Origin of the sequence: Nostocoides sp. F2B08 (assembly GCF_009184895.1) — a bacterium.
Classification (GTDB): Bacteria; Actinomycetota; Actinomycetes; order Actinomycetales; family Dermatophilaceae; genus F2B08.
Map to the genome: position 1 here is coordinate 344,721 of NZ_WESE01000001.1, position 113,555 is coordinate 458,275.

The window sequence follows — 113,555 nt, forward strand, 5'->3', positions numbered from 1 at the left end:
TCCGTCAGGTCCTCGAGATCGCACCGCCTCGAGCGCGCGGAACCGTTCCGACCATGGTCACGACAGTTTCACCTGGCCTGGCGCAGGCGGTTGACCCAAGCGGACCCCGTATCCGTCGACCCGGCCTCCCTGGGTCGACACCCCGATTCCAGATGCCGGCGTCCGAAGTGAGGAGTAGACGCTGGTTGGTGCTCAGGAGGTCGCCATGAAGACATGGACCCGGGCCACCATCGGACTGTCGTTGGCGTTCATCGTGACCGCCTGCACCGGTGCGGGCACAGATCCCGAGCCCACCGCCAGCATGACAACCGAACCCTCGCCGACAGTGTCCGAGTTGCCTACGGCCCTGCCGTGGCCGGTCGCGCCGGCCTCGGCGCTCCCGGACGAGAACACGACACCCATGATCACGGAGATGCAGCGATGGGTCGATGGCGGGTTCCTGCCGGGAGCGACCGCGGCCGTGGTCTCCCCGAGGGGCGAATGGACCGGGGCTGTGGGCGTGGACGGGCAAGGCGCGACGCTGGAACCGACCTCCGGCATGGCTCTGGCGCAGATCACCCAGACGTTCGTCGCCGCGGAGGCGCTGCTGCTGGCCGAGCAGGGCAAACTCGACCTAGACGTCCCGGCCTCGACGTACCTGCCGATCCCGCAGCTGGCCAACGGCGCGACCACCAGGCACCTACTCGGCCACCGCGCCGCGATCCCCGACCCAGGACCGGAGCCCTACGCCTCGGTCTTCACCGCCCCGGACGCGCACTGGTCCGCAGAGCAGTTCCTCGAACCTGTGCCGGAGGCCACCGACCCGCCTGGTGAGGAGTTCTACGAGGACACCACCAACTACGTCCTGGCCGGGCTCGTGGTGCAGGAAGCGGCAGGACGCTCCACGGGTGCAGCACTAGCCGAAGACCTTTGGAGCCCGCTCGGTTTGGAGCGGTTCGCCTACCAGGACGAACAGAGCCTCCCCGAGCCGATCGCGGCCCCCGGCGAGGACGAGAACGTTCCCGAAGGCCAAACCGGGCGCCCGTACCTGCCCTTCCGCTCCGCGGCCAGCGCGGAAGCCGCAGCCAAGGGCGTCGCCGGCGATGCGTTGTCGGTGGCCCGGTGGGGATACGAACTCTACGGCGGACACGTGCTCACTCCCGAGAGCGTGGCCCAGCTGACCGACTTCGTGGACGTCGAGCCTCGCTACGGCCTGGCGACCGTGGACTTCAGTCAACCGTTCTTCTACCGGTGGGGCCTGGACGGCTACGGAATCTGGGGCGGCACCGTCGGCTACCGCAGCGTCCTGGCCATCTACCCCGACAACCAGCTCAGCGTCGCGATCCTGACCCCTTCAACCGTCGACGCCATCCCCTACGTGCGCCACCTCGTCAACGCCGGGGGGCTGCGCGACTGACACCCCGTAGCGACCGCGGACATCTCCACGGCTGACCCCCGGAGTCATCACCCGTCCGCGACGCCGCCTCACACACTAGGAGCGATCATGTGGATCCTCGGCTTGACCGTCATATTCCTCATCGTCGCGGTCGCCGCCCTCGTCACCGAGCGCCGCAGGAGCTCACTCGGTGGAGACGCCCGGGAGGACCGCTTCGTCGATCCGACCAGGGACCGGTACAAGTCCTTGGCTGACAAGGAGCAGGAGCATCCAGATCACGGCACGGCGGGCTGAGGCGCGACTCCGCGCGCCGGGACCCTGACGCTGTGCGAGCCCGATGACGGTAACGGGTCGGACCCGCGAGCGTCGTCCCGGCATGGACCTCCAGCTCACGGAGTGGCATCGTTGGTGTGTGCCCCGCGCCATCGATGCGGACTATCTGGTGGTGGGAGCCGGTGCCATGGGAATGGCCTTCACCGACGCCCTGATCGATCACGCCGACGTCCGGGTGGTCCTGGTCGACCGTCGCCACAGCGTCGGCGGGCACTGGCTGGAGGCCTACCCCTTCGTCCGTCTGCATCAGGCGTCGCTGTTCTACGGAGTTGCGTCGACCGCCCTCGGCGGCGGAGGCCGGCAACGGCGCGGCCCCGAGGAGGGCCTGCACGAGCGGGCCACCCAGGCTGAGATCGTGGCCTACTTCGACCGGGTTCTGCACCGGATGCTGGACTCGGACCGGGTCGAGTTCTACCCGAACAGCGACTATCTCGGCGACCGGACGGTGCGTTCGCGGATCTCGGGCGAGACGTTCGAGGTGGGCAAACGATGCCGGATCGTCGACGCCTGCTACCTGTCCCCGAGCATCCCAGCCGAGAAGCCGCCCCCGTTCGATGTCGCCGAACACGCCCGGGTGCTGCCGGTCAACGCCCTGGCGCGGCTCGAGGACGCCCCGAGCGAGTATGTCATCGTCGGATCGGGCAAGACCGCGACCGACGCGTGCGTCTGGCTCCTCAGCCGCGGGGTCGACCCGAACGCGATCTGCTGGGTGCGGCCTCGAGACCCCTGGATGCTGAACCGGGCCAAGGTCCAGCCCGAGCCCTCGGTCTTCCTCGGCATGGCCGCGGACATCATGGCGGCAGCCGCGGGCGCAGCCTCCCTCGAAGACCTCTTCCTCCGCCTCGAGGACGCCGACGTCATGCTCCGCATCGACCCAGCCGTCATGCCGACGATGGCCAAGACCCCCACCCTGGCCACCTGGGAGCTCGACCAGCTCCGCACCCTGGAGCACGTCCTACGCCGGGGTCACCTGAAGGCCGTGGACCGGGGCAGGCTCACCTTCGCCGACGGGTCCGTCACCATCGCCGCCGACGCCCTGGTCGTGCACTGCGCCGCCGACGGCCTCAAGTACCCGCCCCTGGTTCCCCTCTGGGGCCCTCATGCGATCACCCTCCAGCCGGTCCGGGCCGGCTTCCCCTGCTTCGGAGCCGCACTGACCGGGTACGTCGAGGCCACCCGCGAGCGCGACGACGACAAGAACCGCCTCTGCACACCATCGCCGTACCCCGACACCCTCGCTCAGTGGGCCCGGATGAACGTCCTCGGCACCCAGGCCACCATCGCCTACTCAGCCGACCCCGACATCAGGTCATGGTCCGACCACGTCTCACTCAACCCCGCACGAATCCCACCCGGACATCCCACATCCGCCGCTTTGGACGACGCGACCGAACGCCTGACATCTCACCTGCCCCAAGGGCTGGCCCGACTCACTGAACTGGCGTGAGTTCTCCTGACGAAAGACGTCCCAGAATGGGATTCACGACGGCCCCTTCGTCGGCATCGGCACCCAGACCTGCGCTCTAGACGCAGAGATGCGTTGGACTTGCCGTCGAAAAGGACCCACAGATCGAGGGATCTGCTCCTGGTGGAGAACAAGATCGAGCAGATCGGGCACGACCTTGACGAGGGCCCCTCAGACGGGGAAGAGAACACCGTCGGTGCGAGTGGAAGAGAGTGTCATCGGCTCAGGGGCGCACCCTCTCAGCCAGAGTGTTGAGCAGGCCGGCGGCTTCCTCGGCCCCATCGACGGTGATCAGCCATCGGGCGCCGTCACCTCGGGTGACCTCGAGCGCCTCACCCTTGCGCACAACGAAGCCGGTGCGCCCGTCCGTGCCGATCCGGTACCCCCAGCCGCCGAACTGCCACAACGGGTCGACGGTCGTTACCCCCGCATACTCGACGTCCGACAGCGGGATGCGCCACATGGGCCTGCCGAGCAGGCCGCGGATCGCCAGCCCCTCCTCGCCGATCTCTACCCGGTAGAAGGAGAACGCGACAACCAGGACCATGACCAGCCCCCCGCTGAAGACCATGAAGGCGTACGTACGGGTGAGTGCGGCGAGGCCCACGAAGGCGAGCGGCAGGAGCACGAGTAGCAGCCAGATGCCCCGGGCCGGTCTGGCCGTGCCGGACCACGACGCCGTACCCCTCCCCCGCAGGTTCACCCGGGGCGCGTCCGCGGGAACCGGCCCGGTCGCCGTGGTCGTCTCCGCCTCCAACCCCGGAACGGTCCATGCCGCGATGAACCCGAGGACGAGGGCGACGACAAGGCTGAGTGTGATGGCCATGTCGACGCTGGAGATGTCAGCGGTGCCGTCCGGGCCGCGCTGGTGCCACAGGGTCACGGCGATCGTCCCAGAGACGAACGCCGCGGTCCCGGCCGACATACCCACACCCAGGCGGCGGGCCATCGCGTCACGGCGGGCGAGGTGGATGACGAGAGCCCCGAGGGCCCACCCCATGACGAGCCCGATGAGGGCGTACCACGGGGCGGCCTCGCGCGAGGTGAACCCGTCCGCCACCCCACCCGTCCCCCAGTGGGTCACGACGGTCTCGGGCAGCTCGTCGAGGAAGGAGAACGTCCACACCAGTGAAGTCGCCGTAATGATCAGCGGCCAGAGGAAGACCGCCCACGCGGCCCGCCGGCGCGCCGACCGCGACCGATCGGCCGCATCTTCGTTCGCACCACCCATACCTCGACCTTAGCCACCGGCGAACCGACCCTCGGCCGACCGTCGATGTGACATGACTCCATGGGCGGGTGAGTGGAGAGGAGACGAAGGTGTCGAGCCCCATTTCGCTGAAGCCGGCACCCGGACGGCCACGAGGCCAGCCTCTTCAAACCCGCTCGCCGAGCGGGAGAGCGACGAGTTCCAGCTGGACACCCCCCGGGTCGAGCACGGCCAAGCCGAGGAGGGCCGACGACCTGCACAGGTCGAGACCCCGCGCCGTACGTCAGGAGCTCGCTCCGCGCAGGCCCACGCGGCCCTCACCACGACAGAGGACCGCCATGAATCGTCCCAGCTCACCCCGCGGGCGGCGGGGGCGGGGCCGGGGCGCCGGCGGGCGGCCGGATCTTGGCGTACGAGGTGGCCGAGGTGGTGGTCGAACCGCCCGGGGTGGGCGTGGACTGTGCCGCGGTGACCCGCCCGGGAGACGGGTCCCACCCGGTGTCCACGACCTTGCGCTGGACGATCGTGGCCAGTCCCAGCAGCGCCGCGCCGATCAGGAGGGCGAGCGCGATGCCTATCCACGACCCTGCGCCGGCACCCGTCCCGATGAGGATCCCGAACCAGCCGAAGTCTGTGTCGCCGAAGGTCGTGTTCGCTTCGCCGAAGTCGCCCAGCACCCGAAGCAGAAGGGCCGGCAGGAAGGTGATGAGCAGACCGTTGATGAAGCCTCCGAGGATGGCACCTCGACGCCCACCGGTCGCGTTGCCGTAGACGCCGGCAGCACCACCGGTGAAGAAGTGCGGAACCAGGCCCGGCAGGATCAGGGCCAGACCCAGCAGCGGACCGAGCCAGATGGAGAGCGTGGCGAGACCGACGAGCCCACCGACGAAACTCGCGATGAAGCCCACGAGCACGGCGTTCTGGGCATACGGGAAGACGATCGGCGCGTCCAGAGCCGGAATGGCGCCGGGCACCACCCTGGCCGCGATCCCCTGGAATGCGGGCACGAGCTCGCCCAGGATCGTGCGCACACCGAACAGGATGACCGCAACGGCGACGCCGAACTGGAGGCCCTGGGTCACCGCCAGCATGAAGAAGTTGCCGACCGACGACGCTGCCGGGTCGAAGGCGGCGAACGCGGTCTCGTTGCCTGCACGGACGAGGAACAGAACGGCGAGCACGAGGTACATGAGCACCATCGACAGCGCGGTGGCGACCATCGAGTCGCGCAGGAAGCGCAGCGACTCGGGAAGCTGGAGCTCCTCGGTGGACCGGCTCTTGCGGCCGACCGCGCTTCCCACGGCACCGGATGCGATGTAACCGGCGGTGCCGAAGTGACCGATGGCGATCGAGTCATCCCCGGTGATCTTGCGGGTGTAGGGATGGGCGAGGGCGGGAAGTGAGACCATGAGGATCGCCAGGAGGAGGCCGCCGACGCCGACCACGAGGAGCCCGCCGTACCCGGCGCTGGCGAGGACGATCGTCAGCAGGGTCGCCATGAAGAGGATGTGGTGTCCGCTCAGGAAGACGTAATGGAGCGGCGTGAAGCGGGCCAGGACGAGGCTGAGGGCGAATCCCAGGATCATGAGCCAGGAGACCTGTGCACCGTACTGAGCCTGGGCGATTCCGACGATGGCCTCGTTGGTGGGAATGACACCCTGGGCGCCCGTGGCGCCCTGGATCATCGTTCCCAGGGGCGACAGCGATGAGATGACCAGCGTGGCCCCGGCCCCGATGAGCAAGAAGCCCAACGTCGCCTTGACCGCCCCTCCGATCACCTGACCGACGGACTTGCGCAGGGCGATCAGCCCGACGGCCGTGATGATGCCGATGAGGAAGGCGGGCACGCTCAAGATCTCGTTGACGACGAACTGCGCGATCGAGACGAGGATGTCCATGAAGTGTCCCTTCAGACGTCGTAGAGCCGGCGGAGCGCGGAGTCGATCTCGGTGGTGGACGTGAAGTTCTCGATGACCTCGACCGGCACACCCACCTCACCGAGAGCCCTGGCGATCTCACCCGACGTGAAGATCAGGTCGGCCTCCTTGGCCTTGCCTCGCGCCGAGATCGTGTCGGTAGCCTCGACGGTGATGTACGGCGCCCATCCCCACGTGCTGAGGACCTGCTCCAGCGTGTTCTTGAGGAACAGGCTCGTCCCCAGGCCGTTTCCGCACACCGTGAGAATCTTGTCGGTGGTCGTGCCGGTGGCCTGATCCCCCGACGCCGACGCGGACTCAGAGGCCGTCGTCCCTACCGGCGTCGCGTCGGTCTCGACCGACGTTCCTTCGGACAGCACCGCCCTGATCCCCTCGGTGGACGTCGCCGCGTCGAGGGCAGCCGTCCGCTCGGTGTCTCCAAGCACCTTGGCGAGCTGGGCCATGGCGTCGAGGTGCGCAGAGGAGTCCTTGGCGGCCAGGGCCACGACGAGCGAGACCGGGTCGTTCTTGGTGTGGCCGAACTCGACGGGTCGGGCCAGCCGGACCCACGACATCCCCGTCCTGTGCACGGCGTCCGAGGGTCTGGCATGGGCGAAGGCGAAGCCAGGCGCAACGACGATGTAGGGACCCTTGTCCACCACACTGTCCACCATCGCCTGCGTGTACCGCTCATCCGCCACCCCCGAGCGTTCGAGCAGACCCCCGGCATGGCGCACCGCGCCCTCCCAGCCGTCCACCTCCACATCGAGCTCGACGGCGTCCTGGGCCAGGAGTTCATGCAAGGCAGGCATCCATAGAACCTATCCAGCGCTCCATTCCCGACGGGGAGTTAGCCCATGGTGGGTAGTGACGGATCCGTACTCAGGAGTAGCCCAGGCAGATGGGCGCGCCTTGCGCGCGCGCCTCGGCCACGGTCCTCCGCCGGGTCGGCGGGTGGGTGCCCGGTCGGTGACATGACACCATGGGCGGGTGAGCGAAGAGCAGAAGAAGGCAGACAACCGGGCGCGGTTCACCACGGACGAGTTCCGCGCGTTCGTCAAGAGCGGCTGGGCACCGCGGACAGCAGGCCGACCCGACCGATCCGCCGTCGCCGACTACGCGGCGGAGCGACGCGAGAAGGTGAGCACCGCATACCCGGGAGAGCGTCTCATCATCCCCGCCGGCGGCCTGAAGGTCCGCTCCAACGACACCGACTACGTCTTCCGTCCGCACAGCGCCTTCGCCCACCTCACCGGACTCGGAGCCGACCGCGAGCCGGACGCGGTGCTCGTCCTCGAGCCCCGCTTCTCCGACGACGGCATCCCGGACGGACACGAGGCGGTCCTCTTCTTCAAGCCGCTCGCGGAACGGGAGAGCGACGAGTTCTTCGACGACAACCGCTACGGCGAGTTCTGGGTCGGCGCCCGGCCCTCCCTCGAGGACATCGAGGCCGAGCTCGGCCTGAGCGCCCGCGACATCTCCGAGTTCGCCGACGCGGCGGTCAAGGACGCCGGCCACATCACGATCCGGATGGTTCGGGACGCCGACCGCGACCTCACCCGGCAGCTGGACACCTCCCGGGTCGAGCACGGTCAGGCCGAGGAAGGAATGGCCGAGCAGGACGACGACCTCGCTCACACGCTGTCTCACCTGCGGATGATCAAGGACGAGTGGGAGATCGACCAGATGCGTGACGCCGTCGAGGCCACGCGGGCCGGTTTCGAGGCTGTCATCGCCGACCTCGAGCGCGCCGTCGACGAGGGCCGCGGCGAGCGCTGGGTCGAGGGGGTCTTCGGCCTGCACGCCCGCCACCAGGGCAACGGAGTCGGGTACGACTCCATCTGCGCGGCAGGCGACCACGCCAACACCCTGCACTGGATCAAGAACACCGGCGACATCGCCGAGGGCGATCTCATCCTGCTGGACGCCGGAGTCGAGGTCGACTCGCTCTACACCGCGGACATCACCCGGACCCTCCCCGCGAGTGGCCGCTTCAGCGACGCACAGCGGGAGATCTACGACGCTGTGTATGCCGCGCAGCAGGCCGGTCTCGAGGCCGTGCGGCCGGGCAACAGGTTCAGCGACGTGCACGCCGCCGCGATCCGGGTGATCGCCGAGCACCTGTTCGAGTGGGGTCTGCTCCCGGACGGCGTCAGCGTCGAGGACACCCTCGACAAGGAGCACGGCCAGTACCACCGCCGGTGGATGGTGCACGGCACGAGCCACCACCTCGGCATCGACGTGCACGACTGCGCGCTCGCCACCCGCGAGGAGTACATGGACGCCGAGCTGCGGCCGGGGATGATCCTCACGGTCGAGCCCGGGCTGTACTTCAAGGCCGACGACTTGTTGGCCCCGGAACGCTTCCGCGGGATCGGTGTGCGGATCGAGGACGACGTCCTCGTCACCGAGGACGGCCACGAGAACCTCTCGGCGCACATGCCGCGGCGCGCAGAGGACGTGGAGACCTGGATCGCCGAGGTCCGCTCGCGCGGCTGACCCGGCGTCGCCCGAGGCGGGCGGCGCTCAGCGGCGGTCGATGACCTCCAGGGCCACCGCATACTCCACACCTGCGGCACGGCCGCCCTGGCCGAGGATCTGGCCGAGCAGCTCGCGAGGCGAGGGGAAGGTGTCCGGCAGAGCGGAGTTGTATGCGGTGTGCGCCTCGAGCGACGAGACGGCCGCCTCGAAGCTGTCGTCGACGACGATGTGATGCGTCGGGGCGGGACTGCCCGCGACGGCGATCACCCGAACCCCCTCCCACGGCTCGAACCCCTCGTCGACGAGCTCGGGGAAGATCCAGCGGTTGCCCGCGTCCGCGATGGCGTCCAGGGTCGCCAGGCCCACGGCCCGGTGGTCGGCCTGGTTCAGCTGCCCACCGGGAAACCGCACGTCATGGTTCTGCGCGACCACGAGGTCGGGCCGGATCCGGCGGATCTCCCGCGCGATGTCGCGACGGAGCGCCAGACCGAACTCGACGGCACCGTCACGGTGCTCGCCGAAGCGCACGTCGTCGACACCGACGATCCGCGCGCTCTCGACCTCCTCCGCCTCGCGGACCGGGCCGGCCTCATCAGGGGACATCGTCGCGATGCCGGCCTCGCCGCGGGTGAGGAGGAAGTACGACACGCTCTTGCCCGATCCGGTCCAGCGGTGGACCGCCGCGGAGAGGCCGTACTCGATGTCGTCCGGATGGGCCACGACGCAGAGCACTCGCTCGATGTCCTGGTCCTCCAGCGGAGGGATGCTCTGGGCGGGAGCCTGGCTCATGACGACCTCCAGGTCGACGACTGCCCGGGCGGCGGTTGCTGCCCGGGTGGATACGGAGCCGGCGGAGGAGGCTGCGGCGACTGCGTCTGCTGGGCCTGGGAGGCCCGGATGGCGGCCTCTCGGGCCCGCGCGGCCTGCTCCTCCGCAGCCCGCATGGGGTCCATCTCATGAAGCAGCTCGCGGGCCCTGGCGACGTGCTTGTGCTCGGTGAGCACCTCGTAGCGCGTGGCCACCACCTGCGAGATCGACATGAAGTCGCGGTTGCCCCCCGTGACCTGGTACCCGACGAGCGCCCAGACGAGGCCGAAGAGCGCACCGAACGCCATGGTCAGGACGACCCGTACCAGCGCGAAGCCGTCCTGCGCGAACAACGCGAAGATCAGCCCGACGAACGCGCCGAGCCACGCTCCGGATATCGCCCCTCCGGCTGCGACCTTCGACCGCGTCAGGCGCCCGGTGACGCGTTCGAGCTGTCTGAGGTCGGTGCCCACGATGAGCACGTTCTCGACGGGGAACTGCTTGTCCGACAGGTAGTCGACAGCCTTCTGGGCCTCCTCGTACGTGTCGAAGACCCCCAGGGACATCGGGTACTCGAGGGTGAGTCGGCTCTGCGGCACGCGGCCGGCCGGCGAGGACATGCTCATGACCCCAGTCTCGCAGAGATCGGTTCGGTCACACCCACCCGACATCCGTCAACCGAGCGGCGGCCTCGGGCGTCAGCGGGGTGAACAGGGCCGTGACCCTGCGATCCCGAAGGGAACCATCATGCGACCTCGCCGCCTTCTCGTCCTTCTCCTTCTCCCCGTGCTCCTGTGCGCACTCGGCTCCACCTCCGGGGCAGCCGCACCGGCGGCTGCAGCGGTCACCGGTGATCTCGCCTTCACGATCGAACGACTGGCCGGAGCGGACCGGTACGCGACGGCCGCTGCGATCAGTCGACGCTTCTTCGCCCCGGGGGTCCCCGTTGCGGTGATCTCGACCGGAGTGAACTACCCCGACGGACTGGCCGCCGCACCCGCCGCCGCCCGCTGGGGAGGACCGGTCCTGCTGACCACCGCCACCTCACTGCCGGCAGCGACTCGCACCGAGCTGCTGCGCCTGAGTCCTGGCCGGATCGTCGTCACCGGTGGCCCGACGGCGGTCTCCGATGCGGTGGTCGCCGAACTGCGTGGGCTCACCACCGGAACCGTCACCCGCGTCGCAGGACCGGACCGCTACGCGACCGCGGCGGCGCTGTCTGCGAGCGGCTTCCCCGGCGGAGCGGCGCTGGCCTTCGTCGCGACCGGCGAGAACTTCCCCGACGCCCTCGCCGGCGGCGCCGCGGCGGCCGTCATGTCCGCCCCGGTTCTCCTCACCCAGAACACCATCCTGACCGCGAGCACCCGAGCCGAGCTGGAACGTCTCGGACCGAGCCGCATCATCGTGCTCGGCGGCGACCTTGCCATCACGACTGCCGTGGCGAACGAGCTCAACCAGATCGCGACCGTCGAGCGGCTCGCCGGATCCACCCGCTACGCCACCGCGACGGCGATCTCGGCCCGCTTCTTCGGCACCGACCGCCCGGGCGTCATGGTCGCGACCGGGCTGAACTTCCCCGACGCGATCTCGGCCGGTGCCGCAGCCGCTGTGGTCCGCGGTCCCGTCCTGCTCACGACGACGGATCGCCTGCCGACGGACGTGCCCGCCGAGATCGAGCGGCTGGCGCCGCGAACGGCGTACCTGCTCGGCGCCACCCAGGTGGTGGGAATCGGCGTCGCGCAGGACGTCCAGCGGGTCCGCGGTGTCTGCTGGTCCGCGCGGGCGGTGACTCCGACGACCTCCGAGGTGCTGACCCTGATACCCGGGACGACCTCGCCCAAGGTGGCCTTCACCCTCGACATGGGCGGACGACTGGACGGGGCGACCTCGATCGTCGACTATCTGACGGCGAACCAGGTGTGCACGACCTTCTTCCCCACCTCCGTCATGGCAGCTACCACGGAGGGTCGAGCGGTGATGGCCCGGATCGCGGCCCATCCCGAGCTCTTCGAGGTCGGTAACCACACAGTGCACCACTGTGACCTCGTCCTCGGTGGCGGCGGGTCGCCGACGTCGGCCCCCTGCGCGGTGCCCCTGACCACGACCTTCATCCGTTCGGAGATCGCCGGCGCCGAGCCGACCCTGCAATCGCTGAGCGGCGGGATGCCGATCCGGCCGTACTGGCGACCGCCGTACGGGTCGTACAACACCACCGTCCGCAGCATCGCCGCCGGAGTGGGCTACACCAAGACGGTGATGTGGAGCCGGGACACCATCGACTGGAGCACCGCGACGACCACCGAGCAGATCATCTCGCGGGCCACGTCGCCACTTCCGGCCAGCGGAACGATCATCCTCGCGCACCTGGGCGGATACCACACCTACGAGGCGCTGCCGACGATCGTGTCCACCCTGCGAGCCGCCGGCTACACCATGACCACCGTGTCCGACATGCGCGACGGGTGATCGCGCCGTCCCAGGACCGCGCGCTCAGGGGCTCAGACGCGTTCAGCCTTTGAGCGCGTAGTCTTCGAGGAGGCGCCGCCCGATGATCATCTTCTGGATCTCGGCGGTGCCCTCGCCGATGAGAAGCATGGGAGCCTCGCGGTAGAGCCGCTCGATCTCGTACTCCTTGGAGTAGCCGTAGCCACCGTGGATGCGGAAGGACTGCTCGACGACGTTGGCGCAATTCTCCGCGGCCAGGTACTTCGCCATCCCGGCCTCGAGGTCGTTGCGCTGGCCGGAGTCCTTTAGTCGCGCTGCCTTGACCATCATCTGGTGGCTGGCCTCGACGCGCGTCGCCATGTCGGCGAGCCGGAACAGGATGCCCTGGTGCTCGGCGATCTTCTTGCCGAAGGTCTCCCGCTGCTGGGCGTACCGGATGCCGAGCTCGAAGGCCCGACGGGCCAGGCCGCAGGCCCGCGCCGCGACGTTGACGCGGCCCACCTCGACGCCGTCCATCATCTGGTAGAAGCCCTTGCCCGGCACCCCACCGAGGATCTGGGCGGTCGTCGTGCGGTGGCCGCTGAAGACGAGCTCGGTGGTGTCGACCCCCTTGTAGCCCATCTTGTCGATCTTGCCCGGCACGGTGACGCCCTGGGCGGTCTCACCGAAGCCGGACTCCTTGTCGACGAGGAAGGTCGTCATGTTCTTGTAGACGCTCTTCTCACCGAGGTCGGTCTTGACCAGGACCGCGACGAGGTTGGCCGATCCCCCGTTGGTCAGCCACATCTTCTGCCCGTCGATGACCCAGTCGTCGCTCTCTCCCTGGCGCACGGCCTTCGTCCGGATGGCGGAGACGTCGGATCCGAGGCCTGGCTCGCTCATGGAGAAGGCACCGCGGATCTCGCCGGTGGCCATCTTGGGCAGGTAGTGCTGCTTCTGCTCCTCGGTGCCGTGCTGCAGCACCATGTAGGCGACGATGAAGTGGGTGTTGATGATCCCCGACACCGACATCCAGCCGCGCGCGATCTCCTCGACGACCAGCGCATACGTCAGGAGCGACTCACCGAGGCCGCCGTACTCCTCCGGGATCATCAGCCCGAAGATCCCCATCTCCTTCATGCCCTCGACGATCTCGGTCGGGTACTCGTCCTTGTGCTCGAGCTCGGTGGCGACCGGCAGGATCTGCTCGTCGACGAACTCACGGACCAGCTTGATCAGCTCGGTCTGCTCCTCGGTGAGTCCGTCTGTGGTCTGGAGTCGGGACACGCGTGATCGCCGCCTATCGCATGGGGTGGGGGGACGAGTCGAGTATGCCGCCCGCACATCCGGGGTCGGCACCCCGATCGGGTGTGAGTCGCCCCACCCCGGGTCTTCCACCTACGGCTTCATGTCCCGGGCTCGATAAATGCGTGGCGGCGCGGGAACGGACCCGGCACACTGGGTCCACGCGCACGGCACCCGGCCCGCGCAGGCACGAAGGGAGGACGACGATGACCGTCGAGCAGACCATCTCGACCCGCACCACTTCACCTCGTCCGATGGAGATCCCTCACCGTGACCTCACACCACACTCCGCCGAGCGCGTCGTCCTTCGCGCTCGACTCGTTCCCTGACGCCCCGCCGGAGGGCGAGCGCTGGTCCTCCTGGGACGGCGCCATGCACGGCCCGAAACCCAGACCCGACTGGGTCATCACCGACCTCGGAGCCGTCGACGCCGACCTGGGCGTCCTGAAGTCCGGCAAGGAGGCCGACGTCCACCTCGTGCGCCGGTGGCTGCCCGCCACCACCGCCGACCCCGAGCGGGACGTGCTCATGGCCGCCAAGCGGTTCCGCTCCAACAAGCACCGCATGTTCCACCGCGACGCCGGCTATCTCGAGGGTCGCCGCGTCCGGCGCAGCCGCGAGATGCGGGCCATGGCCAGGCGCACCGAGTTCGGCAAGGAGCTCGTCTCCGGTCAGTGGGCCGGCGCCGAGTTCACGGCGCTGGCCCAGTTGCACGGACACGGCCTGCCGGTGCCCTATCCGGTCCAGCTCGACGGCAACGAGATGCTCATGGAGTTCATCGGCAGCTCGGACGGCGTCGCCGCACCACGGCTCGCCCAGACCCGTCCCGGTCCGGCGCTCTTGGCCGACCTGTTCGAACAGCTCCGTGATGCTGTCCTGCGCCTCGCGGGCATGGGGTGGACGCACGGCGACCTGTCTGCCTACAACGTCCTCCTTCACGAGGACCGTCTCGTGCTGATCGACTGGCCCCAGATCGTCGACGTCATCGGCAACCCACAGGGCTTCGACTTCCTACATCGGGACTGTCTGAACATCTGCCGCTGGTTCAGCGGCCGCGGGCTGGACGTCGACGCCGAGATGCTGTTCGGCGATCTCGTCGCGGCGGCCACGTCGTCGTGACTATCGTCAGGGTATGGCAGCCCTCCTGCAGCCGTCGGGAGTGCCGGACCCGATAGAGGCTCCAACCCTACAGTGGGGGATCCTCGCGCCGGGCGGGATCGCCAACACGTTCGCCACCGCGGTCGCGCGGGACACCCGCTCGTCCGTGGTGGCGGTCGGCTCCCGCGACGGCGACCGGGCGGCGGCGTTCGCCGCACTGCACGAGGTGAGCACCGCATACGGCTCGTATGCGGACCTGGTGGCCGACGACCGGGTCGACGCGGTCTACGTCGCCTCACCGCACAGCGAGCACCGCACCCATGCGCTTCTCGCACTGGAGGCCGGCAAACCGGTGCTCGTCGAGAAGGCCTTCACCCGCAACCTCTCGGAGGCCGATGAGGTGCTCGAGGCGGGCCGCTCGAGAGGTCTGCTCGTCGCGGAGGCGATGTGGAGCCGATACCTGCCGCACTACGACGTGGTGCGGCGCACGGTCGACTCGGGCGTTCTCGGGGATCTGGTCCTCGTCGAGGCCGACCATGGTCAACGCCTCTGGCCCGACGGTCCGCGCCGCCTGGCCGACCCCGCTCTGGCGGGCGGGTCTCTGCTCGATCTCGGTGTCTATCCGCTCTCGTTCCTCGACATGGTCCTCGGACCGCTGCGGGACGTCCAGGTGGACGGCACCCTCACCGATCTCGGCGTCGACGCCACGGTCCAGCTCATCGCGCGGACACCGGGCGGCGTCCTCGTCCGGGCCTGCTCGACGATGGCCGCGGCGACTCCGTGCGCAGCCCGGGTCGTCGGCACCGCCGGCCGCCTGGAGCTGGCCGGCCGGTTCTATGCTCCGACCACTGTGCGGCTCATCGCGTCCGACGGAGCGGTCCTGGACGAGATCGCGCCCGACCCGGCGGGGAGTCCCCAGGGGTTCGCCTACCAGGCCGCCGAGTTCGTCCGCACGGTGACGGCGGGGGAAATGGAGTCTCCGTCGATGCCGCACGAGGCGACCCGCCGTGTGATGTCGCTCATGGACGACGCTCGGGCCCGTCTCTCGGTGGTGTATCCAGGAGAGTGAGGAGTTGATCGGATGCTCCAGCTCGCCCTCACCCTCGCCACGGCGCTGGGACTCGGGATGGTCGCGATGCGGCTGCACCTGCCTCCACTGCTCGGCTTCCTCGCGGCTGGGTTCGCGCTCAAGGCAGTCGGTCTGCTTCCGCCTGTCGGTCTGGAGACGATCGCCGAGCTCGGGGTCACCCTGCTGCTGTTCAGCATCGGCCTGAAGATCAACCCGCAGACCCTCATCCGGCGTGAGGTGTGGCTCACGGCCACGGTGCACATGGCCACGAGCGTCGCCGTCGTCAGCGCTGTCCTGCTGGCGGTGGGCGCCGTCGGCGCGGGGCTGCTCGCCGGACTCGATCTGAGCATTTTCGTCCTCGTGGCCTTCGCCCTGTCGTTCTCCAGCACCGTTCTGGTCGTCAAGCTCCTCGAGGAGCAGAACCAGGGTCAGTCCCTGTTCGGACGCATCGCGATCGGCATCCTGGTCATCCAGGACATCGCGGCGGTCGCCTTCATCACCCTCTCCGGAGCCGAGAGCCCTTCGCCCTGGGCCCTGGCGCTGCTCGGACTGGTCCCGGTGGCATGGCTGCTGCACAGACTGCTGGACCGGATCTCGCACGGTGAGCTGATGATCGTCTTCGGCACGACCTGCGCTCTCCTGCCCGGCTATGTCCTTTTCGATGCGGTGGGGATCAAGGGCGACCTGGGCGCGCTCGTCATCGGTGTCATCCTCGGTCGCCACGCACGAGCCCTCGAGCTCTCCCAAGCCATGTGGTCGGTGAAGAACCTCTTCCTCGTCGGGTTCTTCGTCTCCATCGGCTTCTCCATCGAAGGGGTCGTCGGCCTCGATCACCTCCTCGTCGCCGCTGCTCTGGTGGCCTTCATTCCGCTGCAGACGGTGGCCTACGTAGTGCTCCTGCGATGGCAGGGACTGCGGACCAGGACCGCGATGCTGTCCGCGCTCGCGCTGGCGAACGACTCGGAGTTCGCCCTCATCATCGCCACCGTCGGCGTCGAGACCGACCTCCTCGACAGCGAGTGGCTCGTCGTGATCTCTCTCGCCGTCGCTCTCAGCTTCGTGTTCTCCACTCTGCTCGGCCACCGTGCACCGGAGATCGCCGAATGGGCCACCGCTCGGGTGCCGGACCGGCCGCTGGAGCGGATCGTCGAGGACGACCGCCCGATCGACATCGGACCGGCCGATGCGATCGTCCTGGGCCTCGGGCGCGTCGGGCGAGCGGCGTACCTGCGCCTGGCGGAGTCGCACGGCATGCGGCCGATCGGCATCGAGATCGACGCCGAGCGTGCGGACCACGTTCGCGCCATGGGTATCAACGCGATCCAGGGCGACGCCACCGACCCCGACTTCTGGGCGCGGTGCCGACGCCATCCACAGGTCCGGCTGGCCGTCCTCGCGATGCCGTTCCACGGATCCAACGTCGCCGCCCTGCACCAGCTCCGGGCCCGCGGCTTCCGCGGCACGGTCGCCGCCATCTCCCGCTTCGACGACGAACGCGACCGCATCCTCAACCTGGGGGCGGACACCGCGTTCCAGGTCTACGACGGCGCCGGGCAGTCACTCGCGGACCGGGCGGTCGACGCGGCCCGCTTCGGGCCGTCGCCTGCGCCGACCACGGGATCCGAGGACGACCCCGCCCCCGGGCGGTGGGTGAGCCTCGGTCGGTCGACGGCCTCAGGACTCGATGGCGGCGTCAGTAGATGATGATCCGACGACCGACGGGAACGAGCCCGCGGGAGTACAGCGTGTTCATCGCCGAGGTCGAGACGCGGACACATCCGTGCGATGCGGGATAGGGCGGGATGCTGGTCGAGCCGTGCAGCGCCCAACCCCTGTACCAGTAGGCCGGCCGCCACATGCTGCCCAGCGGGCCGGTCTGCCAGCCGCTGGTGTACCGCGAGTAGATCGAGTACGTCCCGGTGGGGGTGTAGGCGGTCTTCCACCGGCCGTCCGAGTGGTAGCGCTCACCACTGCCGGTGCTCGTGTTCAGCGTCATGCTCAAGGCTCCGGAGACGACGACCATGAGGATCTGGCGCCCCTTGTCCACCTCGAGGTGCGTCCCGGAGCGGTACCGCGGGGTCGGGCGTTTGCCTGCATCGAGTGCCGCCCACGTGAGCGGACCGACGACGCCGTCGCGAGCCAGCCCGGCGACCTTCTGGACAGCCCAGACGGCCTGCTGGGTGAGGTGCCCGAACACCCCGTCGGCGCTACCGCACCAGTACCCGAGGGCCGCCAGTCGCCGTTGCAGGGTCACGACAGCGCTGCCCGTCGACCCCCTGCGCAGCACGGGCCGGGCGGCCATCGCCTGGGGCGCGCCGGCGGCCTGCGCCAGCCCGAACACTGCCCCCGCGGCCAGTCCGGTGAGGACCTCTCGTCGTGTCACTCTCATGACCACCGCCTCCTCGCGTGATGGGCGGAGCGACTCTCACACCAAGGACGCGCAACGGCCGCGATCGGTGCACAGACGGCACCGAGCGGTGAGCGAAGTCACCGAGCGGTCCGTTCAGGCGCGAGCGGCGATCGCCTCGTACGTCGCGAGCACCCGGCGGGCGATGTCCACGTGGAGGTTCTCGATCATCCTGCCGTTGTACGTGACGACGCCGGTTCCGGCGCCCTCGTCCCAGGCGGCGATGATGCCGCGTGCCTCCTCGACGGCAGCCTCGTCCGGGGCGAAGGTGGCGTTGCAGACCTCGACCTGGCCGGGGTGGATGAGCGTCTTGCCGTCGAAGCCCATGTCCCTGCCCTGGGCGCACTCGGCGGCGAACCCGTCGGCGTCGCGCACGTCGTTGTAGACACCGTCGAGGATCGCGATCCCCGACCGGCGGGCGGCCAGGAGGGACCACGACAAGGCGGTAAGCAAGGGCGTCCGCCGCGGCACGTGGTGCGCCTGCAGCTCTTTGACCAGGTCATTCGTCCCCATGACGAGGACCGCGAGCCGGTCCGAGGCCTTCGCGATCTTGCGGACGTTGAAGATCGCCTCGGGGGTCTCGATCATCGCCCACAGCCGGGTCCGCTCCGGCGCGCCGTAGCGAACCATCGCGGTGACCAGGTGCTTGACCTCCTTGGCGCTGTTGACCTTCGGGACCACGATCCCGTCGGGCCCGGCCGCGCAGGCGGCCTCGAGGTCGGCGTCGTGCCAGTCGGTCCCCATGCCGTTGACGCGGATGGTGACCTCACGGTGTCCGTACTCCCCGGACTGAGCCGCCGCGCAGGCGTTGTCCCTGGCGGTCGGCTTGTCCATCGGCCCCACGGCGTCCTCGAGGTCGAGGATGAGCCCGTCGACCGGCAGGGTCTTGGCCTTCTCGAGGGCCCGCTCGTTCGAGGCCGGCATATAGAGCACCGACCTGCGAGGAACGTATGCGGTGCTCGCCTCGCTCGCACCGGCGCCGCTCATGCCGGCACCTCGTCGTCCGAGGCGGGCGTCGCATACAGCTCGGCGAGCTCCGGGTCGTTGGCCGCAAGACGGTCCGCCAGCTCGAGGATGACCAGGCACTGCTTGAGGCTTGCGTCGTCCTCCATCTTGCCGTCGAGCATGACCGCGCCGGTCCCGTCCCCCATGGCCGCCTTCACTCGGCGCGCATGCGCGACGTCCTCGGCCGAGGGGCTGAAGACGCGCTTGGCGATCTCGATCTGGACCGGGTGGAGGGTCCACGTGCCGACGCACCCCAGGAGGAAGGCGTTGCGGAACTGGTCCTCACAGGCGACGACGTCCTTGATGTCGCCGAACGGACCGTAGTACGGGAAGATCCCGTGCATCGCACAGGCGTCGACCATGCGGGCGATGGTGTAGTGCCAGAGGTCCTGCTGGAAGACGGCACGCTCGGCCCCCACGTCGCCGGTGCCGTCCGCCAGCCGCGGCGGGTCCTGCCGGACGAGATATCCCGGGTGTCCCCCGCCCACCCGGGTCGTCTTCATCCTCCGATCGGCCGCCAGGTCGGCCGGACCGAGGCTGATGCCCTGCATCCGCGGGCTCGCCCCGCAGATCGCCTCGACGTTGGCCATCCCTCGGGCCGTCTCGAGGATCGCGTGCACGAGGATCGGCCGGGTCAGCCCCGCCCGTGCCTCGAGCTGGGCGAGCAGCCGGTCGACGTAGTGGATGTCCTCCGGACCCTGCACCTTGGGCACCATGACGACGTCGAGGCGGTCGCCGATCTCGGTGACGAGGGTCGTGAGGTCGTCCAGGACCCATGGGCTGTCGAGCGCGTTGACCCTCGTCCACAGCTGGGTGTGCTCGCCGAAGTCCGTCGCCCTGGCGATGTCGACGAGACCCTGGCGCGCGGCCTCCTTGTTCTCGGCCTTGACGGCGTCCTCGAGGTTGCCGAGGAGGACGTCGACCGAGCCCACGAGCTCGGGGACCTTGGCCGCCATCTTCGGGTTGCTCGGGTCGAAGAAGTGGATCATCCGACTCGGCCTCGCGGGGACCTCACGGACGGGGACGGGGGCCCCGACCGCGAGAGGGGCGAAGAAGTCCTTGGCGCTGCGCATCTACTCACCTGTCGATCGGCGGGGCTCTCGTGACGAGGGCGACGGTAGCAGCGAAGCCGGGCGGGCCGTTATGAGACAGTTCACGGTGTGACGACCCCCGCCGAGCCGACGGACGGCCCACGTCCGGCCGGGCGGACGAGCGACGCGCAGACCCTCCAGGCGCCGACCGTCGCCGTCACGGCGCTCCTCGCCGAGGCCGCCGGCAAGTCCGACATCATGTGGGTCGAGGTGCCCGGCGAGCGGACGTTCCCGGTCTGGTATGCGTGGGTCACCGACCGCTTCTATGTCGTCTCGGGCGAGGGTGAACAGCTGCTCCCGGCACTGCCCGAGGTGGTTCGTCTGCTGCTGCGGTCCAAGGACACCGGTGGGCGACTGCTCACGGTGAACGCCACCGCTCATCGGCTCGCACCGCATACCTCCTCCTGGGAGCAGGCCGTTGCGGCACTGATCGCTGAACGGCTCAATGCGACCGACGACCTGGCCGCCCGGTGGGCCGACTCCGGTCTGGTCCATGCGCTGCACCCCTTCGGCGAGCCGCTCGAGGCGCCCGGCTCGCACGGGTCCGAGTCCGGCCGCGCGACGGTTCTGCCCGCGCGGACCACGACGGTCGGGTGGCGGCCCTGGCACGCCGGGCGGTCGTGACCGATCGCGCCGGTTCGCACCGATGTTCGGCCGTCGGCGCGGCGCTGCGCCGGGGAAGGTCGGGGGGCGCTCGATAGGCTGAGACGGTGAGCACTCAGTCCCGTGTCTTCGTGGGCCGCCTGGCCGGACTCAGTGTCTTCGACCCTCTTGGCGACCAGGTCGGCAAGGTGCGCGACGTCGTCATCACGGCCTCGAGCCGACGCCCCCGAGCGATCGGGTTGGTGGTCGAGGTGCCGGGACGGCGGAGGGTGTTCCTGCCGATGACGCGCGTGACCTCCGTCGAGGGTGGTCAGGTCATCACGACCGGACTGGTCAACATGCGCAGGTTCGAGCAACGGACCAACGAGACCCTCGTCGTCGCCGAGATCTTCGAGCGCCAGGTGCGGGCCCGCACCGAGGACGGCGAGGTCATCGACGTCACCGTCGAGGACATCGGGATCGAGAAGCAGCAGAACCGCGACTGGGTGATCTCGCGGGTGTTCTGCCGGGTCGGTCGGCCGGCCACCTCGACCTTCACCCGGCTCACCCGCCGCAAGGGCGAGAGCTTCGTGGCGGACGTCGCCGACGTGACCGGACTGCTCGACCAGAGCCGTGAGCAGAGTGTCGAGCGGCTGCTCGAGACCTACGCCGACCTCAAGGTCGCCGATCTCGCAGAGGTCATCCACGACCTGCCCCCCGCCCGCCGGGCCCAGGTGGCACAGGCCCTGGACGACAGCAAGCTCGCCGACGTTCTCGAGGAGCTGCCCGAGGACGACCAGGTGGAGATCCTCGCGGGCCTCGACGTCGAGCGTGCCGCCGACGCCCTGGAGGCGATGGAGCCCGACGACGCCGCCGACCTGCTTAACGAGCTCGACCCGCAGCAGGCCGAGCAGCTGCTCAGCCGCATGGAGCCGGATGACGCGGCGCAGATGCGGCGGCTGCGGGCCTACGACGACGAGTCCGCGGGCGGTCTGATGACCGCAGAGCCGCTTGTCCTCGGCCCCGAGGCGAGCATCGCCGAGGCCCTCGCCATGGTGCGCCGCGAGGAGATCTCACCGGCGACGGCAGCCGTCGTCTACGTGTGCCGGCCGCCGCTGGAGACCCCGACCGGCAAGTACCTCGGCCTCGTGCACATCCAGCGACTGCTGCGCGAGCCGCCGCACGCGCCGGTCGGTGCGATCCTCGACAAGGACGTGCAGACGCTCGCTCCGGAGGATGCGCTCGGGAGGGTCACCCGCCTGATGGCGACCTACAACCACGTGTCTCTCCCCGTATGTGACACCGATGGTCGGCTGCTCGGCGCGGTGACCGTCGACGACGTGCTCGACCACATCCTGCCCGACGACTGGCGTGAGGACCGCCACGATGTGACCGAGGACCTCCCAGTCGTCACGGGGGTCCAGGATGGCTGACCGCACCCGTATCGACCAGCCGCGTGAAGCGCGCAGCCTGCGGTTGCGCCGGCCATCCGGACTCACGAACGAAGCCTTCGGAATCATCGCCGAGAAGTTCGCCCGCTTCATGGGCACGCCTCAGTTCCTCATCGGGATGACGGTGTTCGTGGCGGTGTGGCTGATGTGGAACACCTTCGCCGCACCGGAGCTGCAGTTCGACCCTCGAGAGCTGAACTACACCCTCCTGACCCTGATCCTCTCCCTCCAGGCGTCCTACGCCGCGCCGCTGATCCTGCTCGCGCAGAACCGCCAGGACGACCGTGACCGGGTCGCGTTCGAACAGGACCGCATCCAGGCCGAGCGCAACCTGGCCGACACCGAGTTCCTGACTCGCGAAGTGGCCGCGCTTCGCATCGCGATTCGCGATGCCGCAACCCGCGACTTCGTCCGCTCCGAGCTGCGCTCGCTGCTCGACGAGATGGAGGAGCGGGGCCTGCAGGTGACGCCGGTCGCACCCCCAGAGGGCCGGAAACGGAGCGAGAACGGAGGCAACCCGGGCACGGCTTAGCATGGAGAAATGCCCGAGGTCACCCACGACGCCCTGATCGCCGCCCTCAGCACGGTCGACGATCCCGAGATCCGCAAGCCCATCACCGAGCTCGGCATGGTCGACTCCGTTTCGGTCGACGAGTCCGGCCGGGTCGCGCTGACGATCCTCCTCACCGTCGCGGCGTGCCCACTCAAGGACACCCTGACGCGCGACTCGACCGCTGCTCTAATGAAGGTTCCCGGCGTGACAGCCGTCGACGTCACGCTCGGCGTGATGAGCGACGAGCAGCGCGGTGCGCTGCGCCAGCAGCTGCGCGGTGGAGCGCCGGAGAAGGAGATCCCGTTCGCCAAGGCCGGCTCGCTCACCCGTGTGTATGCGGTGGCCTCGGGCAAGGGAGGGGTCGGCAAGTCCTCGGTGACGGCCAACCTCGCCGCCGCGATGGCCGCCTCGGGGTTGCGTGTCGGTGTCGTCGACGCCGACATCTACGGCTTCTCCATCCCGCGGATGCTCGGCGTCGAGCACCGGCCCACCCAGGTCGACGACATGATCATGCCGCCCGTCGCGCACGACGTGAAGGTCATCTCGATCGGGATGTTCGTGCCAGGCAACCAGCCGGTGGTCTGGCGCGGGCCGATGCTGCACCGCGCGCTCCAACAGTTCCTCGCCGACGTGTTCTGGGGGGACCTCGACGTCCTGCTTCTCGACCTCCCGCCCGGCACCGGTGACGTCGCGATCTCCATCGCACAGCTCATCCCGACCGCCGAGATCCTCGTCGTGACGACACCGCAGCAGGCGGCCGCCGAGGTGGCCGAGCGGGCCGGCTCGATCGCGCTGCAGACTCATCAGCGCCTCGTCGGTGTCGTCGAGAACATGTCGTGGCTAGAGCTGCCCGACGGCAGCCGCCAGGAGATCTTCGGCTCGGGCGGCGGTCAGCAGGTCGCCGAGTCGTTGACCCGGTCCATCGGCGCTGAGGTCCCGCTGCTGGGCCAGATACCGCTCGACGTCCGGCTCCGCGAGGGTGCCGACACCGGTTCGCCTGTCGTCCTCTCGGATCCCACCTCCCCCGCGGCCGTCGCGCTGCGGGGAGTGGCCAAGGGCCTGTCCACCCGGGCGCGCGGCCTCGCCGGCCGCAGCCTCGGCCTCACCCCCGCCGGTCGCTGACGCGCCTCTGGCATGCCCGACGCGGCGCAGCGACGTCACCGGCATGCCGACCGCGCGACGTACCGCGCCCCTGGCATACCCGAACCCCAGGCTCACCCCACCGGCATGCCGACCGCGCGACATACCGCGCCCCTGGCATACCCGAACCCCAGGCTCACCCCACCGGCATGCCACCCGCGCGACATACCGCGCCCCAGGCATACCCGAACCCCAGGCTCACCCCACCGGCATGCCACCCGCGCGACATACCGCGCCCCTGGCATACCCGAACCCCAGGCTCTGAACGATGGCCTGCCTAGGTCGCGTCCGTATCCCAGGGCGTCGGGCGCTTCGGGTCGTAGCTGGTCGGGTCCAGATCCTCGGCCGCCACCGGCTCCGACGACCGTCGTCCGGCCACAGCCGCTGCTCCCCCGCCGGCCGCGGCGGCACCGACACCGGCTGCGGCATCCCGCACCGGAGCCGCGGCATCCTCGAGCGGCTCGACGAGCGCCTGACGCACGATACGTCGTGGGTCGTACTGCCGGGGGTCGTACTGCCGCCAGTTGATCTCCTGGTAGTCCGGCCCGAGCTGCTCCTTGAGCTGCCCCTTCGCCCCCTCGGCCATGACCCGCAGCTGGCGGATACCCCGAGCGAGCTTCGCCGCATACTCCGGCATCCGGGTCGGGCCCAGCACGATGATGGCGATCAGAATCAGCAGGAGGATCTCTCCGCCGTTGATTCCGAGCATGGGCGACCGACTTTCGCGTGGGTGGGACCGGCGACGCCACCGCGGCTTCGGCAGCCGCGGTGGCATCGCGGCTACGAGTCGGCGGAGCGACCTTGCAGTGTCATTGTGACATCCAGCTCGGCGGAGCCCCGCTGCACCTTCAGAGTGACCTGGTCACCGACGCTCTGCGAGCGGATGGCGACGACGAGCTCGTCCGGGGTGGTCATCGGTCGGCCCTCGAACTCGAGGATGACGTCGCCCGCCTGCAGTCCGGCCTGGTCGGCCGGCCCACCCGGGGTGACCGAGGGCTGGTCGGCCTCACCCTCGGCGAGGATCTTGACGCCCTCACCCTGGTACTGCCGATCGAGGATGACGCCGATGATCGGGTGCTCCGCGACGCCGGTGCGGATGAGCTGCTCCACGGTCTTGGCGACCTGGTCACTCGGGATCGCGAACCCGACGCCGATGTTGCCGCTCGTGCCGCCACCCAGCGCCGCCGTCGACGCGATCGCGCTGTTGACGCCGATGACCTGGCCGTCCATGTTGAGCAGCGGTCCGCCGCTGTTGCCGGGGTTGATCGCGGCATCGGTCTGGATGGCGTTGATGAACGACTGCTGCTCACCGCCACCCGGGCTGACCGGCCGGTTCAGGGCGCTGATGATGCCGGACGTCACGGTCGAGTCGAGACCCAGTGGGGCACCGACCGCGATGACGCCGTCACCGACGCGCACGTCCGCCGAGCTCCCCAGGGGCAGCGGCTCGAGGGTCACGCCGTCGACCGCGAGAACGGCGAGGTCGTACGAGGCGTCACGGCCGACGATGGTCGCGTCGTGACGCTGGCCGTCGGCGGTCTGGACGACGACCTCACCGCCGTCGACCGCCGCCTCGATGACGTGGTTGTTGGTCACGACGTGGCCCTGCTCGTCGAAGGCCCAGCCGGACCCCGACCCGCGACCGCCTTGTCCCTCGACATAGATGGTCACCACGCTGGGGAGGGCCCTGGCGGAGATGTTGGCGATGGAGCCCTGCGGACGGTCGGTGGCACCGGCGCCCGGCGTCGGCGCCGGAGCGGAGTACCCGTTGGGACCGAAGTTCAGGTAGTCGTTCGCTCCGAGCCACCCGCCCGTGATGCCGCCGAGTGCGCCGGCCAGCACAGCGGCGAGGGTCGCGGTCGTCAGCATCGCGCCCCAGCCCGGACCCTTGCGCTCACGAGGCGGGGGCGGCGAGCCGTACGCATAACCCGGGCCGGGGTAGGCCGAACCGTGGGAGCCCTGCCCGGCCGCCGCATACTGGGCTGCGCCGCCGGGGTATGCGGTGGCCTGGCCCTCGTAGCTCCACACCGGAGCCAGGGGCTGGGCCGGGGCCGCCGGAGCGGCCTGCGCCTCGGAGTACACGGGGATCGCCTCGGTCGTCTCACCGCTGGGGGTCGACAGGTCGGCGCCGTGCGCGGAGTCCGAGTACTGCTCGGTGTCCTGCTCGCCGTACTGCTCGCCCACAGGGTGCGCGTCCACGCGCTCCGCGTTCGAGAACTGCATGTCGGGGTGCCGGCTTTCGGAGGGCTGCTCTCGCGTCTCGTCCCAGCCGGACTGCTCGGGGGCCGGTCCCTCGGGGTGCTGGTTGAAGTCGTTGTCGTCGTGGCGCATGGTGGTCCTTCGCGGGTGGCGGGCGTCTCAGTGGTGGATCGTGAGGGGACGGTGGGGATGGGCCGGTACCCGGTCGGGCAGGGTCGCCCGCAGGATGTGCCGGCCTACGACTCAGGACAGGCCTGGTGCGACCTGGGGGATGGGACGGGAGTGGCGTCCGCGGTCGCCGTCGTGACGGGGCGCACGGTGCGCGAGCGCGGTGCGCAGCTGGGCCCGGCCTCGGTGGATTCTCGAGCGGACGGTTCCGAGCTTGATGTCGAGGGCCTCGGCGACTTCCTCGTAGGTCAGACCTTCGATGTCGCAGAGCACCACCGCGGCCCGGAAGTGCGGCGGCAGTGCGTTGAGTGCCGCCTGGATGTCACCGTCGAGGTGGGTGTCGGAGTACACCTGCTCGGGGCTCGGCGATCGGCTCGGCAGGCGGGCGGCCCACTCGTCTGTGAGCGCATCGAAGCGGATCCGCTGTTTGCGGCGCATCTTGTCGAGGAAGACGTTGGTCGTGATCCGGTGCAACCAGCCTTCGAACGTCCCGGGCTGGTACGTGTGCAGGGACCGGAACACCCGGATGAACACGTCGTGGGTGAGGTCCTCCGCGTCGTGGACGTTTCCGGTCAGACGGTAGGCCAGGCGGTACACGCGGGCGGAGTGCTCCTGGACGATCTCGTCCCAGGTGGGGGGAGTCCAGTCGGTCATGGGGTTCGTCCTCGCAGTCGGCGGGTCGCGTCGTCGGATCCCTAGTCTCGACCTTGTACCTGGGAGTCACCTGGGAGAACGATCCCAACCGCCTGCGGATCGGCCCGCCGCCTGATCTGGACTCTGCGGAGGCGCGGGAGGCCGGCGGCGGCGCGTCCACGGACACCGGTGGCGCGGTCGAACTAGGCTGAGTCGCATGACCTCGATCAAGCCGGCCAGCTGGACCTACGCCGAGGAGTTCGTCCCCGAGAGTGAGATCCACGAGCGCGCCAGGCTGCGCGGCTCGGAGCTCGGCGCGAGCGCCGTCGGGACCGGAACCGGCCCGGCTCTGCGGATGCTCGCGGCCGCCGCCCGGGCCATGTCGGTCTGCGAGATCGGCACCGGCGCCGGCTGTTCCGGGCTGTGGCTGCTCGAAGGCATGCCCGAGGGCGGCGTGCTGACGACGATCGACCTCGAGGCGGAGCACCAGATCGCCGCCAAGGAGGCGTTCGCGGCGGCAGGTGTCCCGCACCAGCGGACACGTGTGATCACCGGACGGGCGCTCGACGTCCTCCCCCGCATGACCGACGCCGCCTATGATCTCGTCTTCATCGATGCGGACAAGGCGGAGTACCCGGCCTATGCCGAGCACGGCATCCGGCTCCTGCGCAACGGCGGTCTGCTGGTGCTCGACAACATGCTCTGGGGGGACCGGGTCGCCGACCCAGCCGTCCGGGACGAGAAGACCGTGACGTTGCGGGGCCTGGGCAAGGACCTGCGCGAGCGCGACGACCTCATGTGCACGCTGCTCCCGGTCGGTGACGGTCTGCTGGTCGCGGTCAAGCGTTGACGGTCCGACGACCATCTACGGGACGACGACAGGTCGACACCGAGCCGACAGTGACCGACCGGACTGGTCGGCACGGGAAGCCCGACGAACGGCGGGGCGGTCCGACCTACTCCGCACTCGCGGAGCCTGGACCGGCACCCCGGCGGAAGCCGGCCGGGCCTTCGGCGATGGCGACCACCTCGAAGTCCTCGATGACGTCCGGCGCGGTCCCGATGAGCTCGCTGCCGGGTGAGGTCGCAGCTTCCGACTCGAACTGGGACCGGAACTCGTCGCGGTCGCGAGCGGTGTCGAAGACATAGGTGCCCTCGAACCACTCCCCCTCCCGCATCCGCCACGTCTTGAAGGCGAGGCCGTCGAGGAACATGAAGCGGGCCATCGACGTCCCGACGACATACTCCCGCAGCTCGTCGGCGATAGAGCCGGGAGCGTCGGCGAGCGACCATCGCACGGCCAGGCCGTACCCCGCGTGCATCGATCCGGGATTCATCCAAGTCCTTCCAGCCACGCGAGGACCGCTCGCGCGCCATATCCTGTGGCCCCCTTGGCGAGGATGCCCTTGTCCACGTCAGAGCGACCGGAGCCGGCGATGTCGAGGTGCGCCCACGGCACCCCTCCGGCGAACTCTCGCAGGAAGAGTGCGGCTGTGATGGCACCCGCTCCGACTCCGGGCGCGACGTTGCCGAGGTCGGCCACGTCGCTGCTCAGCGCCTCACGGTAGTCATCGACGAGGGGCATCCGCCAGAACGTCTCACCGGTCGACTCACCTGCCCGGCGCAGACCTTCGACGACCGCGTCGTCCGTACCGAAGATCGGGGCCGTGCTCCTCGCCAGCGCGACCCTCGCGGCACCGGTCAGGGTCGCCACGTCGACCAGGACGTCGGGCGCGAGCTCGGCCACCGCATACGCCATGGCGTCTGCGAGCACGAGGCGCCCCTCGGCATCGGTGTTGCCGACCTCGACGGTCCGACCTCCGTAGTGGGTGATGACGTCGGACGGGCGGAACGAGCTGCCGCTGACATGGTTCTCGGCGAGGGCCAGCAGTCCGGTCACGCGGACGGGCACGGCGAGCTCGCGACACTGGGATAGGGCGGCCAGGACGATCGCGGAGCCGAGCATGTCGGTCTTCATGGCGAGCATCCCGTCGGCGGGTTTGATGTCGAGACCACCGGTGTCGAACGTGATGCCCTTGCCGACGAGGACCACGTGTCGGGTGTCGCGGTCGGCACCCCGCGGCGTGTAGTCGAGTCTGACCAGCCGAGGCGGGGTGGCCGATCCGGATCCCACGGCCAACAGCCCGCCGAAGCCGTCGCGAGCGAGCTCCTTCTCGGTCCACACATGCGACGCCAGCCCCGACCGTCGCGCCACCGAGCGGGCCTGGGTCACCATCCACGCGGGGTTCTTGACGTTCGAGGGCGTCAGCCCGAGACCACGGGCGATCAGGGTGCTCCGGCACCGGGCGAGGGATCTGCGGATGCGCTCCTCGTCCACGCCGACGTGCAGCCCGGCGAGGACGAACGCGTGCTCCGGTGGCCCGCTGGGGCGGACCGGCCCCTGCTGTCGCCAGGCCGGGGCCGTCCACGAACCGAGCGTGACTCCCTCGACGAGGGCACTCTCGTTCCCCGCCCCGAACGTCAGCACGAGGGCGCTGACGTCGCGACAGGCCCTGCCCACGGCCGCTCCGGCGATGCGCACATCCGACGGCGTCTCTCGGCCGAGCCCGACGAGCACCACCCGGGCGACCGCCCGGGAGGCACTCCCACGACCCGCCCGCGGCAAGGGAACCTGGGTTATCGAGCCGGCCGCGGACGAGGGCGCGTAGGTCACCAGGACCTCGTCGCCGTCCAGCCCCAGCTCGCGTAGCGCGGCGGTCGTTCCCGCTCCGACGACCTCGACCTCCTCGGATCCGTCCTCGGCGAACCTCGAGCGCACACCCACCGCGAGGACCGGCTGTCGTGCGGGTTCGGTCGGCGGAACCGACAGTTCGGCGATGTCGTCGAGCACGGACCACCGGGGCAGTGTCGGGTCGAGGAGGTTCTCGGTGTCGCGACGTCGTCTGATCGCAGGGTTCGGCAGGCGGGGCGCTCTCGGACTCACCCTCCGACCCTACCGACCCGCCGACGGGTCACTCGATCAGAGATGCCGGAGGAACCACCGGCTGGACAGGGCTAGCACCCGGTCGAGCGCGCCGGGCTCCTCGAAGAGGTGCCCAGCTCCCGGGACGATCTCGAGGGCCGTCTCACAGCGCATCCTGCCCCGAGCCGTCCGGTTCAGGTGGAGGACGTGTGTGTCGTCGCCGCCGACGATGAACAGCGTGGGCGACACGACGTGGGCGATGACCTCTCCCGTGAGGTCCGGGCGCCCACCTCGGCAGACCACTGCCGCCACGCGCGGACCGAGTTCGGCAGCCGCCCGCAGCGCGGCCGCGGCTCCGGTCGACGCACCGAAGAAGCCGATCGACCCCACCGACAGGTCCTCCCGGCCGGCGAGCCACTCGGTGACCGCGGTGAGGCGAGCGCCCAGCAGCTCGATGTCGAAGACGTTCGACCGGTCCCGTTCCTCGGCGGGGGTCAGCAGGTCGAAGAGCAGGGTTCCGAGACCGGCCTGCCCGAGGCCCGCCGCGACGTACCTGTTGCGTGGGCTCTGGCGGCTGCTGCCCGAGCCGTGGACGAACACCACGGTTCCGCGCGGACGGGGTGGCTGGTCGAGGCGGCCCTCGAGCGTGACGTCGGGCAGTGGGATCCGGACATCCTCATGCATCCACGTTCCGGAGCCACCACCCCCGACCTCGGTCGCTCCGGTTGGATCCGGTAGCGGCGGCCTTCCGGAGGCACGCTGCAACAGGGCGACGACCTCGTCGTCGCCGGTCTGGTCGAAATCGGCGTAGAACTGGCCGACCGCCCCGAAGTCCGCCGGCCGCTCCACGACGACGACGTCATCGGCGAAGTCCTCCAGACGGCCCTCGATGTCGTCCGGTGCGACCGGCGCGGCCACGACGACCCGCGCGGCACCGAGCTCGCGCGCCACCCGACAGGCAGCCTTGACGGTCGAGCCGGTGGCGATCCCGTCGTCGACGATCACCGCCACCGCGCCGGTCAGCGGCACCCGCGGTCGTCCCTGACGGAAGAGCGCCGTTCGCCGCTCGAGCTCGGCACGCTCACGCACCTCGACAGCCTCGAGCTGCTGGTCGGTCACGCGCGCCCGGTCCACGATGCGCCGGTCGAGGATCCGTACCCCGTCCTCGCCGATCGCTCCCATCGCCAGCTCCGGTCGATACGGCACCCCGAGCTTGCGGACGACGATCACGTCCAGCGGGGCGCGCAGGCGCACAGCCACCTCGAAGGCGACCGGGACACCGCCTCGCGGCAGCCCGACGACGACGACGTCCTCGCGACCTGCGAGCGGCAGGAGGTGATTCGCCAACCGACGACCGGCCTCGACGCGATCACTGAACACGACCCACCTCTCCCGTTCAGTATGACGCGCTGGCACCTGCCCCGGAGGCGGATCCGACGCAGCGACCCCCGGGACCGATCGGTTCCGGGGGTCGCTGCGGGCGAGGAGTCGCCAGGCGCTACTTCAGACCTTCGCAGTTCTCGATGGCTGCGCCGAGAGCGCGCACCTCGTCGGGGGTCATCTCGACGACGAGACGCCCGCCGCCCTCGAGCGGCATCCGCAGCACGATGCCGCGGCCCTCCTTCACGACCTCGAGGTCGCCATCACCGGTCCTCGGCTTCATCGCCGCCATGAGCACATCCCTTCGTCCGCCACCGGCCGGGCCACCGACGCGACTCGTCGGTGTCGACACCTGGCTCCCGGCCACTGTCGTGGACCATTATCCCGCACCCTTGCACTACGCGCGAAATCTGCCGCACCGCACCGGTCCGCACGACATACGGTTGGGCAATGACCACAACCACCGAGTCCCCCGTCGTCGTCGAGACCACCCATGCGGTGCGCACCGTTCGGCTCAACCGACCCGATGCCATGAACGCCCTGGACGTCGCGACGAAGGAGGCACTTCTCGAGGCACTCACGGCGGCCGCCCAGGACGAGAGCGTTCGCTGCGTCGTCCTGACCGGCACGGGTCGTGCGTTCTGCGTCGGCCAGGACCTGCGCGAGCACGTCGCCGGGCTCGAGCGCGGGGCGGACTTCCTCGCCACGACGGTGTCCGAGCACTACAACCCGATCGCGACGCTCCTGGCGTCGATGAACAAACCCGTCGTCACCGCGGTCAACGGCGTGGCCGCGGGAGCGGGGCTGAGCTTCGCGCTCGCCGGTGACGTGCGCATCATGGTCGATACCGCCGGGATGAACACCGCCTTCGCGGGCATCGCCCTCTCGTGCGACTCGGGGGCCTCGTGGTGGCTGCCCCGGCTTGTCGGGCACGCGCGCGCCAAGGACCTCTTGTTCTTCCCCCGCACCATCCCGGCCCCAGAGTGCCTCGATCTCGGCCTGGTCACCGGCGTCGTGCCCGCGGAGCAGTTCGAGTCAGCCGTCCGAGAGGCCGCGGAGCGGCTCGCCGCCGGCCCGACGCAGGCCTACGGCGCCATGCGTCAGGCCGTCCTGTCCAGCGCGTCGATGCCCCTTCCGGAGGCCCTCGAGGTCGAGGAGTCCTTCATGGCCAGCACCGGCGACACCGCGGACCACCGGGAGGCGGTCCGCGCATTCCTCGCCAAGGAGCCGCCGACCTTCACCGGCAGGTGAGCCGTCACGGTGGGTAGCCGGACGGCGGCTCGAACACCAGCAGCCCCATCGTCCAGTGCCACTGCCCCCACAAGAAGGCCACGATCAGGAGTGCGGCGAGCGCCGGCCACCACCGCGGGATCCGCCGCAGCCCTCCCCCGATGATCACGAGGGCCACCGGGAAGAGTGGGATGGCGTACCGGATCAGGCTGGTCCCGACGTCGAGCACCACGGCGAGGTAGGCGGGATAGGCAAGCATCCACAACCGCAGCTCCATCGGCAGCCGGTAGGCCCAGGGGCCGACGGCGGCGGCGATGAGGAAGGCGACAAGGAGGCCGACGGCGAGTGCCGCATACAGTCTCGGCCGGGCGCTGTCGGCGAACAGCAGGACCGCCGTGTTGTCGATCCACGGTCGAAGGGGCACGATCTCGTGACCCGCCCGCCAGGACGACATGGTCTCCGAGTACGCGTCCGAGCGACCGGTTCGCAGGCCGACGAAGGTCGGCCACAGGACCGCCGAGAGCCCGGTCACCGCGAGTGCGGCGACGGGTTCGACGAGGGTATGCGCGGGTCGCCCCGGGCGCTCCCGCCACCAGGCGAGGACCTCGCGCAGGACGACGACACCGACGACGGCGGCCACCGGCACCGCGATGGGACGGGTCAGGCCGAGAAGGACGGCGAGAACTGCGACGGCGCCCCAGCGCCGGTCGATCAGCGATGTCAGCAGCCCGACCAGGATGAGCATGGCGAGCGCCTCGGTGTAGGCGATCTGCAGTGTCGGCGCGGCAGGTTGGACGGCCCACACCGTCATCGCGGCGAGCGCCACCGGTGCCGGTGCGTACCGCGCGAACAGGTGAACCATCAGCACGGCGGCGCCGGCGCCGGCGACGAGGGAGACCAGGGTCGCGGCGAGCCGGAAGTCGGCGCCGGTGAGCCCCATCAGCCGGCCGACGAGCTCCGGGAACAGCGGATAGAAGGCCCACGCGTTCTGTGCGACGTTGCCGACCGCGTCGAGCGGCAGCTGATCCGGGTAGCCGTTCTCGACGATATGGCGGTACCAGCTGCCGTCCCACAGGACCGACATGTCGAGGAACGTGACCTTTGGACCGGTCCACTGCTCGAACGGCACCTGACGGGGAACGGACTGTGCGATGAAGGCGGTCGAGACGAGCCGAGTGGCTACGTAGACGAGGAGTGCGGCGAGTGCGAGCCGCACACGGCCGACGCCGCCGGCCGTCTCAGCCGGCGTCACGGAGGATGCGGGCCAGTGCCCGTCCGAAGACGACCTTCCCTGCCGCGTCGAACACGGGCCGCACCCGCCGCGCCAGAGCTCCGTTCGCGGGGACGACCTCCTCCTGCCACGTCACCCGGGTCCCTCCCTCCGGGAGGGCGGCCAACGAGATGTCCGCCCATCCGGCGAGCACGCGGCCGACCTTCTCGATCCGGAGGCGCCGAGGTGGTTCCCACACCGTGACGACCATCGGGTCGTCGAACCCGAGCGGTCCGACGGCGGTTCTGGGGGTGAAGCGCCAGCCGAGCCGTGGCGGGCCCGGGTCACTCGTGACCCTCTGTAGCGGAACGCCTTCGGCGTGCCCGACGAGGTCGCTGACCTTTTCCCAGACGGCCTCGACGGGCTCGGCCGAGGTCTGCGACAGCGTGAACACCGCTCAGCCTCTCCGGATGTCGGTCGGGCGGTCGACGGCCCTGGCGCCCGGATGGCCACCGTCCACGGCGCTCCGGTCCACCTCCGACTCGAGCTCGGCGATGCGTCGCCGCAGTGCGCTCAGAGCGTCGTCGACCTGGTCCATCCGGTACCCGCGCAGGGCGGTGTCGAAGCGCAGCGCCGCGACGTCGTCGGGACCGGGCTGTTCCGGGAGGCGCACCGGCGGGGTCGTGTGGACCGGCTCGGCCATCCCGTCGTAGGGCAACCGTCCGGCCAGCATCGCGAGGAAGCCCACGATGAGAGCGACCGCGACGACGACGACGAGAACCCAGAACACGCAGCCGACTCTAGGCCAGTGCGACGCCGACCGTGACGGTGTGTCGCCGGATCGTCGCCCGATGTGATCGTCGGAACGGCTGAGGCGGAGCATGCTCAGGGGTGACGCCCGTCCCATGTCGGCCTACGCTGACCGGGAGGAGGAGGAACGTCCATGAAGACGTCGACCTGGTTCGAGCACGCGGTCCGTCCCGAGCACGTGGCAGCGGAGCTTCGGGAGAGTGTCCCGGAGCTGCTCGCCGATCCAGGCCTTCTCACGGGCTGTCGGATCATCCGCCTCCGAGCCGCGGAGGACGAGGGCCACTGGACGGCGACCTACCTGCTCGACCTGGGCGACCGGACGGTGTCGGCGCACGGCCTGCTCGTGCCACCTGATGCCGCGCCGCCCGCGTCGGACACCATGCAGGGGCAGCCCACCCCGTTCGCCGGCGACGGCTGGTCACAGTGGCTGCCTCGCTCACGGGTCCTGCTGCACACCCGGACCAGGGACGATGCCATCCCGGGCCTTGCCGCGATGACGGATCCGCCATCGGCCCTCGAGGTCCTCCAGCCCCTCCTCGCCGAGACGCCGGACGGCCGTGCAGCGATGCCGGTCGATGTCACGACAACCGTCGCCGCCTACAAGCCGGGCGTCCGGGTGACCCTCATCTGCGACCTCGCCTATGCCCCCGAGCCCGCCACCTCCGATTCGACGGCGGCGCACCCAGGGCCGCGGGCCGTCGTCGTCAAAGCCACCGCCGGCGACGACGCTCTGGTCCTGCACGAGGCACAGTGCGCCCTGTGGGACTCACCGCTCGGCTCCGACGCCCGGGTGCGGATCGCCCGTCCGATCGCGCACGTGCCCGAACTCCTCCTCGCGGTCCAGAGTCATCTCGACCATGACCGGACGCTCAAGGACCTGCTCGCCGACGCCTTCGCCGTCCATGGCGTGGTGGGCGACCCGGCGGGGGGCCCGGCCACCGTGCGCGATGCCGCCCCACCGGATCCGACCATGGCCGTGCGCGCGACGGGCGCCGCGCTCGCAGCACTGCACTCGAGCGGCGTGGCGCACGGCGGTGTCGTGTCGTTCTCCGACGAGCTGGCCACGCTGCGTCGCAAGCATGACAGCCTCGCCGGGGTCGTGCCGTGGCTCGCCGAGCTGACCGACGGCGCGCTCGACCGGCTGGCGTCGGCCGCGGAGTCCAGCGCGGTCGAGTCCGCGGTCCCGTCGCACGGCAGCTTCCGCACGGCACAGGTCCTCCTGCTGGCCGACGGCGGTATCGGCCTCATCGACCTCGACAAGCTGCGCCAGGCCGAACCGGCTGCCGACATCGGCCCGTTCCTGGCCAAGCTGCGGCACACGGCCGTGAACAAGGGCTCCGAGACGGGCACACTCCCGGACGAGCCGACGCGGACCAGCCTGGGGTCGAGGGTGGATGCACTGCGCGAGGCCTTCCTCAGCGGGTACGAGGAGCATGCGGCGCTGTCCCGTCAGCGGGTCGCCGTCTGGGAGGGCCTCGAGCTCGTCGCGCTCGTGGTCGGTGCGGCGAAGAAAGGGATGGCTGAGCGGGGTGACTCGTGTGCTCGCATGCTGCGCGCGCACCTCGATGTGCACGACCTGTGAGTCACCGTCCGGGTGGGGCAAAGGCACCGGTCCGCCGATGGCCGGGCGGTCCGCCAGCCGCCCGGAGGGCCGGGGTCTCGCGAGAGGCGTCGCTGCTACATCAGCGCGTCACGAGCGGCGACGATGTAGGCGACCGCGTCGTCGACGTCGTCGGTGACGTACAGCAGGTCGAGGTCGTGCGCACTGATCGTCCCTGCGGCGGCGCACGTGTCGCGCAGCCAGCCCAGGAGCCCGGACCAGTAGTCCGACCCGAGCAGCACGATGGGGAACCTCGTGACCTTGTCGGTCTGGACGAGGGTGAGCGCCTCGAAGAGTTCGTCGAGGGTGCCAAGTCCCCCGGGGAGGACGATGAAGCCCTGCGCAGACTTGACGAACATCGTCTTGCGCACGAAGAAGTAGCGGAAGTTCACCCCGAGGTCGACGTAGTCGTTCAGACCGGTCTCGAAAGGCAGCTCGATGCCCAGCCCGACCGAGGTCCCGCCGGCCTCCAGCGCTCCCTTGTTCGCCGCCTCCATGGCACCCGGACCGCCGCCGGTGACGACCGCATACCCCGCCTCGACCAGGGCAGCGCCCACGCGCACGGCCATCTCGTAGATCGGGTCCGCCGGGTGCGTGCGGGCCGAGCCGAAGACGCTGACCGCCGGGCCGAGCTCGGCGAGCGCGCCGAACCCCTCGACGAACTCGCTCTGGATGCGCAGCACCCGCCACGGGTCGGTGTGCAGCCAGTCCGCTCCCCCGGTGTTGTCGAGGAGTCGTTTGTCGTGGGTGCTCGTCGGGACCTGGGACCGGCGCTTGACGACCGGGCCGGTGCGGTACTCGCGGCGGTCGGGACCGCCCGTCATGCGAGCCACCGGCGCAGGGCCGCCTCACACTCGACGTAGTCGGCCACCGGGGCCCGCTCGTCGTCCATGTGCGCCAGGTTGGGGTCTCCCGGTCCGAAGTTGACCGCCGGAACCCCCATCGCCGAGAAGCGCGCCACGTCGGTCCAGCCCTGCTTGGCCTCGACGGGGACTGCGAGGGCCTCGACGAACGCCCGCGCCGCGGGCCGGTTCAGCCCGGGCCTCGCACCGCCCGCGTTGTCGGTGACCTCGAGGGCGAACCCGTCGAAGACCTCGCGCACGTGCGCCTCTGCCTCCTCGGGTGACAGACACGGCGCGTAGCGGTAGTTGACCGTGACCACGCAGCGGTCCGGCACGACGTTGGTGGCGGTGCCACCCGAGATGAGAACCGCACCGAGGGCCTCGCGGAACTCGAGACCGTCGACGGTATGCGTCTGCGGGCTGTAGTCGACGAGCCGCCGGAGGATCTCGGCCGCCTCGTGGATAGCGTTGTGTCCCTTCCACGGACGCGCACTGTGCGCGGCGACCCCCGAGGTGCTCACCTCCGCACGGAGCGTGCCCTTGCACCCCCCTTCGACCGCGGCACCGGTCGGCTCGAGCAGCACCGCGAAGTCGGCGTCGGCGATGAGGTCGGGCCGCTGACGCTCGACGTGGAGAAGCCCGTTGTGCTCGCTCTCGATCTCCTCACCCTCGTAGAACACGAAGGTGATGTCACGAGAGGGCTCGGGGACGGTCGCCGCGATGCGCAGCTGCACCGCGACCCCGCCCTTCATGTCGACCGTGCCGCGCCCGTGCAGCATCTCGACGCCGTGCTCGACGGTGCGTCGGGTCGGGAGGTTCAGCGCATCTCCGCTCGCCGAATCGACGGAGACGGGGACGGTGTCGATGTGCCCGGCGAGGACCACGCGCTCCGGCCGGCCCAGCTCGGTGCGCGCGATGACCGTGTTGCCGATCCGGGTGACCTCGAGCGCGGTGCTCGCGCGGAGTGCCGCTTCGATCGCGTCGGCCAGCGCCGACTCCGCGAGGCTCACCGACGGGATGTCACACAGGTCGGCGGTCAGCGTCACGACGTCCTGGGCGAGGTCGAGTGACGGTGTCGGCGCGTCGGCGGGATCCGGCATGGCGACAGCCTAACGAGGGATACCACCCTGTCCCGTCGGGTCAGCCGGGGTTCGGGCCGACTGCTTCGCGGGCAATAGGCTGGGCCGATGACCTCCCGCACCGCCTCCGGCCACGGCCTACTGACGATCACGACCGAGGGCTCCGCCACACCGGGAACCGTGCTCGACGGCTGGTTCCCCGCCCCCGTCCTCGGCGAGGGCACCGCCACGGCTCCGGCCGGCCTGGACGACCTCGCGGTCGAGGATCCGGCTCGCGGGACGCGCCGCGAGGTGCGCTTCGTGTCCATCGACCTCGATGCGGCGCCCGCGGACACGGCCGACGCATACCTGCGTCTCCACCTGCTCTCCCACCGCCTCGCCGAGCCCAACTCGATCAACCTGGACGGCATCTTCGGCGTGCTGCCCAACGTCGTCTGGACCGACCGGGGGCCCTGTCTCGTCGACGGTTTCGAGACCGTTCGGGCCCGGCTGATGGCGAGCGGTCCCGTCACCGTCCTCGGTGTCGACAAGTTTCCCCGGATGGTCGACTACGTCGTCCCACCGGGGGTGCGCATCGCCGACGCCGACCGGGTCCGTCTCGGAGCGCACCTCGCCGCCGGGACGACCGTGATGCACGAGGGGTTCGTGAACTTCAACGCCGGAACCCTCGGCACCTCGATGGTCGAGGGGCGGCTGTCGCAGGGTGTCGTCGTCGGCGACGGCTCCGACATCGGCGGCGGCGCCTCGACGATGGGCACCCTGTCCGGCGGCGGCACCGAACGGGTGCGCATCGGTCAGCGCTGCCTGCTCGGCGCGCAGGCCGGCCTGGGGATCGCCCTCGGCGACGACTGCGTCGTCGAGGCCGGGCTCTACCTGACAGCCGGCACGAAGGTGACACTTCCGGACGGCCGTGTCACCAAGGCGCGGGAACTCTCGGGGCAGTCCAACCTGTTGTTCATCAGGAACTCCACGACGGGTGCCGTCGAGGCGCGACCGCGCGACGGGCACGGCATCGTCCTCAACTCGGCGCTGCACGCCAACGACTGACCGACCGCTCCCGCGCCGGCCCCGCTCGACCCGACCACGCCACCCCTTCGACCCGGATCAGCATGTCCACATCCTTCTCACGCCCGCCGCTCGCCGAGGAGCACGCTCCTCGGCGGCGTCGGCTCGGCTGCCTGCTCGGCAGCCTGCTCGTGGGCGCGCTCCTCGTCACCGGCGTCTACGTCGGCGTGGAGTGGTTCCGCACCGGCATGGACCTCGGTGGCCAGGTGTGCCGGGCCACGGCCGCGGGGACGACCGTGACCTTCACACCCGAGCAGATGGACAACGCCGCCACGATCGTCGGTATCGGGATGGGTCGCGGACTGCCGGCCCGGGCGGGCACGATCGCGATCGCCACCGCCATCCAGGAGAGCAAGCTCCGCAACATCGACTACGGCGACCGGGACTCGCTCGGCCTGTTCCAGCAGCGACCCAGCCAAGGGTGGGGGACCCCCGAGCAGATTCTCACGCCCGAGTTCTCCACGAACGCCTTCTACGACGCACTCGTCCGGATCGACGGGTACCAGGACATGGTCATCACGGAGGTCGCCCAGGAGGTGCAGCGCAGCGCCTTCCCGGACGCCTATGCCGACCACGAGACCGAGGGACGGGTGATCGCGTCGACGCTGGCGGGCCACACGGCCGAGTCCATGGTGTGCCGTCTCGACGCCCCGACCGGGCATACCGTCCACGACGACCTCGTCGTCGACCTCCAGAGCCACCTCGGCCTGACGGGGACCATCGACGCCGACGGCCGCACCCTCACCGTCGAGACCGCTGACCCGCAGCAGGCCTGGTCCGTGGGTCAGTACCTCGTCGCGAAGGCAGAGCGCCACGCCGTGACAGAGGTGCAGGTCGATGACCGCCGGTGGGTCCGCCGCAGCGGTCCCACCAGTCTCGAGTGGCAGTCCGCCGACGCGTCTGTCGGTCCGACGACGGTCGTCGCCACCCTCACCCCGACGCCGACCGAGAGCTGACCCGGGTCAACCACCGTGCCGGACCCGGTGCGGGGCGACCAGGCCGGTCGCGGGTCGAGCCTCAGCGCTGGGCGATGTCGATGTAGTCCCGCGACCCTTCGCCGATGTAGACCTGCCGCGGACGGCCGATCTTCGTGGCCGGGTCCTCGATCATCTCGCGCCACTGGGCGATCCAGCCGGGCAGTCGCCCGAGTGCGAAGAGCACCGTGAACATCCGGGTGGGGAAGCCCATCGCCTTGTAGATCAGGCCGGTGTAGAAGTCGACGTTGGGGTAGAGCTTCCGCTCGACGAAGTAGTCGTCGGCGAGCGCGATCTCCTCGAGGCGCATGGCGATCTCGAGCAGCTCGTCCCCTGCGCCTGTCTTCTCGAGGATCGTGTGCGCGGTGTCCTTGACGAGCGCCGCCCGGGGGTCGTAGTTCTTGTAGACCCGGTGCCCGAAGCCCATCAGGCGGACGCCGTCCTCCTTGTTCTTGACCTTGCTCATGAAGGTGTCGACGTCGTCGTCGGAGTTCTGGATGCGCTCGAGCATCTCGAGGACGGCCTGGTTGGCGCCACCGTGCAGCGGACCGAAGAGGGCGTTGATACCGGCCGAGACCGAGGCGAAGAGGTTGGCGTGGGACGAGCCGACGAGCCGCACGGTCGACGTCGAGCAGTTCTGCTCGTGGTCGGCGTGCAGGATGAGCAGCTGGTCGAGCGCCGTGACCAGGTCCGGGTCGATCTCGTACTGCTCGGCGGGCACACCGAAGGTCATCCGCAGGAAGTTCTCGGGATAGGACAGCCGGTTGTCGGGGTACTGCAGCGGCTGGCCGATCGACTTCTTGTAGGCGTAGGCAGCGATGGTCGGAAGCTTGGCGATCAACCGGATCGTCGAGATCTCGACCTGCTCGTCGTCGAAGGGATCGAGACTGTCCTGGTAGAAGGTCGACAGCGCCGACACCGCAGAGGAGAGGACCGGCATCGGGTGCGCGTCCCGAGGGAACCCGTTGAAGAAGGCCTTGAGGTCCTCGTGCAGCATCGTGTGCATCCGCACGCGGTCGGTGAAGTCCTCGAGCTCGGTCTGGGTGGGCAGCTGCCCGTAGATGAGCAGGTAGCTGACCTCGAGGAAGCTGGAGTTCTGCGCCAACTGCTCGATCGGGTAGCCCCGGTAGCGCAGGATCCCCTCGTCGCCGTCGATGTAGGTGATCGCGCTGGTGCAGCTCGCCGTGTTGGTGAACCCGCTGTCGAGCGTGACGTTGCCCGTCTCCTTGAGCAGGGCGGAGATGTCGTAGCCGCCGTTGCCCTCGGTCGCGTCGACGAGCTTCAGATCGAGGGTCTTGTCACCGGTAGAGAGGGTGGCTCCAGCGGTCGGGTCCGTCATGGTGCGTGGTCCTTCACATCCGTCGAGGACTTCGGCGCTCGCCATGGGTCGCGACGCTCGGCCTCGAGCTGACAGGGTCGGTGTCTCCGCTCGACCCTATCCCGACATGTCAGGGCTGGCGAACTCCGTCCCGCCCGTCGACCGCTCGGCGCAGCCGCGCTGCCGCCCAACCGATCCGGGCGTCGTCAGCGGTCAGCGCGATCCGCACATGTGCCTGTCCGGCCACTCCGTAGAAGGCGCCGGGAGCGGCGAGGATCCCGAGGTCGGCGAGCCGACCCAGCGTGGTCCACGAGTCCTCCCCCGCACTCGCCCAGAGGTACAGGCCGGCCTCCGAATGGTCGACCCGCAGGCCGTACTTCTCCACGGCAGGGCGCAGCACGGCCCGTCGCGCGGCGTACCTCGCCCGCTGCTCCTCGACGTGGACCGGGTCCGCGAGGGCCGCGAGCATCGCCCTCTGCACGGGCCAGGGCATCATCATCCCGGCGTGCTTGCGGACCTCGAGGATCCGACCCACGAGTGCGGGATCGCCGGCGACGAACGCGGCGCGGTAGCCGGCGAGGTTGGACTGCTTGGACAGGGAGTACACGCAGAGGAGACCCTCATGCGACCCACCGGTGACCCGCGGGTCAAGCACGCTCGGCGTCGTCGGGAACCGGTCGCGCTCCTGGGCGGGCCGCCAGTCCAGCTCGGCGTAGCACTCGTCGGACGCGACGATCACGCCATGCCGTCGTGCCCAGGCGACGACCTTGGCGAGGTGCTCGACGCCGAGGACCTGGCCGGTCGGATTGCCGGGACTGTTGAGCCACAACAGCTTCGGCGCGGTGTTGGTGGTGACCGGCCCGAAGGCCGTCGTGGCGTCGGCGGGGAACGGTGTCGCGCCGGCGAGCCGGGCGCCGACGTCGTACGTGGGGTATGCGGTGCGCGGGAATGCGACGACGTCACCCGGTCCGAGGCCGAGGATCGACGGCAACCACGCCACGAGCTCCTTGCTCCCGATCGTCGGCAGCACTCCGGCGGGGTCGACGTCGGGGACGCCGCGCCGGGCGGCGAACCACGTCGCGACGGCCTCCCGGAGGTCCGGCGTGCCGTGGGTCTGGGGATATCCCGGTGCGTTCGAGGCCGCGCTCAGGGCGTCCTGGACAACCTGCGGAGTCGGATCGACAGGGGTGCCGACGGACAGGTCGACGAGTCCTCCGTCATCGCGGGTCGGACCCTCCGTCGCGCCGTGCTCGGGCTCGGGGGCCGAAGCCGGCGCACCGTAGCCACGGGCACGCTCCCGGAAGGGCACGAGCGAGTCCCACGGGAAGTCGGGGAGGTGTCGCATCGGGCGCCGTCGCTCGACGGACCGTGTCTGACCGGCGGGGCGGCCGGTCAGTGGTCGTGCTGCTGCGGCGGCAGGGCCGCGATGACCGGGTGGTCCTTGGGGATGAGTCCCATCTTGGCCGCACCGCCCGGGCTGCCGAGGTCGTCGAAGAACTCGACGTTGGCCTTGTAGTAGTCGGCCCACTCCTCGGGCACGTCGTCCTCGTAGTAGATCGCCTCCACCGGACAGACCGGCTCGCAGGCCCCGCAGTCGACGCACTCGTCGGGGTGGATGTAGAGGCTGCGCTCGCCCTCGTAGATGCAGTCGACGGGGCACTCGTCGATGCACGCCTTGTCCTTCAGGTCGACACAGGGCTGGGCAATCACGTACGTCATGGCGGACATACTATGCGTCCGTGCCCGGTGACTCGACCACCTCCTCCACACCCGGGACCCGGGTCGCGGTCCGGTTCCTCCTCCCGGAACCCGACCCCCGGACCGGAGCCCGTCTGACGGACGTGACGGGAACACTGGTCGAGAACGGACCTGACCGGGTCGTCGTCGACTCGGCGCGCGGTCGCGTCGTGGTTCCGCGCGAGCGGGTGGTCGCGAGCCGGGTGATCCCGCCCCGCCCGGTCCGACGCGGGGCGCCACACCGGAGTCTGTCGCTCGAGGACCTCGAGCGCGTCATGAACGGTGCCTGGCCGCCCGTCGAGCGCGAGATGCTGGGACAGTGGGTGTTGCGGGCCGGGCACGGCTTCACGGCCCGCGCCAACTCGGCACTCGCGATCGGATTCCCGGACGCACCGCTCGGGCAGGCGCTCCTCGAGGTGGCCCGGTGGTACGAGCAGCGGTCGCTGGGACCTCTGCTCACGGTTCCCGTCCCGGAGGTCGGGGCGCTGCCCGAGGATCCGGTCGTCCAGGCGGCCCTGGCCGCCGGCTGGCGGACCGGCGAACCCGTGCTCGTCCAGTCGGCGGCGGCCCGGGAGGTGCTGCAGGTGCCCGCTCCGGACGTGCGGGTCGAGGTGGGAGCGCGGATGAGCGATGAGTGGTATGCGGCGCTCGCCGCCTACCGCGCCGCACCCCGGGCGGCAGCGCAGGCCGTGCTGCACGGGTCACCCGACCAGCGCTTCGCCCTGGTTCGGGACGCCGAGGGCGCGGTGGTCGCGATCGGCCGGCTCGGCGTGAGTGACGGGTGGGGCGGCCTGGGCGCGATGTGGGTGGCGCCGGGTCATCGCCGCCGCGGACTCGGGCGCGCTCTCGTCCGCACGATGGCCACGGAGGCCGCCGGCCTGGGCTGCGTCTCCCTGCACCTTCAGGTCGAGGTGGCCAACTCGGCCGCGAGGACGCTCTACGCCGAGGTGGGCTTCACGACGCACCACGCCTACGCATACCTCGCACCGGGTGTCGTCCCGGGTCCCGTGTCGCGGGCATGCTGACCTCGCCGACCCGGCATCGCCGATCGCACCGACCCGGCCTCGGTCGGCCTACCGGCTGTCCGGGTGGGTGCAGGTGACCTTGTCCTCGGGGTCGTAGTGCGTCGAGACGTTCTCCCGCTTCACCTCGCGGCCGTCCTGACGGATGATGCGTGTGACGGTGACGTCGAAGCCGACCATGGGCGACTGCGTGACGCACCCCGGCTCGTCGTCGACGATGGTCCGCGGCTGGACGATGTTGCGGCGGGGACCCTTGACCGACTCGACGTCGAAGGTGTCGGTGCCCCAGAGCTCGACGGTGACCGCGGTGTCCGTCGCGAACGCACGCACGAGGATCCCGCCCTTCGTGTTGTTGGTCCACCGCTGGTCGATGGTGCCCCAGGAGATCGTGGCCTCGCGTCCCTCGGGATAGCGCGGGATGTAGAACGAATGGGCCCGGAACTCGTTGAACTCCACCCCCGCGAAGTACGCCGCGTTGTAGAGCGTCGTCGAGAGCTGGGAGATCCCGCCTCCGTAGCTGTCGGCCAGTCGTCCGTTGAGGATGATCCCGGCTTTGACGTACCCCTTGTCGGGTGTTCGCTGGCCGAGGATGTTGTTGAGGCTGAGCTGGCCGCCCGGTGGCACATAGGTGCCGTTCAGCGTGCGGGCCGCGATCTTGATGTTCGTCACGCGGGACTGTCCCGCCGCGTAGTAGGTCGTGAAGGTCGAGATCCGGCCCTTGGGCAGGGTCTCCCGCGCCCGCTCGGTCGTCAGCTCGGGCTGTGTCACGACGGGCTCGAGCGCCAGGGTGCGGTCCTGCGCGGTCAGGGCGGCGAGGACGGCCTCGGACTGGCCGGTGACCTCGACGGCGACCCCGGTCTCGGCCGGCTCCACCGACGCCTCGGTGCCGCTGTAGCGCACTCGGGCGTCCCGTGGCTCGCGCAGCACTCCAGCCTCTTCGCCGGCCGACTCGACGAGAGGGGCCAGTACCGCGTCGTCGACCGCCGGGATGATCGAGCCATCGGCGACGGTGGCAGTCAGAGCGGTGGCCACCTGCGCGGCCGGCACCTCGAAGCTGCCCTCGCCCACCTGGACGGTCAGCGGGGCCGCGAGGGCCGGCTCCGCGAACTCCTCGCGGAACTGCGCGAAGATCTCGGCCGGTGTCTCGGCTTCGACCGGCCCGCTCACACCCTCGATGCTCAGCTCGGACGGCCAGGCGGCCAGGACGCGCTCTGTCGTCGCGGGCACGTCGACCGCGAGCCCGGGGACCGGCTCGACGATGTCGACCGCGCCGTCCGCGAAGGCGACGGTTCCCTCGACAGGGTCGCGCTCGATGCCCTCCGCAGCGGCACCGATCGACGAGGCGAGGGCCTCTTCGTCGACGGCGAGGACGAACTCTCGCTCGAAGTTCCCGGACATGTGCTCGTAGAGCGCCCGGGGGTCGAGGGTGAAGCCGGCGATGCCCTCGAGGGTGGCGTCGGTGTCGATCCGCAGTCCGGCCCGGTCCGGGTCGAGCTCGAAGCTCTCGTCGCCCACGGACACCACGACGGGTCGCGACTCGAGCTTCGCGACCTCGCTCTCGACGAGGCGCGCGGCGTTCTCGGGGGTCTCACCCCCGACGTCCACTCCCCCGACGACGGCCTGGGCGGGCACCGTCGTGCTCAGGTAGTAGGCCAGACCGACGTATGCCGCAGCGAGGAGCAGAACCGCTCCGACGATCCCCACGAGCAGGCGCCGTCGGCGTCGGGACGAGTCCGTCTCGGGTCCGTCCCAGGTCTCGGTCTGGATGTCGGTGTCCTGCATGATCGCTTCCGTCGGGTCGTGGAGATGCCGCGGGAGCGATCCACGCGGCACTCGTCTAGTATGCGGCAGGCCCGCCCGCATACCTACTTCGGTAGTAGAGGAGTGGCGGTGGCGGGTCGTCGGGCGCCGCCAGATGAAGGACCCGTCCGACGACGATGCTGTGGTCGCCTGCCCTGTGCACGTCCTCCACCTGCGCCTCGAGCTGGGAGAGCGCGCCGGTGACCAACGCGCAGCCGTTCGGGCCCCGCTCGTGGGGGACCATGTCGAGCTGCCCGATGAGTGGACGGCCGGGTGTCGCGAGCCACGTGGCCGCGGGCCGCTGACCGACCGCCAGGACACTGACCCCGAACACTCCTGCCTCGGTCACGGCGTCGTGAAACCGGGCATCGCGCTCGACGCAGAACAGCACCAGGGGCGGGTCCAGCGAGACCGCGGTGAACGAGTTCGCTGTCATCGCGTGGTCGTGGACTCCGGCGCGGGCCGAGACCACGACCACGCCGGTGGCGTAGCGTCCCAGCGCGCGCTTGAAGGCCCCGACCTCGATGACCGGCTCTGTCGTACTCACGCGCCGATGCTCACTGGAGACCGATCACGGCGAGGTCGACCGTACCTCCGAGAGCGGGATGCGTCGTCAGTCCCTCGACGGAGGATCCGGCCACATAGGTCGACTTGCGTTCGGCGAGCGCGACGTAGGCCCCGCGCGACCGCAGGGTCGTGTCGATGTCGAACCAGGCCTGCTCGCGGTCCTCTGGGTCGGCGATGGCGAGTGCGGCGCTCATCGCCGCGTCGACGTTGGCGTCGACGAAGTATCCGTAGTTCCGGCCCGACCCGGCCTCGCTGATGTTCAGGCGAGAGTCGAAGAGTGGCGGCAGGACCGTCGAGGCGGAGTTCCAGTCGGCCGCCCAGTTCGACCAGAACACGTCGGTCTGGTCCGCGCGCTCCGCGGCCGAGATGGTGGTGAAGTAGTCCTCCTCGATCGGCTGCAGCTCAACCGCGAACCCCGCAGCCGACCAGCCGGACTCGAGCGCGCGCAAGGCGGTGTCCATCGTCGGCGAGCTGCGGTACGCCACCCGGAGCGGAACCGGCGTCTCGATGCCCTCCTCGGCCGCCCCCGCCGCCAACAGCTCGGCGGCTCGCTCCCGGTCGCTGACGTCCGCCGTACTCGTCCCGTCGTCGGAGGTCTGGGTCGGTGCCGGAGTGTCGTCGGACTCGTCCGACGCCGCATCCTCGGGGGTCTCCGGGTCCTGCGGAGGAGCCGTCCCGGTCGGCTCCGCCGGCTGGTCCGGGTTGGGGAGGGCGAGGCGGATCCCGTGGGCGAGGATCGAGGTCGTGGACTCGGCGGTCGTCGGGCCACCGAGAGCCGTGATGTAGGCGTTCCGATCGGTCGCCAGGACGAACGCCGCCCGGATCTGCGCATTCGCCATCGTCGGGCTCTTGAAGTTGGGCACGAGATAGTCGACGATGCCGTTCGGCGAGTTCACCGAACGCTCACGGAGCGGCTCGGCGGCGGCGATCTGCTGCTGGATCGCCGGCGGAGCGGTGTCGAGCGCGACCGCGTTCCGGTCGTCGGGAGCGTCGGCGATGATCACCTGCGCGACGTCCTGGGGCTCGAGACCCTCCCGGTAGACGATCTGGTCGGGCCGCGCCAGCCGGATCGGGTCGGTGCGGGCACTCCAGTGCGGGTTGCGCACGAAGGTCCCACCGCGTTCCGGCATCCACGCTCCGGAGAGGGTGTACGGCCCGGCGCTGAACACCGAGTAGGTGCTCGCCTCACCGCGGTCTGCGGACTCCTTGTACGCGGCGAACCCCGGCGTGCTCACCATGCCCGGGAAGTCGGCGACCGGCTCGGAGAGACGGATGGTCAGTTCCTGTCCGTCACAGGCGACGGCATTGTCGAAGGCGGCGATCCCCGCCTCCGCATCCTCACCTTCGGCGTAGGGCCCGAGGTAGGTGCTCGCACCCTCCGGGGTCTTGGGGATGTCGAGATAGGCGAGCGCGTAGTTCGGGCCGCCGGTGATCTCCTCGGCGAAACTGCGGGAGATGCCGTACTTGACGTCCTCGCACGTCAGCTCGCTGCCGTCCTGCCAGCGGATTCCCTCCCGGATCGTGAAGACCCAGGTCTGCAGGGTCTGGTCAGGCACCCCGGTGTCGGTGGCCAGGTCCCCGGTCAGGGTCACCTGGGCCTGTCCGTCCGGGCCGTTCTGGTATGCGGTGAGCGAGCGGGCGAAGACCCTCGCCGCGAAGGAGGCGTCGCCGCGGGCGCTGATGCGCTGCGGATCCCACGTCTGGACAGGACCGAGCGACATGGTCGTCAGCGATCCGCCCGGGACGACGTCCGAGGTGCCGGCGGTGTCCTCAGGATCCCCGACCGCCGGGACATCGCAGGCGGCCAGACCGACGGCGAGCGCGGCGGTCGTGACGGCGGCCACCAGGCGACGCCGGATCCGGGGTCGGTTTCGAGGTCGGAGTCGGGTTCGGCTCATGCTTGGCACGTCGATCGCAGAGGGGTTCGGGGGTGGGGTCCGGGCTGGTCGGGCAGGGGGCGGGGAGCGACCGGGCGGTCACTGTCGGCGGGCGCGTGCAGCCGCCCTGGCCCGCAGCGTCTGGTCGAGCTCGACCTTACGGATGCGGACGGCGTCCGGCGTGACCTCACAGCACTCGTCCTCCCGGCAGAACTCCAGGGACTGCTCGAGGCTCAGCGTACGCGGCGGGGCCAGCCGCTCGAGCACATCGGCCGTCGAGGACCGCACGTTGGTCAGTTTCTTCTCCTTGGTGATGTTGACGTCCATGTCCTCGGCTCGGGAGTTCTCGCCGACGATCATCCCCTCGTACACCTCCGTGCCCGGCGGGATGAAGAGGACGCCGCGCTCCTGGAGGTTGAACATGGCGTACGAGGTCGCGGATCCCGACCGGTCGGCGACGAGGGAGCCGCTGACGCGGGTGGTGATCTCACCGGCCCACGGCTCGTAGCCCTCGAAGACATGGTGCGCGATGCCGGTTCCCCGCGTGTCGGTGAGGAACTGGGTCCGGAAGCCGATCAGTCCGCGCGACGGGACGAGGAACTCCATGCGGACCCAGCCGGTGCCGTGGTTGGTCATCTGCTCCATCCGGCCCTTGCGGGACGCCAGGAGCTGCGTGATGGCCCCGAGGTACTCCTCGGGGGTGTCGATGGTGAGCCGCTCGACGGGTTCGTGCAGCTTTCCGTCGATCGTCCTGGTCACGACCTGGGGCTTGCCGACGGTCAGCTCGTAGCCCTCACGGCGCATCTGCTCGACGAGGATGGCCAGCGCGAGCTCCCCCCGTCCCTGGACCTCCCAGGTATCGGGACGCTCGGTCGGCAGGACGCGCATGGAGACGTTGCCGACCAGCTCGCGGTCCAGTCGGTCCTTGACCAACCGAGCCGTCACCTTCGTGCCTTTGACCCGGCCCGCCATCGGGGACGTGTTCGTGCCGATCGTCATGGAGATCGCCGGCTCGTCGACCGTGATCACGGGCAGCGGCCGCGGGTCGTCGACATCGGCCAACGTCTCGCCGATCATGATCTCGGGGATGCCGGCGACCGCGATGATGTCGCCCGGGCCCGCCGACCGGCCGGCATCCAGCGGAACGCGCTCGAGTGCCTCGGTCATGAGCAGCTCGGTGATCTTGACCTTCTCGATGGAGCCGTCGTGCCGGCACCAGGCGACCTGCTGGCCCTTGCGGATCTCACCGGCGTGCACGCGGAGGAGAGCGAGCCGGCCGAGGAAGTTGGATGCGTCAAGGTTGGTGACGTGTGCTTGGAGGGGCGCCTCGGGGTCGAACCTCGGCGCCGGAACCGTCTCGAGGACGGTGGCGAAGAGCGCCTCGAGGTCCTCGTCGACCGGGAGCTCGCCGTCCTCCGGACGCTCCAGACTGGCCCGGCCGGCTTTGGCCGAGGCGTACACGATGGGGAACTCGATCTGGTCCTCGCTCGCGTCGAGGTCCATGAAGAGCTCGTAGACCTCGTCGACGACCTCGGCGATCCGGCTGTCGGGACGGTCCACCTTGTTGATGCACAGCACCACGGGCATCCGCGCCTCCAAGGCCTTGCGGAGCACGAAACGTGTCTGGGGCAACGGCCCCTCGCTGGCGTCGACGAGAAGGACGACGCCGTCGACCATGGAGAGCCCGCGCTCGACCTCGCCACCGAAGTCGGCGTGGCCGGGGGTGTCGATGATGTTGATCGTCACCCCGTCCGCGTGCCCGGCGGCCACGGCAGCCGGTCCGGAGTAGCGGATGGCCGTGTTCTTGGCCAGGATCGTGATCCCCTTCTCCCGCTCGAGGTCGCCGGAGTCCATGACCCGTTCCCCCGTGCTCTCTACGCTGGCGCGCTCACTGAAGGCACCCGACTGCCAGAGCATCTTGTCGACGAGCGTGGTCTTGCCGTGGTCGACGTGGGCCACGATCGCGACGTTCCGGACGTCGCCGCGGGACTGCAGCCGGCCATCTGTCCGGGCAGCGTCGAGGGAAGGTGAGGAAGAGGGCATCGAACGATTGTCGCAGGGGACGGTGAGGCCACGAAATCGCTTCGACGCCGACGGCTGCGGCTGGCTAGTCTGCCATCCGCGCCGAGATGGCGGTGATGACTGGGAGGTCTCCCTCCAACCAATGGACCGAGAAGAGCTCGGACCTCGTCAGCCATCGCAGCTCGTCATGACCCTCGACAGCGCGTGGCGGATGGGTCACCGTCGCGAGCCACACCGCCATCCGGTACTGCACCTGCGCACCCGGTTCGGTGAGCGACCACCACCCCCCGTGCAGCGGTCCGATGAGCCGTTCGGTCGGGAGGACGAGGGTCCCGAGCTCCTCGCGGATCTCGCGGACCAGGGCGTCCCTCAGGCTCTCGCCGGGGTCGACCTTGCCTCCGGGCAGCTCCCACCGTCCGGCATGTCGTTCGGTCACGGCACGCTTCGCGGCCAGGAGCCGCCGCGGTCGGAACCGGTGGTCGACGATCGCCGCGCCCACGACGTCGACGACGGACCTCGGTGGGCGGGCGTCGGGCATGCAGCGATCGTGTCATGCCACCGGCCGAAGGTCTCAGACCGATAAATACTGGCCGGTCAGGGCCGTTCTCCTCGCCGAAAGTGGGTACCTTGGGCTCCGCCCGGGACCGACCCGGGGCCCTCACCCCCGACACCACTCCCGGAGTCGGGTTCGCAACCAAGCGAGGTACTGAATTGACGTTCAAGCGCAAGGCCGGCCCTCTCGTCGGCCTCACAGCCGCCGCTCTCGTCCTGACCGCCTGTGCCACGTCCGAGCGTGACTCGGGCACGTCGACCGACACGGGCACGGCCGGGACCGACGGCGAGACCACGAGTGCCGTGTTCACCTTCGGCGGCGCCGGCGCGCCTGCCACCTTCGACCCCTACTACGCCAGCGACGGCGAGACCTTCCGGGTCAGCAGGCAGATCTTCGAGAACCTCATCGGCATCACACCGGGGACGGCGGACCTTGAGCCGGAGCTCGCGGAGTCTTGGGAGCCGGACGACTCGGGGCTGAACTGGACGTTCACCCTGCGGGACGACGTGACCTTCCATGACGGCACGCCGTTCGACGCCGAGGCCGCGTGCGCCAACTTCGAGCGCATGTTCGACCAGAACGAGGTGGGACGGAGCGTGGCGTACTACTGGGGGGCCACCTTCGGCGCGTTCGCGGACGACGCCGACAACAGCCTCTACCAAGGCTGCGAGGTGACCGGCGAGCACGAGCTCGTCATGACGATCAGTCGCGTCACCTCGAAGTTCCCGGCCATCCTGTCCCTCACGTCGTTCGGCATGCAGTCACCGACCGCTCTGGAGGAGGGCGACGCCAACGGCATCAGCCAGTCCGGCGAGGCGTTCGTCTATCCCGAGAACGCCAACAACCCGGTCGGCACCGGTCCGTACACCTTCAGCGGCTACGACGAGGCGACCCGCACCGTGACCCTGGAGCGCTACGACGAGTACTGGGGCGAGCCAGCCAAGACCGAGCAGATCGTCATCCGCGCCATCCCGGACGAGAGCACCCGCCGCCAGGAGCTGCAGGCCGGTGGCATCGACGGCTACGACCTGCCCAACCCGGTCGACTGGCAGGGTCTCGAGGACGAGGGCAACCAGGTCGAGGTCCGTCCCGCCTTCAACGTCTTCTACCTCGGCCTCAACCCGACGAACAACGAGGCCCTCAAGGACCTGCGGGTCCGTCAGGCGATCTACCACGCGCTCAACCGCGAACAACTGGTCCAGACCCAGCTCCCGGAGGGTGCCGCCGTCGCGACGCAGTTCATGCCGGACACCGTCGCGGGCTACAACAGCGAGCTCGAACCGTACCCGTACGACCCTGAGCGCGCGCAGCAGCTGCTTGCCGAGGCCGGCGCCGAGGACCTCACCCTCGTCTTCGCCTACCCGACGGAGGTCACCCGGCCGTACATGCCGGACCCGGTCAAGCTCTACGACGCGATGAAGGCCGACCTCGAAGCCGTCGGGATCACGGTCGAGACGGTCACCGACCCGTGGGCGGGCGGCTACCTCGACAAGGCGTACACCGACTACGACGCGCACTTCCTCGGCTGGACCGGGGACATCAACTCGGCCGACAACTTCCTCGCCTCCTTCTTCGGCAACGTCGAGCGCAACCGCTTCGCGACCAACCTCCAGGACTTCGGCACTGAGCTCGGTGAGGCGATCGTGGCAGCCGACGGCATCCTGGACGAGGCCGAGCGGACCGCCGCATACGAGGAGCTGAACCAGCGGATCATGGAGGAGTGGCTGCCCGGTCTGCCGATCAGCCACAGCTCTCCGGCGATCGTCGTCAGCGGCGACGTGACCGGTCTGGTGGCCAGCCCGCTCACCGCCGAGCGCTTCGACACCATCGAGGTCAGCGGAGGCAACTGAGCCGTACCGGCTCGACCGAGCCCACACCATGGTGGCCGCCTCAGCACTAGCCTGGGGCGGCCACCTCACGGGTGCAGGACCGTAGGCAAAGGACCCCTCGCGTGCTCAGATTCATCGTTCGCCGGATGGTGCAGCTCATCGGCGTCGTCCTCGTGCTGTCCCTGCTGCTGTTCTTCTGGCTGCGGTCCCTGCCGGGCGGACCCATCAACGCCCTCCTCGGAGACCGCGCGACGCCGGAGCAGCAGGAGCAGCTGGAGCAGCTGCTCGGGCTCGACCAGCCCCTCTACGTGCAGTACCTGCGCTACATGGGCAGGGCGCTCCAGGGCGAGTTCGGCAGCTCCTCCTCCGTCATCCCCGGCACCGACGCCTTCGACGTCTTCCTGAGCCGCTTCCCGGCGACGATCGAGCTGGCCTTCTTCTCGGTCACGCTGGCCATCATCACCGCGATCCCGCTCGGGTACTTCGCGGCCCGGCGTCGGGGCCGAGCGGTGGACAACATCTCGATCGTCGCCTCTCTCGTCGGCATCGCGGTCCCGGTCTTCTTCCTCGCGTTCCTGCTCAAGTACTACTTCTCGGTCAAGCTGGGGTGGCTGCCGGTCTCGGGGCGCCAGGCCAACCTCGGCTGCACCCGGGTGACGAACTTCTTCATCCTCGACGGCCTGCTGACGAGGGAGTTCGACTGCTCGGTGAGCGCTGTGAAGCACCTCATCTTGCCCTCCATAGCCCTGGCCTCGATCCCGTTCGCGGTCGTCTTCCGGATCACCCGCGCCAGCGTGCTCGACGTCCTCCACGAGGACTACGTCCGTACCGCGGAAGCCAAGGGCCTGACCGCCCGCGTCATCCGAGGTCGCCACGTCCTGCGCAACGCGATGCTGCCCGTCCTGACGATCGTCGGACTGCAGGTGGGGGCCCTCCTGGCCGGTGCCGTGCTCACCGAGACCGTGTTCAGCTTCCCCGGGATCGGAGAGGCACTGGCGCTCAGCTTCTCGGCCCGCGACTATGCGGTGCTGCAGATCCTCATCCTCATGTCGGCGGTCGTCTTCGTCGTCGTCAACCTGGTCGTCGACATCCTTTACGCCGTCGTCGACCCCCGCGTGCGGACGAGCTGAGGCACCCATGACCGAGTCACCCAAGAACACCGAGTCACCGAAGAACACCGAGTCACCGAAGAACACCGAGACGCCCAAGAGCACCGGGCCCCTGGCCCGCTACCGGGACTCCCGCAAGGAGCGCATCGACGCACTCGCTCAACTCAGCGCCAGGGATCGCTCCGCGGAGCCCGTCCAGGTGACGACCGGCGCGGGAGGGACCGGCCCCGCGACACCCGACCACCTCACCGTCACCGAGTCGGGGGCCATCCAGGAGGCTCCCGGCGTCTCGCTGTGGGCCAGCGCCTGGCGCCGGCTGCGCCGCAACCCCGTGTTCATCGTCGGCGCTGTGATCACGGCCGTGTTCGTCGTCGTGGCCGTCTTCGCCCCCTGGCTCGCGCCGAAGGACCCGACCATCGGCTATCTCATCGACGAGGTGCGCCCCCAGACCAACCCGGTCCCGGGCCCGCAGCCCGGCTTCCCGCTCGGCGCCGACGACCGCGGCCGGGATCTCCTCTCCCGGCTCATCGTCGGGAGCCGCCAGACCCTCATCGTGGGCGTGCTGGCAACGCTCGGCGGGTTCGTGGGCGGCCTGATCCTCGGCACCCTCGCGGGGGCCTTCGGCGGATGGGTCGACTCGTTCGTCATGCGCCTGGTCGACGTGATGCTCTCGATCCCGTCCCTCATCCTGGCCCTGTCCATCTCGGCGCTCGCATCCGAGCCGAGCCAGTGGACGCTCATCATCGCCATCGGCGTGGTCCAGATCCCGATATTCGCGCGTCTGTTGCGTGGATCGCTCCTCGCGCAACGGTCGAGCGACCATGTCCTCGCGGCGCGGGCTCTCGGCATCAGGCGCGGGCCCATCATCTTCCGCCACATGTTGCCCAACGCGCTCGCCCCGGTGATCGTGCAGGCCACGCTCATGCTCGCAGTGGCGATCATCGACGCGGCCGCCCTGTCCTTCCTCGGGCTCGGAAACCCCGACCAGCGCATACCCGAATGGGGCCAGATGCTCGGCCAGTCGCGACAGTTCTTCTACAGCCACCCACAGCTGGCCATCTACCCCGCGATCTGCATCATCATCGTCGCCCTCGGCTTCACCCTGATGGGCGAGTCGACCCGTGAGGCCCTCGACCCCAGGAGCCGGAGGTGAGCGCCATGGCCTACTCGTCCACCCGTCCCGTCGCGGACCGGGATCGTCCCCTGCTCAGCGTGGAAGATCTCACGGTGACTTTCGGCCGCCAGGGGGAGGAGCCTTTCCGCGCAGTCGACGGGGTGAGCTTCACGGTGCGTCCCGGCCAGACCGTCGGCCTGGTCGGGGAGTCCGGATGCGGCAAGTCCGTGACGTCGCTCGCCATCATGGGACTGCTCCCCAAACGGGGCAACACGGTCGGTGGGCGAGTCGACTTCGAGGGGACCGACCTGCTCTCGCTGGGTGACGCCGAGCTGCGCAACCGGCGCGGCAAGGACCTCGCGATGGTCTTCCAGGACCCCCTCTCCTCGCTCAACCCCGTCGTGCCCGTCGGTCTGCAGGTCACGGAGGTCCTCGAACGTCACCGCGGCATGTCCCGCAAGGCGGCCATGCCGGTCGCCGCCGACCTGCTCTCCCGGGTCGGCATCCCGGACCCCAACCGTCGGGTCAAGGACTACCCGCACCAGATGTCCGGGGGGATGCGCCAGCGCGCCCTGGTGGCGATCGCCTTGGCCTGCGCTCCGCGACTGCTGATCGCGGACGAGCCCACCACGGCCCTCGACGTGACGATCCAGGCCCAGATCCTCGCGCTGCTCAAGGAGCTGGTCGAGGAGACCGGCACCGCGCTCATCATGATCACCCACGACCTCGGCGTCGTCGCAGGACTCTGCGACGAGGTCAACGTCCTGTACGGGGGCCGGATCGTGGAGCGGGGCCCGCGCCACCCCATCTTCCGGGAGCCGAGGCACCCGTACACAAACGGTCTGCTCGACTCCATCCCCCGCCTCGACACCGTCGGCGAGCGACTCACCCCCATCCCGGGGTCGGTCGCCGACAACCTGCCGTGGGACCACGCCTGTGCCTTCGCCCCGAGGTGCAGCCAACCGGTGGAGATCTGCACGCAGACCACCCCTGACCTCGTCACGAACGGAGACCGGGCGCTGCGCTGCCACAACCCGGTGGAGGTGCCCCGATGAGCATGGTCGACGACGCCCGGCTCGACTCCCAGGCGAGCGACGCCGACGTGCTCCTCCGGGTCGAGGGCATCAAGGTCCACTTCCCGATCAAGCGGGGCATCTTCTTCGACAAGACGATCGGACACGTCTACGCCGTCGACGGGGTCGACCTGCAGATCCGACGGGGTGAGACCTACGGCCTGGTCGGCGAGTCCGGATGCGGCAAGTCGACCCTGGGGCGGGCCATCCTCAACCTCGAGCACCCCACTGAGGGACACGTACGGTTCGACGGTGTCGACATCGCCTCGCTCAAGGGTGAGGACCTGCGGCGCAAGCGTCAGGACCTCCAGATGGTCTTCCAGGACCCCCTCTCGTCCCTGGATCCGCGTCAGTCGGTCGAGTCGATCCTCGTCGAAGGCATGAAGGCTCACGGCATCGCCAAGGACGCGAAGGAGGCCCGACCGCGGCTCCGCGAGCTGCTGCAGGCCGTCGGCCTGCCGATCCAGGCGCTCTCGAAGTACCCCCACGAGTTCTCGGGCGGCCAGCGCCAGCGCATCGGCATCGCTCGTGCCCTCTCGGTCAACCCCAAGCTCATCGTGGCGGACGAGCCGGTCTCGGCACTGGACGTCTCCGTGCAGGCCCAGGTGATCAATCTGCTCGCAGACCTGCAGGAGGAGTTCGGGCTCACCTACCTCGTCATCGCCCACGACCTCGCCGTCGTGCGTCACATCTCGGACCGGATCGGCGTGATGTACCTGGGTGCGATCGCCGAGGAGGCCCCCGCCGCCGAGCTGTACGAGACGCCCCTGCACCCGTACACGAGAGCACTGCTGTCGGCTGTGCCCATCCCGGACCCCGTGGTCGAGGACACCCGGGAGCAGATCCTCCTCACCGGCGACCTCCCCTCACCGTCGGCTCCTCCCGCCGGCTGCCGCTTCCATACGCGGTGCCCGTGGCGTCAGCCGACGCGCTGCGAAGATGAGCGTCCCGCCCTGCGGGTCGTCGAGATCGACGGCGTCACCGCGGAGCACAAGGTGGCCTGTCACTGGGCCGAGCAGATTCACAGCGGCGAGCTGCAACCCCACGCGGTCGAACCGGTCGCCGTCGATCCCAGTGCGCTCAGCGGGAATGTCGAGCCCGTCGCCATCGACGCGAGCCCGCTTGGTCCCGACGGGCGCAGAACCCCCTGAGCGCAGGGTCGCTACTGAGCGGGGTCGCGCTCCGAGTAGGCCGTGACCTCGATCTCGATGAGCATCTCCGGCTCCTGGAGCCCACAGATGATCATCGTCGCCGCGGGCCGCGCCGTCCCGAAGGCCTCGCGCAGCACCGGCCAACAAGCGGGCCAGTCGTCCCGCCGGGTGAGGAGGTAGCGCACCCGCACCACGTCGTCGAGGGTGGCGTCGACCTCGGCGAGCGCGGCGGCGATGTTGCCCAGTGCGCGCCCCGTCTGGGCGGCGACGTCCGGTGAGATCGTCATCGTCGCGTAGTCGTAGCCGGTGGTGCCGGCGACGAACGTCCACGGCCCGACGGCGACAGCACGCGAGTACCCGATCGAGTCCTCGAAGGTCGACCCTTGCGAGATTCTACGGCGGGAGGGGGTCATGTGCGCAGGACGTCGGCAAGTCGTGCGGCCAGCGGACTGGCCTCGATCTGCTCGAGGGTGACCGGCCGACCGGCGCTGTCGGCGACGGGGACCTTCCAGTTGGGGTACTCCCAGCTCGTTCCCGGTTGGTTCACCGTTCGCCGGTCCCCCACGAGGTCCGGGACCGCGACACCGAGGATCTTCGCCGGCGACTGAGCGAGGTAGGCGTGCAACGCGACGACGACGTCGTCGACCAACGACTGGGGTGAGTCGGGACCGACGACGGTTCCGGCCGGCAGGAGCCCGCGCCCGATGAGCGCCTCGACGACAGTCGCGATCGACGCCGCCTCGGTCGCCTTCTCCTCGTCGACGGTGCCTTCGAGCACACCGAGCTCACCGCGCAGCTCGACGTGGGCGAGGGTGAGGTAGCCCGCGCTCGGCGGCAGGTCGTGGGTGGTGACGGTGGCCATGCAGAGCGAGCGGTACGCCTCCGGGGGGAGGAACTGCCCGTCCCGCCACTCGAACCACAGGATCGAGGTGCCGTGGATGCCGCGCTCGAGCATCGTCTCGCGCAGAGTCGGGGCGACGACACCGAGATCCTCGCCGATGACGACGGCACCCACCCGGTGCGCCTCGAGCGCAAGGATGCCGATGAGGGCCGCCGCGTCGTACGACACGTAGGTGCCGTCCCGCGGCGTGCGGCCCGCCGGCACCCACCACAGGCGGAACAGGCCGAGGATGTGGTCGATGCGGATGCCGCCGCTGTCCCGCAGGACGGTGCGAAGCATGTCGCGGTACGGTGCGTAGCCGAGCTCGGCGAGCCGACCCGGGTGCCACGGAGGCTGTGCCCAGTCCTGCCCCATCTGGTTGAACTGGTCCGGTGGCGCCCCCACCGACACCTCGTGGACGAGCGCGTCACCGAGCGCCCAGGCATCCGCCCCGTCGGGGTGGACACCCACCGCAAGATCGTGAACGACGCCGATCGACATCCCGGCCGAGAGCGCGTCGCGCTGAGCCTGCTCGAGCTGGAGGCGGATCTGCCACTGCAGCCACATGTGGAACTCGACGGCCTCGGCGTTCTCCCGACGGAACTCCTCGACCGCCGGTGACCGGGGATCGCGGAGCTCGACCGGCCAGGCCCGCCACGGCATACCCAGCTCCTCGACGAGGGCGCACCACGTGGCGGAGTCGACCAGTCCCTGCCCCTCACTGCGCACATAGCGCCGGAACCCGCGCTCGCGCCGCGCCGAGCGGGGCACGGCGAACAGCATCGCGAGCGCCTCCCCCTTGGACTCCCAGATCGCGTCCCGGTCGATCAGGTCCACCGAGGACCGACGGGCCCGTTCGGTCAGAGCGATGACCCGCGCATGCTCGGCTGCACTCAGGAGCGCCATCTCGGGGACGTCCTCGATGCGCAGGTACAGAGGGCTCGCGAAACGCCGGGTTGCCGGGAGGTACGGCGAGGCTTCCAGCGGAGGGACCGGCTGTGCGGCGTGGAGCGGGTTGACGAGGACGAAGTCGGCCCCGAGGTCCTCCCCCGCCCAGGCCGCGGTCTCGGCGAGGTCGCCCAGGTCGCCCATCCCCCAGGACTGCTCGGAGCGGGCGGCGTAGATCTGGCTCATCAAGCCCCACACGCGACCGTGCTCGATCGACGGGTGCAGAGGGAGGGTCCGCGGGGTGACGATGAGGGTGGCCGAGGCCGTCGACCCGTCCTCCAGGTGCGCGACGAGGGTGTGCCAGCCGAGCGGAATGTCCGAGGGCACCTCGATGGTGGCCTCACCGACCAGTCGTCCGTCGAGCTGACGCGGCTCGACCCACCGTTCGACGAGAGACGCGTTCCACGCGCCACCGGACTCGAGCTCGACCGTGCACCGCACGCTGCTGCCGTGGGGCACGTGCACAGGCACCCACGGTCCGTCACCCTCCCTGCACACGACGGTCGGCGGCAGGACCTGTCGCCAGGGGCGGTCGCGGACCTCGCGCAGGGACGCCTGCACCGCGGGCTCGTCGGTCGTGTCCGCCCCGAGGGCCGACAGGACCGCTCGCAGCGTCGGAGCCGGGATGTCGACCAGACCGCCTTTCCATCCGTGGTAGTCGGTCGCGACGCCGTACTCGCGGGCCAGGTCGAGGAGAGCGGGTGACGGCGTGGCGCTGTCGGAGGAAGGCACGGTGGATCTGGCTCCAGTCAAGGGTCGAGGGCAGCCTTCATTATGTCGAGGCGTCCGGATCGGAGCACATCCTGACCAGAGCCGCGTCCGGTGCCGGTCAGCCCGGACGGACCAACCCGGGGTCGGGGACGTCCTGAACCTCGGCGATGTCGCCACCGGTGCGCGGCGTCAGGTGGATCCCGGCGAGCATGCAGCGGGCCGAGCCTCCCGCGTGCTCGATGGTCCCGATGTCGACCGGCACGATCCGTGAGCCTGCCTCGATGACGTCGCGCTGCTCGGTCGTGAGGGTCTCCACCGCGCGCCGGGACATGACGAGCATCCTCCCTTCTCGACCCCGCAGCTCGATCGCGTTGCCGGCGAAGTCGGTCAGCTGCTCCATGGACAGGTCGATGACCCGCCGACCCGTCGCCTCGATGTGACCGCGGACGCGCCGACGCTGGCGTGCGTCGGTGATCGCCGAGAGGCCGATGAGCGCGTAGTCGGTCGCCAGTGCCATGAGGACGTTCGTGTGGTAGATCCGGGTGCCGGAGGGGTCGAAGGCGTCGAAGACGAAGGCGTGGTAGCCGAAGTCCGTGCAGAACCTCTGCAGCGCAGGCTCGCTCACGCGGTTGGACCGGCAGACGTAGGCCACCCGTTGGATGTGGTCGAGGACCATCGAACCGGTCCCCTCGAGGAAGACTCCGTCATGCTCGAGACCGCTGTAGTCGTAGACGACCGAGACGTGGTACTGGGCCTTCAAATCGTCGATGATGTCTGGGCGACGCTCCGAGCGGCGGCTGGGCGAGTGCATCGGGAAGACCGCAATCTGCCCGGAGTTGTGCGTCGAGAACCAGTTGTTCGGGAAGACCGAGTCAGGAGCGGTATGCGTGTGGTCCTCGTAGAGATGGACCGTCACCCCGGCGTCACCCAGCTGCTCGGCCATGACGGTGACCTCGTCGTAGGCCGCCCGCGCGACATCCGCCCGCGATCCCGTCGGGATGGACTGGAAGGCGTTGTCGACGGTGGTGGCGGGGTTGGGGACGAACTGGTGGGGGCGGATCATCACGACCGCCGGCGGTGCCTGCGCGACGGGCTGGCTCACGGGTCTCCTCTCTGCTTCTGACTGCCTCACGGCGTGGCTGTTCAGCAGAGGGTAGCGTCACCGGACCGACGGACGGGCACGCCCGGTTGGCGCTACCGTGAGAAGCCCAGGAGCAAGGAGTGCAGATGTACACCTACAAGGTCGTCGAAGTCCGCGAGAGGATGCTCGGCGGCAAGGTCTCGGGTGACAAGATCGAGAAGATCCTCAACGAGCACGCCGCGCAGGGCTGGCGGCTGCGGGCCATCACCTCGGCCGACGTCAAGGGGCGGGTGGGCCCCGGCGGCGTCGAAGGTCTCCTCATCACGTTCGAACGTCCCGCCTAGCCCTCGGAGTCCCAGTCGGTAGCCTGCGACGGATGATCACACCACTGTCGCGGATGCTCGGGGTGGCGCTCGTCCTCATCGGACTGCTCTGGACCGGCCAGGGCCTGGGCTGGATCGGCGGCAGCTTCATGACCGGCGCCGTGGTCTGGGCCGTGATCGGGCCGCTCACCGCCTTGGCCGGAACCGTGCTCATCGTTCGTGGCGGTCGGGGTGAGTCGCCCTAGGTGTAGGCACCCTCGACGAGGCCGTTCCACACGATCGCGCCGATCACCAGCAGCACCATTCCCGCCGCGAGCACCGTGGCGAGCCGCATGGCAAGCCCGGCGCGGGGGTTGTCCGCAGCGGCGTGGGCCGACCGGCGGGCCATGACGAGCGGCGCCAGCCAGATGACCAGGACCACGATCCCGGTGACGAGGTCACTGAGCAGGGACCGTTCGGTCCCCGTGGTGTCGGGCCCGACCAGGCCACCGATGGCGTAGCCGGCCACGAGCCCGACCAGGACGAACAGCGGTGCGACCGCCAGCCACAGCCAGGCCGCTCTCGTCGAGCCGCTCAACCTGTCCGGTGCGGGGGCAGTCGACATGGCAGTTCCTCAAGGTCGAAGGTCGGGGTCGTCGCAGTGAGTGTAGGCGCTGGATGTGCACCCTCAGGATGACCCGCTGCACATGTATCTGGCCACAGCAGCCGGTCGGCGGGATGACCACCTGTCTACCGGCTGCGCACTCTCTCACCCTCAGCGGGTGGTGTCGCTGATGTCCCTCGAGACTACGTTTGGCGATCGGGTGGTCCGGGGACGCATACGGTGATCCCGCGCATCGCATACCTCTCTCGAGACGGAGTCATGGACATGAATGACGGGCACGTCGGCGGCAGGAGCATCCTGCCGATCCCGGACCGGCAGCACACCGGTCTGCTCACCTATGACGCCAAGGACCCGGACACCTCGTTCCCGCCGATCGAGCCACTGGTCCCGCCCGCAGGCGCACCCAACGTCCTGATCGTCCTGCTCGACGATGTCGGGTTCGGCGCCTCCAGCGCGTTCGGAGGTCCGGTTCACATGCCGACGGCGGAGCGGTTGCAGCGGGGCGGACTGACGTTCAACCGGTTCCACACGACGGCGCTCTGTGCACCGACCCGAGCCGCCCTGCTGAGCGGCCGCAACCACCACTCGGTGGGGATGGGCCTGATCACCGAGACGGCGACCTCGGCTCCCGGGTCGAGCGGCCTTCGCCCCAACACCAAGGCCCCACTGGCGACGACGCTCAAGCTCAACGGCTACTCGACGGCACAATTCGGCAAGTGCCATGAGGTCCCTCCGTGGCAGACCTCACCGGTCGGGCCCTTCGACGCCTGGCCGACCGGGGGCGGCGGGTTCGAGTACTTCTACGGGTTCATCGGAGGCGAGAACAACCAGTACTACCCGGCGCTGTACGAGGGGACTTCGCCCATCGAGCCGGACCTCGGACCCGAGGACGGCTACCACCTCACCGAAGACCTGGCCGACAAGGCGATCGGCTGGGTCCGGACCCAGAAGGCGCTGGCTCCGGACAAGCCGTTCTTCCTGTACTTCGCACCGGGCGCGACCCACGCGCCCCACCACGTGCCCCTGGAGTGGGCGGACACGTATGCCGGTCGCTTCGCGATGGGCTGGGACGCGCTGCGGCAGACCATCTTCGAGCGGCAGAAGGATCTGGGCGTGGTCTCGCCCGACTCCGATCTCACGACCCGACCGGCGGCCATTCCGGCCTGGGACGAGATGGACGAGACGCTCCGGCCGGTGCTCGAGCGACAGCTGGAGGTCTACGCCGGGTTCCTCGAGCACACGGACCATCACGTAGGTCGCCTCATCGACGCGATCGAGGACGTCGGTGCGCTCGAGAACACCCTCGTCTACTACATCATCGGCGACAACGGCGCCTCCGCGGAAGGCACGGTCAACGGCGCCTTCAACGAGATGGCGAACTTCAACGGGCTGGCCGCCATCGAGACCCCCGAGTTCATGGCCGCGATGAAGGACAAGCTCGGGACGGTCGAGGCCTACAACCACTACTCGGTTGGCTGGGCGTGGGCGATGTGCACCCCCTACCAGTGGACCAAACAGGTCGCCTCCCACTGGGGCGGGACCCGCAACGGCACGATCGTCCACTGGCCCGCCGGGTTCGAGAGCCGGGGCGAGATCCGGTCCCAGTTCACCCATGTCATCGACGTGGCACCGACCGTGCTCGAGGCGGCCGGCCTGCCCGAGCCGACGTTCGTCAACGGCATCCAGCAGGCGCCGATCGAGGGCACCAGCATGCTGTACACCTTCGACGCGGCGGACGCGCAGGAGCGGCACGACCTGCAGTACTTCGAGATGGCCGGGAACCGCGGCATCTACTTCAAGGGCTGGAGCGCCGTCACCCGGCACAGCACGCCATGGCTGCCCAACGAGGAGCTCCCGGCGCTCGAGGACGACGTCTGGGAGCTCTACGACGGGAGCACCGACTGGACGCAGGCTCACGATCTGGCCGCCGATCAGCCCGAGCGACTGGCCGACCTGCAGCGCCTGTGGCTGATCGAGGCGGTGCGTCACAACGTCCTGCCGATCGACGACCGTCGGTTCGAGCGGCTCAACGCGACGATCGCCGGCCGCCCTCAACTCGTCACCGGCACCACCCAGGTGCTGTTCCCGGGGATGAAGCGCCTCTCGGAGAACAGCGTCATCGACGTCAAGAACCGCTCGTTCCGGGTCACGGCCGCCGTGGAGACCCCCGGAGGGCCCACCACGAACGGCGTCCTCATCGCCCAGGGTGGGCGCTTCGGAGGGTGGGCTCTCTACGTCAAGGACGGGCATCCCAGATTCGTCTACAACGTGTTGGGAATGCAGGAGTTCGTCGTCGGAGCCGAGCGGCCTCTCGAGGACGGACGTCACCAGATCCGTGCCGAGTTCGACTACGACGGCGGCGGGCTGGCCAAGGGCGGGACCGTGACGCTGTTCGTCGACGGGGAGCAGGTCGGGTCCGGCCGGGTCGACCTCACGCAGCCGCTGATCTTCTCGGCCGACGAGACGACCGACATCGGCGATGACTACGGACTTCCGGTGAGCGCCGACTATGCCGGCGCAAGCACGTTCACCGGTCGGATCGACGTCGTCCAGATCGACATCGGCGACGACGACCACTCGCACCTGATCGACCCCGCCGAGGTCGCGAGGATCGCCACCGCCCGGCAGTGACCCGCGACCCCGGCACGACGACAGCCGGGCCAGGGGCCACGCGGACACGCCTGATAACGCGCGACTACACGTTGAAGCGGAATTCGACCACGTCGCCATCGGCCATGACGTAGTCCTTGCCCTCCATGCGCGCTTTTCCGGCGGCCTTGACCGCAGCCATCGAGCCGAGCTCGTCGAGGTCGTCGAACGAGACGACCTCGGCCTTGATGAAGCCCCGCTGGAAGTCGGTGTGGATCACGCCCGCAGCCTCGGGCGCGGTCCAGCCCCGGCGGATCGTCCAGGCCCGTGACTCCTTCGGCCCGGCCGTGAGGAAGGTCTGCAGGCCGAGGGTGTGGAAGCCCACCCGGGCGAGCTGGTCGAGACCGGACTCCTCGGCGCCGAAGGACTGGAGCAGCTCGAGCGCCTCGGCGTCGTCCATCTCCATCAGGTCCATCTCGAGCTTGGCGTTGAGGAAGACGCAGTCCGCGGGTGCGACGAGCTCACGGAGCCTCGCGTGCAGGTCGGCGTCGGCCAGCTGGTCCTCGTCGAGGTTGAAGACATAGATGAAGGGCTTGGTCGTGAGCAGCCCCAGGTCGCGAGCCAGACCGGTGTCGACCCCGCCGGCGGTGCCACCCGCATACAGCGTCTGTCCCGACTCGAGCACCTTCTGGGCGGCGAGCGCATTGTCGAGTAGGGGCTTGCTGTCCTTCTTGATCCGCGCCTCCTTCTCGAGGCGGGCCACCGCCTTCTCGAGCGTCTGGAGGTCAGCCAGGATGAGCTCGGTCTCGATGATCTCGATGTCGTCCTTCGGAGAGACCTGGCCGTCGACGTGGACGACGTCGGCGTCCTCGAACGCCCGGACCACCTGGCAGATCGCGTCGGCCTCGCGGATGTTCGCGAGGAACTTGTTGCCCAGGCCCTCCCCCTCCGAGGCGCCCTTGACGATGCCCGCGATGTCGACGAAGGAGACCGTGGCCGGCAGGATCCGCTCCGAGCCGAAGATCTCGGCCAGTCGCGCGAGCCGCGAGTCGGGAAGGGGCACCACCCCGACGTTCGGCTCGATCGTCGCGAAGGGGTAGTTCGCGGCGAGCACGGAGTTCTTGGTCAGGGCGTTGAACATCGTGGACTTGCCGACGTTGGGCAGTCCGACGATTCCGATAGTGAGGGCCACGAGGGCAAGAGTCTAATGCCCGCTCGGACGGGGTCCGCGCGTCTCAGCGCCGACCGACGTCCACGCCGACGGGGTCGGCCTCCGTCAGTAGGGTCAGGCCCACAGTGTCGGCGGACCGGTTCGTCGCCCGCACGAGGGCCACACCGCGGCCCGCGTCGCGGTCGATGCCGACGAGGCTGCGGAAACCCCCGGTCCCGCCGTTGTGCCAGGTGATCTCCCGGCCGTCCTTGGTCGTCGTCAACCAGGCAGCGCCGATCCGCACGCCGGGCCCCGCGAGCCGGGCCACCGGCTCGAGCGCGGAGATCCCGGGGGCGCTGCCGTCGAGCAGTGCGCCGAGCAGGCGCGCGAGATCGTCGGCGGTAGCCCGGATCCCTCCCGCGGGGGCGAGGGCCTCACCGGTCCAGGCGGCCACGGTCCTTCCCCGTCGGCTGGTGCCGGCCACCGAGTGGGGGCCGAGCCCATCCGGCGTCGACGGCACCCGAACGCCGGTCATGCTCAAGGGCTGGGCCAGACGCTCCCGGACGAGTCGCGCATACGGCAGGCCCACTGCCGAGGCCACCGCGTGCCCGAGGAGCATGAACCCCAGGTTCGAGTAGCGTGGACGCGCCCGTCCCGGACGCAGGTCGCGCACCCTGACCAGCAGCTCCGCGAGCGTCTCGCCGTAGGGGTTCTCCCCGTGCGTCATGAGGCGCAGCGTGCGCCGCCAGACATGCCCACCCGGCGCCAACCGTGGCAGGCCGGATCGGTGCGTCGCAAGCGACCCGAGACTGAGGTCGGCGATCGGGCCGTCCCCGACGTCGAGGTGCTCGCCGAGTCTCGTGTCGAGGGTGACCTCCCCGCGATCGATCGCGTCGTGCAGCAGCAGACCGGTCAGGCCCTTGCTCACGGAGCCGATCTCGACGTCGCTCTCGAGGGGGACCCCGCGGGCGGCGACGCGCGCACGACCGTCGGCGACCCTCGCCACAACGAAGGCGTCGCCACCGGTGAGCAGTGCTGAGGTTCGCTCGGCGAGGGCGCCGTCCCCGAGGAGGCTCACGCGGAGCCGTCGGTGAAGCGCACCCGCCGGCTGTCCTCGATGTATGCGGTGCCCGCCGGCTCCTCGGCCGTCACCGCGGCCAGGACCTCGCTGAGCATGGCGGCGGTATAGGGCGCGACGTGGTCGGCCAGCGCCCCGGGTGCGACCCAATGGGCGCCCCGGATCTCACGCCGCAGCAGGGTGGCGTGCTCGAGGATGCCCCCGTCGACGACGCCGAGGTCGAAGAGGCAGAGCAGCGCGTCGTCCCAGCCGCGGTAGGGGGGTAACCAGTTGACGGCGAGCAGTCCGTGCACCGCGACCTCGATCCCCAGCTCCTCGTCGATCTCGCGCACGACGCAGTGTGCGGGGCTCTCCCCGGGGTCGACGACGCCCCCCGGCAGATCCCAGTCCTTCTTGTAGGTGAGCTCGCACAGGAGCACCGACCCATCCGGCGAGCGGAGCACCCCCTGGGCGATGACGCGCTTCTTCGGCAGCCGCTCGTTGAGGATCCGGATCCCGGCGAGGCGCTGGGCCTCGGTGTCGAGAGTGATGCCCTCGGGGAGGTCGCTCATCGAAGCGGCCTCTCCGGCGCCGCGCTCACCCGTCGCATGATCTCGACGCTACACCGCTGTGAGGGAGGTGGCACCGGTCCGACTTCCCCACGCGAACTCATCCTTCACCACGCAAATCAACCGTGGTGAACGAACGGTTTCCCGGATGGGGAGAGAAAGGCGAGACTCCTCAGTCGGCGTCGGCGTCGGCGTCGTGGACGAGCCGGCCCCCGACGTACGTGCGCTGCACGCGGGTGAGGCCGATCTCGTCGGCGGGCCCCGCATACGGGTCGCGGTCGAGGACGACGAGGTCGGCGAGCGCGCCCGCGCGGATGACGCCGGTGTCGTCGAGGTGGTTCACCCAGGCCGACCCGGCGGTGTATGCGGTGAGCGCCGTCCCGAGGTCGATCGCCTGGTGCGGGAGGAACGGCTCGTAGGGATCATCGGGGGCACCGGGCTCCTCGTGACCGGGCGGGGTCGTCCGGTTGACGGCGACGTGGATGGCCGCCCAGGGGTCGGGCGTGGAGACCGACCAGTCGCTGCCCGCCGCGAGTACCGCACCCGAACGGTGCAGGTCGCCGAAGGGGTACTGCCACGAGGACCGGGGCTCGCCGAGGAACGGCAGGGTCAGCTCGACCATCTGCGGCTCGAGCGTGGCCCACAGCATCTGCAGGTTGGCCGCCACACCCAGGTCACGGAAGCGCGGAACATCCTCCGGGTGGATGACCTGGAGGTGGGCGATGTGGTGGCGCAGGTCGTTCGGCCCGTGCGCCGCCCGCGCCGCCGCGACGGCGTCCAGACACTCGCGGACGGCCCGGTCGCCGATCGCGTGGAAGTGGACCTGGAAGCCGTCGTCGTCGAGCGCGGTGACCGCCTCGCTGAGCAGCCCGGGCTCGACGAACGAGATGCCCGAGTTGTCGGTGGGGTGCCCATGGCCGTCGCAGTACGGCTCGAGCATGGCGGCCGTGTAGTTCTCGGCCACACCGTCCTGCATGATCTTCACCGAGGTGGCGCGGAACCGCCCGTGCGTGAACGCCTCCCGCCGTTCCCGCAGCGCCTCGAGCTGCTCGAGCCCGGCACCGCGGTCCCACCACAGCGCCCCGACGACACGTCCGGTGAGCGACCCGTCGCGGGCCGCGTCGAGATAGGCGTGCGCCGGGTCGCCCGCGTCGCCGTAGGCTCCGACGATCGCGTCCTGCCAGGCCGTCACGCCGAGGGAGTGCAGGTACCGCTGCCCGAGCAGCAGCGCCTCGCGCATCTCCCGCGCCGAGGTCTTCGGCAGAAGCCGGTTCACGAGCGACATCGCGCCCTCGTGGAGGGTCCCGGTCGGCTGACCCGAGGCATCGCGCTCGATCCGGCCGTCGGCCGGGTCGGGAGTGTGGCGCTCGATGCCCGCGAGACGCAGGGCTACCGTGTTGACCCACGCCCCGTGCCCGTCGCGGTTGGCCAGGAAGACGGGCCGGTCGGCGACGACCGCGTCCAGCGCCGCCGCAGTCGGGGTCCCGCCGGGGAAGGCGGCCATCGCCCAGCCCCCGCCGAGGATCCACGGTGCATCCGGGTGAGCCTGCGCATACACACCGATGCGGTCGAGGTATGCGTCGGCCGTGACGTCGTCGGCCAGGTTGCACCGCATGAGGTCGAGACCGCCCCACACGGGGTGGACGTGCGCATCCTGGAAGCCCGGGACGAGCAGGCGGCCGGAGAGGTCGACCACCTCGGTGCGTGGCCCCGTCAGGTCCGTCACCCACGGGTCGCCCTGGTGACCGACGGCGACGATCCGGTCGCCGCGCACGGCCACGGCGCTCGCCCGCTCACGCGTGGCTGAGGCCGTGAACACGGGGCCGCCCCGCAGGATGAGATCGGCGGAGGCTTCTGCGGTCATCAGTTTCCTGTCATCGTGCGGGCGATCTGGGTGTCGCTGTCCCCCGCGCGGCGCAGGACCAGCCAGACGAGGACGAGCGAGAGCAGCGTGAGCAGGAGCATGATCGTCGAGACGGCGGCGATCTCGGGGCGCAGTCCGCTGCGCAGCGCGCTGAGGACGTAGACCGGCCAGGGCGTCGTCCCCGACACCTGGACGAACGCGGAGATGATCGTGTTGTCGAGGCTGAGCGTGAACGCGAGCAGGCCGCCGGCGAGGACGGCCGGCATCGCGAGCGGCAGCGTGATCCGCCGGAACGTCGTCCACGGTGAGGCGTACAGGTCCGCCGAGGCCTCCTCGAGCTGCGCGTCGAGGCCGACGAGCCTCGCTCGCACGATGTAGGCGACCACCGCAGTCGAGAACAGCGAGTGCCCGACGACGAGGCGGACGACGCCGTTGTCGAAGATGCCGAGCCCGACGTCCTGGCCGAGGAAGACCAGCCACGGCAGCAGTGCGACGGCGTCCACGATCTCCGGCGTCACCGAGACGAGGAGCAGCAGGAGGACGAACCAGAACACCCATCGGCCGGGGCGCCGGGCCATGGCCACGCCGGCCAGGGTCCCGAGGGCGGTGGCGAGCACGGCCGCGATCGCGCCGGTCTGGATCGAGACGATGACCGCCGAGCGGATCTGCGGACGCTCGACGATGGCCCGGAACGGGGTGAAGCCGAACTCGGTGAAGGCAACCAGCAGCCGGCCCTCGTTGAAGGAGTACAGGATGATCACGACGATCGGCAGGAACAGGAACGCGAAGACCAGGACGCCCCACGCATACAGCAGGTAGTCCGTGAGCGTCCGGTGCTCCCCCGACCCGCTCACGTCCGGGCCTCCGCGGGCGGGAGGTCCGCGAGCCGCAGCCGCCGGTGCCGGGCGAACGGCCAGGAGACGAGGTATGCCATGGCCGCCCCCACGAGAACGGTCACCGCGATCACGAGGATGAGCAGGACGGCCATGGCCGACCCCAGCGCCCAGTTCTGCGCGGCCTGGAACTGGCTGGCCACGAGCTGGCCGACCATGTTGCCGCGGGCTCCGCCGAGGACCGTGGCCGTGATGTAGTCCCCCATGAGCGGGATGAAGACGAGTAGGACCCCGGCGATGATGCCCGGACGGGCCATCGGGAGCGTCACCTGGGTGAACGTGCGCCACCGGTCGGCGCCCAGGTCCTTGCTCGCCTCACGCAGCGCCGGACCCACCCGGTCGAAGGCGACGAAGAGCGGCAGGATCATCAGCGGCAGATAGTTGTAGACCACGCCGAGCAGGACTGCGGGTCTGGTGTAGAGGATCGCGAGGGGGCCGTCCCGCAGACCGACGGACTGGAGCAGCCCGGACAGCCAGCCCTCCGGGGCGAGGATGACCTGCCAGCCGATGGTGCGCACGAGGAAGTTCGTCCAGAAGGGGACGATGACGAGCGCGAGCAGGAAGACGCGCCGGTTCGGCGAGACCTTGACCGCCATCCAGTAGGCCATCGGGATCGCGATGAGGAGGCAGATCAGGGTGCCGAGAATCCCCACCCGCAGGGTGTTGATGAACGTGGTGAAGAAGGTCGGGGAGAGCGCCTCCCGGTACCGGTCCAGCGACAGCACATCCGTGGCATGCGTGCCGAAGAGCCCCGGTTTGTAGCCGAAGCTGAAGTAGACGACCGTCGCGACGGGCAGGACGAAGAACGTGACCAGCCACGCCCACGCCGGGATCGCGAGGAGGAACCTGGGTCTGGGCACGGGCAGCTCAGGCGCCTGCGGCGGCCTTGGTCCTGTTCCAGATGTCGACGATCCGCTGCTGGGCCGAGTTGACCTCGCCCTCCTGCATGGTCGCGACCTGCTCGTCGGTGAAGAAGACCAAGTCGAGCATCTCGAGCCCGGCCTCCTGGGCACGAGCCTCGACGTCCGCCGCGCCGGTGTGGTAGCCGATGTAGTCGACCTGGTCGATGACCTGGTCGGGGTGCAGGACGAAGTCGATGAAGGCGTGGGCCGCCTCGATGTTCGGCGCGCCCTTGGCGATACACCAGTTGTCCATCCACAGCTCGGTCGCGGGCGCGCCGAGCACCCAGGTCCAGCGCTCGGGCTCCGGGCTCTCCATGATGCCGATCCGGGCGTCGCCGTTCCACGACTGCATGAGCACGTGGGTGCCCTGCGGGATCGCCGAGCCGCCCGGGTAGGAGTCGAAGGCGGCGATATGCGGCGCCATGTCGTTGACGAGGAAGTCCTCGGCCGCCTGCAGGTCGGCCTCGTCCTCGGTCGTCCAGTCGATCCCGTTGGCCCAGAAGTAGATCCCGGTGAGCTCGGCCGGGTCGTCGAGCAGGGACGTTCGGCCGCTGGCCTCGTTCTGGGCGGCGTCGATGAAGTCGTTCCACGTGGTCAGCTCGCGGGTGATGACAGTGTTGTCGTAGACGAACCCGGTCGTGCCCCACGCCTTGCAGATCGACCACTGGTTCTCCGGGTCCCAGGCCCGGCCGAGGAAGTTCTCGTCCATGTGCTCGAGGTTGGGGATCAGGTCCTTGTTGAGCGGCTCGAGCAGGTCGTTCTCGATCATCTGCGGGATGAACTGGCCGGTCGGGACGACGATGTCGTAGCCACTGGTCCCGCGGGCTGCGACGAGCTTGGCGATGAGCTCCTCGTTGGAGTTGAACGAGTCGAGCGAGATGGTCGGTCCCAGCTCGGAGGTGAAGCGCTCGAGCACGTCGGGGCTGTCGTAGTCACCCCACGTGTAGATCGACACCGAGTCCTCGAGGTCACCGCCGGTGGCTCGCGGGGTCGCCGTCCCGGTGCCGGTGGCGGTCGACCCCGACTCCTCACCTCCGCAGGCGCTGAGCACGGTGGCGCCGCCGAGTGTCGCGGCAACGGTGAGGAACCCACGGCGGGTCAGCTCGGATCTGATTCTCGGAGCCGCACTGGAGTGCGCGAGCACGCGGACGGGGCGAGGGCGGGAGGCACGAGACATGGGATCTCCTTGATGGTGGCAGGTTCAGGACGGCGGAGTTCAGGACGGCACTGGGTCGGTGGTGGCCGTCCCGGCGGGGGCCCGGTCGGGGGCGAACAGGTGGACGCTGTCGGAGGACCACGAAGCGGTGACGGTCGTTCCGGTTCGAACGCTGGGTGCCGCCGGCGTGGGAATGCGACTGACCAGACTCGTCGTGCCGATCGACGCCGGAACCTCGACGACGAACTGCATCGTCTCCCCGAGGTGCGCGACCCCCGCGAGCCGTCCGGAGACCGAGTTCTCCGTGGGGCCACCCTCGGCGGTCGCGGGGCCGAGAGAGACGTACTCGGGACGGATCGCCGCTCGTACCCGTCCCGGACGCACCTGCTCGGTCTCGGTCCGGCGGGTGCTGCGCAGTCGGACCGGGCCCGCGTGGACCAGGCCGTCGGCTCCGAGCGTGCCCTCGATGAAGTTCTGTTGCCCGACGAAGCCGGCGACGAACGCGGAGGCGGGTCGCGCATACACCTCGTCGGCCGTGTCGAGCTGCTCGATCCGGCCGGCCCGCATGATCGCGATCCGGTCCCCCATCGAGAGCGCCTCGTGCTGGTCGTGGGTGACGAACACGAACGTCGTCCCGAGGCGGGACTGGAGGAGCTTGAGCTCGATCTGCATCTCCTCGCGCAGCTGCCGGTCCAGCGCGCCGAGCGGCTCATCGAGGAGCAGGACGGACGGCTTGTTGACCAGCGCGCGGGCGAGCGCCACGCGCTGCTGCTGCCCGCCCGACATCTGTGCCGGCTTCCGGTCGGCGAACGAGCGCATCTGCACCATGTCAAGCGCCTCGGCGACGCGTTCGCGGATCTCGGCGCGCGGCGTCCGTTGCTGGTGCAGGCCGTAGGCGACGTTCTCGGCGACGTTCATGTGGGGGAACAGCGAGTAGTTCTGGAAGACGGTGTTGACGTGGCGCCGGTGCGGGGGAACTCCCCGAACGCCCTCACCGCTGATCCGGATCTCACCCTCGTCGGGGTGCTCGAAGCCCGCGATCATCCGCAGGGTGGTCGTCTTGCCGCACCCCGACGGGCCGAGGAGGGCGATGAACTCCCCGGGCTCGATGGCCAGGTCCAGCCGGTCCACCGCGACAGCGTGGCCGAAGCGCTTGGTGACGCCGATCAGCTCCACCGCGCCGGCGCGACCGCGCTCGCCCGAGCTGCCTCGGGGTCCGGCACCGGTCGGCACGGTCGGTGCGGGGTCCTGCGGCGCGTCGGTCACATCACTCTCCGGGTTCGGGGCCGTGAGTCACGGTACTTGCGGAATCTGCGCAGGTGGTGGATTTCGAGTAACAGATTCGTTGCCCTCCTCGATCGCGGCACGTGAATGCGTCGCCTGCGTCACGTGCAGCCGTGGATCCGCGATCGACGCGCCGGTCGGGGTCGGGGGCGATGTCGGAGCAGTCTGTCAGGCTCGTCGCCATGACACCGGTCGAGACATCGTGGACGACGACCGCGCCCCTCGTTGTGGTCGGAGCGCTGCTGGTGGGCTGCCTGCTCGGCGGTGCCATGACCTGGTGGACGATGCGACTGCGCGCCGAGCGCGACCTCGCCGCCGCGGAGACCGAGCGTGACCTGCTGCGCGACCGCGTGGGCGACCTGGAGCACGCGCTCGACGCCGACGACCGCACTGCGGCCCTGCTCGCGCCGCTCGGCGAGACCGTGGCGCGCGTGGAGCGGCAGGTCGGAGCGCTGGAGCGAGACCGCGTGTCGCAGTACGCCGACCTCGCTGCGACGATTCGCGGAGTGCAGACGACGACCGGCGAGCTGGGGCGGGCGACCCATTCACTCGCCGGGTCGCTGCACTCGGCCAACGTGCGTGGGGCGTGGGGCGAGGTGCAGCTCCGCCGGGTTCTCGAGCATGCCGGGATGCTCGAGCGGGTCGACTTCGACACTCAGGTGCGCGCGGTCGGCTCTAACGGGCGCGGAGTCCGCCCGGATGCCGTCGTCCGGCTGCCGGGAGACAAGATTCTCGTCGTCGACGCGAAGGCCCCGATGCGGGCGTTCCTCCAGGCCCAGGGTGATGAGGTCGCAGCCGAGGACCGCACCCGCCTGCACGCGGAGCACGCCGCTGCGCTCACCGGACATGTGCAGGCCCTGTGCGCGAAGGAGTACTGGTCGGCCTTCGAGACGACGCCCGAGATGGTGGTCTGTTTCGTGCCGACGGAGGCGATGCTGTCCGCGGCGCTGGCCGCCGACCCGTCCTTGCACGAGACCGCCATGCGCAGTCGGGTCGTCCTCGTCGGGCCGGGGTCGCTGTTCGCGCTGCTGCGGACCGTGGCGTTCACGTGGCAGCAGGACGCTCTGAGCGCCAACGCGCGTGAGCTGCTCACCCTCGGCCGCGAGCTGCACACCCGGCTCGCCACCCTCGGCGGTCACGTCGGCGCGATGGGCGCGTCCTTGTCGCGGAGCATCGAGAGCTACAACCGGCTCGTCGGGGCTCTCGAGGCGCGGGTCCTGGTGACGGCGCGTCGCTTCCATGACCTGGAACTCGTGGAAGACCGGATCGAGGCTCCTGTGCCGATCGAGACCGGCCCGCGACCGCTCACGGCTCTCGAGCTCCTCGACGAGGTCAGCGCGCCGGACCGCCGGCCGGAGCTGCTCGTCGACGGGACCGTGAGCGACCGGCCCGACTCCGACGACGCGGATCGCGGTCTCGCGAGCGGCTGACCCGCTTGGGGCCATGAGCGGCATGCTAACCCGGCGCCATCCCGCGCCTCCGGCACAACCCCGACAGCCCACCACATCAGCAGGATGCCAACCCGGCGCCATCCCGCGCCTCCGGCACACCCCCGGCAGCCCGCCACATCAGCAGCATGCCGAACGCGCGCGGTGATCAGCGCAGTGAGCTTGCGAAGCTCGCGTCGTGGGTCATCTTGTCCGACATGCCGGCGGCCTTGAGATCGCGACGGATCTCGGTCGGCAACGAGAAGGTCAGCGTCTCCTCTGCGGCGATGACCGGCCGGACGTCCGCATAGCCGCGCTCGCCCAGGTAGTCCAGCACGCCCCGGACGAGGATCTCCGGCACGGAGGCGCCACTGGTCACTCCGACGGTGGTGACCCCGTCGAGCCACGACTCGTCGATCTCGTCCGCGAAGTCGACGAGGTGCCCGGCGCGCGAACCGTGCTCGAGCGCCACCTCGACGAGGCGGACGGAGTTCGACGAGTTGCGGGATCCGACCACGATCATCAGGTCGCACTCGGCCGCCATCTGCTTGACCGCGAGCTGACGGTTCTGGGTCGCATAGCAGATGTCGTCGCTCGGCGGATCCTGCAGCGAGGGGAACTTCTCGCGCAGGCGTCGCACGGTCTCCATGGTCTCGTCCACCGACAGCGTCGTCTGCGAGAGCCACACGACCTTGTCCGGGTCGCGGACCGTCACGTTCTCGACGTCATCCGGCCCGTCGACGAGGGTGATGTGGTCTGGCGCCTCCCCGGAGGTTCCCACGACCTCCTCGTGCCCCTCGTGACCGATGAGCAGGATGTCGTAGTCGTCGTCGGCGAACCGGATCGCCTCTCGGTGAACCTTGGTGACGAGCGGGCAGGTCGCGTCGATCGTGCGCAGGCTCAGCTGCCGGGCCTCCTCGTGCACCACCGGGGCGACACCGTGAGCGGAGAAGATCACCGTCGCACCCTCGGGAACCTCGTCGGTCTCCTCGACGAAGATCGCGCCGCGGCGCTCCAAGGTCTGGACGACGTGCTTGTTGTGCACGATCTGCTTGCGCACATAGACGGGGGCGCCATAGAGATCGAGGGCTTTCTCGACGGTGACGACGGCCCGGTCCACCCCGGCGCAGTATCCACGCGGGGCGGCCAGGAGCACTTGCTTGGTCGGCTGGTCAGGCGTGGCAGACATACGCTCCATCGTACGTGGCCGCACGGTGGCCCCCGCCCGGCCACCGGCGGCGCCCCTTTCCCGGTGAGCAGGGTGGATGAACCACGTCACATCGGCCGCGACGGGCTGTCAGCGCCCATGCCTAGAGTGGCTCGGGTGATCAGCACGCTGGCCGTCTCGGGATACCGGTCGCTGCGTGAGGTCGTGGTCGGTCTCGGCCGCCTCACCGTGGTGACCGGCCCCAACGGCAGCGGAAAGTCGAGCCTCTACCGCTCACTCCGACTGCTCGGCGACTGCGCCCAAGGCCACGTCGTGGGGTCACTCGCGCGCGAGGGCGGTCTGCAGTCGGCGCTGTGGGCCGGGCCGGAAACCCTCAGTGGGGCCCGCCGCGGACACGATGTCGAGGGCACGAGACGTCGAGGGCCGGTCAGCCTCCTGCTCGGCTTCTCCACCCAGCCCGGCCACGAGTCGAGCGGCTCGGATCCGGCGGCGGGCTTCGGCTACCTCGTCGATCTCGGTCTGCCGGTTCCGCAGGAGTCGTCGGCCTTCAACCGCGACCCACAGGTCAAGCGCGAGCTCATCTGGAGTGGACCGACCGCCCGGCCCGGCGCCATCCTCGTCCAGCGTCGCGGCGGCACGGTGGCCACGCGCGACGGACGTGGCTGGAGCGACCTCGTGACGGGCCTCTCCTCGGCCGCCAGTCTGATGACCGAGGTGGCGGACCCGCACCGCGCACCAGAGGTCCTCTCGGTCCGCGACCGGATCCGCTCCTGGCGCTTCTACGACGGCTTCCGCACCGACGTCGACGCCCCCGTCCGCAGGCCGCAGGTCGGGACCCGCACCGACGTCCTGGCCGGCGACGGAGGTGACCTCGCCGCGGCGATCCAGACGATCCAGGAGATCGGCGACGGCGCGGCCCTGCACGACAGCGTGGCGGACGCCTTCGACGGCGCTCGCGTCGCGGTGCTCTGGGACGGCGGGCTGTGCGAGGTCGCCCTCCATCAGCGCGGGATGCTCCGACCGCTGCGGTCCGGAGAGCTCTCCGACGGCACGATCCGCTACCTCGCGCTGATCGCCGCACTGCACACCCCCCGCCCACCGACGCTCATGGTCCTCAACGAGCCGGAGACGAGCCTGCATCCAAACCTCGTGCCGGCGCTCGCGCGGCTCATCACCCGGGCGGCCCGCGACACACAGGTCGTCGTCGTGACACACTCGGCTCCTCTCGTGGAGGCGCTCGACGACGCCGGCCGGGATACGCTCCGGGACGACATCCGCTCGGTCTCCCTCGTCAAGGATCTCGGCGAGACCCGCATCGAAGGGCAGGGACTGTTGACGACCCCGCAGTGGCATTGGGGCTCCCGGTGACGCCTTCCCTGCCCGAGCGCGCAGCGGACACGACGGCCGACCAGCCCTGGCCCCTGCGGCTGCTGTCGATGAAGGTAGGCGACTACATCGACAAGATGTCGGTCGTCTGGGTCGAGGGCCAGGTCGTCCAGCTGAACCGCAGACCGGGTTCGTCGATGGCGTTCCTGACCCTGCGCGACGCCGATGTCGACATGTCCTTCTCGGTCGCCATCCGGGTCACCGCCCTCGACGCCATGCCTCCACTGCAGCAGGGCGCTCGGGTCGTCACCCAGGTCAAGCCGGTCTTCTGGGCCCAGCGGGGGAGCCTCACCCTCGATGCCCGCCAGATCCGACCGGTCGGGGTCGGTGAGCTCCTCGCCCGCATCGAGTACCTCAAGACGACTCTCGCCTCCGAAGGGCTCTTCGACGCCTCCCGCAAGCGCACCCTGCCCTTCCTGCCCAGGACAGTGGGCCTGATCTGCGGCCGGGGCAGCGCCGCGGAGCGTGACGTCGTCGAGAACGCCCGTCGCCGATGGCCGGCCGTCCGCTTCGACATCCGCACGGTCGCCGTGCAGGGCGCCAACGCCGTGCCCGAGGTGGTGACGGCCCTGCAGGCCTTGGACGGCACGGAGGAGGTGGACGTCATCGTCATCGCCCGTGGCGGCGGCTCGGTCGAGGACCTTCTCCCGTTCAGCAACGAGGCCCTGCTGCGCGCGGTCTCCGCAGCACGCACCCCCGTCGTGAGCGCGATCGGCCACGACGTGGACACCCCTCTGCTCGACCACGTGGCCGACCTCCGGGCGAGCACCCCGACCGACGCGGCGAAGGCCGTGGTTCCGGACGTCCGGCTGGAGGTCGCAACGATCACGGCATCCCGTGGTCGGATGCAGGCCGCGCTCGGAGGACGGCTGCGCCACGAACGCGCCGGACTCGCGGCCATCAGGTCACGGCCCGTGCTCACCGCGCCCGGCGCATACCTCAGTCTACAGCGGGACGAGCTGACCGCCGGCTGGGCGAGGGCGCGCTCGAGTCTGACCCGCCGCCTCGAGCGGGAACGCGACCGGATCGAGCACCTGCGCCGCACCGCGCGGGTCCTCTCGCCCGAGTCGACGATCGAGCGCGGGTATGCGCTGGTCACCACCGCGGACGGCGAGGTCGTCACCTCCCCCGACCAGGTCGGGGGAGGCGACCTGCTCCGGGTGCGGGTCGCGGCCGGGGACTTCGCCGCAACGGTCGCGGACGCCGACGACACACGCCGGTGACCAGACGATGACGCACACGCAGGCGCAGACGATGACCCACACGCAGACGAAGGAGAGCCGACATGAACAGCCCTGACGGGTCCGAAGACCGCCCGGTCGAGGAGCTCAGCTACGAGGAGGCCAAGGATGAGCTCGTGACGATCGTCGCCACGCTCGAGAGCGGGTCGGCGTCCCTCGAGGAGTCCATGCGCCTGTGGGAGCGCGGGGAGGCGCTTGCCGGGCACTGCACGAAGTGGTTGGACGAGGCCCAGGCCGCCGTGGAGCGCGGCGCCGACGAGAGCTGACAGCGGCTGGGCGAGACGCGACCTCAGCCAGGGAGTCCTACGGGGCCGGGACCGGTCCGAGCGACGCCGCGAACCGCTCCATCTCCTCCCATGACGCCGTGCCCGTGACGACGGTCGTCATCTCGCCCGGCCCGCCGCGGTCGACGAGGGACCGCTGCACCTTGCCGGTGCGGTCGTACTGCGTCCACGACCGTCCGGCGACCTCGAGCTCGCCCACCTCTGGGGAGCGGTTGACCTGCGTCGTCACCCAGGCGTCGGTCGCGTCGAGGGTCTGTTGCAGGGCCGCGTAGTCGCCGGAGGGAGTCTGGAAGCCGGCGTGCCAGGTCATCAGCCCGTCGGTGCTGCGGCGGTACTGCGCCCGGGTCGCAACCCACCCCTCGGGCAGGTCGCGCGGCACGACGAGACTCCAGCCGGTCGACCCCTCGATCTGCTGAGCCGTCGCCACCGCGTCGACGTCAGGGGTCTCTGGCTGCACCTGCGGGAACATCAACGCGATCACCGCCATGATCGCGCCGATGACGAGCAGCGAGCGCACCATGTTGGCGACCGAGCCACTGGCATACGCGCTGACCCGCTGTGGTGCCGAGACCCGCTGCGGTGGCTCTCCACCGGAACCGGCGGGCGTCGTCGGCCGGACCTCGGCTGGTGCGGGGTGCTCGCTCACCCGTCCATTGTCGCCGATGTCGAGCCACTACGATCGGAGCCATCGTGGTGACGCCACCCGACCGCCCTTCCCGGCACCGCCCCTTCAGTACAGACCACCAGACAGCAAGGCTCTCGATGCCCAAGCCGCGAATCCTCGTCATCGGCGAGGCTCTGATCGACATCGTCCGCGAGTCGGCCGGCGCTCACGTCGAGCACGTCGGCGGAAGTCCCGCCAACGTCGCCGTGGGACTGGCCCGCCTGGACCACCCCGTGCGGTTCGCGACCGCCCTCGGACGCGACCAGCGCGGTGAGCGCATCGCGGCGCATCTGCGCGAGCGGGGTGTGCGGCTCACCAAGGGCAGCTTCACGTCGCATCCGACCTCCACCGCCCAGGTGACCTTCGACGCCGACCGCAACGCGAGCTACGAGTTCGACATCCACTGGAACCTCGCGCCCGTCAAGGTCGGAGCCCGGGACGTGCACATCCACGCGGGCTCGCTGGCCACGGCACTCGAGCCCGGTGGTGCCCGGTGCCGGACCGCGATGGCGGACCACCGGGAGACGGCGACCGTGTCCTACGACCCGAACATCCGCCCCGGCATCATGGGTGACCTCGACGCCATCCGCACCGGGGTCGAGGAGCTGCTCGGTGTCGTGGACGTCGTCAAGGCGAGCAGCGACGACGTCGAGCTGCTCTACCCGGACCGTGACGTCCTCGACGTGATCGACCACTGGGTCGACCTCGGGCCCGCGCTCGTCGTGCTCACCCGGGGCGCCGACGGGGTGACCTTCCGGACCAGGCACGACAGCCCCGAGGCCCTCCCCACGCGGGCCGGGGCGGTGGTTGACACGGTCGGCGCCGGCGACTCGTTCATGGCCGGGCTGCTGTCCGGCCTGCTGAGTCTGGGCCTCATCGGCGGGCCTGAGGGCAGAGCGGCACTGGAGTCGGCGACGACCGAGGCCGTCCGCCCGGCGATCGAGCGGGGTCTGGCCTGCAGCGCGGTGACCGTGGGGTACGCCGGCGCCTACGCGCCCAGCCTGGACGAGCTCTAGCGCCCGGTTTCGTCATGCTCATCCCCGTGACGCCGAGAGAGGACGACCATGCCTGACTTCGCCTACACCGACCTGCTGCCGCTGGGAGCGGACGAGACTCCCTACCGCCGACTCTCGACCGAGGGGGTCGAGGTCATGCCCGGACCGGACGGCCAGGACTTCCTCCGGGTCGACCCCGCTGCGCTGACCCTCCTGGCCGAGACGGCGATGCACGACATCGCGCACTACCTTCGACCGGGGCACCTGGCGCAGCTGCGGACCATCCTCGACGACCCGGAGGCGAGCAGCAACGACAAGTTCGTGGCTCTCGACCTGCTCAAGAACGCCAACATCGCGGCGGGCGGCATCCTCCCGATGTGCCAGGACACCGGCACCGCGATCATCATGGGCAAGCGCGGCCAGCGGGTGCTCACCGACGGCCCCGACGAGGTGCCGCTCAGTCGCGGTGTCTACGACGCATACACGACCCTGAACCTGCGCTACTCGCAGATGGCGCCGGTGACCATGTGGGACGAGCGCAACACCGGGTCGAACCTGCCAGCCCAGATCGAGCTGTACGCCGACACCGCACCCGGCCATGAGACGACCTACAAGTTCCTGTTCATGGCCAAGGGCGGCGGCTCGGCGAACAAGTCGTTCCTGTTCCAGGAGACCAAGGCGATCCTCAACCCCGAGTCGATGCTGCGGTTCCTCGACGAGAAGCTGCGCGGCCTCGGGACCGCCGCCTGTCCGCCGTACCACCTGGCCATCGTCATCGGCGGCACGAGCGCCGAGTTCGCCCTCAAGACGGCCAAGTATGCGTCGGCCCGCTACCTCGACACCCTCCCCACGAGCGGGGACGCCGCGACCGGGCACGCCTTCCGCGACGTCGAGCTCGAGCAGGAGGTGCTCGAGATCACCCGGCTCACCGGGATCGGCGCGCAGTTCGGAGGCAAGTACTTCTGCCACGACGTGCGCGTCGTCCGCCTCCCCCGGCACGGCGCCTCGCTTCCGGTCGCGATCGCCGTATCGTGCTCGGCGGACCGCCAGTGCCTCGGCAAGATCACCCCCGAGGGGGTGTTCATCGAGCAGCTGGAGACCGACCCCGCCCGGTTCCTCCCCGAGCAGACCGACGACTCCCTCGACGGGCACGCCACCGAAGCCGTCGGCGCGTCGTCCACCGGGCAGGGCGCGGTCGTCGAGATCGACCTCAACCAGCCGATGGAGCGGATCCTCGCCGAGCTGACCAGACACCCGGTCAAGACGCGGCTGTCCCTCTCGGGCCCGCTCGTCGTCGCCCGGGACATCGCACACGCCAAGATCAAGGAGCGCCTCGACGCCGGTGAGCCGATGCCGGACTATCTGCGGGACCACCCGGTCTACTACGCGGGGCCGGCCAAGACACCCCAGGGCATGGCGAGCGGCTCGTTCGGCCCGACGACAGCGGGGCGGATGGACTCCTACGTCGACCGGTTCCAGGCGGCCGGCGGTTCGATGGTCATGCTGGCCAAGGGCAACCGCAGCCAGCAGGTCACGGACGCGTGCAAGACCCACGGCGGCTTCTACCTCGGCTCGATCGGCGGCCCGGCGGCCCGCCTGGCGCAGGACTGCATCAAGAGTGTCGAGGTCCTCGAGTACCCCGAGCTCGGCATGGAGGCGATCTGGCGGATCGAGGTCGAGGACTTCCCCGCCTTCATCGTCGTCGACGACAAGGGCAACGACTTCTTCGCATCGGTCACCAAACCCGTGGCCTTCACCATCACCACCCGACCCGGACTGGAGCAGCAGCGATGACGCCCTCGACGAGCACCACCGCAGATCCCCGCCCGCAGAACCCCACCGAGGCCTGGGCCGCACTGGCGGCCGGCAACGCCCGCTTCATGGCCGACGAGCAGAAGCATCCGCACCAGGACGTCCACCGGCGCAGCAGGCTCGCGGCCGAGCAGAAGCCGTTCGCCATCTTCTTCGGCTGCGCGGACTCCCGGGTGGCGGCCGAGATCATCTTCGACCAGGGCCTCGGCGATCTCTTCGTGGTGCGCACGGCAGGGCACGTCGTGGACCCCAGCGTCCTCGGCTCCCTCGAGTTCGGGGTCGGCGTCCTCGGCTGTCCCCTCATCGTCGTACTAGGCCACGACTCGTGCGGAGCGGTGCGCGCGGGCATCACCTCGGTCGAGACCGGCGAGCTCCCCCCGGGATTCCTCCGCGACATCGTCGAGCGGGTCACGCCCAGCGTCCTGGCCGCCACCCGACACGGACGCACGAGCGTCGAGGAGATCCAGCGCGAGCACGTCGCCGAGACGGCCCGGCTCCTGGCGAGCCGGTCCACCCTCATCCACGATCGGGTGGAAACCGGCAGCCTGGCCATCGTCGGCGCCGAGTACGCCCTCGCCGATGGGCGGGTGCGCGTCGTGGAGTCGGTCGGAGAGGTCGAGACCGGCTCCACCGGGGGATGACGTCCGACGCTGCCGTCACGGTCTCCTCGATCTCCGTCTTCCCGGTCAAGAGCACCGCCGGACGCAGCCTCGACGAGGTCGCCGTCGCGGCCGAGGGTCTCGTCGACGACCGTCGGTGGATGGTCGTCGACGGGTCCGGGGAGAGTCGTACCGCCCGGCGGGACCGTGCCTTGCTCACCGTTGCGGCCACCCCCCTCGCCGGTGGGCTCCGGCTCGAGAGCCGATCCGCGGAACGCGAGCCGCTCGAGGTGACCGAGCCGACCGGCGCCTCTGTGCCGGTGACCGTCCATGGCCGGCCGCTCCACGGCATACCGGCCCCTCCCGAGGCGAGCGAGTGGATCGGAGCGGCCATCGGCCGACCGGACAGCACGCTCGTGCACATCGCCCGACCCCGCCCGCTCAACCCTGCCCACTCCCGAGCCGGGGACCGGACCGCGTTCGCCGACGCCTACCCGGTCACGCTCGCGACGACGGCGTCGCTGCGCCGTTTGCAGGACTGGGTGACCGAGACCGCGCTCGAGCGTGGTGAGGACCCCGTGCGCCTGGACATGGAACGGTTCCGGCCCAACCTCGTCATCGACGGTGAGCTCGAACCCTTCGTCGAGGACGGCTGGACGACCGTATGCGTCGGAGACGTGCCCTTCGACGTCGCCAAGTGCATCGACCGCTGCGTGCTGACGACGGTCGACCCCCGAACCCTCGAGTCGGGACCGGAGCCGATACGCACCCTCGCCCGACACCGGTCCTGGGACGGCGCGACGTGGTTCGGGATCCAGCTCATCCCGAGGGGCGCCGGCGTGGTCCGCGTCGGCGACGAGGTGAGCGGCATCGACGACGAAACGACCTGACCGGGTGACATGAGGAATCGCTCAGGTCGTCGTTGACGCCGGCGCGCGCATGGGGTCGGATGAGCCATCGGTCCGGCTTCGACGACGCAGCGGAGGTCCCCCATGCAAGTTCCCGCACCCTTCGAGTACGAGCGGGCGGAGAGCGTCTCGCACGCCATCGCGCTCCTGGAGCGCCTCGGGGACGAGGCCCGCGTCGTCGCCGGCGGCCACAGCCTCCTGCCGATGATGAAGCTGCGCCTGGCCGCACCCGAGTACCTCGTCGACATCAACGATCTGAGCGACGAACTCGGCTACATCACCGTCGAGTCGGACGTGGTCCGCGTGGGCGCGCTCGTCCGGCACGCCGCGATGCTCGCCCACGACGGGCTCGCGGAGCACTTTCCCATCATCCGGGACGCCGAACATCTCATCGCCGACCCGGTCGTGCGCAACTGGGGAACCCTCGGTGGGTCGCTGTGCCAGTGCGACCCGTCGGAGGACCTGTCGTCGGTCTGCCTCGCCCTGGACGCCGAGTGCGTCATCACGGGCAGCGGCGGTCAGCGGGTCGTGCCGATGGCCGACTTCGCGGTCGGTCCCTACCAGACCGCTGTCGGGGAGGCCGAACTGCTGACGGAGGTGCGGTTCCCGATCCGCCCCGGGAGCTCGAGTGCCTACCAGAAGGTCAAACGGCGTGCCGGGGACTGGCCGGTGGCCGCCAGCGGCGTCGCGGTCCGGCTCGACGGAGGCACCGTGATAGACGCGCGCATCGCTCTCACCGCCCTGGGGGTGGACGACGCGGTCGACGCGACCGAGGCTCTCGTGGGACGACCTCCGAGCGAGGAGGCCTTCGCCGCCGCCGCAGCGATCGCCACGCAGGTCAGCCGACCGGTGGACGACGCCCGCGGGAGCGCCGAGTACAAGCGCCACCTGGCTGGGGAGCTCACCGTCCGTGCCCTGCGCAGCGCCGTCTCGCGCGCCCTCTCGACGACCGTGAACTGAGGAAGGATCGACCATGCAGGTGACCATGACCGTCAACGGCGACGAGGTGACGCGCGACGTCGAGCCGCGGATGCTGCTCGTGCATTTCCTGCGGGATGCCCTCTCCCTCACCGGAACGCACTGGGGCTGCGACACGAGCAACTGCGGGACCTGTGTCGTCTGGGTAGACGAGCAGCCGGTGAAGTCCTGCACGATGCTCGCCGCGATGGCCGGCGGCAAGCGGGTCCGCACCGTCGAGGACCTCGAGCGCGACGGGGTCCTGGACCCGGTCCAGGAGGGCTTCATGCAGTGTCACGGGCTCCAGTGCGGCTTCTGCACCCCGGGGATGATGATGACCGCCCGATGGCTCCTCGACCACAACCCGGACCCCACCGACGGCGAGATCCGCGAGGCCATCTCCGGCCAGATCTGCCGGTGCACGGGTTACAGCACCATCGTCCGCTCGATCCGGTGGGCCGCGACCCACGAGAACGCGAGCCATATCGAGACCGCAGAGACCGCAGGGAGCTCCTCATGACCGCGACCCCGCAGACCCGCGAGCACCGCCAGACCGAGTTCGAGGACAACGACCAGACCCCGGTCGGTTTCGGCCGGATGCTCCGCAAGGAGGACCCGCGCCTGATCCGGGGACGGGGACGCTTCGTCGACGATGTCCAGCTGCCCGGCATGCTCCACCTGGCGATCCTGCGGGCTCCCGTGGCCCACGCCAGGATCGTCTCGATCGACATCAGCGCCGCGCAGGCCCACCCGAAGGTCAAGCTCGTCGTCACCGGCGCCATGTTGGCGGAGAAGGGTCTGGCGTGGATGCCGACCCTCTCCAACGACGTGCAGGCGGTGCTCGCCACGGATAAGGTTCGCTTCCAGGGTCAGGAGGTCGCCTTCGTCGTCGCCGAGGACCGGTACTCCGCCCGGGACGCCCTCGAGCTCATCGACGTCGAGTACGACGACCTCGCGCCCGTCATCGACGCCCGCAAGGCGCTCGACCCCTCGATGCCGGTCATCCGCGACGACCTCGAGGGCAAGACCGACAACCACATCTTCGACTGGGAGACCGGTGACGCCGAGGCGACCGAGGCGGCCTTCGCCCGCGCCGACGTCGTGGTGACCGAGGACATCGTCTACCCGCGGGTCCACCCGGCTCCGATGGAGACCGCGGCGGCCGTTGCGGACTACGACCGCGTGGACGGCAAGCTCACCCTGTGGTCGACCTCGCAGGCCCCGCACGCCCATCGAACCCTGTATGCGATCGTCGCCGGCCTCCCCGAGCACAAGATCCGGGTGATCGCCCCGGACATCGGCGGCGGCTTCGGGGGCAAGGTCCCGATCTATCCCGGCTACGTCTGCGCCATCGTCGGTTCGCTCCTCGTCGGGAAGCCCGTCAAGTGGGCCGAGGACCGCTCCGAGAACCTCACCTCGGGCTCGTTCGCGCGGGACTACATCATGCGCGGTGAGATCGCGGCCACCAAGGACGGCCGCATCCTCGCCATCCGCACCAACGTCCTCGCCGACCACGGCGCCTTCAACGGCCAGGCCGCTCCGTCGAAGTACCCCGTCGGGTTCTTCGGGGTCTTCACCGGCTCCTACGACATCGAGGCGGCGTATGCGAAGGTCACCGCGGTCTATACGAACAAGGCCCCCGGTGGCGTGGCGTATGCGTGCTCCTTCCGGATCACCGAGGCCGTGCACCTCGTCGAGCGTCTGGTCACCTCGTTGGCCCTCGAGATGGGCATCGACCAGGCGGAGCTGCGGCTGCGCAACTTCATCCGTCCGGAGCAGTTCCCCTACGAGACGAAGACCGGCTGGGTCTACGACTCGGGCGACTACGAGGCGACGATGCGCGAGTCGATGCGGATCGCCGGCTACGACGAGCTCCTCGCCGAGCGAGAGGAGAAGCGGGCCCGCGGCGAGCTGATGGGCGTCGGTGTCTCGTTCTTCACCGAGGCCGTCGGCGCCGGACCGCGGAAGAACATGGACATCCTCGGGCTCGGCATGGCGGACGGCTGCGAGCTGCGCATCCATCCGACCGGCAAGGCGGTCGTGCGGCTCTCGGTCAAGACCCAGGGCCAGGGTCACGAGACGACCTTCGCCCAGATCGTGTCCGAGGAGATCGGCATCCCGCCGGCCGATATCGAGGTCGTTCACGGTGACACCGACAACACGCCGTTCGGGCTGGGCACCTATGGCAGCCGCTCGACCCCGGTCTCGGGCGCGGCGGCTGCCCTCGTCGCCCGCAAGGTCCGGGACAAGGCCCAGCTGATCGCCTCGAGCATGCTCGAGGTCTCGGTCGCGGACCTCGAGTGGACCAAGGGGGCCTTCCAGGTCAAGGGCGACCCGAGCTCATCCGTAACGATCCAGGACATCGCCATGCGGGCGCACGGCGCAGGCGACCTGCCCGAGGGGATGGAGGGGGCTCTCGAGGCGCAGATCTGCTATAACCCCGAGAACCTCACCTACCCCAACGGTGCATACATCTGCGTCGTCGACGTCGACAAGGGCACCGGAGAGGTTAGGGTCCGACGCTTCATCGCGGTCGACGACTGCGGCACTCGGATCAATCCGATGATCATCGAAGGCCAGGTCCACGGCGGGCTCGTCGACGGGCTCGGGATGGCGCTCATGGAGTTCATCGAGTTCGACGAGTTCGGCAACTGCCTCGGCGGTTCGCTCATGGACTACCTGATCCCGACCGCACTCGAGTGCCCGGACTGGGAGACCGGCCACACGGTCACGCCCTCGCCCCACCACCCCATCGGCGCCAAGGGCGTCGGGGAGTCGGCCACGGTGGGCTCACCACCGGCGATCGTCAACGCCGTGGTCGACGCGCTGCATCCACTGGGCATCCGCAACATCGACATGCCGATGACCCCGTCGCGGGTGTGGGACGCCATCCAGGGCAGGCCGCGCCCACCGGTCTGAGCCGCCGACCCGAACCAGCAGAAAGGAGCCCGGTGATGAGTGTCGTCGCCGACCGTGCCCTGGAGCTCACCGAGTCCCGCACACCGTTCGTCCACGCCACGGTCGTGCGTGCCCAGGCGCCGGCCTCCGCGTGCACCGGCGACGAGGCGATCATCCTGCCGGACGGTTCGATCGAAGGGTTCGTCGGAGGCCAGTGCGCGGAGGGCTCAGTCCGGGTCGCCGCGCTCAACGCGCTCGGGTCGGGTGCGAGCACCCTGCTCCGGGTGCTTCCCGAGGAGTCCGGCGACTTCCCGGAGACCCCGGGCGCGCAGGTCGTCGTCAACCCCTGCCTGTCAGGGGGCGCGATCGAGATCTTCCTCAAGCCGGTCCTTCCGCCACCGGTCGTCGAGATCGTGGGCGGCTCACCGATCGCCAGGGCCCTGAGCCAGCTGTGCGCCGTGCTCGGGTACGCGACCCGTCATTCCCTCCCCGCGAGCGACCCTGAACCGACGGCCGCCGTCGTCATCGCCTCCCACGGAAGGGATGAACAGGAGTCGATCCGCCGGGCTCTCGATGCCGGTGTCTCCTACATCGCCCTCGTCGCGAGTCCGCGACGAGGGGCGGCCGTACTCGACGAGATGGGCCTGACCTGCGGCGAACGCGGCCGGATCAGCTCGCCGGCCGGGCTCGACCTCGGCAGCCGTACCGCCGGCGAGGTCGCGGTCTCGATCCTCGCCGAGCTGGTCGGCCGGCTGCGCCGTGGGGAGCTGGTGGACCCGACGACGACCGAGCCCACGGCCGGCGCGACGGAATCGGCGGAAGCGCCGGCGAGGGCCGAAGCACCCCTCATGCACGTCGACCCGGTCTGCGGCATGAGCGTCATCCCCGGAGACGGCGTCCCTCACCTGGAGACCGACGAGGGGACCATCTGGTTCTGCAACCCTCGCTGCCGCGACCGGCACGCGGCCGAGCTGGGCCTGTCGTGACGGGAGGAGATCTCCCCACCGGGCGAGAACCCGCCCTCGGCGCAGCCACACCGCCGGCGGAGGTCTCACCCGAGCACCTCGCCGACCTGCTCGCCCGCACGGGTTACCTGCTCGACCAGGGCACGGCCACGGCGCTGTACCTCGCCATGACGCTCGGCAAGCCGCTGCTCCTCGAAGGCGAGCCGGGGGTGGGCAAGACGAGCCTCGCGAAAGGACTGGCGCAGTCCTTGAGCACACCCCTGATCCGGCTGCAGTGCTACGAGGGCCTGACCGTCGCCGAGTCGCTCTACGAGTGGAACTACCAACGACAGCTGCTTGCCATCCGGGTGGCAGAGGCGCGCCACGAGGCCCTCGATGACGCCGACCTCTACACGGCCGAGTTCCTCCAGGACCGGCCGGTGCTGCAGGCGCTACGACATCCGGGGCCCCAGCCGGCCGTCCTTCTCATCGACGAGATCGACCGCGCCGATGACGAGTTCGAGGCGCTCCTGCTCGAGGTCCTCGGCGAGCACACGGTCACCGTGCCGGAGCTCGGCACGTTCACCGCGACCGTGCCGCCGATCGTCGTTCTCACGTCCAACCGCAGCCGTGAGCTGCACGACGCCCTGCGCCGCAGGTGCCTGTACCACTGGATCGACTTCCCGGACCCGGGCCGCGCTGCGCAGATCGTCCGTAGCCGCGTGCCCGGCGCGTCCGACCCGCTCATCATGTCCACGACCGAGTTCGTCGGACGGGCCCGGGGTCTGGAGCTCGACAAGCCGCCCGGGTTGGCCGAGACCATCGACTGGGTGTCTGCGCTGGCGGCGCTCGGTGTCGCCGAGCTCAGTGACGGTCGCGTCCTCGACTCGGTGAGCGCCCTGGCCAAGACCCCCGACGACCGCACCGAGCTCGTCCAGGCGCTGCAGTCCGCCTGAGCGCCCCCTCATGTCACCCACCCTGCTGCCCGGCGTCGACCGGGCCGCATTCGCCGTCGCCTTCGAGCGGGCCCTGCGCGACGTGGGTGTCGCCGTCAGCCTGAGCGCCACGGCGGACCTCGTCGCCGCCTTCCGACACCGCTTCCCCCGTACCCGCGACGAGCTGTACTGGCTGGCGCGGATCACCATGGTCTCCACCCGCGCAGAGGTGGGGACGTTCGACGAGGTCTTCGCGTCCGTGTTCGACGACTCGGTGGTCCGTTTAGATCCGATCGCCCGGCGAAACCCGCCCGCAGCTCCACCCGAGGAGCCCTCGGATCCGGCGGTGGAGCTCGCCGACGACCCGACGGAGGCATCCGGTTCGACGCTCCCGTGGGTCCTACCACGGGAGGTGTCGATCGGCGACGACGATCTCGAGCAATCGGAGCGTCGGGTTCCCGAGCTGCGCGCCAGTGCCGCGCGGGCTGGCAGTGAGCTCCCCTTCGGTGAGCTGACCGACGCCGACATGGATCGTCTCGCCGGCTGGGTGCAGGACGCCTCCGGTTGGCCGATGCGGATGAGCCGACGCACCCGGCGCGACGGGCGGGGACGGCGAGTGGCCATGCGGCACACCCTCGCGGCCGCGCGTCGCACCGGCTATGAACCGCTCTCACTCGTCCGGGAGAGCCGCCGGCGACGGCCTCGGCGGATCGTGATGGTCTGCGACGTCAGCCAGTCGATGCAGGCGGTGGCGGCGGCACACCTCCACCTCATGCGGGCCCTGGCGAGGCACCGGCGGGCCGAGGTGTTCGCATTCTCGACCGAGCTGACCCGACTCACGCCGAGCCTGCGGGCGACGACGCCGCTGGAGACCCTCGAGGTGGCGGCCGATCAGCTGGACGACCGGCTCGGCGGCACGAGGATCGCGGCCTCGTTGCGGACGTTGCTCGACTCCCACCACGGCGGACTCCTCCGCGGTGCCGTTGTCATGATCGCCTCGGACGGCTGGGACAGTGACGACCCGGCGGAGATGGCCCGTGTCATGCGGCGCATCGAGAGGCGAGCCCACGCCGTCGTCTGGCTCAACCCACGGGCCGCCGCTCCCGGCTTCACGCCGGCCGCGGGCGCGCTGCTCGCCGCTCTGCCGCACTGCCGGCTCATGCTGCCGGCCGGATCCTTCGCAGACCTCCGTGAGGCGATCGTGGCAGTGCGAGCGGCGGCCGACCGGGGAACCGTGACACGCCGCTCTGCGCTCACGTCCACAGGGTGACGTGGACCGCCGGGCGGAACCGCCCGGAGGTGACGCCGGCGCCCTTGACCATCGCCTGGATGGCCCGGGGGGTCGCGGCGAACCGCACCAGCTCGTCCGCGGGGTCACCCGGCTCGACCGGCCCGCTCCGCGCCGTCCGGATCAGGTGCCAGGATGCCTCGAGGGTGACGTCGGGCACCTCCACCCTGGCCAGCGTGCCGGCGGACAGCTCCTTGCTGACTGCGAAGGACATCGCGGGTGCGATCCCCACGCCCCGCTTCGCCTCCTCGGTGGCAGCCGAGTGGCTCTGGAAGATCCGTTGGCGTTCCTCCGGCACCCCGACCGCGTCGAGGATGTCCGGGACCACTCCGAGCCCGGAGGCGACGGACGGACCGAGGAACCAGTCGTGCGCGCGCACCGCCGCGGCCGACACGGTCCGGTCGGCCAGCGGGTGGGTCGGTGCGACCACGAGGACGAGCCGGTAGCGCATCAGGGTGTGCGAGTCCAGCGTCTCTGGCAGCTGCAGCGGCCGGGGTCCGATCGCGATGTCGGCACGGCGACCGAGCAGCAGCTCGGTGAACGCGGTCGGCTGATGCAGGCTGAGCTCGACGTCCAGGTCTGCAGCGCGCGAGGCGAACAGCTCGATCAGGCCGGGCGCCGCATACTCACCGAACAGGCTCGACGCCGCGATGCGCAGGAGCCGGCGACCCGAGGCCGCCTGGCTCACCTCCGCCCTCGTGCGGTCCTGCAGCCCGAGGAGCTCAGCGGCGCGACTCGCCAGCCGCAGCCCGCCCGGCGTGAACGCCAGCCCACTCGCCCGGCGGGTGACGAGTGGGTCGCCGAGCTCCTTGCGCAGCTGCGCCACGTTGAAGGAGATGGCGGACTCCGAGACCTCGAGCTCCTCCGCGGCGAGCTTGAACGACCCCAGCCGCACGAGCGCGACATAGGCGCGCAGCTGCGTGGGCGTCATGACTCACCTCGGACCGGCGGGGCAGGGGTTGGGGCCGGTCCCGGGCAAAAGTCTATGCGTCGGCCGGCTCAGCCCAGAGCCGTCACGGCGGCGTCGTAGTCCGGCTCGTGGGCGATCTCGGGGACCACCTGGGTGTGGAGGACTGTGCCGCCCTCGTCCAGGACGACCACCGCACGGGCGAGAAGACCACGGAACCCGCCGTCGACCATCCGCACTCCGAAGTCCTCGCCGAAGGTGGACCTGAACGTCGAGGCGGCCGTCACGTTGTCGATGCCCTCGGCCCCGCAGAACCGCGCCAGCGCGAAGGGCAGGTCGGCCGACACGCAGATGACACTCGTGTCGGGCAGGCCGGCGGCGAGCTCGTTGAAGCGGCGCACGCTCGCCGCGCACACGCCTGTGTCGACGCTCGGGAAGATGTTGAGCACGACGCGACGACCATCGGGCCGGGTCACGTCGGAGAGGTCGCTGCCGGTGAGGGTGAACTCCGGGGCCGTGCTGCCCACGGCGGGCAGGTCGCCGGTCGTGCGGACAGGGGATCCTCCGAGTGCTGTCATCGCCATGACGAGTTTTCTAGCACGGTGTGCAGACCAGGACCGACCGGGCCGGGACGGCGCTCTCACTCCCCCGGCCACTAGATTGGCGTCCATGACGTTCTCACGGACCTTCCCCGACGGATTCCTCTGGGGGACGGCGACAGCCAGCTACCAGATCGAGGGCGCAGTCGCCGAGGACGGCCGGTCGCCGTCGATCTGGGACACCTTCTCGCACACCCCTGGCACGGTCACGGGCGGGGACACCGGGGACGTCGCCTGCGACCACTACCACCGGGTCGACGAGGACGTCGCGATCATGCGGTCCCTGGGTGTCGACGCCTACCGCTTCTCCATCGCCTGGCCGCGGGTGATCCCGACGGGCACCGGAGCGGTCAACCAGGCGGGGATCGACTTCTACTCGCGACTCGTCGACACCCTCCTCGAGAACGGCATCCGCCCCTTCGCGACGCTCTACCACTGGGATCTTCCTCAGGCGCTCGACGACCGCGGCGGCTGGCTCAACCGCGACGTCGCGGACTGGTTCGCCGAGTACGCGGCGGTCACCGTCGGCGCGCTCGGAGACCGGGTGCGCAACTGGACCACCCTGAACGAGCCGTGGTGCTCGTCCCTGCTGAGCTACTCGATCGGGCACCACGCGCCCGGTCACACCGACCCACTCGAGGGGATCGTCGCGGCCCATCACCTCATGCTCGCCCACGGCCGGGCCGTGCCGGTCATTCGTGAGCACTGTGCGGCCGCCGAGGTGTCCATCACGCTCAACCCGACTCAGGTCTACGGGCCGGAGGGCACCGGGGAGGGCGTCGTCGACGAGGCCGACGCGGACGCGATCCGGCGTGCGGACAACATCTTCAACGGGCTCTTCTTCGACCCGATCTTCCGGGCCGCCTACCCCGACGGGTTCCTCGAGGACACGGCGCACCTCACCGACCACGGATACATCCACGACGGCGACCTGGGCGTCATGGCGGCACCGCTGGACAACCTCGGCATCAACAACTACTTCCCCACCCGGGTGCGGGCCGCGCGCGACGGTGAGGAGGGCATGCCGCTGGCCGGATGCGAGGGAGTCGTCGAGTCACCCCCGCTCCCACCGCATACCGCCATGGGCTGGGAGATCTCTCCCAAGGCGCACTACGACATCCTGCTCCGGTCGGCCAAGGACGGCGGCCTGCCGATCTACATCACCGAGAACGGCTCGGCCTGGCCCGACATCGTCTCGCCGGACGGTGAGGTCCACGACCCGCAGCGCATCGAGTACCTCCACGGCCACCTCGGCGCCGTCGCCGATGCGATCGAGGACGGGGCCGATATCCGCGGGTACTTCGCCTGGTCGCTGCTCGACAACTTCGAGTGGGCCCACGGCTACGGCAAGCGGTTCGGCCTCGTCTACGTCGACTACGCGACGCAGCAGCGGATCGTCAAGGACTCCGGCCGCGAGTACGCGCGGATCGTCGCGTCCTCCCGCTGACACGTCCCGCGGATTCGTTTTCCTCCCTGGGAAAGGAACCTCCCCTTTGGGAAGGGACCCTTGTTTCCCACACCGTGCCTTTCCTTCTCATGGAAGAAAAGGCTCAGAGGGAGAGGCGCTCCCGGACGACGTCGACGAGCCGGTCGCAGACGGCTTCCGCCCGCTCCTCGGTCTCGGCCTCGACCATCACGCGCACCACGGGCTCGGTGCCGGACTTGCGGAGCAGGATCCGGCCGGTGTCGCCCAGTGACGACTCCTCGCGGGACACAGCGGCCTGGACCTCCTCGTCCGACTCGACGCGCGACTTGTCGACGCCCTTGACGTTCTTGAGCACCTGGGGCATGCGGGTCATCACCGAGGCCAGGTCCTCGAGGGACCGACCGGTCTCCGCGACCCGGGCCGCAAGCATGAGGCCGGTGAGGACGCCGTCGCCGGTGGTGCCGTGGTCGAGGAGGATGACGTGCCCGGACTGCTCGCCCCCGAGGGAGTAGTGACCCGCGCGCATGGCTTCGAGGACGTAGCGGTCGCCCACCCCGGTCTGGCGGACACTGATGCCCTCCCGCCTCATCGCCTGGAGCAGTCCCAGGTTGCTCATCACGGTCGCCACGAGGGTGTCGTCGGCGAGCCGACCCCGGTCCCGAAGGGCCAGCGCGAGGATCGCCATGATCTGGTCGCCGTCGACCACCGTGCCCGTGGCGTCCACCGCGAGGCACCGATCGGCATCCCCGTCGTGGGCGATCCCGAGGTCGGCGCGCCGCTCCCGTACGGCCGCCTGCAGCCGGCCCAGATGCGTCGAGCCGTAGCCGTCGTTGATGTTCAGGCCGTCGGGCGAGGCGCCGATCTCGAACACCTCTGCGCCGGCGAGCCGGAAGACCTCGGGCGAGACCTCGCTGGCGGCCCCGTGGGCCGCGTCGATGACGACGGTGAGCCCGTCGAGGGAGTGCGGCAGGACCTCGAGGAGGTGGGCGACATAGCGGGCCTGCCCGGCGCGGTTCTCGTGCACGCGGCCCACCTCGGCGCCGATCGGTCGGAGCCACTCCTCCCCGATGTGCGCCGCGATCTCGTCCTCGACCGCATCGGCGAGCTTGTGCCCGCCGGCCGCGAAGAACTTGATCCCGTTGTCGGGCATCGCGTTGTGGGACGCCGAGAGCATGACCCCGAAGTGGGCATCCATGTCGCCGGTGAGAAAGGCGACCGCCGGGGTCGGCAGGACCCCGACGTTGTGCACGTCGACACCCGCCGAGGCCAGGCCCGCGACGACGGCGGCGCTGAGGAACTCACCGGAGGCACGCGGGTCCCGACCCACGACGGCCTTGGGACGGCGTCCCTGCTCGCGTGCCGAACGGCCCAGAACATGGGCGGCGGCGACGGACAGCTGCAGGGCCAGCTCGGCGGTGATGTCACCGTTGGCGAGCCCGCGGACACCATCGGTGCCGAAGAGTCGGGACATGGATTCTGCCTTCCTGACGTGATCCGACGGACCAACTTACCGGGCCAGGGCTCCAGCCCGTGCCGTTATCCGTCGAGGGCGGCACCCCGGGAGAGGTGCCGCCCTCGACGGCGGGTGCGCACCGCATACAGCCGTCTGCGGTGCGCGCCGGATCAGCGCTTGCTGTACTGAGGCGCCTTGCGGGCCTTCTTCAGGCCGGCCTTCTTGCGCTCCGGGACGCGCGCGTCCCGGGTGAGGAAGCCGGCCTTCTTCAGCGCCGGACGGTTCAGCTCGGGGTCGACGCCGTTGAGCGAGCGCGCCACGCCGAGGCGGACCGCTCCTGCCTGGCCCGAGGGCCCACCGCCGTGGACCCGGACCAGCACGTCGTAGGCGCCGTCGAGCTCGAGGACCTTCAGCGGCTCGTTGACCAGCTGCTGGTGGACCTTGTTGGGGAAGTACTGCTCGAGCGAGCGGCCGTTGATCGTCCACTCGCCGGTGCCGGGAACGATCCGGACGCGGGCGACGGCCTGCTTGCGGCGACCGGTCGCCGAGCCGGGAGCCGACGCGCTCGGACGGCGGGTGGGCTCGCCGCCCACCTCGGTGTCGGACTCGGTGCTGTACTCGGTCACGATCGCGTCGTCGGCGTCGGTGCCGTACTCAGCGGCGCCCTCGTAGGTCTCGTCGACGTTGGCGGTGTTCTCACTCATCACTGGGCCACCTGGGTGATCTCGAAGGGCTTGGGCTGCTGGGCAGCATGGGGGTGCTCGGCGCCGGCGTAGACCTTGAGCTTGGTCAGCTGCTGACGACCGAGGGAGTTCTTGGGGAGCATGCCGCGAACCGCCTTCTCCACGGCCTTCTCCGGGCTCTTGGCCAGGAGCTCGGCGTAGGTCTGGCTCTTCAGACCACCGGGGAAGCCGGAGTGCCGGTAGGCGCGCTTCTGCTCGGCCTTGGCGCCGGTCAGGGCGACCTTGTCGGCATTGATGATGATGACGAAGTCACCGGTGTCGACGTGCGGGGCGAACGTCGGCTTGTGCTTGCCGCGCAGCAACGTGGCGGCGTGAGTGGCCAGCCGGCCGAGGACGACGTCGGTGGCGTCGATGACGTGCCACTCGCGGGTGATGTCGCCCGGCTTGGGGGTGTAGGTACGCATGAGTCTGCCTTTGCGTCAGAGGGTGGAACCGCATGGGTATGCCGTGGGCGCCAGACGGGGACGGGTGGTCCAGCGGGGCTCGGTCGGCCCCGTGAAGGGCTCACGGCACAACTCTCCAAGTCTACGAACGACCGGGCATCCGGCCCAAATCCCCTTGCGCCGGCCGAGTTCGCCTGTCAAACACGATGATTCGCCACTCAGGCGAGATGTGCAAATCTATTGTGCATATCTTCTTTGCACATGTATTATGCATATATGGCCGACTCCTCCGACTCCGTCCGGCTCGACGCCGCGGCTCTCAAGGTCCTTGCTCACCCGCTCCGGACCCGGCTGCTCGGAGCCCTCCGGCAGCGCGGCCGCGCCACGGCCACCGAGCTCGCCGCCGAGCTCGAGACCAACTCGGGCGCGACGAGCTACCACCTCCGCAGGCTCGAGGAGGTCGCTCTGGTGCGCGACACCGGCGAGGGGGCCGGACGTCGCCGGCTCTGGGAGCCGACGACGCAGTACCACTCCTACCACCCGAGCGACTTCGCCGACGACGACGACGCCGAGGCGGCCCTGGGGTGGCTCACCCGTGACTACGTCCGCCATCTCGCCACCCGGCAGGAGCGATGGGTCGACGTCCAGGCGAACTGGCCGCTCGAGTGGCGTGACGCCGCCGGGCTCAGCGACGACATGGTCGTCGTCACGGCCGAGCAGATGCGGACTCTCGCCCAGGAGCTCGACGAGGTCATCCAGCGCTACCGGCGTGTCGGTCAGGGCAACCCGCAGGCTCGCCGGGTCGCCGTCTTCTTCGGCGCTCACCCCATCGACATGGGACAGGCCCCGCGCCGGTGACCATCGTGACCGACCAGCCCGTGCTCACTCCGCCCGCGGCTCGACGGGCGTTCTACCTGCTCATGGTGACGCGGTGGTTCCCCGTCGGTCTCGTCGTCGGCGTCATGATCCTCCTGCTGACCGGACGCGGTCTGACCATCGCCCAGGCGGCGACGGCGATGGCCGTCGTCGGCATCGTCACCTTCGTCCTCGAGCTGCCGACCAGCGGTCTGGCCGACGCGCTCGGCCGCCGTCCGGTCTACCTCGCCTCCGCGCTCGTCGGCGTCCTCGCAGGGCTGGGGTATGCGGTGGCCCAGTCCTTCTGGGCGTTCGTCGTCGCGGGGGTTCTGACGGGCGTGTTCCGCGCGCTCGACTCCGGTCCGCTGGAGGCATGGTTCGTCGACGCCATCCACGAGACCGAGCCGGACGCCGACGTCGACCAGCCGCTCGCGCGAGCCGGCACGATCGTCGGAGTGGCGATCGGCGCCGGTGCGGTCGCCTCGGGCGGCATCATCTGGTGGCATCCGGTCACCTCGGTGTTCGGTCACCCGCTCACCGCCATCGATGGGGCGGTGTGGGTCTTCGCTCTGCTCAACGTCGTCCACCTGGCCGCCGCGTGGGTCCTCGTTCGCGAGCGGCCCCGGGGTGAGCACTCGAGTCGACTCGCGGCGGTCCGGGCCGGCACGCGGGAGGTGCCCGCCGTCATCGGTGGCGGCCTGCGTCTGCTGCGCTACTCCCCCGTCCTGCTCGGACTCGTTCTCGCCGAGACCTTCTGGTCGGTCGGGATGGTGACCTTCGAGTCCCTCATGCCCCTGCGCCTCGAGGAGATGCTGGGCTCCGCTCAGCAGGCCGGTGCTCTCATCGGTCCCGCGGCCGCGGGGGCCTGGGGGCTGTTCGCCGCCGGCGCAGCCCTCGCCGGCGTGGCCTCGAAGCGTATCGGCGTGGCCCGAGCCGCGGCCCTGGCCAGAGGGCTCAACGCGGTCGGCGCGGTCGTCATGGGCGTCGTCGCCGGGCCGGTCGCCCTCGTGGTCGCCTACCTGTTCACGTACTCCACGCACGGCATGAACGGCCCGCCCCACGCTGCGCTGCTCCACCGGGTCGCCACCTCGGCGAATCGCACCGTCGTGCTGTCGATGAACTCGATGATGGCCTTCCTCGCCTTCGCGGTCGCCGCCCCGCTCCTGGGGGCTCTCGCGGACGCGGTCTCCATCCAGCACGCGATGGTGGTGGCCGGCGCGCTCAGCCTGCTCGGCGTGCTCGGCTACGTCCCCGCACGCCGCGCCGAGCGGGCCGGGCGGCCGGCTGCCGTCACCGGCTCGTGATGGTCAGCACGTGCGTCTCGGGGTCGTAGGTGAGGGTCGTCGTCGCACCGTCTCGGGGCACGGTGAACTCGTAGTTCGCACCGTCGAGCACGCCTCCCTGACCGTAGTTCACGTCCCAGGACAGACCGTGGGCGACCTTGACCTCCCAGGTGCCGGCCGGGATGAGTGACGTGGTGAAGGTGTAGGTGCCGTCGCCGTCGGGGTCCTGCAGCCACGGTCGCATGCAGTCCGCCAGCCAGTCACCGGAACATCCCAGCTCGCTCTGGAACGACCCGGGAGCGGTGAGGATCGGCCCCTCGGCGTCAGAGGTCACCCAGTGCGTCGCATGGTCGTAGTAGAAGGAGACACCCGAGCCGTCGGTCTCGTACAGGATGTTCTCGCCGCCCGGCTGGGCGTTGAGGCCGTAGTTCTCGTCCCAGGTGCCGTCGATGGCGGCCTTGTAGCCGTACTGACCGGCCGGGATGTCGGTCCACGTCCGCTTCCAGATCTTGTCCTCGTCGTCCAGGGCCAACTGAGCCAGCTCGCAGCCAGGCTCCCAGTCGCCGTTGTTCGGCGCTGGACCCGTGCACCCCATTTCGGAGTTGTGCGTTCCGGGCACGCTGACCGCGTCGGGCGGCTCGACGGGGTCGTTACCGCTGCCGCCTGAGGGCGCCGGGGTGCCCACGACCGCCCACGAGCCGGACGCGTCGATCCGGTCCTGACGGTCCTTGGCGACCACGCGGTACTCCAGGACGGAGCCCTTCGGCAGACCCCTGACATCGTGGAAGACCCGGAACGGCGCGTGGTCGTCGGTGCCGATCACCCGCCAGTCGCCCGTGCCGACGGGGCGGTAGAGGAACGTGGCGTCGACCGGTGTGTTGACCGGGATCTCGGCCGTGATCTCGGCGCGACCCCCGACGGTCGCCCCCGCCTCGAGTGTCATCGACACCTCGGGCCCGGCGGCCGGCCGGTCGGTCTTCGAGCTCGAGCGCCACACCGAGGCCGACAGTGCGGGGACGGTGAGCGAGACCTTCTGGTCCTTGCCCGACTTGGCCTTGGACCGGGTCCCGTGGACGGGCTTGAACTGCTCGTTCTTGTTCCACGTGTCGACGGTCGCGGTCGCCGCCGACTCCGAGTTGTTGATGGCGACGAGGTACTCGACACCGGCCCGGTGGTCGTAGCGGGAGGTGACGAACAGACCAGGCCCGTCCGCCGCATACCGGGTCACCTGGATGCCGTCCGCGAGCGCCGGGTGCTCCTCCCGCAGTTCGGCGAGGTCGGCCAGGTGGCGATACAGCCCGTGCGAAGTGTCGTAGCGGTCCATCGACCCACTCGGCCCGCCGAGCACGTCCTCGGCGTTGAATATCTCGACCTCGCTGGCGAACATGTCCTGACGGGCGAGCTGGTCGCCGCCGGTGCCGATGAAGCCCTGCTCGTCCCCGTAGTACGTCACGGGGTTGCCCCGGGTGAGGAACATCAGCGAGTTCGCGAGCTTGACCCGGGCCAGGTGCTCGGCCTCGTCCTGGTCCGCGTTCTGCAGGAACATCGCCACGCGCCCCATGTCGTGGTTCCCGAGGAAGGTCGGCAGCTGGTAGGCGTTGCTGTCGGGGTCGGTGTACCAGTCGTCCAGGGCGAAGAAGTCGGCGATGTCGGAAGCGTCGGCACCCTTGGCGAAGTCGACGCCCTTGGCCTGGAAGCCGAAGTCGATCGTCGCCTGCAGCGTGCCCTCCGTCGTGAACTGGGAGAGGTAGGAGGGGTTGCCGTCGTAGACCTCGCCGAACGCGAAGAAGTCGTCGTTGCCGACGCGGTCCGCCTCGCCGAGGATGTCCGGCACGAACTGCTGCCAGAACTCCATGTTGACGTGCTTGACCGTGTCCACCCGGAAGCCGTCGATCCCGAACTCGACCCACGCCTTGTAGATCTCGCCCATCCCCTCGACGACCTCGGGGCGCTCGGTGAACAGGTCGTCCAGGCCGATGAAGTCGCCGTAGGTGTTGGACTCGCCGGCCCAGACCGAGTCGCCCCGGTTGTGGTACATCGTGATGTCGTTCAGCCACTCGGGCACGCGGACGGTCGCGTCCTCGGGCGAGGGGTAGAAGGGGGTGTAGGGAAAGGACGTCTCGGGGTCCATGAGCGGGAACGGCTTGCCGATGTAGTCCCGGTCGTCGAACTCGTTGCCCGCCGCGTCACGGTACGGCTCGGTCTCCTTGGAGATGTATCGGTAGCCGTTCTCCGGTCCCTCGCGGTAGTCGATGACGTCGGCGGTGTGGTTGGTGATGATGTCGAAGAAGACCTTCATGCCGCGCTCGTGAGCGGCGTCGACGAGGGCCTCCATGTCCTCGTTGGTGCCCAGGTGCGGGTCGATCTGGGTGAAGTCGGTGACCCAGTAGCCGTGGTAGCCGGCGCTCTCCTGACCCGGGCCGCCCTGGACCGGCTTGTTCTTGAAGCTCGGCGTGAGCCAGATCGCCGTCGTGCCGAGGTCCTCGATGTAGTCGAGCCGCTCGGTCAGGCCCTTGAGGTCGCCGCCGTGGTAGAAGCCCCGGTGCGTGGGGTCGAAGCCGGTCTCCAGCGGACCGCCGGTCAGGCCGCCGGTGTCGTTGCCCGGGTCACCGTTGGCGAACCGGTCGGCCATGACGAAGTAGAAGCGCTCCCTGGTGAGCGGCTCGCGGAGGGAGTCGAGCGCGTATGCGCGGTCCGCCCTGGTCGTATCGCCCGGCAGATCGAGGGGGGCGAACGAGATGACGTTGGTCGCGTCGTCGAAGGTGAACCGCAGCCGGGCGTCAGCCTCGAGAACGAGCGGGATATTCGGGCCGTCGAGGACCCCTCCTGCGCCGTAGTTCTCGTCCCATCCGCCGCCGAGCGCCACCTTCAGCTCGTAGCTGCCGGCCGGGACGGTGAAGTCGCCGGTATACAGCGAGCCGTCCGTCGTCGTCAGCTCGGTCGCCTCGCAGGTGGGGTCCCAGTGCTCCTCACAGCCGAGCTCGTCCTGGAGGGAGCCGACGAGCACCACCCGCTCGTCGGCCGCGAGCGCCGACGGTGTCGCCATGAACGCCCCTCCGAGGGTCATGGCGGCGGCCACGGTGACGGCGGTGCGGCGCCCCCGGGCGCGCGGGGGTGAGGTGACGGACATGATGATGCTCCTGCGGGCGGTGCCGGTGATGAGGTGCCGGTCAATGACGGGGATGCCGTCGATGAGATGAGGTGACGCCGAGGCGTCGTTTCGACCATAGGCCACCCCGCGCGGGCTCGCCACCGGAAGGACGTCGGCCGCCGCCCCGCACGGCACCTAGAGTGGCGACGTGCGAGTGGTCACGGCGAACGTCAACGGCATCCGCGCCTCTGCACGGCGCGGCGGACTGGACTGGCTACGGGCCCAGCGTGCCGATGTGATCACCCTGCAGGAGGTGCGCGCCGACGACGACGGCCTCCGCAAGACCCTCGCCGACGCGGGCTTCGGCGACTGGCACCTGGCCCACAGCCCCTCGTCCGCACGGCGCGGCCACTCCGGTGTCGCGGTCCTCTCGCGCGCCGCCATGACCGAGATCCGCTTCCTCCCCGATGCTGACTTCGCCGCCCAGGGCCGCTACGTCGAGGCGGACCTCGCCACGGCGAGTGGACCGCTCACGGTGGCCAGCGCATACGTCCACACGGGTGAGGCGGACACCGTTCGACAGGACGAGAAGTACGCCTTCCTCGTCGCACTCGAGCGGCGCCTCGAGGAGTGGACTCGCGACCGACGGCTCGCGGCGCTGACGGGAGATCTCAACATCGCCAGAAGCGAGGACGACCTGAAGAACTGGAAGGGCAACCTGGGCAAGGCCGGCTTCCTCGACGACGAGCGCGCGCTGCTCGACCGCTGGTGCTCAGGTCCGCTCGTCGACGTCCACCGCACGCTCGCCGGCCCGGGTCCGGGACCCTACACGTGGTGGTCCTGGCGGGGCCGGGCCTTCGACAACGACACCGGCTGGCGGATCGACTACCAGCTCGCGACGCCGCCGCTCGCCGCCTTGGCGCGGGAGGCGGTCGTCGGCCGGGCCGCCACCTATGCCGAACGGTGGAGTGACCACGCCCCCGTCGTCGTCGACTATGACATCGACGGCGTCAGCGCGACCGGAGTCCGACCGTGAACGGCCGATCCTTCGCCGCCGGGGTCGGCACCGGGCTGCTCGTCTCGGTCCTCCTCGTCATCGTCCTCCTCTTCGCCCTCTCGTCGCCCTCGGGCGGGTCCGGCCCGGCCACCGACGACCGGGTCGCGCCAGGATCGTCGGGGACCACCACTGCGCGGACCACGGCTCCCGGTGAGACGCGGCTCGCCGATGTCGACCTGACCAGCACGGAGGTCGTCACACCCGACGGTCCGCTGCGGGACGTCACCGCCACCGGGGCCGGCATCGTGCTCACCGCTGAGGGTCTGACGGCCGATCGGCTCGAGATCGAGGCCACGCTCCCGTTCGGGACCGCGGCGGCGCAGATCGGTGACGGGGTCGACCTCTTCGCGGCAGGTGAGCTGACCGGACTGCGCCGTTCGATCGAGATCCTCGGGCGCACGATCGACATCGAGGCCACCGGACGGGTATCGGCGCAGGACGGCCGCCTCGTCATCGAGCCGGAGACGGTCGACCTCGGCGCCGCCGACTGGATCGACCAGATCGCGAGCGCGGCCGTGCGGTCTCTCGTCACGATCCGGCACACGGTGACCGGTATCCCGGAGGGAATGCGGCTCGAGACGGTGGCGGTGCAGCCCGACGGGTTCCGGGTCGACCTCACCGGGACGGCCGTCACAATCGGCTGACGCGGCACTGCCGGGGCCCCGCCGGGGTCAGCGGCTGCGCTGGACCCGATCCTCGTCCCAGACCGGCTCGTCGCTGTCGACGACCCGTCCGTCCGCACGGAAGACGAGGAAGCGGTCGAAGCCGCGGGCGAACCAGCGGTCGTGCGTGACCGCGACGACGGTCCCCTCATATGCCATGAGCGCGTCCTCGAGCGCCTCGGCCGAGTGCAGGTCGAGGTTGTCGGTGGGCTCGTCGAGCAGCAGCAGTGTCGCCCCGGAGAGCTCGAGCAGGAGGATCTGCATCCGCGCCTGCTGTCCGCCCGAGAGGGAGTCGAAGGTCTGCTCGGCGGCACCGGCGAGGCCGTAGCGGTCCAGTGCCCGTGAGGCGAGGTCGCGCGGCATCCCGGCACGGTGGTCGTCGCCCCGGTGCAGGATCTCGAGCAACGTCCGGCTGTGCAGGGAGGGCACGTCGTGCGTCTGCGCGAACCACCCCGGACGCACCCGCGACCCGAGCCGCACCATTCCGGTGTGCGGCACCGGGGCCGGCCGGTGGTCGCCGACCGGCCGGTGCTCCACGTCCGGGTCGGAGCCTCCGGCGGCCAGGAGGCGAAGGAAGTGGGACTTGCCCGAGCCGTTGCTCCCGAGGACCGCGACCCGCTCCCCGAACCAGAGCTCCGTGCTGAACGGGCGCATGAGCCGGGTGCCGTCACCGTCGCCGGTGCGCAGCTCGAGGTCGCTCGCGATGACCGCACGCTTGGCGGTGCGGCCCCCGGTCAGCCGCATGGCGACCTTCTGCCGCAGCGGCACCGCCTCGGGTGGTCCGGCCTCCTCGAAGCGCCGAAGCCGGGTCTCGGCGGCCTGCAGCTTCGGGGCCATGTCGGCGTTGTAGCTCGCCTTCTGGCGGTACATGACGACGAGTGCCTTGAGCTTGGCGTGCTCCTCGTCCCACCGTCGGCGCAGCTCCTCCAGCTTGGCGTTCCGGTCGATCCGGGCCTGCTCGTAGGTCGAGAAGCGTCCCGGGTGCACCCAGATGGTGTTGCCCCCGCGCGACGGCTCCAGGGTGGCGATCCGCATCGCCACCCGGTCGAGGAGCTCGCGGTCGTGGCTGATGAAGAGCACCGTCTTCGGGGAGGCGATGAGCTGCTCCTCCAGCCAGCGCTTGGCGGGAACGTCGAGGTAGTTGTCCGGCTCGTCGAGGATGAGCACTTCCTCCGGCCCGCGGAGCAGGCTCTCGAGGACGAGGCGCTTCTGCTCGCCGCCGGACAGCGTCGAGACCTTGCGCCACTGGGCCTTCTCGTAGGGCATGCCGAGCGCCGACGTCGTGCACACGTCCGCGTGCGTCTCCCACTCGTAGCCGCCCGCGTCGGCCCAGTCGGCGAGAGCCTGCGCATACGCCATCTGGTCGGCCTCGTCGTCCCGCTCCATCATGAGCAGCTCGGTGCGGTCGACCTCGCCGGCTGCCGTGCGAACCCGCTCGGGGGCGACGGAGAGCAGCAGGTCGCGCACCGACGAGTCGTCGCGGACCTTACCGATGAACTGACGCATGACGGCGAGTCCGCCGCTGCGCGTGACGGCGCCGTCCGCAGGCGCGACGTCGCCGGCGATGATGCGGATGAGCGTCGTCTTGCCCGTGCCGTTCGGGCCGATGAGCGCCACCTTGGCCCCCTCGCCCACGCGCACGTGGACATCGCGCAGGAGCACCCGGCCGTCGGGCAGGGTGTAGTGCACTCCGTTGACGTCGAGATGACCCACGAGGAGCCATTGTCCCCGTCCGGCGGTCTCACCCCAACCGGTTATCCCGGGAGCGTGCGGTATGCGCGGGCCGCCTCCGCGCGCGTCGCCAGATCCGCGTCGGCCGGGTAGGTGACCTCCTCGAGGACGAGCCCGTGGGCCGGCATGACTTTGACGCGGGGGTCCCGCAGGCCTCGGGCGAGCACCTCGGCCGGGAAGGTCGTCGGTTCGCGCCCCTCCCCCACCGGGACCACGCCACCGACGAGCGCCCGGACCATGCTGTGGCAGAACGCGTCCGCGACGACGGTCGCCTCCAGCGTCCCGGGTCCCTTGCGTTCCCAGCTGTACTCGACCAGCGTGCGCACGGTGCTCGCTCCCTCACGGCGCCGGCAGAACGCGGCGAAGTCCCGCAAGCCCGTGAGCTGTCCGGCAGCCGTCGACATCGCCTCGGCGTCGAGCCTGCCACGGTGCAGGACCGTCTCCCGAACGCGCAGGGGGTCCAGCATGGCGGGGTCATCGCAGATCAGGTAGCGGTACCGGCGAGACGTCGCGGAGAACCGGGCGTCGAACCCGGGCGGCGCCGGCGACACCGCGCGAAGCGTGATGTCGCGGGGCAGGAGGCCGCGCAGTCGCCTGGCCAGCGCATCGGCCGGCTCCAGGTCGCCGCGGCCGGCGAGCGACGCATACACCTCGTCCGGGACGTCGACATGGGCGACCTGACCGCGCGCGTGCACCCCGGCATCCGTGCGGCCTGCACAGGTCACGGCCGGAGGTTCACCCGTGCGCAGGACGGTCGCCAGAGCCGCGGTCAGCTCCCCCTGGACCGTGCGCCGGCCGGGCTGGGTCGCCCACCCGGAGAAGTCCGTCCCGTCGTACCCGAGGTCGATGCGCAGCCGCACGGCTAGCCGGCCGATCGGGCGTCGAGGGCGCGGACGAGCGTGACCGGAGCGGTGGCGCGGAAGGACTCCTCGACGAGCTCCGACACCTCGGCCCAGTCGGTCTCGGAGCCGTTCGATTCCCCGCGGTCCAGAGGCAGGCAGAGCCAGCCGTAGGCGCCCTCGTAGGCGGGCACGACGAACCGTCCGTCGGCGAGCAGGGCGTCCCGCTCGTCGGCGGCGGGGAGGAAGAGGACGGAGCGCGCCAGACTGTCGGAGTGGTGGTCGCCCTTGACGACTCCACCGAAGATCGCGAAGACCTTGCGGGTGAAGAACGTGGGCCGGCCATGGCTGACCTTCTCGTCCGCGCCCGGCAGGGCGAGCGCGATGTCCCGCAGCCGGTGCAGAAGCGGGTCGTCCGGATCGAACCTCGCGGGGTGGGCCATGGGTCCACGCTAGGGCAGCCGGGGTGGCGCCGGGCAGGGGGCGCCGAACGCGTCGAAGGCCCTCCCCACATGGGAAGGGCCTTCGTCGCAGTGTCGTCGAGAGGGCTCAGGCCTCCTCGTCGACCTCCTGCTTCTCGGCACCGCCGGCGGGCTTGAAGCCGGCCTTCTCGGCGTCCTCGGCGGAGGCGAACCAGAACTCGGCCTCGGTCGAGTCGTACCACTGCGAGCCCGGCACGTGGTAGAGCCCGCTGTTGGCGTTGCCCTTGACGTCGTACCCCTCGGGCGCGGAGCCGTCCTCGGTCGTGGCGACGGCACCCTCGGGCAGGTCGACGGCCGCGGCCGGCGCGGCAGCCGCCTCGTCGGTGGCGTTGTCGTCGAGGGTCAGCTCCTCGACGGGCTCGGCCGTGGTCTCGTCGGCCTTCGTCGCGTCGGCCTTCTTGGCGTCCTTGGCCGCGCGCTTGGTGGCGGCCTCGGCCTCGGCGACGGTGGCCTTCTTCGCGATGGGCTCGCGAACCAGCTCGATGACCGCCATCGGGGCGTTGTCGCCCTTGCGCGGGGCCACCTTCGTGATCCGGGTGTAGCCGCCCGGGCGATCGGCCATGTCAGGCGCGATCTCGGTGAAGAGGCGGTGGACGACACCCTTGTCGCGGATGACGGTCATGACGCGACGACGGGCGTGCAGGTCGCCGCGCTTGGCGAAGGTGATCATGCGCTCGGCGAGGGGGCGGACCCGCTTCGCCTTGGCCTCGGTCGTCGTGATCGAGTCGTGCTCGAACAGGGACGTAGCGAGGCCCGCGAGCATGAGTCGCTCATGCGCCGGACCACCGCCGAGACGAGGACCCTTGGTGGGGGTGGGCATTGCTTAGCTCCTTTGTGAAGAGGCCTGTGGTGAGGTCGGCCTGCGAGACGTCAGTACTGCTCGTCCTCGGCGAAGGACACGCCCTCGGCCTCGGGGTCGACCTCGAAGTCATCGAGGTCGTCATCGTCGTAGTTCGACATGATCGCGCTCGGGTCGAACCCGGGAGGGCTGTCCTTGAGACCGAGACCCATGCCCACGAGCTTGGCCTTGACCTCGTCGATGGACTTGGCTCCGAAGTTGCGGATGTCGAGCAGGTCGGCCTCGCTGCGGGAAACGAGCTCACCGACGGTGTGGATGCCCTCACGCTTGAGGCAGTTGTAGGACCGCACGGTCAGGTCGAGGTCCTCGATCGGCAGCGCCAGGTCAGCGGCGAGGGCGGCGTCGGTCGGCGACGGGCCCATGTCGATGCCCTCGGCCTCGACGTTGAGCTCGCGGGCCAGGCCGAACAGCTCGACGAGCGTCTTGCCCGCCGACGCCATCGCGTCGCGCGGCAACATGCAGTTCTTCGTCTCGACGTCGAGGACCAGCTTGTCGAAGTCCGTGCGCTGCTCGACACGGGTGGCCTCGACGTTGAACCGGACGTTGAGGACGGGGCTGTAGATCGAGTCGACCGGGATCCGACCGATCTCCTGGTCGCCGCTCTTGTTCTGGGCCGCGGAGACGTAGCCACGGCCGCGCTCGACCGTCAGCTCCATCTCGACCGTGCCCTTGTCGTTGAGCGTGGCGATGTGCAGGTCCGGGTTGTGCACCTCCACACCGGCCGGGGGTGCGATGTCCGCGGCGGTGACGGCGCCGGCGCCCTGCTTGCGCAGGTACATGACGACCGGCTCGTCGTGCTCGGAGGAGACGACCAGACCCTTGAGGTTGAGGATGATCTCGGTGACGTCCTCCTTGACCCCGGGGATCGTGGAGAACTCGTGAAGGACGCCGTCGATGCGGATGCTCGTGACGGCGGCGCCGGGGATGCTCGAGAGGAGCGTGCGGCGCAGGGAGTTGCCGAGGGTGTAGCCGAAGCCCGGCTCCAGCGGCTCGAGGACGAACCGGGAGCGGTACTCGGAGATGACCTCTTCACTCAGAGTGGGGCGCTGTGCGATGAGCACTGTTCATTTCCTTTCGACTGGCGACCGCTATATGACGCCAGATCAGGGGTGCCGGTCTGAGCGACCGGCGCACCGCATACCTCTGTCCGTATGCGGCACTCGCCCGACGCCAGCCACCCACCTCGCTCGCGTGAGCGAGCCCGAGGAGTCCGGCGAGCGTGCGAGCCCTGGACTCCTCGGAACGTCGAATCGCGCGAGCGAAGCGAGCTCCTGGCAGTCGGGGTGTGGGGCGAAGCCCCACGGTTCAGTTCTTGGAGTAGAGCTCCACGATGAGCTGCTCGGTGAGGACCGTGTCGATCTGGGCCCGGACCGGGAGCTGGTGGATGAGGATCTGCAGGCTGTCGGCGCTGACGTGCATCCACGCCGGCACCGGGCGCTCGCCGAACGTCTCGCGCGCGACCGTGATCGGGAACGCGTTCACGCTCTGCTTGCGGACCGTGATGATGTCGTAGGGCTCGACGCGGTACGACGGGACGTTCACGCGCACGCCGTTGACCTCGAAGTGCCCGTGGGTCACGAGCTGGCGGGCCTGACGGCGGGTGCGAGCGAGGCCGGCGCGGTAGACGACGTTGTCGAGACGGGACTCGAGGATCGTCAGCAGGTTCTCACCGGTCTTGCCGGGGCGGTTGGCCGCCTCCCGGTAGTAGCGCCGGAACTGCTTCTCCATGACTCCGTAGGTGAAGCGGGCCTTCTGCTTCTCCTGGAGCTGGGTGAGGTACTCCTTCTCCTGGATCCGGCGACGGCCGTGCTGGCCGGGCGGGAAGGGGCGGAGCTCGAAGTTCTTGTCACCGCCGACGAGGTCGGTCTTCAGGCGACGCGACTTCTTGGTGATGGGGCCGGTATAGCGGGCCATATCTGTGGACTTCCTTTGCTGACTTCGTCTGGTCCGAGGTGCGTCTGGTCCGAGCGACGGGGCTCAGACGCGGCGACGCTTCGGCGGGCGGACACCGTTGTGCGGGGACGGGGTGACGTCGGAGATGGTCCCGACCTCCAGCCCAGCCGCGGTGAGGGAGCGGATGGCGGTCTCACGACCGGAACCCGGGCCCTTGACGAAGACGTCGACCTTGCGCATGCCGTGCTCCATGGCGCGCCGGGCGGCTGCCTCGGCGGCCATCTGCGCGGCATACGGGGTGGACTTGCGCGAGCCCTTGAAGCCGACCTGGCCGGCCGAGGCCCACGAGATCACCGCACCGGTGGGGTCGGTGATCGAGATGATCGTGTTGTTGAACGTGCTCTTGATGTGGGCCTGGCCCGCGGCGACGTTCTTCTTCTCCTTGCGGCGCACCTTCTTGGCGCCCGCAGTACGGCCCTTGGGAGGCATTACTTACCAACCTTCTTCTTGCCGGCGACGGTGCGCTTCGGACCCTTGCGGGTGCGCGCGTTGGTCTTGGTGCGCTGGCCGCGCACGGGGAGGCCGCGACGGTGCCGCAGACCCTCGTAGCTGCCGATCTCGACCTTGCGGCGGATGTCGGCCTGGACCTCACGGCGGAGGTCACCTTCGACCTTGAGGTTGTCCTCGATCCAGTCACGGAGCGCGACGAGCTGCTCGTCGACGAGGTCCTTGACCCGGGTGTTCGGGTCGACGCCGGTCGCCTGGAGCGCCTTCGATGCGCTCGTGCGGCCGACGCCGTAGATGTAGGTCAGTGCGATCTCGACGCGCTTCTCACGCGGCAGATCGACTCCAACGAGACGTGCCATCTGCTGATGGTTCCTTTTCGTGTTCACCCGGAGGTCTGGAACAGCACCGGTCCGGCGGTCCTCCCGACGGGCTGCTCCCGGGTGGGAGGTGCCGGTCCGTCGGGCGCCGGTTCCCGGCCTCCGGGACCGGGAGTGGCATCCGCACATCGCCGAGATGGCGAGCGCGGGGGCGGGTGCTGTGAAGATGTGTTCAGTTGTCGATGTTCGGTTGTGTGCTGCTGTCTTGCGTACTGCTGTCTTGCGTACTGCTGTATGCGTTCGGCGCGAAGCTCTGAGACGCTGGCTGATCAGCCCTGACGCTGCTTGTGGCGCAGGTTCTCGCAGATCACCATGACCCGGCCGTGACGGCGGATCACCTTGCACTTGTCACAGATCTTCTTGACGCTCGGCTGAACCTTCATGTTCTTCTCGCCTTGCTCGTCGGATCCGTCCCGCTCCGGGTGTCCGGGGCGGGTCTGCTGGTTGTGTCAGCGGTAGCGGAAGACGATCCGACCGCGGGACAGGTCGTACGGGCTCAGCTCGACGACGACCCGGTCCTCGGGGAGGATCCGGATGTAGTGCTGACGCATCTTGCCCGAGATGTGTGCGAGAACCTTGTGACCGTTCGTCAGCTCGACCCGGAACATTGCGTTCGGGAGAGCCTCGACGATCGTGCCCTCGACCTCGATGACACCGTCCTTCTTGGCCATATCCTCTTTCTGCTCACCGTTGTCGTACTGGTCGCGCCGACGTGGTCCACCCACGGTTCTGCGGCCCTGGGATCTGATCCGAGCCGAAGTGATTCGAGCGGATCCGACTGGAGGGACGGAGGTCGTGGGGTGGAGGGGCCGGCGCACGCGTGGCCCAGGTGGGCGCACGACACCGACTGACCAGTCTACGGCACCAGGCGGCCGTGGCGAAATCGCCTGGGCGACGGTCCGTGACGCGCCGGCAGAGTGCGGGACTGAGCGAGGCCGCTCAGTCCAGCGGGGCGTAGGGCGCCCCGAGGCCGGCGAGGGGGCCCGAGCCTCCATCGCGGGCCGTCAGGACCCAGATGCCGTCCGCGGTGACGGCGACCGAGTGCTCCCAGTGCGCGGCGCGGGCACCGTCGAGGGTGACGACCGTCCACTCGTCCTCGAGAACGGTGTTGGCCTGATCGCCCAGGGTGATCATCGGCTCGATCGCGACGGTCGTACCTTCGCTCACGACAGGACCCTTCTCGCGGCACCGGTAGTTGGGCACCTGCGGATCCATGTGCATCGCCGTTCCGATGCCGTGCCCGACGTAGTCCTCGACGATGCCGTACTCGCGGCCGTCCCGAGACCCGGCAGCCGTGATCTCGTCCTCCACCGCCGCGCCGACCTCGTACAGCGGACGACCTACAGCGAGAGCCGCGATGCCGGCGTAGAGCGCCGCCTCGGTGGCGTCGATGAGCGCCAGGTCCTCCGGACGACCAGCCTCGCGGCCGCCGACCACGAGCGAGATGGCCGCGTCTCCGTGCCATCCCTCGACGACCGCGCCGCAGTCGATCGAGAGCAGGTCACCTTCCTCGAGCACACGCGTTCCGGGGATGCCGTGGACGATCTCCTCGTTGACGCTCGCGCAGATCGTCCCGGTGAAACCGTAGTAGCCGAGGAACGAGGGAACCGCTCCCGAACGCCGGATGTTCTCGTCGGCGAGCGTGTCGAGCTCCTTGGTCGTCATCCCCGGGCGGACCCGCTCACGCAGCATCTCCAGGGTGTCCGCCACGACGAGACCGGCAGCGCGCATGGCGATCAGCTGCTCGGACGTCTTGCCCTCGATCCGCTCCTTGCGGAAGAAGCCCATTCGACTACGTCCCGGCTGCTCGTCAGGACAACGCGGTGACGACGCGCGCCGTCACCTCGTCGATCTCACCGAGACCGTCGACCTCGACGAGGAGTCCGCGGGCGCGGTATGCCTCGGACAGCGGGCTGGTCTCGCGGTGGTAGATCGCCAGCCGCTCCCGGATGACGTCCTCGGTGTCGTCGACGCGTCCTTCGACCTGCGCCCTGGCGAGCAGGCGATCGACGACCGCGTCCTCGTCGACGACGAGCTCGAGAACCCGGTCGAGCGCGATGTCGCGGCGGGACAGCATCTCGTCGAGTGCAGCGACCTGGGCTGTCGTCCGCGGATAGCCGTCGAGGAGGAAGCCGCGCTCACAGTCGGCCTCCACCAGCCGACTGTCCACGATCGCGTTCGTGATGTCGTCCGAGACGTAGCCGCCGGAGGCGAGGATCTCCTTGACCTGCTTGCCCAGCTCGGTCTCGTTCTTGATGTTGGCGCGGAAGATGTCGCCGGTGGAGATGGCCGGGATGTCGAAGTGAGCGGCGATCCGGGAGGCCTGAGTGCCCTTACCGGCGCCGGGCGGGCCGAGGATGATGAGACGCATGAGTTAACGCAGGAACCCTTCGTAGTGACGCTGCTGCAGCTGGGACTCGATCTGCTTGAGGGTCTCCAGACCCACACCGACGATGATGAGGATCGAGGTGCCGCCGAACGGGAAGTTCTGGTCGGCGTTGATCAGACGCAGCGCGATGAGCGGGATCAAGGAGATCAGGGCCAGGTAGATCGCACCGGGCACCGTGATCCGGTTGAGCACGTACGAGAGGTACTGCGCCGTGGGTCGCCCAGCGCGGATACCGGGGATGAAGCCGCCGTAGCGCTTCATGTTGTCGGCCACCTCGGTCGGGTTGAAGGTGATCGAGACGTAGAAGAAGGTGAAGAACAGGATCAACGCGACGAAGCTGATCATGTAGACCGGGTGCGAGCCGGACCCGCCGAAGTACTCGTTGACGAGGCGGACCCACGTGGGCGGGTCGACCCCGAGTGCGGGGGTGTTGAACTGCGCGATCATGACCGGGAGCATGATCAGCGAGCTCGCGAAGATGACGGGGATGACGCCGGCCATGTTGACCTTGAGCGGGATGTAGGTCGAGGTTCCGCCGTACATCTGACGGCCGACCATTCGCTTGGCGTACTGGACGGGGATCCGGCGCTGGCTCTGCTCGACGAACACGACGAGGGCGATGATGAGGAAGCCCACGGCGATCACGGCGAGGAAGACGTCCCAGCCGTCGCTCTGGCGGATCTGGTTCAGGGAGGTCGGGAAGTATGCGGCGATCGACGTGAAGATCAGGATGGACATCCCGTTGCCGACGCCCTTGTCGGTGACGAGCTCACCGAGCCACATGATCAGTCCGGTGCCGGCAGTCATGGTCAGCACCATGATCAGGATCGTCACGAGTGAGTCGTCGACGAGGATGTTGGTGCAGCCGGGGTTACCGAAGAGCTGGGAGGGGTTTCGGGCGAAGGTGATCAGGGTCGCCGACTGCAGCACGGCCAGGGCGATCGTGAGGTAACGCGTGTACTGCGTCATCTTCGCCTGGCCGGCCTGGCCCTCCTTCTTGAGGGCCTCGAACCGCGGGATGACCACGGTGAGCAGCTGGACGATGATGCTCGCCGTGATGTACGGCATGATGCCGAGCGCGAAGATGGAGATGTTGAGCATCGCGCCACCGCTGAAGAGGTTGGCGAGCCCGAGGAAGCCGCTGGAGGTGTCGGCGCCCTCGACGCACTGCTGCACCAGGGTGTAGCTCACGCCGGGCACCGGGATGTGGGTGCCGAGCCGGTAGAGCGTGATGATGCCCAGGGTGAAGAGCAGCTTTCGACGCAGGTCGGGCGTCTTGAACGCCCGGCCGAATGCTGAGAGCACCTAGTCCTCCAAGAGTGCGTGTGTGCGTGTCGCCGCATGGCGACACTTGGACGAGAGCATACGTCCGTTCATGAGCGTACGTTGCCCTGAGTCGCCCGCCAAACGCCCGATGCCGCAGCGCGCGACGTGCGTCGGCACTGCGGCATCGGATGCGGGCTGTCGGAACGGTCGGTCACGCGAGGGTGACGGACCCTCCCGCG

The 113,555-nt window shown here is 69.9% G+C and carries 108 protein-coding genes (1 of these 108 only partly in view); 45 read left to right on the forward strand and 63 right to left on the reverse strand.

Annotated features, from left to right (window positions below; all coding sequences use genetic code 11):
• The first annotated feature begins 205 nt into the window (after positions 1–205).
• From GA707_RS01540 to GA707_RS01550, 3 genes are all read left to right on the forward strand, one after another.
• Complete coding sequence (locus GA707_RS01540; protein WP_152176652.1) at positions 206–1,396, forward strand: serine hydrolase; 1,191 nt, start codon at positions 206–208, stop codon at positions 1,394–1,396.
• Positions 1,397–1,483: 87 nt separating this feature from the next.
• Positions 1,484–1,669: a hypothetical protein gene (locus GA707_RS01545; protein WP_152176653.1), complete on the forward strand. Its 186-nt coding sequence runs from the start codon at positions 1,484–1,486 to the stop codon at positions 1,667–1,669.
• Positions 1,670–1,787: 118 nt separating this feature from the next.
• Positions 1,788–3,155: an NAD(P)-binding protein gene (locus tag GA707_RS01550; RefSeq protein WP_226963455.1), complete on the forward strand. Its 1,368-nt coding sequence runs from the start codon at positions 1,788–1,790 to the stop codon at positions 3,153–3,155.
• Between the two features lie 241 nt (positions 3,156–3,396).
• Here GA707_RS01550 and GA707_RS01555 read toward each other — a convergent pair whose 3' ends face one another.
• From GA707_RS01555 to GA707_RS01565, 3 genes are all read right to left on the reverse strand, one after another.
• A complete protein-coding gene (locus GA707_RS01555; RefSeq protein WP_152176654.1) occupies positions 3,397–4,404 on the reverse strand; it encodes a DUF1648 domain-containing protein in 1,008 nt (335 codons plus the stop codon).
• A 332-nt stretch (positions 4,405–4,736) separates the two neighbouring features.
• Positions 4,737–6,281: a PTS ascorbate transporter subunit IIC gene (locus GA707_RS01560; RefSeq protein WP_152176655.1), complete on the reverse strand. Its 1,545-nt coding sequence runs from the start codon at positions 6,279–6,281 to the stop codon at positions 4,737–4,739.
• A gap of 11 nt (positions 6,282–6,292) precedes the next feature.
• Positions 6,293–7,111: a PTS sugar transporter subunit IIA gene (locus GA707_RS01565; RefSeq protein ID WP_152176656.1), complete on the reverse strand. Its 819-nt coding sequence runs from the start codon at positions 7,109–7,111 to the stop codon at positions 6,293–6,295.
• Between the two features lie 178 nt (positions 7,112–7,289).
• Here GA707_RS01565 and GA707_RS01570 point away from each other — a divergent pair, with 178 nt between their 5' ends.
• Positions 7,290–8,798, forward strand: a complete 1,509-nt coding sequence (locus GA707_RS01570; RefSeq protein WP_152176657.1) for an aminopeptidase P family protein — start codon at positions 7,290–7,292, stop codon at positions 8,796–8,798.
• A 27-nt stretch (positions 8,799–8,825) separates the two neighbouring features.
• Here the strand turns inward: GA707_RS01570 and GA707_RS01575 are convergent, their stop codons facing one another.
• Both GA707_RS01575 and GA707_RS01580 read right to left on the reverse strand, forming a co-directional pair.
• Complete coding sequence (locus GA707_RS01575) at positions 8,826–9,569, reverse strand: PIG-L deacetylase family protein (RefSeq protein ID WP_152176658.1); 744 nt, start codon at positions 9,567–9,569, stop codon at positions 8,826–8,828.
• Positions 9,566–10,213 carry a general stress protein gene (locus tag GA707_RS01580; RefSeq protein ID WP_226963456.1) on the reverse strand — a complete coding sequence of 216 codons (648 nt, stop codon included), beginning with the start codon at positions 10,211–10,213 and terminating at the stop codon, positions 9,566–9,568. The genes GA707_RS01575 and GA707_RS01580 overlap by 4 nt, the downstream gene beginning before the upstream one ends.
• A gap of 121 nt (positions 10,214–10,334) precedes the next feature.
• Here GA707_RS01580 and GA707_RS01585 point away from each other — a divergent pair, with 121 nt between their 5' ends.
• Positions 10,335–12,053, forward strand: a complete 1,719-nt coding sequence (locus GA707_RS01585; RefSeq protein WP_193315115.1) for a cell wall-binding repeat-containing protein — start codon at positions 10,335–10,337, stop codon at positions 12,051–12,053.
• Positions 12,054–12,095: 42 nt separating this feature from the next.
• Here GA707_RS01585 and GA707_RS01590 read toward each other — a convergent pair whose 3' ends face one another.
• Positions 12,096–13,298 carry an acyl-CoA dehydrogenase family protein gene (locus tag GA707_RS01590; protein ID WP_152176660.1) on the reverse strand — a complete coding sequence of 401 codons (1,203 nt, stop codon included), beginning with the start codon at positions 13,296–13,298 and terminating at the stop codon, positions 12,096–12,098.
• A 288-nt stretch (positions 13,299–13,586) separates the two neighbouring features.
• Here GA707_RS01590 and GA707_RS01595 point away from each other — a divergent pair, with 288 nt between their 5' ends.
• The 3 genes from GA707_RS01595 to GA707_RS01605 are packed head-to-tail and all read left to right on the forward strand — an operon-like array spanning position 13,587 to position 17,187.
• Positions 13,587–14,435, forward strand: a complete 849-nt coding sequence (locus GA707_RS01595) for a serine protein kinase RIO (protein WP_226963457.1) — start codon at positions 13,587–13,589, stop codon at positions 14,433–14,435.
• Positions 14,436–14,448: 13 nt separating this feature from the next.
• Positions 14,449–15,483 carry a Gfo/Idh/MocA family protein gene (locus GA707_RS01600; protein WP_152176661.1) on the forward strand — a complete coding sequence of 345 codons (1,035 nt, stop codon included), beginning with the start codon at positions 14,449–14,451 and terminating at the stop codon, positions 15,481–15,483.
• A gap of 12 nt (positions 15,484–15,495) precedes the next feature.
• Complete coding sequence (locus GA707_RS01605; RefSeq protein ID WP_152176662.1) at positions 15,496–17,187, forward strand: cation:proton antiporter; 1,692 nt, start codon at positions 15,496–15,498, stop codon at positions 17,185–17,187.
• Here the strand turns inward: GA707_RS01605 and GA707_RS01610 are convergent.
• The 3 genes from GA707_RS01610 to GA707_RS01620 form a co-directional block, all read right to left on the reverse strand.
• Positions 17,177–17,872 (reverse strand): L,D-transpeptidase family protein, encoded by a 696-nt coding sequence (locus GA707_RS01610; RefSeq protein ID WP_152176663.1) that lies wholly within the window; start codon positions 17,870–17,872, stop codon positions 17,177–17,179. The two genes, GA707_RS01605 and GA707_RS01610, sit on opposite strands and share 11 nt — an antisense overlap.
• A gap of 114 nt (positions 17,873–17,986) precedes the next feature.
• Entirely contained in the window at positions 17,987–18,877 is an 891-nt protein-coding gene (locus tag GA707_RS01615; RefSeq protein WP_152176664.1) for a CoA ester lyase, read from the reverse strand.
• Positions 18,874–19,968: a CoA ester lyase gene (locus tag GA707_RS01620; RefSeq protein ID WP_152176665.1), complete on the reverse strand. Its 1,095-nt coding sequence runs from the start codon at positions 19,966–19,968 to the stop codon at positions 18,874–18,876. The genes GA707_RS01615 and GA707_RS01620 overlap by 4 nt, the downstream gene beginning before the upstream one ends.
• 87 nt (positions 19,969–20,055) lie before the next feature.
• On the opposite strand from GA707_RS01620, the gene GA707_RS01625 reads away from it, so the two are divergent.
• The 4 genes from GA707_RS01625 to GA707_RS01640 all read left to right on the forward strand — a co-directional run bounded on the left by GA707_RS01625 (position 20,056) and on the right by GA707_RS01640 (position 23,694).
• The gene (locus GA707_RS01625) at positions 20,056–20,610 is read left to right on the forward strand and encodes a hypothetical protein (protein WP_226963458.1); all 555 of its coding nucleotides are present in this window, start codon (positions 20,056–20,058) and stop codon (positions 20,608–20,610) included.
• Positions 20,611–20,696: 86 nt separating this feature from the next.
• Complete coding sequence (locus GA707_RS01630) at positions 20,697–22,001, forward strand: magnesium transporter MgtE N-terminal domain-containing protein (protein WP_152176666.1); 1,305 nt, start codon at positions 20,697–20,699, stop codon at positions 21,999–22,001.
• Positions 21,994–22,551: a DUF1003 domain-containing protein gene (locus GA707_RS01635; RefSeq protein WP_152176667.1), complete on the forward strand. Its 558-nt coding sequence runs from the start codon at positions 21,994–21,996 to the stop codon at positions 22,549–22,551. The genes GA707_RS01630 and GA707_RS01635 overlap by 8 nt, the downstream gene beginning before the upstream one ends.
• Positions 22,552–22,560: 9 nt before the next feature.
• Complete coding sequence (locus tag GA707_RS01640) at positions 22,561–23,694, forward strand: Mrp/NBP35 family ATP-binding protein (protein WP_152176668.1); 1,134 nt, start codon at positions 22,561–22,563, stop codon at positions 23,692–23,694.
• Between the two features lie 295 nt (positions 23,695–23,989).
• Here GA707_RS01640 and GA707_RS01645 read toward each other — a convergent pair whose 3' ends face one another.
• The 3 genes from GA707_RS01645 to sigE all read right to left on the reverse strand — a co-directional run bounded on the left by GA707_RS01645 (position 23,990) and on the right by sigE (position 26,733).
• Positions 23,990–24,421, reverse strand: a complete 432-nt coding sequence (locus GA707_RS01645; protein WP_152176669.1) for a twin-arginine translocase TatA/TatE family subunit — start codon at positions 24,419–24,421, stop codon at positions 23,990–23,992.
• A 71-nt stretch (positions 24,422–24,492) separates the two neighbouring features.
• Positions 24,493–26,043 carry a S1C family serine protease gene (locus GA707_RS01650; RefSeq protein ID WP_152176670.1) on the reverse strand — a complete coding sequence of 517 codons (1,551 nt, stop codon included), beginning with the start codon at positions 26,041–26,043 and terminating at the stop codon, positions 24,493–24,495.
• A 111-nt stretch (positions 26,044–26,154) separates the two neighbouring features.
• The gene (gene sigE / locus GA707_RS01655) at positions 26,155–26,733 is read right to left on the reverse strand and encodes an RNA polymerase sigma factor SigE (RefSeq protein ID WP_152176671.1); all 579 of its coding nucleotides are present in this window, start codon (positions 26,731–26,733) and stop codon (positions 26,155–26,157) included.
• 196 nt (positions 26,734–26,929) lie between these two features.
• Here sigE and GA707_RS01660 point away from each other — a divergent pair, with 196 nt between their 5' ends.
• Positions 26,930–27,562 (forward strand): O-methyltransferase, encoded by a 633-nt coding sequence (locus GA707_RS01660; RefSeq protein ID WP_152176672.1) that lies wholly within the window; start codon positions 26,930–26,932, stop codon positions 27,560–27,562.
• 106 nt (positions 27,563–27,668) lie between these two features.
• On the opposite strand, the gene GA707_RS01665 is transcribed toward GA707_RS01660, so the two are convergent.
• The 4 genes from GA707_RS01665 to GA707_RS01680 form a co-directional block, all read right to left on the reverse strand.
• On the reverse strand, positions 27,669–28,049 hold the full coding sequence (locus tag GA707_RS01665) for a hypothetical protein (protein ID WP_226963459.1): 381 nt from the start codon (positions 28,047–28,049) through the stop codon (positions 27,669–27,671).
• Positions 28,046–29,656, reverse strand: a complete 1,611-nt coding sequence (locus GA707_RS01670; RefSeq protein ID WP_226963460.1) for a M17 family metallopeptidase — start codon at positions 29,654–29,656, stop codon at positions 28,046–28,048. Before GA707_RS01670 ends, GA707_RS01665 begins: the two co-directional genes overlap by 4 nt.
• A 36-nt stretch (positions 29,657–29,692) precedes the next feature.
• Entirely contained in the window at positions 29,693–31,015 is a 1,323-nt protein-coding gene (locus GA707_RS01675; protein WP_226963461.1) for a phosphoribosyltransferase family protein, read from the reverse strand.
• 118 nt (positions 31,016–31,133) lie between these two features.
• Positions 31,134–31,307: a DUF3117 domain-containing protein gene (locus GA707_RS01680; RefSeq protein ID WP_152176674.1), complete on the reverse strand. Its 174-nt coding sequence runs from the start codon at positions 31,305–31,307 to the stop codon at positions 31,134–31,136.
• A 158-nt stretch (positions 31,308–31,465) separates the two neighbouring features.
• On the opposite strand from GA707_RS01680, the gene GA707_RS01685 reads away from it, so the two are divergent.
• Positions 31,466–32,266, forward strand: coding sequence for an enoyl-CoA hydratase/isomerase family protein (locus tag GA707_RS01685; protein ID WP_152176675.1), 801 nt, complete (start codon positions 31,466–31,468; stop codon positions 32,264–32,266).
• A 4-nt stretch (positions 32,267–32,270) separates the two neighbouring features.
• Here the strand turns inward: GA707_RS01685 and GA707_RS01690 are convergent, their stop codons facing one another.
• From GA707_RS01690 to GA707_RS01700, 3 genes are read right to left on the reverse strand one after another with little or no spacing between them, the layout of a single operon-like run.
• Positions 32,271–33,497: a hypothetical protein gene (locus tag GA707_RS01690; RefSeq protein ID WP_152176676.1), complete on the reverse strand. Its 1,227-nt coding sequence runs from the start codon at positions 33,495–33,497 to the stop codon at positions 32,271–32,273.
• Positions 33,484–33,909: an SRPBCC family protein gene (locus GA707_RS01695; protein ID WP_152176677.1), complete on the reverse strand. Its 426-nt coding sequence runs from the start codon at positions 33,907–33,909 to the stop codon at positions 33,484–33,486. Before GA707_RS01695 ends, GA707_RS01690 begins: the two co-directional genes overlap by 14 nt.
• A 3-nt stretch (positions 33,910–33,912) precedes the next feature.
• Positions 33,913–34,245, reverse strand: coding sequence for a DivIVA domain-containing protein (locus tag GA707_RS01700; protein WP_193315116.1), 333 nt, complete (start codon positions 34,243–34,245; stop codon positions 33,913–33,915).
• A 153-nt stretch (positions 34,246–34,398) separates the two neighbouring features.
• Here GA707_RS01700 and GA707_RS01705 point away from each other — a divergent pair, with 153 nt between their 5' ends.
• Positions 34,399–35,847 (forward strand): phosphotransferase, encoded by a 1,449-nt coding sequence (locus GA707_RS01705; protein WP_152176679.1) that lies wholly within the window; start codon positions 34,399–34,401, stop codon positions 35,845–35,847.
• Positions 35,848–35,942: 95 nt separating this feature from the next.
• Here the strand turns inward: GA707_RS01705 and GA707_RS01710 are convergent, their stop codons facing one another.
• Positions 35,943–36,689: a TIGR00730 family Rossman fold protein gene (locus GA707_RS01710; protein ID WP_152176680.1), complete on the reverse strand. Its 747-nt coding sequence runs from the start codon at positions 36,687–36,689 to the stop codon at positions 35,943–35,945.
• A complete protein-coding gene (gene dapE / locus GA707_RS01715) occupies positions 36,686–37,807 on the reverse strand; it encodes a succinyl-diaminopimelate desuccinylase (RefSeq protein WP_152176681.1) in 1,122 nt (373 codons plus the stop codon). Before dapE ends, GA707_RS01710 begins: the two co-directional genes overlap by 4 nt.
• An 87-nt stretch (positions 37,808–37,894) precedes the next feature.
• Here dapE and dapD point away from each other — a divergent pair, with 87 nt between their 5' ends.
• Both dapD and GA707_RS20675 read left to right on the forward strand, forming a co-directional pair.
• Entirely contained in the window at positions 37,895–38,833 is a 939-nt protein-coding gene (gene dapD, locus GA707_RS01720) for a 2,3,4,5-tetrahydropyridine-2,6-dicarboxylate N-succinyltransferase (protein ID WP_152176682.1), read from the forward strand.
• A 62-nt stretch (positions 38,834–38,895) separates the two neighbouring features.
• Positions 38,896–39,807, forward strand: a complete 912-nt coding sequence (locus tag GA707_RS20675) for a hypothetical protein (protein ID WP_193315117.1) — start codon at positions 38,896–38,898, stop codon at positions 39,805–39,807.
• A gap of 61 nt (positions 39,808–39,868) precedes the next feature.
• On the opposite strand, the gene GA707_RS01730 is transcribed toward GA707_RS20675, so the two are convergent.
• The 3 genes from GA707_RS01730 to fdxA all read right to left on the reverse strand — a co-directional run bounded on the left by GA707_RS01730 (position 39,869) and on the right by fdxA (position 42,862).
• Positions 39,869–41,164 carry a citrate synthase gene (locus GA707_RS01730; RefSeq protein WP_152176683.1) on the reverse strand — a complete coding sequence of 432 codons (1,296 nt, stop codon included), beginning with the start codon at positions 41,162–41,164 and terminating at the stop codon, positions 39,869–39,871.
• 109 nt (positions 41,165–41,273) lie between these two features.
• Complete coding sequence (dapC, locus tag GA707_RS01735; protein WP_152176684.1) at positions 41,274–42,488, reverse strand: succinyldiaminopimelate transaminase; 1,215 nt, start codon at positions 42,486–42,488, stop codon at positions 41,274–41,276.
• Positions 42,489–42,535: 47 nt separating this feature from the next.
• The gene (fdxA, locus tag GA707_RS01740; protein WP_152176685.1) at positions 42,536–42,862 is read right to left on the reverse strand and encodes a ferredoxin; all 327 of its coding nucleotides are present in this window, start codon (positions 42,860–42,862) and stop codon (positions 42,536–42,538) included.
• A gap of 20 nt (positions 42,863–42,882) precedes the next feature.
• Here fdxA and GA707_RS01745 point away from each other — a divergent pair, with 20 nt between their 5' ends.
• Positions 42,883–43,905, forward strand: a complete 1,023-nt coding sequence (locus tag GA707_RS01745) for a GNAT family N-acetyltransferase (RefSeq protein WP_152176686.1) — start codon at positions 42,883–42,885, stop codon at positions 43,903–43,905.
• A 48-nt stretch (positions 43,906–43,953) separates the two neighbouring features.
• Here GA707_RS01745 and GA707_RS01750 read toward each other — a convergent pair whose 3' ends face one another.
• The 5 genes from GA707_RS01750 to GA707_RS01770 all read right to left on the reverse strand — a co-directional run bounded on the left by GA707_RS01750 (position 43,954) and on the right by GA707_RS01770 (position 50,706).
• The gene (locus GA707_RS01750) at positions 43,954–45,684 is read right to left on the reverse strand and encodes a VanW family protein (RefSeq protein WP_152176687.1); all 1,731 of its coding nucleotides are present in this window, start codon (positions 45,682–45,684) and stop codon (positions 43,954–43,956) included.
• Between the two features lie 55 nt (positions 45,685–45,739).
• Complete coding sequence (locus GA707_RS01755; protein WP_226963462.1) at positions 45,740–46,249, reverse strand: flavin reductase family protein; 510 nt, start codon at positions 46,247–46,249, stop codon at positions 45,740–45,742.
• Positions 46,250–46,259: 10 nt separating this feature from the next.
• A complete protein-coding gene (locus tag GA707_RS01760; protein WP_152176688.1) occupies positions 46,260–48,167 on the reverse strand; it encodes an ABC transporter substrate-binding protein in 1,908 nt (635 codons plus the stop codon).
• Positions 48,168–48,245: 78 nt separating this feature from the next.
• Positions 48,246–50,189: a translational GTPase TypA gene (gene typA / locus GA707_RS01765; RefSeq protein ID WP_152176689.1), complete on the reverse strand. Its 1,944-nt coding sequence runs from the start codon at positions 50,187–50,189 to the stop codon at positions 48,246–48,248.
• A 64-nt stretch (positions 50,190–50,253) separates the two neighbouring features.
• Positions 50,254–50,706, reverse strand: coding sequence for a (deoxy)nucleoside triphosphate pyrophosphohydrolase (locus tag GA707_RS01770; protein ID WP_152176690.1), 453 nt, complete (start codon positions 50,704–50,706; stop codon positions 50,254–50,256).
• Between the two features lie 173 nt (positions 50,707–50,879).
• Here GA707_RS01770 and GA707_RS01775 point away from each other — a divergent pair, with 173 nt between their 5' ends.
• The 5 genes from GA707_RS01775 to GA707_RS01795 all read left to right on the forward strand — a co-directional run bounded on the left by GA707_RS01775 (position 50,880) and on the right by GA707_RS01795 (position 56,997).
• The gene (locus GA707_RS01775; RefSeq protein WP_152176691.1) at positions 50,880–52,571 is read left to right on the forward strand and encodes an ABC transporter substrate-binding protein; all 1,692 of its coding nucleotides are present in this window, start codon (positions 50,880–50,882) and stop codon (positions 52,569–52,571) included.
• 101 nt (positions 52,572–52,672) lie between these two features.
• Positions 52,673–53,680, forward strand: coding sequence for an ABC transporter permease (locus GA707_RS01780; RefSeq protein ID WP_152176692.1), 1,008 nt, complete (start codon positions 52,673–52,675; stop codon positions 53,678–53,680).
• A gap of 7 nt (positions 53,681–53,687) precedes the next feature.
• The gene (locus GA707_RS01785) at positions 53,688–54,812 is read left to right on the forward strand and encodes an ABC transporter permease (protein WP_152176693.1); all 1,125 of its coding nucleotides are present in this window, start codon (positions 53,688–53,690) and stop codon (positions 54,810–54,812) included.
• A 5-nt stretch (positions 54,813–54,817) separates the two neighbouring features.
• On the forward strand, positions 54,818–55,828 hold the full coding sequence (locus tag GA707_RS01790; protein WP_152177036.1) for an ABC transporter ATP-binding protein: 1,011 nt from the start codon (positions 54,818–54,820) through the stop codon (positions 55,826–55,828).
• Positions 55,825–56,997, forward strand: a complete 1,173-nt coding sequence (locus tag GA707_RS01795) for an ABC transporter ATP-binding protein (RefSeq protein ID WP_370459968.1) — start codon at positions 55,825–55,827, stop codon at positions 56,995–56,997. Before GA707_RS01790 ends, GA707_RS01795 begins: the two co-directional genes overlap by 4 nt.
• 11 nt (positions 56,998–57,008) lie before the next feature.
• On the opposite strand, the gene GA707_RS01800 is transcribed toward GA707_RS01795, so the two are convergent.
• From GA707_RS01800 to ctlX, 3 genes are all read right to left on the reverse strand, one after another.
• On the reverse strand, positions 57,009–57,410 hold the full coding sequence (locus tag GA707_RS01800) for a RidA family protein (protein WP_152176694.1): 402 nt from the start codon (positions 57,408–57,410) through the stop codon (positions 57,009–57,011).
• The gene (malQ, locus tag GA707_RS01805; RefSeq protein WP_152176695.1) at positions 57,407–59,557 is read right to left on the reverse strand and encodes a 4-alpha-glucanotransferase; all 2,151 of its coding nucleotides are present in this window, start codon (positions 59,555–59,557) and stop codon (positions 57,407–57,409) included. Before malQ ends, GA707_RS01800 begins: the two co-directional genes overlap by 4 nt.
• A 97-nt stretch (positions 59,558–59,654) precedes the next feature.
• Positions 59,655–60,638, reverse strand: coding sequence for a citrulline utilization hydrolase CtlX (gene ctlX / locus GA707_RS01810; RefSeq protein ID WP_226963463.1), 984 nt, complete (start codon positions 60,636–60,638; stop codon positions 59,655–59,657).
• Positions 60,639–60,763: 125 nt separating this feature from the next.
• Between ctlX and GA707_RS01815 the strand changes: the two genes are divergently transcribed.
• Positions 60,764–60,961, forward strand: a complete 198-nt coding sequence (locus tag GA707_RS01815; protein ID WP_152176696.1) for a DUF4177 domain-containing protein — start codon at positions 60,764–60,766, stop codon at positions 60,959–60,961.
• Between the two features lie 32 nt (positions 60,962–60,993).
• Positions 60,994–61,185, forward strand: a complete 192-nt coding sequence (locus GA707_RS01820; RefSeq protein WP_152176697.1) for a hypothetical protein — start codon at positions 60,994–60,996, stop codon at positions 61,183–61,185.
• Here GA707_RS01820 and GA707_RS01825 read toward each other — a convergent pair.
• A complete protein-coding gene (locus GA707_RS01825; protein ID WP_152176698.1) occupies positions 61,182–61,544 on the reverse strand; it encodes a hypothetical protein in 363 nt (120 codons plus the stop codon). The genes GA707_RS01820 and GA707_RS01825 overlap by 4 nt on opposite strands.
• A 258-nt stretch (positions 61,545–61,802) precedes the next feature.
• Between GA707_RS01825 and GA707_RS01830 the strand changes: the two genes are divergently transcribed.
• Positions 61,803–64,175 (forward strand): sulfatase-like hydrolase/transferase, encoded by a 2,373-nt coding sequence (locus tag GA707_RS01830; protein ID WP_370459969.1) that lies wholly within the window; start codon positions 61,803–61,805, stop codon positions 64,173–64,175.
• A 64-nt stretch (positions 64,176–64,239) separates the two neighbouring features.
• On the opposite strand, the gene ychF is transcribed toward GA707_RS01830, so the two are convergent.
• From ychF to GA707_RS01870, 8 genes are all read right to left on the reverse strand, one after another.
• Entirely contained in the window at positions 64,240–65,325 is a 1,086-nt protein-coding gene (gene ychF / locus GA707_RS01835) for a redox-regulated ATPase YchF (RefSeq protein ID WP_152176700.1), read from the reverse strand.
• Positions 65,326–65,368: 43 nt separating this feature from the next.
• On the reverse strand, positions 65,369–66,361 hold the full coding sequence (locus tag GA707_RS01840; protein ID WP_152176701.1) for a serine hydrolase: 993 nt from the start codon (positions 66,359–66,361) through the stop codon (positions 65,369–65,371).
• Positions 66,358–66,912: an NUDIX hydrolase gene (locus tag GA707_RS01845; protein ID WP_152176702.1), complete on the reverse strand. Its 555-nt coding sequence runs from the start codon at positions 66,910–66,912 to the stop codon at positions 66,358–66,360. Before GA707_RS01845 ends, GA707_RS01840 begins: the two co-directional genes overlap by 4 nt.
• 169 nt (positions 66,913–67,081) lie before the next feature.
• Positions 67,082–68,773 (reverse strand): amidohydrolase, encoded by a 1,692-nt coding sequence (locus GA707_RS01850; RefSeq protein WP_152176703.1) that lies wholly within the window; start codon positions 68,771–68,773, stop codon positions 67,082–67,084.
• Positions 68,773–69,627 carry an ABC transporter permease gene (locus tag GA707_RS01855; protein WP_152176704.1) on the reverse strand — a complete coding sequence of 285 codons (855 nt, stop codon included), beginning with the start codon at positions 69,625–69,627 and terminating at the stop codon, positions 68,773–68,775. The genes GA707_RS01850 and GA707_RS01855 overlap by 1 nt, the downstream gene beginning before the upstream one ends.
• A complete protein-coding gene (locus tag GA707_RS01860) occupies positions 69,624–70,532 on the reverse strand; it encodes an ABC transporter permease (RefSeq protein WP_370459986.1) in 909 nt (302 codons plus the stop codon). Before GA707_RS01860 ends, GA707_RS01855 begins: the two co-directional genes overlap by 4 nt.
• 1 nt (position 70,533) lies before the next feature.
• Complete coding sequence (locus GA707_RS01865; RefSeq protein WP_152176706.1) at positions 70,534–71,745, reverse strand: spermidine/putrescine ABC transporter substrate-binding protein; 1,212 nt, start codon at positions 71,743–71,745, stop codon at positions 70,534–70,536.
• Between the two features lie 39 nt (positions 71,746–71,784).
• Positions 71,785–72,990 carry an ABC transporter ATP-binding protein gene (locus GA707_RS01870; RefSeq protein WP_370459971.1) on the reverse strand — a complete coding sequence of 402 codons (1,206 nt, stop codon included), beginning with the start codon at positions 72,988–72,990 and terminating at the stop codon, positions 71,785–71,787.
• Positions 72,991–73,190: 200 nt separating this feature from the next.
• Here GA707_RS01870 and rmuC point away from each other — a divergent pair, with 200 nt between their 5' ends.
• The gene (rmuC, locus tag GA707_RS01875) at positions 73,191–74,438 is read left to right on the forward strand and encodes a DNA recombination protein RmuC (RefSeq protein ID WP_226963464.1); all 1,248 of its coding nucleotides are present in this window, start codon (positions 73,191–73,193) and stop codon (positions 74,436–74,438) included.
• Between the two features lie 166 nt (positions 74,439–74,604).
• Here the strand turns inward: rmuC and GA707_RS01880 are convergent, their stop codons facing one another.
• The gene (locus GA707_RS01880) at positions 74,605–75,624 is read right to left on the reverse strand and encodes a 4-hydroxy-3-methylbut-2-enyl diphosphate reductase (protein ID WP_152176707.1); all 1,020 of its coding nucleotides are present in this window, start codon (positions 75,622–75,624) and stop codon (positions 74,605–74,607) included.
• Between the two features lie 135 nt (positions 75,625–75,759).
• Between GA707_RS01880 and GA707_RS01885 the strand changes: the two genes are divergently transcribed.
• The 3 genes from GA707_RS01885 to GA707_RS01895 all read left to right on the forward strand — a co-directional run bounded on the left by GA707_RS01885 (position 75,760) and on the right by GA707_RS01895 (position 78,496).
• Positions 75,760–76,971, forward strand: coding sequence for an AAA family ATPase (locus GA707_RS01885; RefSeq protein WP_152176708.1), 1,212 nt, complete (start codon positions 75,760–75,762; stop codon positions 76,969–76,971).
• Complete coding sequence (xseA, locus tag GA707_RS01890) at positions 76,968–78,212, forward strand: exodeoxyribonuclease VII large subunit (RefSeq protein WP_152176709.1); 1,245 nt, start codon at positions 76,968–76,970, stop codon at positions 78,210–78,212. The genes GA707_RS01885 and xseA overlap by 4 nt, the downstream gene beginning before the upstream one ends.
• A 62-nt stretch (positions 78,213–78,274) precedes the next feature.
• The gene (locus GA707_RS01895; protein ID WP_152176710.1) at positions 78,275–78,496 is read left to right on the forward strand and encodes an exodeoxyribonuclease VII small subunit; all 222 of its coding nucleotides are present in this window, start codon (positions 78,275–78,277) and stop codon (positions 78,494–78,496) included.
• A gap of 37 nt (positions 78,497–78,533) precedes the next feature.
• Here the strand turns inward: GA707_RS01895 and GA707_RS01900 are convergent, their stop codons facing one another.
• Complete coding sequence (locus GA707_RS01900; RefSeq protein WP_226963465.1) at positions 78,534–79,160, reverse strand: DUF4245 domain-containing protein; 627 nt, start codon at positions 79,158–79,160, stop codon at positions 78,534–78,536.
• 116 nt (positions 79,161–79,276) lie between these two features.
• Between GA707_RS01900 and GA707_RS01905 the strand changes: the two genes are divergently transcribed.
• The 10 genes from GA707_RS01905 to GA707_RS01950 all read left to right on the forward strand — a co-directional run bounded on the left by GA707_RS01905 (position 79,277) and on the right by GA707_RS01950 (position 90,496).
• Positions 79,277–80,194 (forward strand): PfkB family carbohydrate kinase, encoded by a 918-nt coding sequence (locus tag GA707_RS01905; RefSeq protein WP_152176711.1) that lies wholly within the window; start codon positions 79,277–79,279, stop codon positions 80,192–80,194.
• A 48-nt stretch (positions 80,195–80,242) separates the two neighbouring features.
• Positions 80,243–81,967: a fumarate hydratase gene (locus GA707_RS01910; RefSeq protein ID WP_152176712.1), complete on the forward strand. Its 1,725-nt coding sequence runs from the start codon at positions 80,243–80,245 to the stop codon at positions 81,965–81,967.
• A complete protein-coding gene (locus tag GA707_RS01915) occupies positions 81,964–82,626 on the forward strand; it encodes a carbonic anhydrase (RefSeq protein WP_152176713.1) in 663 nt (220 codons plus the stop codon). Before GA707_RS01910 ends, GA707_RS01915 begins: the two co-directional genes overlap by 4 nt.
• Positions 82,623–83,474 carry an MOSC domain-containing protein gene (locus GA707_RS01920; RefSeq protein WP_152176714.1) on the forward strand — a complete coding sequence of 284 codons (852 nt, stop codon included), beginning with the start codon at positions 82,623–82,625 and terminating at the stop codon, positions 83,472–83,474. The genes GA707_RS01915 and GA707_RS01920 overlap by 4 nt, the downstream gene beginning before the upstream one ends.
• A gap of 102 nt (positions 83,475–83,576) precedes the next feature.
• Positions 83,577–84,452: a xanthine dehydrogenase family protein subunit M gene (locus GA707_RS01925; protein WP_152176715.1), complete on the forward strand. Its 876-nt coding sequence runs from the start codon at positions 83,577–83,579 to the stop codon at positions 84,450–84,452.
• Between the two features lie 13 nt (positions 84,453–84,465).
• Positions 84,466–84,969, forward strand: a complete 504-nt coding sequence (locus GA707_RS01930) for a (2Fe-2S)-binding protein (RefSeq protein ID WP_152176716.1) — start codon at positions 84,466–84,468, stop codon at positions 84,967–84,969.
• Complete coding sequence (locus GA707_RS01935) at positions 84,966–87,368, forward strand: aerobic carbon-monoxide dehydrogenase large subunit (RefSeq protein ID WP_152176717.1); 2,403 nt, start codon at positions 84,966–84,968, stop codon at positions 87,366–87,368. The genes GA707_RS01930 and GA707_RS01935 overlap by 4 nt, the downstream gene beginning before the upstream one ends.
• 35 nt (positions 87,369–87,403) lie before the next feature.
• Positions 87,404–88,333, forward strand: coding sequence for an XdhC family protein (locus GA707_RS01940; RefSeq protein WP_152176718.1), 930 nt, complete (start codon positions 87,404–87,406; stop codon positions 88,331–88,333).
• The gene (locus GA707_RS01945) at positions 88,330–89,247 is read left to right on the forward strand and encodes a MoxR family ATPase (RefSeq protein WP_226963466.1); all 918 of its coding nucleotides are present in this window, start codon (positions 88,330–88,332) and stop codon (positions 89,245–89,247) included. Before GA707_RS01940 ends, GA707_RS01945 begins: the two co-directional genes overlap by 4 nt.
• 10 nt (positions 89,248–89,257) lie before the next feature.
• Positions 89,258–90,496: a VWA domain-containing protein gene (locus GA707_RS01950; RefSeq protein ID WP_152176719.1), complete on the forward strand. Its 1,239-nt coding sequence runs from the start codon at positions 89,258–89,260 to the stop codon at positions 90,494–90,496.
• On the opposite strand, the gene GA707_RS01955 is transcribed toward GA707_RS01950, so the two are convergent.
• Both GA707_RS01955 and tpx read right to left on the reverse strand, forming a co-directional pair.
• On the reverse strand, positions 90,480–91,445 hold the full coding sequence (locus GA707_RS01955; RefSeq protein ID WP_152176720.1) for a LysR family transcriptional regulator: 966 nt from the start codon (positions 91,443–91,445) through the stop codon (positions 90,480–90,482). The two genes, GA707_RS01950 and GA707_RS01955, sit on opposite strands and share 17 nt — an antisense overlap.
• A 68-nt stretch (positions 91,446–91,513) precedes the next feature.
• Entirely contained in the window at positions 91,514–92,005 is a 492-nt protein-coding gene (gene tpx / locus GA707_RS01960; protein ID WP_152176721.1) for a thiol peroxidase, read from the reverse strand.
• 85 nt (positions 92,006–92,090) lie between these two features.
• Between tpx and GA707_RS01965 the strand changes: the two genes are divergently transcribed.
• The gene (locus GA707_RS01965; RefSeq protein WP_152176722.1) at positions 92,091–93,467 is read left to right on the forward strand and encodes a GH1 family beta-glucosidase; all 1,377 of its coding nucleotides are present in this window, start codon (positions 92,091–92,093) and stop codon (positions 93,465–93,467) included.
• Positions 93,468–93,570: 103 nt separating this feature from the next.
• On the opposite strand, the gene glmM is transcribed toward GA707_RS01965, so the two are convergent.
• The 3 genes from glmM to rplM form a co-directional block, all read right to left on the reverse strand.
• Positions 93,571–94,917, reverse strand: coding sequence for a phosphoglucosamine mutase (glmM, locus tag GA707_RS01970; RefSeq protein ID WP_152176723.1), 1,347 nt, complete (start codon positions 94,915–94,917; stop codon positions 93,571–93,573).
• A gap of 152 nt (positions 94,918–95,069) precedes the next feature.
• The gene (gene rpsI / locus GA707_RS01975; protein WP_152176724.1) at positions 95,070–95,603 is read right to left on the reverse strand and encodes a 30S ribosomal protein S9; all 534 of its coding nucleotides are present in this window, start codon (positions 95,601–95,603) and stop codon (positions 95,070–95,072) included.
• Positions 95,603–96,046, reverse strand: coding sequence for a 50S ribosomal protein L13 (gene rplM / locus GA707_RS01980; RefSeq protein WP_152176725.1), 444 nt, complete (start codon positions 96,044–96,046; stop codon positions 95,603–95,605). The genes rpsI and rplM overlap by 1 nt, the downstream gene beginning before the upstream one ends.
• A gap of 255 nt (positions 96,047–96,301) precedes the next feature.
• Between rplM and GA707_RS01985 the strand changes: the two genes are divergently transcribed.
• A complete protein-coding gene (locus GA707_RS01985) occupies positions 96,302–96,883 on the forward strand; it encodes a helix-turn-helix transcriptional regulator (protein WP_152176726.1) in 582 nt (193 codons plus the stop codon).
• Positions 96,880–98,184 (forward strand): MFS transporter, encoded by a 1,305-nt coding sequence (locus GA707_RS01990; protein WP_226963467.1) that lies wholly within the window; start codon positions 96,880–96,882, stop codon positions 98,182–98,184. Before GA707_RS01985 ends, GA707_RS01990 begins: the two co-directional genes overlap by 4 nt.
• On the opposite strand, the gene GA707_RS01995 is transcribed toward GA707_RS01990, so the two are convergent.
• Positions 98,171–101,398 (reverse strand): alpha-amylase family glycosyl hydrolase, encoded by a 3,228-nt coding sequence (locus GA707_RS01995; RefSeq protein ID WP_226963468.1) that lies wholly within the window; start codon positions 101,396–101,398, stop codon positions 98,171–98,173. The two genes, GA707_RS01990 and GA707_RS01995, sit on opposite strands and share 14 nt — an antisense overlap.
• Before the next feature lie 64 nt (positions 101,399–101,462).
• On the opposite strand from GA707_RS01995, the gene GA707_RS02000 reads away from it, so the two are divergent.
• Together GA707_RS02000 and GA707_RS02005 are read left to right on the forward strand one after the other, a co-directional pair.
• Positions 101,463–102,290: an exodeoxyribonuclease III gene (locus tag GA707_RS02000; protein WP_152176727.1), complete on the forward strand. Its 828-nt coding sequence runs from the start codon at positions 101,463–101,465 to the stop codon at positions 102,288–102,290.
• The gene (locus GA707_RS02005; protein ID WP_152176728.1) at positions 102,287–102,955 is read left to right on the forward strand and encodes an LmeA family phospholipid-binding protein; all 669 of its coding nucleotides are present in this window, start codon (positions 102,287–102,289) and stop codon (positions 102,953–102,955) included. The genes GA707_RS02000 and GA707_RS02005 overlap by 4 nt, the downstream gene beginning before the upstream one ends.
• Before the next feature lie 27 nt (positions 102,956–102,982).
• Here GA707_RS02005 and GA707_RS02010 read toward each other — a convergent pair whose 3' ends face one another.
• The 14 genes from GA707_RS02010 to rplO all read right to left on the reverse strand — a co-directional run.
• Complete coding sequence (locus GA707_RS02010; protein ID WP_152176729.1) at positions 102,983–104,686, reverse strand: ABC-F family ATP-binding cassette domain-containing protein; 1,704 nt, start codon at positions 104,684–104,686, stop codon at positions 102,983–102,985.
• A gap of 41 nt (positions 104,687–104,727) precedes the next feature.
• Complete coding sequence (gene truA / locus GA707_RS02015; protein WP_152176730.1) at positions 104,728–105,564, reverse strand: tRNA pseudouridine(38-40) synthase TruA; 837 nt, start codon at positions 105,562–105,564, stop codon at positions 104,728–104,730.
• Between the two features lie 2 nt (positions 105,565–105,566).
• Positions 105,567–105,986 (reverse strand): MmcQ/YjbR family DNA-binding protein, encoded by a 420-nt coding sequence (locus GA707_RS02020; protein WP_152176731.1) that lies wholly within the window; start codon positions 105,984–105,986, stop codon positions 105,567–105,569.
• Between the two features lie 106 nt (positions 105,987–106,092).
• Positions 106,093–106,845, reverse strand: coding sequence for a 50S ribosomal protein L17 (gene rplQ / locus GA707_RS02025; RefSeq protein WP_152176732.1), 753 nt, complete (start codon positions 106,843–106,845; stop codon positions 106,093–106,095).
• Positions 106,846–106,895: 50 nt separating this feature from the next.
• A complete protein-coding gene (locus GA707_RS02030; RefSeq protein ID WP_152176733.1) occupies positions 106,896–107,945 on the reverse strand; it encodes a DNA-directed RNA polymerase subunit alpha in 1,050 nt (349 codons plus the stop codon).
• 244 nt (positions 107,946–108,189) lie between these two features.
• Positions 108,190–108,798, reverse strand: coding sequence for a 30S ribosomal protein S4 (gene rpsD / locus GA707_RS02035; RefSeq protein WP_152176734.1), 609 nt, complete (start codon positions 108,796–108,798; stop codon positions 108,190–108,192).
• Positions 108,799–108,861: 63 nt separating this feature from the next.
• Entirely contained in the window at positions 108,862–109,266 is a 405-nt protein-coding gene (gene rpsK / locus GA707_RS02040) for a 30S ribosomal protein S11 (RefSeq protein WP_152176735.1), read from the reverse strand.
• Positions 109,266–109,643: a 30S ribosomal protein S13 gene (gene rpsM, locus GA707_RS02045; RefSeq protein WP_152176736.1), complete on the reverse strand. Its 378-nt coding sequence runs from the start codon at positions 109,641–109,643 to the stop codon at positions 109,266–109,268. The genes rpsK and rpsM overlap by 1 nt, the downstream gene beginning before the upstream one ends.
• A gap of 287 nt (positions 109,644–109,930) precedes the next feature.
• Positions 109,931–110,044 carry a 50S ribosomal protein L36 gene (gene rpmJ / locus GA707_RS02050; RefSeq protein ID WP_010148647.1) on the reverse strand — a complete coding sequence of 38 codons (114 nt, stop codon included), beginning with the start codon at positions 110,042–110,044 and terminating at the stop codon, positions 109,931–109,933.
• 66 nt (positions 110,045–110,110) lie between these two features.
• Positions 110,111–110,332, reverse strand: a complete 222-nt coding sequence (gene infA, locus GA707_RS02055; protein WP_152176737.1) for a translation initiation factor IF-1 — start codon at positions 110,330–110,332, stop codon at positions 110,111–110,113.
• Between the two features lie 268 nt (positions 110,333–110,600).
• Positions 110,601–111,449 (reverse strand): type I methionyl aminopeptidase, encoded by an 849-nt coding sequence (gene map / locus GA707_RS02060; protein ID WP_152176738.1) that lies wholly within the window; start codon positions 111,447–111,449, stop codon positions 110,601–110,603.
• 22 nt (positions 111,450–111,471) lie between these two features.
• A complete protein-coding gene (locus GA707_RS02065) occupies positions 111,472–112,032 on the reverse strand; it encodes an adenylate kinase (protein ID WP_152176739.1) in 561 nt (186 codons plus the stop codon).
• Between the two features lie 3 nt (positions 112,033–112,035).
• A complete protein-coding gene (gene secY, locus GA707_RS02070) occupies positions 112,036–113,355 on the reverse strand; it encodes a preprotein translocase subunit SecY (protein ID WP_152176740.1) in 1,320 nt (439 codons plus the stop codon).
• A gap of 172 nt (positions 113,356–113,527) precedes the next feature.
• Positions 113,528–113,555, reverse strand: the 3' portion of a protein-coding gene (gene rplO, locus GA707_RS02075; protein ID WP_152176741.1) for a 50S ribosomal protein L15. Its footprint extends 470 nt past the window's final position; the window shows 28 of its 498 coding nt (coding positions 471–498); its start codon lies beyond the right edge, outside the window — the gene reads right to left on this strand; it ends in the stop codon at positions 113,528–113,530.

What these genes read in the sequence shown, in the direction of transcription:
- GA707_RS01540 (WP_152176652.1), top strand. Translation starts at nt 206, where the DNA reads ATGAAGACATGGACCCGGGCCACCATCGGACTGTCGTTGGCGTTCATC.
- GA707_RS01545 (WP_152176653.1), top strand. Translation starts at nt 1,484, where the DNA reads ATGTGGATCCTCGGCTTGACCGTCATATTCCTCATCGTCGCGGTCGCC.
- GA707_RS01555 (WP_152176654.1), bottom strand. Translation starts at nt 4,404, where the DNA reads ATGGGTGGTGCGAACGAAGATGCGGCCGATCGGTCGCGGTCGGCGCGC.
- GA707_RS01560 (WP_152176655.1), bottom strand. Translation starts at nt 6,281, where the DNA reads ATGGACATCCTCGTCTCGATCGCGCAGTTCGTCGTCAACGAGATCTTG.
- GA707_RS01565 (WP_152176656.1), bottom strand. Translation starts at nt 7,111, where the DNA reads ATGCCTGCCTTGCATGAACTCCTGGCCCAGGACGCCGTCGAGCTCGAT.
- GA707_RS01575 (WP_152176658.1), bottom strand. Translation starts at nt 9,569, where the DNA reads ATGAGCCAGGCTCCCGCCCAGAGCATCCCTCCGCTGGAGGACCAGGAC.
- GA707_RS01580 (WP_226963456.1), bottom strand. Translation starts at nt 10,213, where the DNA reads ATGAGCATGTCCTCGCCGGCCGGCCGCGTGCCGCAGAGCCGACTCACC.
- GA707_RS01585 (WP_193315115.1), top strand. Translation starts at nt 10,335, where the DNA reads ATGCGACCTCGCCGCCTTCTCGTCCTTCTCCTTCTCCCCGTGCTCCTG.
- GA707_RS01600 (WP_152176661.1), top strand. Translation starts at nt 14,449, where the DNA reads ATGGCAGCCCTCCTGCAGCCGTCGGGAGTGCCGGACCCGATAGAGGCT.
- GA707_RS01605 (WP_152176662.1), top strand. Translation starts at nt 15,496, where the DNA reads ATGCTCCAGCTCGCCCTCACCCTCGCCACGGCGCTGGGACTCGGGATG.
- GA707_RS01610 (WP_152176663.1), bottom strand. Translation starts at nt 17,872, where the DNA reads ATGAGAGTGACACGACGAGAGGTCCTCACCGGACTGGCCGCGGGGGCA.
- GA707_RS01615 (WP_152176664.1), bottom strand. Translation starts at nt 18,877, where the DNA reads ATGAGCGGCGCCGGTGCGAGCGAGGCGAGCACCGCATACGTTCCTCGC.
- GA707_RS01620 (WP_152176665.1), bottom strand. Translation starts at nt 19,968, where the DNA reads ATGCGCAGCGCCAAGGACTTCTTCGCCCCTCTCGCGGTCGGGGCCCCC.
- GA707_RS01635 (WP_152176667.1), top strand. Translation starts at nt 21,994, where the DNA reads ATGGCTGACCGCACCCGTATCGACCAGCCGCGTGAAGCGCGCAGCCTG.
- GA707_RS01640 (WP_152176668.1), top strand. Translation starts at nt 22,561, where the DNA reads ATGCCCGAGGTCACCCACGACGCCCTGATCGCCGCCCTCAGCACGGTC.
- GA707_RS01645 (WP_152176669.1), bottom strand. Translation starts at nt 24,421, where the DNA reads ATGCTCGGAATCAACGGCGGAGAGATCCTCCTGCTGATTCTGATCGCC.
- GA707_RS01650 (WP_152176670.1), bottom strand. Translation starts at nt 26,043, where the DNA reads ATGCGCCACGACGACAACGACTTCAACCAGCACCCCGAGGGACCGGCC.
- sigE (WP_152176671.1), bottom strand. Translation starts at nt 26,733, where the DNA reads ATGACCGACTGGACTCCCCCCACCTGGGACGAGATCGTCCAGGAGCAC.
- GA707_RS01660 (WP_152176672.1), top strand. Translation starts at nt 26,930, where the DNA reads ATGACCTCGATCAAGCCGGCCAGCTGGACCTACGCCGAGGAGTTCGTC.
- GA707_RS01665 (WP_226963459.1), bottom strand. Translation starts at nt 28,049, where the DNA reads ATGAATCCCGGATCGATGCACGCGGGGTACGGCCTGGCCGTGCGATGG.
- GA707_RS01680 (WP_152176674.1), bottom strand. Translation starts at nt 31,307, where the DNA reads ATGGCGGCGATGAAGCCGAGGACCGGTGATGGCGACCTCGAGGTCGTG.
- GA707_RS01685 (WP_152176675.1), top strand. Translation starts at nt 31,466, where the DNA reads ATGACCACAACCACCGAGTCCCCCGTCGTCGTCGAGACCACCCATGCG.
- GA707_RS01705 (WP_152176679.1), top strand. Translation starts at nt 34,399, where the DNA reads ATGAAGACGTCGACCTGGTTCGAGCACGCGGTCCGTCCCGAGCACGTG.
- GA707_RS01710 (WP_152176680.1), bottom strand. Translation starts at nt 36,689, where the DNA reads ATGACGGGCGGTCCCGACCGCCGCGAGTACCGCACCGGCCCGGTCGTC.
- dapE (WP_152176681.1), bottom strand. Translation starts at nt 37,807, where the DNA reads ATGCCGGATCCCGCCGACGCGCCGACACCGTCACTCGACCTCGCCCAG.
- dapD (WP_152176682.1), top strand. Translation starts at nt 37,895, where the DNA reads ATGACCTCCCGCACCGCCTCCGGCCACGGCCTACTGACGATCACGACC.
- GA707_RS20675 (WP_193315117.1), top strand. Translation starts at nt 38,896, where the DNA reads ATGTCCACATCCTTCTCACGCCCGCCGCTCGCCGAGGAGCACGCTCCT.
- GA707_RS01730 (WP_152176683.1), bottom strand. Translation starts at nt 41,164, where the DNA reads ATGACGGACCCGACCGCTGGAGCCACCCTCTCTACCGGTGACAAGACC.
- dapC (WP_152176684.1), bottom strand. Translation starts at nt 42,488, where the DNA reads ATGCGACACCTCCCCGACTTCCCGTGGGACTCGCTCGTGCCCTTCCGG.
- fdxA (WP_152176685.1), bottom strand. Translation starts at nt 42,862, where the DNA reads ATGACGTACGTGATTGCCCAGCCCTGTGTCGACCTGAAGGACAAGGCG.
- GA707_RS01750 (WP_152176687.1), bottom strand. Translation starts at nt 45,684, where the DNA reads ATGCAGGACACCGACATCCAGACCGAGACCTGGGACGGACCCGAGACG.
- GA707_RS01760 (WP_152176688.1), bottom strand. Translation starts at nt 48,167, where the DNA reads ATGAGCCGAACCCGACTCCGACCTCGAAACCGACCCCGGATCCGGCGT.
- typA (WP_152176689.1), bottom strand. Translation starts at nt 50,189, where the DNA reads ATGCCCTCTTCCTCACCTTCCCTCGACGCTGCCCGGACAGATGGCCGG.
- GA707_RS01770 (WP_152176690.1), bottom strand. Translation starts at nt 50,706, where the DNA reads ATGCCCGACGCCCGCCCACCGAGGTCCGTCGTCGACGTCGTGGGCGCG.
- GA707_RS01785 (WP_152176693.1), top strand. Translation starts at nt 53,688, where the DNA reads ATGACCGAGTCACCCAAGAACACCGAGTCACCGAAGAACACCGAGTCA.
- GA707_RS01790 (WP_152177036.1), top strand. Translation starts at nt 54,818, where the DNA reads ATGGCCTACTCGTCCACCCGTCCCGTCGCGGACCGGGATCGTCCCCTG.
- GA707_RS01795 (WP_370459968.1), top strand. Translation starts at nt 55,825, where the DNA reads ATGAGCATGGTCGACGACGCCCGGCTCGACTCCCAGGCGAGCGACGCC.
- GA707_RS01800 (WP_152176694.1), bottom strand. Translation starts at nt 57,410, where the DNA reads ATGACCCCCTCCCGCCGTAGAATCTCGCAAGGGTCGACCTTCGAGGAC.
- GA707_RS01815 (WP_152176696.1), top strand. Translation starts at nt 60,764, where the DNA reads ATGTACACCTACAAGGTCGTCGAAGTCCGCGAGAGGATGCTCGGCGGC.
- GA707_RS01820 (WP_152176697.1), top strand. Translation starts at nt 60,994, where the DNA reads ATGATCACACCACTGTCGCGGATGCTCGGGGTGGCGCTCGTCCTCATC.
- GA707_RS01825 (WP_152176698.1), bottom strand. Translation starts at nt 61,544, where the DNA reads ATGTCGACTGCCCCCGCACCGGACAGGTTGAGCGGCTCGACGAGAGCG.
- GA707_RS01830 (WP_370459969.1), top strand. Translation starts at nt 61,803, where the DNA reads ATGGACATGAATGACGGGCACGTCGGCGGCAGGAGCATCCTGCCGATC.
- GA707_RS01845 (WP_152176702.1), bottom strand. Translation starts at nt 66,912, where the DNA reads ATGAGCGACCTCCCCGAGGGCATCACTCTCGACACCGAGGCCCAGCGC.
- GA707_RS01850 (WP_152176703.1), bottom strand. Translation starts at nt 68,773, where the DNA reads ATGACCGCAGAAGCCTCCGCCGATCTCATCCTGCGGGGCGGCCCCGTG.
- GA707_RS01865 (WP_152176706.1), bottom strand. Translation starts at nt 71,745, where the DNA reads ATGTCTCGTGCCTCCCGCCCTCGCCCCGTCCGCGTGCTCGCGCACTCC.
- rmuC (WP_226963464.1), top strand. Translation starts at nt 73,191, where the DNA reads ATGACACCGGTCGAGACATCGTGGACGACGACCGCGCCCCTCGTTGTG.
- GA707_RS01880 (WP_152176707.1), bottom strand. Translation starts at nt 75,624, where the DNA reads ATGTCTGCCACGCCTGACCAGCCGACCAAGCAAGTGCTCCTGGCCGCC.
- GA707_RS01895 (WP_152176710.1), top strand. Translation starts at nt 78,275, where the DNA reads ATGAACAGCCCTGACGGGTCCGAAGACCGCCCGGTCGAGGAGCTCAGC.
- GA707_RS01905 (WP_152176711.1), top strand. Translation starts at nt 79,277, where the DNA reads ATGCCCAAGCCGCGAATCCTCGTCATCGGCGAGGCTCTGATCGACATC.
- GA707_RS01910 (WP_152176712.1), top strand. Translation starts at nt 80,243, where the DNA reads ATGCCTGACTTCGCCTACACCGACCTGCTGCCGCTGGGAGCGGACGAG.
- GA707_RS01915 (WP_152176713.1), top strand. Translation starts at nt 81,964, where the DNA reads ATGACGCCCTCGACGAGCACCACCGCAGATCCCCGCCCGCAGAACCCC.
- GA707_RS01920 (WP_152176714.1), top strand. Translation starts at nt 82,623, where the DNA reads ATGACGTCCGACGCTGCCGTCACGGTCTCCTCGATCTCCGTCTTCCCG.
- GA707_RS01925 (WP_152176715.1), top strand. Translation starts at nt 83,577, where the DNA reads ATGCAAGTTCCCGCACCCTTCGAGTACGAGCGGGCGGAGAGCGTCTCG.
- GA707_RS01930 (WP_152176716.1), top strand. Translation starts at nt 84,466, where the DNA reads ATGCAGGTGACCATGACCGTCAACGGCGACGAGGTGACGCGCGACGTC.
- GA707_RS01935 (WP_152176717.1), top strand. Translation starts at nt 84,966, where the DNA reads ATGACCGCGACCCCGCAGACCCGCGAGCACCGCCAGACCGAGTTCGAG.
- GA707_RS01940 (WP_152176718.1), top strand. Translation starts at nt 87,404, where the DNA reads ATGAGTGTCGTCGCCGACCGTGCCCTGGAGCTCACCGAGTCCCGCACA.
- GA707_RS01950 (WP_152176719.1), top strand. Translation starts at nt 89,258, where the DNA reads ATGTCACCCACCCTGCTGCCCGGCGTCGACCGGGCCGCATTCGCCGTC.
- GA707_RS01955 (WP_152176720.1), bottom strand. Translation starts at nt 91,445, where the DNA reads ATGACGCCCACGCAGCTGCGCGCCTATGTCGCGCTCGTGCGGCTGGGG.
- tpx (WP_152176721.1), bottom strand. Translation starts at nt 92,005, where the DNA reads ATGGCGATGACAGCACTCGGAGGATCCCCTGTCCGCACGACCGGCGAC.
- GA707_RS01965 (WP_152176722.1), top strand. Translation starts at nt 92,091, where the DNA reads ATGACGTTCTCACGGACCTTCCCCGACGGATTCCTCTGGGGGACGGCG.
- glmM (WP_152176723.1), bottom strand. Translation starts at nt 94,917, where the DNA reads ATGTCCCGACTCTTCGGCACCGATGGTGTCCGCGGGCTCGCCAACGGT.
- rpsI (WP_152176724.1), bottom strand. Translation starts at nt 95,603, where the DNA reads ATGAGTGAGAACACCGCCAACGTCGACGAGACCTACGAGGGCGCCGCT.
- rplM (WP_152176725.1), bottom strand. Translation starts at nt 96,046, where the DNA reads ATGCGTACCTACACCCCCAAGCCGGGCGACATCACCCGCGAGTGGCAC.
- GA707_RS01985 (WP_152176726.1), top strand. Translation starts at nt 96,302, where the DNA reads ATGGCCGACTCCTCCGACTCCGTCCGGCTCGACGCCGCGGCTCTCAAG.
- GA707_RS02020 (WP_152176731.1), bottom strand. Translation starts at nt 105,986, where the DNA reads ATGGCCCACCCCGCGAGGTTCGATCCGGACGACCCGCTTCTGCACCGG.
- rplQ (WP_152176732.1), bottom strand. Translation starts at nt 106,845, where the DNA reads ATGCCCACCCCCACCAAGGGTCCTCGTCTCGGCGGTGGTCCGGCGCAT.
- rpsD (WP_152176734.1), bottom strand. Translation starts at nt 108,798, where the DNA reads ATGGCCCGCTATACCGGCCCCATCACCAAGAAGTCGCGTCGCCTGAAG.
- rpsK (WP_152176735.1), bottom strand. Translation starts at nt 109,266, where the DNA reads ATGCCTCCCAAGGGCCGTACTGCGGGCGCCAAGAAGGTGCGCCGCAAG.
- rpsM (WP_152176736.1), bottom strand. Translation starts at nt 109,643, where the DNA reads ATGGCACGTCTCGTTGGAGTCGATCTGCCGCGTGAGAAGCGCGTCGAG.
- rpmJ (WP_010148647.1), bottom strand. Translation starts at nt 110,044, where the DNA reads ATGAAGGTTCAGCCGAGCGTCAAGAAGATCTGTGACAAGTGCAAGGTG.
- infA (WP_152176737.1), bottom strand. Translation starts at nt 110,332, where the DNA reads ATGGCCAAGAAGGACGGTGTCATCGAGGTCGAGGGCACGATCGTCGAG.
- map (WP_152176738.1), bottom strand. Translation starts at nt 111,449, where the DNA reads ATGGGCTTCTTCCGCAAGGAGCGGATCGAGGGCAAGACGTCCGAGCAG.
- GA707_RS02065 (WP_152176739.1), bottom strand. Translation starts at nt 112,032, where the DNA reads ATGCGTCTCATCATCCTCGGCCCGCCCGGCGCCGGTAAGGGCACTCAG.